General features: G+C 35.6%; 132 protein-coding genes and 1 pseudogene (2 of these 133 cut by a window edge). 98 read left to right on the forward strand and 35 right to left on the reverse strand.

Translation table 11 applies throughout. The annotated features are described in order from the left end of the window. Positions 1-695, forward strand: the 3' portion of a protein-coding gene (locus AC1Z3T_RS05160; protein WP_058972094.1) for a site-specific integrase. 325 nt of this gene lie to the left of the window's left edge; the window shows 695 of its 1020 coding nt (coding positions 326-1020); the start codon falls outside the window, past its left edge; its stop codon occupies positions 693-695. Here the strand turns inward: AC1Z3T_RS05160 and AC1Z3T_RS05165 are convergent. The 10 genes from AC1Z3T_RS05165 to AC1Z3T_RS05210 all read right to left on the reverse strand — a co-directional run bounded on the left by AC1Z3T_RS05165 (position 692) and on the right by AC1Z3T_RS05210 (position 6912). Continuing rightward, positions 692-979 (reverse strand): HTH domain-containing protein, encoded by a 288-nt coding sequence (locus AC1Z3T_RS05165; RefSeq protein WP_046760018.1) that lies wholly within the window; start codon positions 977-979, stop codon positions 692-694. The genes AC1Z3T_RS05160 and AC1Z3T_RS05165 overlap by 4 nt on opposite strands. A gap of 78 nt (positions 980-1057) precedes the next feature. Then, positions 1058-1660, reverse strand: a complete 603-nt coding sequence (locus AC1Z3T_RS05170) for an HNH endonuclease signature motif containing protein (RefSeq protein ID WP_058972095.1) — start codon at positions 1658-1660, stop codon at positions 1058-1060. Between the two features lie 3 nt (positions 1661-1663). Beyond that, entirely contained in the window at positions 1664-1903 is a 240-nt protein-coding gene (locus tag AC1Z3T_RS05175; RefSeq protein WP_046760017.1) for a hypothetical protein, read from the reverse strand. Continuing rightward, a complete protein-coding gene (locus tag AC1Z3T_RS05180; RefSeq protein WP_483396499.1) occupies positions 1903-2988 on the reverse strand; it encodes a hypothetical protein in 1086 nt (361 codons plus the stop codon). The genes AC1Z3T_RS05175 and AC1Z3T_RS05180 overlap by 1 nt, the downstream gene beginning before the upstream one ends. Then, positions 2988-3674, reverse strand: a complete 687-nt coding sequence (locus AC1Z3T_RS05185) for a DNA exonuclease (protein WP_042085212.1) — start codon at positions 3672-3674, stop codon at positions 2988-2990. Before AC1Z3T_RS05185 ends, AC1Z3T_RS05180 begins: the two co-directional genes overlap by 1 nt. Further along, positions 3671-4834 (reverse strand): ATP-binding protein, encoded by a 1164-nt coding sequence (locus tag AC1Z3T_RS05190; RefSeq protein WP_009587070.1) that lies wholly within the window; start codon positions 4832-4834, stop codon positions 3671-3673. The genes AC1Z3T_RS05185 and AC1Z3T_RS05190 overlap by 4 nt, the downstream gene beginning before the upstream one ends. An 11-nt stretch (positions 4835-4845) precedes the next feature. Continuing rightward, positions 4846-5154 carry a hypothetical protein gene (locus AC1Z3T_RS05195; protein ID WP_042085217.1) on the reverse strand — a complete coding sequence of 103 codons (309 nt, stop codon included), beginning with the start codon at positions 5152-5154 and terminating at the stop codon, positions 4846-4848. Continuing rightward, on the reverse strand, positions 5151-5621 hold the full coding sequence (locus AC1Z3T_RS05200) for a hypothetical protein (protein ID WP_483396500.1): 471 nt from the start codon (positions 5619-5621) through the stop codon (positions 5151-5153). Before AC1Z3T_RS05200 ends, AC1Z3T_RS05195 begins: the two co-directional genes overlap by 4 nt. A 198-nt stretch (positions 5622-5819) precedes the next feature. Next, positions 5820-6224 (reverse strand): hypothetical protein, encoded by a 405-nt coding sequence (locus AC1Z3T_RS05205; protein ID WP_199936058.1) that lies wholly within the window; start codon positions 6222-6224, stop codon positions 5820-5822. Positions 6225-6240: 16 nt separating this feature from the next. Beyond that, positions 6241-6912 (reverse strand): XRE family transcriptional regulator, encoded by a 672-nt coding sequence (locus tag AC1Z3T_RS05210; RefSeq protein WP_263511646.1) that lies wholly within the window; start codon positions 6910-6912, stop codon positions 6241-6243. 121 nt (positions 6913-7033) lie between these two features. On the opposite strand from AC1Z3T_RS05210, the gene AC1Z3T_RS05215 reads away from it, so the two are divergent. From AC1Z3T_RS05215 to AC1Z3T_RS05245, 7 genes are all read left to right on the forward strand, one after another. After that, positions 7034-7264, forward strand: coding sequence for a Cro/CI family transcriptional regulator (locus tag AC1Z3T_RS05215; RefSeq protein ID WP_199936060.1), 231 nt, complete (start codon positions 7034-7036; stop codon positions 7262-7264). A gap of 70 nt (positions 7265-7334) precedes the next feature. Then, positions 7335-7832 (forward strand): phage regulatory CII family protein, encoded by a 498-nt coding sequence (locus AC1Z3T_RS05220; RefSeq protein ID WP_046760010.1) that lies wholly within the window; start codon positions 7335-7337, stop codon positions 7830-7832. A gap of 66 nt (positions 7833-7898) precedes the next feature. After that, positions 7899-8144, forward strand: a complete 246-nt coding sequence (locus AC1Z3T_RS05225; RefSeq protein WP_100885147.1) for a hypothetical protein — start codon at positions 7899-7901, stop codon at positions 8142-8144. After that, on the forward strand, positions 8141-8437 hold the full coding sequence (locus tag AC1Z3T_RS05230; RefSeq protein WP_483396501.1) for a hypothetical protein: 297 nt from the start codon (positions 8141-8143) through the stop codon (positions 8435-8437). Before AC1Z3T_RS05225 ends, AC1Z3T_RS05230 begins: the two co-directional genes overlap by 4 nt. Beyond that, positions 8434-9354 (forward strand): helix-turn-helix domain-containing protein, encoded by a 921-nt coding sequence (locus AC1Z3T_RS05235; RefSeq protein WP_483396502.1) that lies wholly within the window; start codon positions 8434-8436, stop codon positions 9352-9354. Before AC1Z3T_RS05230 ends, AC1Z3T_RS05235 begins: the two co-directional genes overlap by 4 nt. After that, positions 9355-9768, forward strand: a complete 414-nt coding sequence (locus tag AC1Z3T_RS05240) for a hypothetical protein (protein ID WP_483396503.1) — start codon at positions 9355-9357, stop codon at positions 9766-9768. Between the two features lie 2 nt (positions 9769-9770). Next, the gene (locus tag AC1Z3T_RS05245; protein WP_317806409.1) at positions 9771-10268 is read left to right on the forward strand and encodes a hypothetical protein; all 498 of its coding nucleotides are present in this window, start codon (positions 9771-9773) and stop codon (positions 10266-10268) included. A 71-nt stretch (positions 10269-10339) separates the two neighbouring features. Here the strand turns inward: AC1Z3T_RS05245 and AC1Z3T_RS05250 are convergent, their stop codons facing one another. Together AC1Z3T_RS05250 and AC1Z3T_RS05255 are read right to left on the reverse strand one after the other, a co-directional pair. Beyond that, positions 10340-11446: an ImmA/IrrE family metallo-endopeptidase gene (locus AC1Z3T_RS05250; protein WP_151797356.1), complete on the reverse strand. Its 1107-nt coding sequence runs from the start codon at positions 11444-11446 to the stop codon at positions 10340-10342. A gap of 12 nt (positions 11447-11458) precedes the next feature. Next, entirely contained in the window at positions 11459-12169 is a 711-nt protein-coding gene (locus AC1Z3T_RS05255; protein ID WP_046760003.1) for a hypothetical protein, read from the reverse strand. A gap of 104 nt (positions 12170-12273) precedes the next feature. Between AC1Z3T_RS05255 and AC1Z3T_RS05260 the strand changes: the two genes are divergently transcribed. Then, positions 12274-12855 (forward strand): hypothetical protein, encoded by a 582-nt coding sequence (locus tag AC1Z3T_RS05260; protein ID WP_335969222.1) that lies wholly within the window; start codon positions 12274-12276, stop codon positions 12853-12855. A 201-nt stretch (positions 12856-13056) separates the two neighbouring features. Here the strand turns inward: AC1Z3T_RS05260 and xseB are convergent, their stop codons facing one another. Continuing rightward, positions 13057-13251, reverse strand: a complete 195-nt coding sequence (gene xseB, locus AC1Z3T_RS05265; protein ID WP_009586282.1) for an exodeoxyribonuclease VII small subunit — start codon at positions 13249-13251, stop codon at positions 13057-13059. After that, a complete protein-coding gene (gene xseA / locus AC1Z3T_RS05270; RefSeq protein WP_483396505.1) occupies positions 13244-14506 on the reverse strand; it encodes an exodeoxyribonuclease VII large subunit in 1263 nt (420 codons plus the stop codon). The genes xseB and xseA overlap by 8 nt, the downstream gene beginning before the upstream one ends. Before the next feature lie 383 nt (positions 14507-14889). Here xseA and AC1Z3T_RS05275 point away from each other — a divergent pair, with 383 nt between their 5' ends. From AC1Z3T_RS05275 to AC1Z3T_RS05490, 44 genes are all read left to right on the forward strand, one after another. Next, positions 14890-15102, forward strand: coding sequence for a hypothetical protein (locus AC1Z3T_RS05275; protein WP_100885154.1), 213 nt, complete (start codon positions 14890-14892; stop codon positions 15100-15102). Between the two features lie 30 nt (positions 15103-15132). After that, positions 15133-15342, forward strand: coding sequence for a cold-shock protein (locus tag AC1Z3T_RS05280; RefSeq protein ID WP_009586283.1), 210 nt, complete (start codon positions 15133-15135; stop codon positions 15340-15342). A gap of 433 nt (positions 15343-15775) precedes the next feature. Further along, positions 15776-16027 carry a hypothetical protein gene (locus tag AC1Z3T_RS05285; protein ID WP_046759999.1) on the forward strand — a complete coding sequence of 84 codons (252 nt, stop codon included), beginning with the start codon at positions 15776-15778 and terminating at the stop codon, positions 16025-16027. 169 nt (positions 16028-16196) lie between these two features. Beyond that, positions 16197-16394 carry an acyl-CoA thioesterase gene (locus AC1Z3T_RS05290; RefSeq protein ID WP_227604853.1) on the forward strand — a complete coding sequence of 66 codons (198 nt, stop codon included), beginning with the start codon at positions 16197-16199 and terminating at the stop codon, positions 16392-16394. Between the two features lie 832 nt (positions 16395-17226). Further along, positions 17227-18096, forward strand: coding sequence for a hypothetical protein (locus AC1Z3T_RS05295; protein ID WP_483396506.1), 870 nt, complete (start codon positions 17227-17229; stop codon positions 18094-18096). 88 nt (positions 18097-18184) lie between these two features. Next, positions 18185-18415 carry a hypothetical protein gene (locus AC1Z3T_RS05300; RefSeq protein WP_483396507.1) on the forward strand — a complete coding sequence of 77 codons (231 nt, stop codon included), beginning with the start codon at positions 18185-18187 and terminating at the stop codon, positions 18413-18415. Positions 18416-18554: 139 nt separating this feature from the next. Continuing rightward, on the forward strand, positions 18555-18785 hold the full coding sequence (locus AC1Z3T_RS05305; protein WP_483396508.1) for a hypothetical protein: 231 nt from the start codon (positions 18555-18557) through the stop codon (positions 18783-18785). A gap of 78 nt (positions 18786-18863) precedes the next feature. Continuing rightward, positions 18864-19727 carry a hypothetical protein gene (locus tag AC1Z3T_RS05310; protein WP_483396509.1) on the forward strand — a complete coding sequence of 288 codons (864 nt, stop codon included), beginning with the start codon at positions 18864-18866 and terminating at the stop codon, positions 19725-19727. A 128-nt stretch (positions 19728-19855) separates the two neighbouring features. Beyond that, positions 19856-20245 carry a hypothetical protein gene (locus AC1Z3T_RS05315; RefSeq protein WP_483396510.1) on the forward strand — a complete coding sequence of 130 codons (390 nt, stop codon included), beginning with the start codon at positions 19856-19858 and terminating at the stop codon, positions 20243-20245. A 163-nt stretch (positions 20246-20408) separates the two neighbouring features. Then, positions 20409-21050, forward strand: coding sequence for a putative metallopeptidase (locus tag AC1Z3T_RS05320; protein ID WP_483396511.1), 642 nt, complete (start codon positions 20409-20411; stop codon positions 21048-21050). Between the two features lie 58 nt (positions 21051-21108). Beyond that, on the forward strand, positions 21109-21651 hold the full coding sequence (locus AC1Z3T_RS05325; protein WP_348926851.1) for a DUF2280 domain-containing protein: 543 nt from the start codon (positions 21109-21111) through the stop codon (positions 21649-21651). Continuing rightward, positions 21590-22885 carry a terminase large subunit domain-containing protein gene (locus AC1Z3T_RS05330; RefSeq protein ID WP_483396512.1) on the forward strand — a complete coding sequence of 432 codons (1296 nt, stop codon included), beginning with the start codon at positions 21590-21592 and terminating at the stop codon, positions 22883-22885. The genes AC1Z3T_RS05325 and AC1Z3T_RS05330 overlap by 62 nt, the downstream gene beginning before the upstream one ends. Then, positions 22882-24357 carry a DUF4055 domain-containing protein gene (locus tag AC1Z3T_RS05335; protein ID WP_483396513.1) on the forward strand — a complete coding sequence of 492 codons (1476 nt, stop codon included), beginning with the start codon at positions 22882-22884 and terminating at the stop codon, positions 24355-24357. The genes AC1Z3T_RS05330 and AC1Z3T_RS05335 overlap by 4 nt, the downstream gene beginning before the upstream one ends. Next, positions 24323-25432, forward strand: coding sequence for a structural protein (locus AC1Z3T_RS05340; protein WP_266125895.1), 1110 nt, complete (start codon positions 24323-24325; stop codon positions 25430-25432). Before AC1Z3T_RS05335 ends, AC1Z3T_RS05340 begins: the two co-directional genes overlap by 35 nt. A gap of 94 nt (positions 25433-25526) precedes the next feature. Next, positions 25527-25715, forward strand: coding sequence for a hypothetical protein (locus tag AC1Z3T_RS05345; RefSeq protein ID WP_151959546.1), 189 nt, complete (start codon positions 25527-25529; stop codon positions 25713-25715). 106 nt (positions 25716-25821) lie between these two features. Then, on the forward strand, positions 25822-26598 hold the full coding sequence (locus AC1Z3T_RS05350; RefSeq protein ID WP_266125894.1) for a DUF6651 domain-containing protein: 777 nt from the start codon (positions 25822-25824) through the stop codon (positions 26596-26598). Between the two features lie 16 nt (positions 26599-26614). Then, positions 26615-27751, forward strand: a complete 1137-nt coding sequence (locus tag AC1Z3T_RS05355; RefSeq protein ID WP_353168677.1) for a major capsid protein — start codon at positions 26615-26617, stop codon at positions 27749-27751. Positions 27752-27793: 42 nt separating this feature from the next. Beyond that, positions 27794-28132 (forward strand): hypothetical protein, encoded by a 339-nt coding sequence (locus AC1Z3T_RS05360; RefSeq protein ID WP_266125892.1) that lies wholly within the window; start codon positions 27794-27796, stop codon positions 28130-28132. Positions 28133-28139: 7 nt separating this feature from the next. Then, positions 28140-28514: a hypothetical protein gene (locus AC1Z3T_RS05365; RefSeq protein WP_266125891.1), complete on the forward strand. Its 375-nt coding sequence runs from the start codon at positions 28140-28142 to the stop codon at positions 28512-28514. Then, positions 28511-28873, forward strand: a complete 363-nt coding sequence (locus AC1Z3T_RS05370; protein ID WP_266125890.1) for a glutamate 5-kinase — start codon at positions 28511-28513, stop codon at positions 28871-28873. The genes AC1Z3T_RS05365 and AC1Z3T_RS05370 overlap by 4 nt, the downstream gene beginning before the upstream one ends. A gap of 138 nt (positions 28874-29011) precedes the next feature. Further along, positions 29012-29176, forward strand: a complete 165-nt coding sequence (locus tag AC1Z3T_RS05375) for a hypothetical protein (RefSeq protein WP_266125889.1) — start codon at positions 29012-29014, stop codon at positions 29174-29176. A gap of 45 nt (positions 29177-29221) precedes the next feature. Then, positions 29222-29602, forward strand: coding sequence for a hypothetical protein (locus AC1Z3T_RS05380; RefSeq protein WP_266125888.1), 381 nt, complete (start codon positions 29222-29224; stop codon positions 29600-29602). Beyond that, positions 29599-30009 (forward strand): hypothetical protein, encoded by a 411-nt coding sequence (locus AC1Z3T_RS05385; protein WP_266125887.1) that lies wholly within the window; start codon positions 29599-29601, stop codon positions 30007-30009. The genes AC1Z3T_RS05380 and AC1Z3T_RS05385 overlap by 4 nt, the downstream gene beginning before the upstream one ends. A 79-nt stretch (positions 30010-30088) precedes the next feature. Next, positions 30089-30400 carry a hypothetical protein gene (locus tag AC1Z3T_RS05390; protein WP_266125886.1) on the forward strand — a complete coding sequence of 104 codons (312 nt, stop codon included), beginning with the start codon at positions 30089-30091 and terminating at the stop codon, positions 30398-30400. A 66-nt stretch (positions 30401-30466) separates the two neighbouring features. After that, positions 30467-31381 carry a phage tail tube protein gene (locus AC1Z3T_RS05395; protein ID WP_483396514.1) on the forward strand — a complete coding sequence of 305 codons (915 nt, stop codon included), beginning with the start codon at positions 30467-30469 and terminating at the stop codon, positions 31379-31381. Between the two features lie 2 nt (positions 31382-31383). Continuing rightward, positions 31384-31863, forward strand: coding sequence for a hypothetical protein (locus tag AC1Z3T_RS05400; RefSeq protein WP_266125884.1), 480 nt, complete (start codon positions 31384-31386; stop codon positions 31861-31863). Between the two features lie 383 nt (positions 31864-32246). After that, positions 32247-32408: a hypothetical protein gene (locus AC1Z3T_RS05405; RefSeq protein ID WP_266125883.1), complete on the forward strand. Its 162-nt coding sequence runs from the start codon at positions 32247-32249 to the stop codon at positions 32406-32408. A 61-nt stretch (positions 32409-32469) separates the two neighbouring features. Beyond that, positions 32470-36609, forward strand: coding sequence for a tape measure protein (locus AC1Z3T_RS05410; RefSeq protein WP_266125882.1), 4140 nt, complete (start codon positions 32470-32472; stop codon positions 36607-36609). A gap of 81 nt (positions 36610-36690) precedes the next feature. Further along, positions 36691-37014 carry a hypothetical protein gene (locus AC1Z3T_RS05415; protein ID WP_483396515.1) on the forward strand — a complete coding sequence of 108 codons (324 nt, stop codon included), beginning with the start codon at positions 36691-36693 and terminating at the stop codon, positions 37012-37014. Positions 37015-37103: 89 nt separating this feature from the next. Beyond that, positions 37104-37451, forward strand: coding sequence for a hypothetical protein (locus tag AC1Z3T_RS05420; RefSeq protein ID WP_266125880.1), 348 nt, complete (start codon positions 37104-37106; stop codon positions 37449-37451). A gap of 118 nt (positions 37452-37569) precedes the next feature. Next, entirely contained in the window at positions 37570-38082 is a 513-nt protein-coding gene (gene lptA / locus AC1Z3T_RS05425) for a lipopolysaccharide transport periplasmic protein LptA (protein WP_151961766.1), read from the forward strand. Positions 38083-38184: 102 nt separating this feature from the next. After that, complete coding sequence (locus AC1Z3T_RS05430) at positions 38185-38832, forward strand: energy transducer TonB family protein (RefSeq protein ID WP_266125878.1); 648 nt, start codon at positions 38185-38187, stop codon at positions 38830-38832. 177 nt (positions 38833-39009) lie between these two features. After that, positions 39010-40011: a hypothetical protein gene (locus AC1Z3T_RS05435; RefSeq protein ID WP_266125877.1), complete on the forward strand. Its 1002-nt coding sequence runs from the start codon at positions 39010-39012 to the stop codon at positions 40009-40011. Next, a complete protein-coding gene (locus AC1Z3T_RS05440; protein WP_058972233.1) occupies positions 40011-40412 on the forward strand; it encodes a hypothetical protein in 402 nt (133 codons plus the stop codon). The genes AC1Z3T_RS05435 and AC1Z3T_RS05440 overlap by 1 nt, the downstream gene beginning before the upstream one ends. Before the next feature lie 135 nt (positions 40413-40547). Continuing rightward, entirely contained in the window at positions 40548-41012 is a 465-nt protein-coding gene (locus tag AC1Z3T_RS05445; protein ID WP_346782364.1) for a hypothetical protein, read from the forward strand. A gap of 144 nt (positions 41013-41156) precedes the next feature. After that, positions 41157-41549 (forward strand): hypothetical protein, encoded by a 393-nt coding sequence (locus tag AC1Z3T_RS05450; RefSeq protein ID WP_266125875.1) that lies wholly within the window; start codon positions 41157-41159, stop codon positions 41547-41549. Positions 41550-41593: 44 nt separating this feature from the next. After that, positions 41594-41938: a phage tail protein gene (locus tag AC1Z3T_RS05455; protein WP_151752445.1), complete on the forward strand. Its 345-nt coding sequence runs from the start codon at positions 41594-41596 to the stop codon at positions 41936-41938. Positions 41939-41995: 57 nt separating this feature from the next. Then, the gene (locus AC1Z3T_RS05460) at positions 41996-42328 is read left to right on the forward strand and encodes a hypothetical protein (protein ID WP_483396516.1); all 333 of its coding nucleotides are present in this window, start codon (positions 41996-41998) and stop codon (positions 42326-42328) included. Then, positions 42315-43073 carry a phage minor tail protein L gene (locus AC1Z3T_RS05465; protein ID WP_004831598.1) on the forward strand — a complete coding sequence of 253 codons (759 nt, stop codon included), beginning with the start codon at positions 42315-42317 and terminating at the stop codon, positions 43071-43073. The genes AC1Z3T_RS05460 and AC1Z3T_RS05465 overlap by 14 nt, the downstream gene beginning before the upstream one ends. Before the next feature lie 2 nt (positions 43074-43075). Then, a complete protein-coding gene (locus AC1Z3T_RS05470; RefSeq protein ID WP_483396517.1) occupies positions 43076-43819 on the forward strand; it encodes a C40 family peptidase in 744 nt (247 codons plus the stop codon). Next, a complete protein-coding gene (locus AC1Z3T_RS05475; protein ID WP_483396518.1) occupies positions 43812-44441 on the forward strand; it encodes a tail assembly protein in 630 nt (209 codons plus the stop codon). Before AC1Z3T_RS05470 ends, AC1Z3T_RS05475 begins: the two co-directional genes overlap by 8 nt. Positions 44442-44494: 53 nt before the next feature. Then, on the forward strand, positions 44495-50308 hold the full coding sequence (locus AC1Z3T_RS05480; RefSeq protein WP_483396519.1) for a TipJ family phage tail tip protein: 5814 nt from the start codon (positions 44495-44497) through the stop codon (positions 50306-50308). A gap of 64 nt (positions 50309-50372) precedes the next feature. After that, positions 50373-50654 carry a phage holin family protein gene (locus AC1Z3T_RS05485; RefSeq protein ID WP_483396520.1) on the forward strand — a complete coding sequence of 94 codons (282 nt, stop codon included), beginning with the start codon at positions 50373-50375 and terminating at the stop codon, positions 50652-50654. Then, entirely contained in the window at positions 50651-51442 is a 792-nt protein-coding gene (locus AC1Z3T_RS05490) for an NlpC/P60 family protein (protein WP_151712951.1), read from the forward strand. The genes AC1Z3T_RS05485 and AC1Z3T_RS05490 overlap by 4 nt, the downstream gene beginning before the upstream one ends. A gap of 130 nt (positions 51443-51572) precedes the next feature. Here the strand turns inward: AC1Z3T_RS05490 and AC1Z3T_RS05495 are convergent, their stop codons facing one another. Beyond that, positions 51573-52052 (reverse strand): hypothetical protein, encoded by a 480-nt coding sequence (locus tag AC1Z3T_RS05495; protein ID WP_005028955.1) that lies wholly within the window; start codon positions 52050-52052, stop codon positions 51573-51575. A 351-nt stretch (positions 52053-52403) separates the two neighbouring features. Between AC1Z3T_RS05495 and AC1Z3T_RS05500 the strand changes: the two genes are divergently transcribed. The 4 genes from AC1Z3T_RS05500 (at position 52404) to AC1Z3T_RS05515 (ending at position 54207) form a co-directional block, all read left to right on the forward strand. After that, positions 52404-52748 (forward strand): hypothetical protein, encoded by a 345-nt coding sequence (locus AC1Z3T_RS05500; protein ID WP_094195030.1) that lies wholly within the window; start codon positions 52404-52406, stop codon positions 52746-52748. Between the two features lie 625 nt (positions 52749-53373). After that, complete coding sequence (locus AC1Z3T_RS05505) at positions 53374-53589, forward strand: cold-shock protein (protein ID WP_005028951.1); 216 nt, start codon at positions 53374-53376, stop codon at positions 53587-53589. Positions 53590-53700: 111 nt separating this feature from the next. After that, positions 53701-53928 (forward strand): hypothetical protein, encoded by a 228-nt coding sequence (locus tag AC1Z3T_RS05510; protein ID WP_005028949.1) that lies wholly within the window; start codon positions 53701-53703, stop codon positions 53926-53928. 72 nt (positions 53929-54000) lie between these two features. Continuing rightward, on the forward strand, positions 54001-54207 hold the full coding sequence (locus AC1Z3T_RS05515; RefSeq protein WP_005028947.1) for a hypothetical protein: 207 nt from the start codon (positions 54001-54003) through the stop codon (positions 54205-54207). Between the two features lie 789 nt (positions 54208-54996). Here AC1Z3T_RS05515 and AC1Z3T_RS05520 read toward each other — a convergent pair. Both AC1Z3T_RS05520 and AC1Z3T_RS05525 read right to left on the reverse strand, forming a co-directional pair. Further along, positions 54997-55440 carry a BLUF domain-containing protein gene (locus AC1Z3T_RS05520; RefSeq protein ID WP_151959528.1) on the reverse strand — a complete coding sequence of 148 codons (444 nt, stop codon included), beginning with the start codon at positions 55438-55440 and terminating at the stop codon, positions 54997-54999. Between the two features lie 482 nt (positions 55441-55922). Continuing rightward, positions 55923-56162, reverse strand: a complete 240-nt coding sequence (locus tag AC1Z3T_RS05525) for a DUF2171 domain-containing protein (RefSeq protein WP_058972104.1) — start codon at positions 56160-56162, stop codon at positions 55923-55925. Between the two features lie 610 nt (positions 56163-56772). Here AC1Z3T_RS05525 and AC1Z3T_RS05530 point away from each other — a divergent pair. Then, entirely contained in the window at positions 56773-57303 is a 531-nt protein-coding gene (locus tag AC1Z3T_RS05530; protein ID WP_058972105.1) for a hypothetical protein, read from the forward strand. A 64-nt stretch (positions 57304-57367) separates the two neighbouring features. Here AC1Z3T_RS05530 and AC1Z3T_RS05535 read toward each other — a convergent pair whose 3' ends face one another. From AC1Z3T_RS05535 to AC1Z3T_RS05545, 3 genes are all read right to left on the reverse strand, one after another. Beyond that, positions 57368-58663: a Y-family DNA polymerase gene (locus AC1Z3T_RS05535; RefSeq protein WP_221260316.1), complete on the reverse strand. Its 1296-nt coding sequence runs from the start codon at positions 58661-58663 to the stop codon at positions 57368-57370. Then, complete coding sequence (locus AC1Z3T_RS05540; RefSeq protein ID WP_009585322.1) at positions 58660-59277, reverse strand: LexA family protein; 618 nt, start codon at positions 59275-59277, stop codon at positions 58660-58662. Before AC1Z3T_RS05540 ends, AC1Z3T_RS05535 begins: the two co-directional genes overlap by 4 nt. Before the next feature lie 93 nt (positions 59278-59370). After that, complete coding sequence (locus AC1Z3T_RS05545; protein WP_058972107.1) at positions 59371-60015, reverse strand: SOS response-associated peptidase; 645 nt, start codon at positions 60013-60015, stop codon at positions 59371-59373. A gap of 476 nt (positions 60016-60491) precedes the next feature. Between AC1Z3T_RS05545 and AC1Z3T_RS05550 the strand changes: the two genes are divergently transcribed. After that, positions 60492-61496, forward strand: coding sequence for an NAD-dependent epimerase/dehydratase family protein (locus AC1Z3T_RS05550; protein WP_483396521.1), 1005 nt, complete (start codon positions 60492-60494; stop codon positions 61494-61496). A gap of 162 nt (positions 61497-61658) precedes the next feature. Further along, positions 61659-63053 (forward strand): class II fumarate hydratase, encoded by a 1395-nt coding sequence (gene fumC, locus AC1Z3T_RS05555; protein ID WP_483396522.1) that lies wholly within the window; start codon positions 61659-61661, stop codon positions 63051-63053. A gap of 123 nt (positions 63054-63176) precedes the next feature. On the opposite strand, the gene AC1Z3T_RS05560 is transcribed toward fumC, so the two are convergent. After that, complete coding sequence (locus tag AC1Z3T_RS05560) at positions 63177-63323, reverse strand: hypothetical protein (RefSeq protein ID WP_004830864.1); 147 nt, start codon at positions 63321-63323, stop codon at positions 63177-63179. A 235-nt stretch (positions 63324-63558) separates the two neighbouring features. Here AC1Z3T_RS05560 and AC1Z3T_RS05565 point away from each other — a divergent pair, with 235 nt between their 5' ends. Continuing rightward, a complete protein-coding gene (locus AC1Z3T_RS05565; RefSeq protein WP_004830863.1) occupies positions 63559-63840 on the forward strand; it encodes a hypothetical protein in 282 nt (93 codons plus the stop codon). 63 nt (positions 63841-63903) lie between these two features. Here the strand turns inward: AC1Z3T_RS05565 and AC1Z3T_RS05570 are convergent, their stop codons facing one another. After that, complete coding sequence (locus tag AC1Z3T_RS05570) at positions 63904-64347, reverse strand: BLUF domain-containing protein (protein WP_004830862.1); 444 nt, start codon at positions 64345-64347, stop codon at positions 63904-63906. Positions 64348-64746: 399 nt separating this feature from the next. Between AC1Z3T_RS05570 and AC1Z3T_RS05575 the strand changes: the two genes are divergently transcribed. Next, entirely contained in the window at positions 64747-65226 is a 480-nt protein-coding gene (locus AC1Z3T_RS05575; protein ID WP_483396523.1) for a hypothetical protein, read from the forward strand. A 211-nt stretch (positions 65227-65437) separates the two neighbouring features. Here AC1Z3T_RS05575 and AC1Z3T_RS05580 read toward each other — a convergent pair whose 3' ends face one another. After that, positions 65438-65815 (reverse strand): winged helix-turn-helix transcriptional regulator, encoded by a 378-nt coding sequence (locus tag AC1Z3T_RS05580; RefSeq protein ID WP_004830860.1) that lies wholly within the window; start codon positions 65813-65815, stop codon positions 65438-65440. 98 nt (positions 65816-65913) lie between these two features. On the opposite strand from AC1Z3T_RS05580, the gene AC1Z3T_RS05585 reads away from it, so the two are divergent. From AC1Z3T_RS05585 to AC1Z3T_RS05595, 3 genes are all read left to right on the forward strand, one after another. Beyond that, positions 65914-66744, forward strand: coding sequence for an enoyl-CoA hydratase/isomerase family protein (locus AC1Z3T_RS05585; protein WP_483396524.1), 831 nt, complete (start codon positions 65914-65916; stop codon positions 66742-66744). A 354-nt stretch (positions 66745-67098) separates the two neighbouring features. Further along, a complete protein-coding gene (locus AC1Z3T_RS05590) occupies positions 67099-67590 on the forward strand; it encodes a hypothetical protein (RefSeq protein ID WP_483396525.1) in 492 nt (163 codons plus the stop codon). A 547-nt stretch (positions 67591-68137) separates the two neighbouring features. Then, positions 68138-68740, forward strand: a complete 603-nt coding sequence (locus tag AC1Z3T_RS05595) for a nitroreductase family protein (RefSeq protein ID WP_151811185.1) — start codon at positions 68138-68140, stop codon at positions 68738-68740. Between the two features lie 67 nt (positions 68741-68807). Here the strand turns inward: AC1Z3T_RS05595 and AC1Z3T_RS05600 are convergent, their stop codons facing one another. Then, positions 68808-70595: an acyl-CoA dehydrogenase family protein gene (locus AC1Z3T_RS05600; RefSeq protein WP_483396526.1), complete on the reverse strand. Its 1788-nt coding sequence runs from the start codon at positions 70593-70595 to the stop codon at positions 68808-68810. Between the two features lie 126 nt (positions 70596-70721). Between AC1Z3T_RS05600 and AC1Z3T_RS05605 the strand changes: the two genes are divergently transcribed. From AC1Z3T_RS05605 to AC1Z3T_RS05625, 5 genes are all read left to right on the forward strand, one after another. Then, positions 70722-71699: a GlxA family transcriptional regulator gene (locus AC1Z3T_RS05605; RefSeq protein ID WP_483396527.1), complete on the forward strand. Its 978-nt coding sequence runs from the start codon at positions 70722-70724 to the stop codon at positions 71697-71699. Between the two features lie 293 nt (positions 71700-71992). Further along, positions 71993-72430, forward strand: a complete 438-nt coding sequence (locus AC1Z3T_RS05610) for a DUF2946 domain-containing protein (protein ID WP_004830853.1) — start codon at positions 71993-71995, stop codon at positions 72428-72430. 283 nt (positions 72431-72713) lie between these two features. Further along, positions 72714-74150 (forward strand): cytochrome ubiquinol oxidase subunit I, encoded by a 1437-nt coding sequence (locus AC1Z3T_RS05615; RefSeq protein WP_004830850.1) that lies wholly within the window; start codon positions 72714-72716, stop codon positions 74148-74150. Beyond that, on the forward strand, positions 74150-75154 hold the full coding sequence (gene cydB / locus AC1Z3T_RS05620; protein ID WP_004830849.1) for a cytochrome d ubiquinol oxidase subunit II: 1005 nt from the start codon (positions 74150-74152) through the stop codon (positions 75152-75154). Before AC1Z3T_RS05615 ends, cydB begins: the two co-directional genes overlap by 1 nt. Positions 75155-75255: 101 nt before the next feature. Then, positions 75256-75363, forward strand: a complete 108-nt coding sequence (locus tag AC1Z3T_RS05625; protein WP_085944238.1) for a DUF2474 domain-containing protein — start codon at positions 75256-75258, stop codon at positions 75361-75363. A 114-nt stretch (positions 75364-75477) separates the two neighbouring features. Here AC1Z3T_RS05625 and AC1Z3T_RS05630 read toward each other — a convergent pair whose 3' ends face one another. The 5 genes from AC1Z3T_RS05630 to AC1Z3T_RS05650 form a co-directional block, all read right to left on the reverse strand. Beyond that, positions 75478-76680 carry a DegT/DnrJ/EryC1/StrS family aminotransferase gene (locus AC1Z3T_RS05630; protein WP_483396528.1) on the reverse strand — a complete coding sequence of 401 codons (1203 nt, stop codon included), beginning with the start codon at positions 76678-76680 and terminating at the stop codon, positions 75478-75480. 93 nt (positions 76681-76773) lie between these two features. Beyond that, on the reverse strand, positions 76774-77172 hold the full coding sequence (locus tag AC1Z3T_RS05635) for a DMT family transporter (RefSeq protein WP_004830846.1): 399 nt from the start codon (positions 77170-77172) through the stop codon (positions 76774-76776). Further along, positions 77169-77528: an EamA family transporter gene (locus AC1Z3T_RS05640; protein WP_004830845.1), complete on the reverse strand. Its 360-nt coding sequence runs from the start codon at positions 77526-77528 to the stop codon at positions 77169-77171. Before AC1Z3T_RS05640 ends, AC1Z3T_RS05635 begins: the two co-directional genes overlap by 4 nt. Next, positions 77525-78415, reverse strand: coding sequence for an alpha/beta hydrolase (locus tag AC1Z3T_RS05645; RefSeq protein WP_483396529.1), 891 nt, complete (start codon positions 78413-78415; stop codon positions 77525-77527). The genes AC1Z3T_RS05640 and AC1Z3T_RS05645 overlap by 4 nt, the downstream gene beginning before the upstream one ends. Beyond that, entirely contained in the window at positions 78412-79131 is a 720-nt protein-coding gene (locus AC1Z3T_RS05650) for an MtnX-like HAD-IB family phosphatase (protein WP_200026247.1), read from the reverse strand. Before AC1Z3T_RS05650 ends, AC1Z3T_RS05645 begins: the two co-directional genes overlap by 4 nt. 368 nt (positions 79132-79499) lie before the next feature. Here AC1Z3T_RS05650 and AC1Z3T_RS05655 point away from each other — a divergent pair, with 368 nt between their 5' ends. From AC1Z3T_RS05655 to AC1Z3T_RS05670, 4 genes are all read left to right on the forward strand, one after another. Then, positions 79500-80255: a MipA/OmpV family protein gene (locus tag AC1Z3T_RS05655; protein WP_288500133.1), complete on the forward strand. Its 756-nt coding sequence runs from the start codon at positions 79500-79502 to the stop codon at positions 80253-80255. 76 nt (positions 80256-80331) lie between these two features. Further along, positions 80332-81765 carry an aspartate aminotransferase family protein gene (locus AC1Z3T_RS05660; RefSeq protein ID WP_004830840.1) on the forward strand — a complete coding sequence of 478 codons (1434 nt, stop codon included), beginning with the start codon at positions 80332-80334 and terminating at the stop codon, positions 81763-81765. 22 nt (positions 81766-81787) lie between these two features. After that, the gene (locus AC1Z3T_RS05665; protein ID WP_483396539.1) at positions 81788-82855 is read left to right on the forward strand and encodes a peptidogalycan biosysnthesis protein; all 1068 of its coding nucleotides are present in this window, start codon (positions 81788-81790) and stop codon (positions 82853-82855) included. Further along, the gene (locus tag AC1Z3T_RS05670) at positions 82855-83748 is read left to right on the forward strand and encodes a hypothetical protein (RefSeq protein ID WP_483396530.1); all 894 of its coding nucleotides are present in this window, start codon (positions 82855-82857) and stop codon (positions 83746-83748) included. Before AC1Z3T_RS05665 ends, AC1Z3T_RS05670 begins: the two co-directional genes overlap by 1 nt. Positions 83749-83791: 43 nt before the next feature. On the opposite strand, the gene AC1Z3T_RS05675 is transcribed toward AC1Z3T_RS05670, so the two are convergent. Continuing rightward, positions 83792-84553, reverse strand: coding sequence for a DUF805 domain-containing protein (locus tag AC1Z3T_RS05675; protein WP_042087029.1), 762 nt, complete (start codon positions 84551-84553; stop codon positions 83792-83794). A 522-nt stretch (positions 84554-85075) separates the two neighbouring features. On the opposite strand from AC1Z3T_RS05675, the gene AC1Z3T_RS05680 reads away from it, so the two are divergent. The 4 genes from AC1Z3T_RS05680 to AC1Z3T_RS05695 all read left to right on the forward strand — a co-directional run bounded on the left by AC1Z3T_RS05680 (position 85076) and on the right by AC1Z3T_RS05695 (position 91781). Continuing rightward, positions 85076-87814: a type VI secretion system Vgr family protein gene (locus AC1Z3T_RS05680; protein WP_483396531.1), complete on the forward strand. Its 2739-nt coding sequence runs from the start codon at positions 85076-85078 to the stop codon at positions 87812-87814. Beyond that, positions 87807-88802 (forward strand): T6SS immunity protein Tli4 family protein, encoded by a 996-nt coding sequence (locus AC1Z3T_RS05685; RefSeq protein WP_483396532.1) that lies wholly within the window; start codon positions 87807-87809, stop codon positions 88800-88802. Before AC1Z3T_RS05680 ends, AC1Z3T_RS05685 begins: the two co-directional genes overlap by 8 nt. 61 nt (positions 88803-88863) lie before the next feature. Continuing rightward, entirely contained in the window at positions 88864-89865 is a 1002-nt protein-coding gene (locus tag AC1Z3T_RS05690; RefSeq protein ID WP_483396533.1) for a T6SS immunity protein Tli4 family protein, read from the forward strand. A gap of 8 nt (positions 89866-89873) precedes the next feature. Continuing rightward, a complete protein-coding gene (locus tag AC1Z3T_RS05695; RefSeq protein WP_100885205.1) occupies positions 89874-91781 on the forward strand; it encodes a lipase family alpha/beta hydrolase in 1908 nt (635 codons plus the stop codon). 130 nt (positions 91782-91911) lie between these two features. Here AC1Z3T_RS05695 and AC1Z3T_RS05700 read toward each other — a convergent pair whose 3' ends face one another. Beyond that, on the reverse strand, positions 91912-92829 hold the full coding sequence (locus AC1Z3T_RS05700) for a LysR family transcriptional regulator (RefSeq protein ID WP_100885206.1): 918 nt from the start codon (positions 92827-92829) through the stop codon (positions 91912-91914). Between the two features lie 106 nt (positions 92830-92935). On the opposite strand from AC1Z3T_RS05700, the gene AC1Z3T_RS05705 reads away from it, so the two are divergent. The 5 genes from AC1Z3T_RS05705 to AC1Z3T_RS05725 all read left to right on the forward strand — a co-directional run bounded on the left by AC1Z3T_RS05705 (position 92936) and on the right by AC1Z3T_RS05725 (position 97837). Next, positions 92936-94174 carry an acyl-CoA dehydrogenase family protein gene (locus AC1Z3T_RS05705; RefSeq protein WP_100885207.1) on the forward strand — a complete coding sequence of 413 codons (1239 nt, stop codon included), beginning with the start codon at positions 92936-92938 and terminating at the stop codon, positions 94172-94174. Between the two features lie 132 nt (positions 94175-94306). Continuing rightward, positions 94307-95428, forward strand: a complete 1122-nt coding sequence (locus AC1Z3T_RS05710) for a phosphotransferase family protein (protein ID WP_005028897.1) — start codon at positions 94307-94309, stop codon at positions 95426-95428. Continuing rightward, entirely contained in the window at positions 95425-96123 is a 699-nt protein-coding gene (locus tag AC1Z3T_RS05715) for a histidine phosphatase family protein (protein ID WP_100885208.1), read from the forward strand. The genes AC1Z3T_RS05710 and AC1Z3T_RS05715 overlap by 4 nt, the downstream gene beginning before the upstream one ends. A 41-nt stretch (positions 96124-96164) precedes the next feature. After that, positions 96165-96908: an SDR family oxidoreductase gene (locus AC1Z3T_RS05720; RefSeq protein WP_009585328.1), complete on the forward strand. Its 744-nt coding sequence runs from the start codon at positions 96165-96167 to the stop codon at positions 96906-96908. A 203-nt stretch (positions 96909-97111) separates the two neighbouring features. Then, positions 97112-97837 (forward strand): SGNH/GDSL hydrolase family protein, encoded by a 726-nt coding sequence (locus AC1Z3T_RS05725; protein ID WP_167387355.1) that lies wholly within the window; start codon positions 97112-97114, stop codon positions 97835-97837. Between the two features lie 13 nt (positions 97838-97850). Here AC1Z3T_RS05725 and AC1Z3T_RS05730 read toward each other — a convergent pair whose 3' ends face one another. After that, on the reverse strand, positions 97851-98201 hold the full coding sequence (locus AC1Z3T_RS05730; RefSeq protein ID WP_009585301.1) for a hypothetical protein: 351 nt from the start codon (positions 98199-98201) through the stop codon (positions 97851-97853). A gap of 331 nt (positions 98202-98532) precedes the next feature. On the opposite strand from AC1Z3T_RS05730, the gene AC1Z3T_RS05735 reads away from it, so the two are divergent. From AC1Z3T_RS05735 to AC1Z3T_RS05745, 3 genes are all read left to right on the forward strand, one after another. After that, positions 98533-99234, forward strand: coding sequence for a hypothetical protein (locus tag AC1Z3T_RS05735; RefSeq protein WP_100885210.1), 702 nt, complete (start codon positions 98533-98535; stop codon positions 99232-99234). Positions 99235-99333: 99 nt separating this feature from the next. Then, positions 99334-99837, forward strand: coding sequence for a hypothetical protein (locus AC1Z3T_RS05740; protein WP_058967710.1), 504 nt, complete (start codon positions 99334-99336; stop codon positions 99835-99837). Positions 99838-99899: 62 nt separating this feature from the next. Beyond that, positions 99900-100490: a uracil-DNA glycosylase family protein gene (locus AC1Z3T_RS05745; protein WP_058967709.1), complete on the forward strand. Its 591-nt coding sequence runs from the start codon at positions 99900-99902 to the stop codon at positions 100488-100490. A 186-nt stretch (positions 100491-100676) separates the two neighbouring features. Here AC1Z3T_RS05745 and AC1Z3T_RS05750 read toward each other — a convergent pair whose 3' ends face one another. Next, positions 100677-101540: a DMT family transporter gene (locus AC1Z3T_RS05750; RefSeq protein WP_100885211.1), complete on the reverse strand. Its 864-nt coding sequence runs from the start codon at positions 101538-101540 to the stop codon at positions 100677-100679. Between the two features lie 156 nt (positions 101541-101696). On the opposite strand from AC1Z3T_RS05750, the gene AC1Z3T_RS05755 reads away from it, so the two are divergent. Then, positions 101697-103097 (forward strand): aminotransferase-like domain-containing protein, encoded by a 1401-nt coding sequence (locus AC1Z3T_RS05755; protein WP_100885212.1) that lies wholly within the window; start codon positions 101697-101699, stop codon positions 103095-103097. A 201-nt stretch (positions 103098-103298) separates the two neighbouring features. Beyond that, on the forward strand, positions 103299-103949 hold the full coding sequence (locus AC1Z3T_RS05760; protein WP_100885213.1) for a class I SAM-dependent methyltransferase: 651 nt from the start codon (positions 103299-103301) through the stop codon (positions 103947-103949). A 53-nt stretch (positions 103950-104002) separates the two neighbouring features. Here AC1Z3T_RS05760 and AC1Z3T_RS05765 read toward each other — a convergent pair whose 3' ends face one another. After that, a complete protein-coding gene (locus AC1Z3T_RS05765; RefSeq protein ID WP_100885214.1) occupies positions 104003-105481 on the reverse strand; it encodes a phospholipase D family protein in 1479 nt (492 codons plus the stop codon). Between the two features lie 190 nt (positions 105482-105671). Here AC1Z3T_RS05765 and AC1Z3T_RS05770 point away from each other — a divergent pair, with 190 nt between their 5' ends. The 10 genes and pseudogenes from AC1Z3T_RS05770 (at position 105672) to AC1Z3T_RS05815 (ending at position 114133) form a co-directional block, all read left to right on the forward strand. Beyond that, complete coding sequence (locus tag AC1Z3T_RS05770) at positions 105672-106781, forward strand: S-(hydroxymethyl)glutathione dehydrogenase/class III alcohol dehydrogenase (protein ID WP_005028868.1); 1110 nt, start codon at positions 105672-105674, stop codon at positions 106779-106781. A 162-nt stretch (positions 106782-106943) separates the two neighbouring features. Further along, complete coding sequence (locus AC1Z3T_RS05775) at positions 106944-107252, forward strand: I78 family peptidase inhibitor (protein ID WP_005028861.1); 309 nt, start codon at positions 106944-106946, stop codon at positions 107250-107252. Positions 107253-107449: 197 nt separating this feature from the next. Next, positions 107450-107695 carry a hypothetical protein gene (locus AC1Z3T_RS05780; protein WP_100885215.1) on the forward strand — a complete coding sequence of 82 codons (246 nt, stop codon included), beginning with the start codon at positions 107450-107452 and terminating at the stop codon, positions 107693-107695. Between the two features lie 12 nt (positions 107696-107707). Continuing rightward, a pseudogene (locus AC1Z3T_RS05785) lies at positions 107708-107812 on the forward strand (hypothetical protein); the annotation flags it as partial. 855 nt (positions 107813-108667) lie between these two features. Next, a complete protein-coding gene (locus AC1Z3T_RS05790) occupies positions 108668-109993 on the forward strand; it encodes a serine hydrolase domain-containing protein (RefSeq protein ID WP_100885217.1) in 1326 nt (441 codons plus the stop codon). Positions 109994-110152: 159 nt separating this feature from the next. Continuing rightward, on the forward strand, positions 110153-111097 hold the full coding sequence (locus tag AC1Z3T_RS05795; protein WP_100885218.1) for a hypothetical protein: 945 nt from the start codon (positions 110153-110155) through the stop codon (positions 111095-111097). A gap of 38 nt (positions 111098-111135) precedes the next feature. Further along, positions 111136-111375 carry a hypothetical protein gene (locus tag AC1Z3T_RS05800; RefSeq protein WP_483396534.1) on the forward strand — a complete coding sequence of 80 codons (240 nt, stop codon included), beginning with the start codon at positions 111136-111138 and terminating at the stop codon, positions 111373-111375. Between the two features lie 225 nt (positions 111376-111600). Beyond that, on the forward strand, positions 111601-112395 hold the full coding sequence (locus AC1Z3T_RS05805) for a hypothetical protein (RefSeq protein ID WP_483396535.1): 795 nt from the start codon (positions 111601-111603) through the stop codon (positions 112393-112395). A 531-nt stretch (positions 112396-112926) separates the two neighbouring features. Next, the gene (locus AC1Z3T_RS05810; protein ID WP_100885220.1) at positions 112927-113673 is read left to right on the forward strand and encodes a helix-turn-helix domain-containing protein; all 747 of its coding nucleotides are present in this window, start codon (positions 112927-112929) and stop codon (positions 113671-113673) included. Positions 113674-113704: 31 nt separating this feature from the next. Beyond that, positions 113705-114133, forward strand: coding sequence for a VOC family protein (locus tag AC1Z3T_RS05815; RefSeq protein ID WP_100885221.1), 429 nt, complete (start codon positions 113705-113707; stop codon positions 114131-114133). Between the two features lie 144 nt (positions 114134-114277). Here the strand turns inward: AC1Z3T_RS05815 and AC1Z3T_RS05820 are convergent, their stop codons facing one another. Beyond that, on the reverse strand, positions 114278-114597 hold the 3' end of the coding sequence (locus AC1Z3T_RS05820) for an ATP-binding cassette domain-containing protein (protein WP_100885222.1). 1249 nt of this gene lie beyond the right edge of the window; 320 of the gene's 1569 nt are visible here — the last part of the coding sequence; its start codon lies off the right edge, out of view; its stop codon occupies positions 114278-114280.

Below are 114597 nucleotides of genomic sequence, written 5' to 3' on the forward strand. Positions count from 1 at the left end.
ATATTGCAGAATGGCGCAATAATAGAAAAAAAGAAGTTAAAGTAGCTACATTAAGAAATGAACATGCAATTTATTCTGCAGTGTTTACCTATGCAATGAAAGAGTTGTTTTTGATTGAGTCTAACGTTTGGCACTCAGTAACAATGCCAAATAAAGAAAAATCACGAGATCAAAGAATTTCTCCAGAACAACAAGAAACTCTATTGAAAGTGTTGCAGTGGGACGGTACAACAACACCTGTCAGTTCTAGACAATATGTCGCGTGGGCTTTTTTGTTTGCTCTGGAAACAGCAATGAGGCAGGGTGAGATATTATCTATGCGTAGAGCAGACTTACGTGATGGTTTTATTCATTTACCAATGACTAAAAACGGTGAGTCTCGTAACGTACCACTTTCAAAAGAAGCCAAACGCTTACTCTCATTGCTTCCTGCAGAAAATGACAAATTATTGCCAATTGATAAGAATATATTTTGTGCAATGTGGATGAGGGTTAAGAAAAAAGCAAAACTTCCTGAAATCAACTTTCATGATACTCGACATGAAGCCATCACCAGGATGGTTAAGGTTCGTAAATTACCGGTTGAGGTTTTAGCAAAAATTACGGGACATAAGACAATTGGGATATTAATTAACACTTATTACAATCCGGATGCGCAGGATTTAGTTGAGATGTTTAATGACAGTGAGAGCTAATTAGCTCTCGGTCTGCCTCTTTTTTTATTTTTAGTGCTAAGTAAATCATGGGCTAAGCGAGGGTTGTATAATGCCTTGCCAGGTGTACCTTGATCTATTGATGCGAGACGGTCTCTAATTGTCGTGGTCGATAGACTATACTTTTCGGCGAGCTGTGCTGCAGAAACTAATTCAACTTCCACTTCCTTCAATTCTTTAACAATTCCACCACCAATATTTTGACCGAGCATTACTTGTGGAGGACTATCGCTTTCGACAGTGATAATATATTTAAGAACACCCATCAATCTTCCTCCATTTATTCAGCTCATCCCAAATTAAATATGTCGTACCTATTAGAGGGTGAGTATTTAGAAGAACTTTCATGCATTCACCTTTTTATATAATTGATGTTTAACATTTTTAATCTTTGCCATTAACAAACAAGATTCATTGTTTTGAGGTGTGGCAAGTTTGTGAAAACTTTGGCTATACCGAACCATTTCAGCTTTGCTCATTAGAATCAAATTCTCTATTCGACAATCTGTTTTATCCTGGTTTTTAAATGCAATTACTTTTCCTTCCGGAATTGGTCCATTAGCTTTTTCCCAAACAATTCTATGCTTTAATCCAAATTTACCTGGTTCACCTATTTTTACTAAAACATATCCATCTTTTGAGCATATCCGCTCATAACCTAGAGGTTTAGCATTCCATGTAGGACGTCCTTTCTTGAAGCTAGTCTTATTCGCTGAAGTAAGCCCTTTGGTGCCAGTATTCCATGGAACAGATCCTTTCTGAAAACAACCTGTTCGACCAGTATTCCATTTATTACGAGTGCATAATGACTTGATCTGATCAACACTAAATTGTTCATTAAATTTGGTGTTTACTATTTCCGTTAATTCTTTTCGTCCCAATGAGCAGTTTGATTTAATGAAATCTAATTGCTCTGGGCTATATTTGATTGCTGATCCCTTTGGCATAAATCACCCAATTAAATTTTGCGGAATTTCAACTGAATCGGCATTTTTTAAGCCTCTGTATTCAGCAACTAATTTTGCAGCACTTAAACGCATGTTGTTATTTTTAATAACCTGTTCACTTATTTTTTCAATAGCGTCTGCCTTTTGAAGTTCTGCCTGAAGCTCTTCACCTTTGAGATCTGTAGCACTTAAACGTTCAAGCTGTGCAAATAAAACAGAATTTAAATCTAATGGTGTATTCATTATTTTGTCTCCCAAGGTGTGTCAGTCGCCATTGTTAAATCAGTCCGTCTCTGATTTGCATAACTGAATAAACGCTCATGTATAGCTGGGTCGCACTGGATTATTTCCTCTTCAAGCTTTGCAAGATCAATCAATGTTTTTGATTCTTGAATACGAACCATCAAAGATGATTGTGATTTTTCAGGTGGGTTGAATTCAGCTAAACGTTTATGGATGGCGCTCATAACTGGCTTACGCTCTTCCTCGGTCCAGTGAACTGTGTATTTATAGAGAGCATTAGCTTCTGTTGGAGTTTTGACGATTTTTAAACGTTCCATCAACTCATCAACTATTGATTGATATGGATGTAATGCAGGTGAGTTATCCTCTGAATTAATTGGATCTTCAGAGATGGATATATTTTCTTGAGACTCAATAGCTTTTGGTTGATTAAACTCAGCTATTTTTCTCTCCTTAGTCATCGTAATTTCAAGCATTTGTTCTGCTGAAAAACCCACTTTATCAGCATTAAATAAAGTAGTTTCAATCTCAGCCAAAGTTGTGCAGGCACGCAAGCCATCTAAGTAGAGTTGTAATTCAGATTCTATTGATATAACTGGCTTTTTCTCAACTACTTGTGAAGATTCTTGCTCAACAGATTTCTTTGTATTTCTTGCTTTTTTGGGCTTTTCACTGAAACCGTCTTTAACTTCAATTTCAGTAATAATATAGCCAAAAGCTTTACCAAATGCCTGCAGCTGTAATTTCGCATTTTCCTCGTCCAACTGAGCAAATCCATTTGCTACACTCAAACATATATCACCATGCTCAGGATCATATTTTGTACGCAATATACAAGTTGGCATCACAATAAAAATTTCTTGCCCAGACTCTAAATCATGCGGTTGAACAGGCTTTGTAAATTTAATATCTGCCAATGTAAAAGTTTCACGTTTGATACAGAACTCATGATCATTTGTAAAAAATACAGTAGCAGGGAATTGATTAAGCTCATCAAAATCAAGCAATCCACCAATATGACGACATAAAACAGTTTTGCCAGATTGCAAAGCAGAAATTGCCTCAACACCATTAAAAGTATGCATTATTTTTGTCCTTTTAAAGCTTTAGTTAGGTATGGATCTAAATCGGGTTGTTTGAGAAGCCAAGCAATATATGAATCAGGAAGCTCATCAATTAGCTCACCTCTATGTTTACCAAAGTTAATGCGCTTGGGAATTCTGGCAATTTCAGACATTTGATAAAGTGAATTCATGTCTTTAATTGCAAGCTTTTCGACAATTACTTGTAGAATCACGCCAGTGAAATAAATATCCCAGCGCGCGTTATGTGCATTTCTCAAATGCTTACGAGCAGTTTCTAAATTTCCGCTCATCACGTGGTAATACAAAGCTGTAAGGTTATGAGTTTCTAATTCATCCCAAACCATACGCGCCAAAGCTAATGTGCAAATGCCTTTTACATTGATTGAAGAATCACACAATTTGATTGCTTGAATGTCGTAATCAATATTGTGGCCAATCAAATAAACAGTATTTTCAGGTAAGCGGAAAACCTCATAACTCGGCTTGTCCGCTATATCAGACTCAAGAATATGATGAGTTGCTAATGAACCAAGTTCGATAGGCTCAGGGCAAGAAAAATATTCATCAAAAGCTGATTTTTGATGAATTACCAAAACTCCCTGCTCAAATGAGCAGGGTACATGAGCAATTTCAATTGGATAACCGTTTAAGCTGTTTGTTTCAGTATCTAAAATCAATGCAATCATGCCGTAACACCTTTTTTAGCCAATTCATCTATTTCAGCTTTAACAGCATCAAGTTTGTTTGCCTCAATTTGCGTAAGTGCGTCAATTCCTAGATATTCACAAACTGTTTTAACATCAAGACCTCTTTCATCAATGAAAGCTTGCAAATCATCTCTTTGCTGATCACTAATCCCTTTAAAATCAGGCGGGTTATACCAACGCTTTGTATTTTCTTTATCAAAAGTGCATTTGAGTTCACGACCACGAATTTGAACTGCATGCCACATTTGAGTTTTGTATTTATGATCTGAATCTATCGACTCGGTTAATTGATTTAAGTCACCTGAATGATTAGCTTCTGTGCAACACTGTTGGAAATTTTCCAACTCACCAATTGCTTTTACTTCTGCTTGCTGTTCAGGTGTCATTGAGTTGATATAGTCTTTCGCTTCTTTAATTAATGAAGCTAGGAATAATCCATTAAATTCAAGATCTGGAACAAATACTTGCCCTGAGTTCTCAGTCATTCCATTTGGTTTTTGAGTTTTAACCCCAAGATAACCTGAATTTTTTGCATGATGTGTAGGGCTTGGATTGAAGTAAATAATTCGATCCATTTTACCTTCTGCATCTGTTGTGGCATGCATATAACCCATCATGTCAGCCATGCGGTAAAGCATGTTTCTGTTTTTACCACCTAAATCAGGTCGGAAAACCTTCAGTTTTTCCTTGCCTGATTCTTCTTCTGTAGCATGTGCAATAAACACAACATCTTTACCAAAGGAGATCCATTTATTTACGGTTTGCATAAATAAATTATTAGCCAAACCTTGAGCTTTTAGAGTCAGATTTCCGTCTCGTTGCAAGTTCTCCTTGTTATTACTTAAATGAGTTTTTATGCAGTCGAGCATTGCACCAACAGTGTCACAAATAATTGTATTAAAAGGGGCTAAATCCTTTTCATCCATAAAAGAGACATCAGACCACTGAGGAACAGGAACAATCGCACCTCTGCGTAATTTAGCATTTACACGGTGCTGACCTTTATCGAAATCAAACACAACAGGTTTATCAGCCGTATGAGCTATAGAGCTCTTACCTAAACCAGGATCTGTATATAAGTAAAAAATAATCGAAGAAACTGTTAAAGGTTGGTCTGGGAAAATAATATTTAGAGCCATGATGTAACCCCTTAATTATATTTCGTATTGTTGTAAGCAATACGTTGATTAGCGGAATACGGTGTGCGCTTAAAGCAAGGTTGGTTAAACAATTCTGCTTTAGCTTTACGCTTTTGGAATTTGCGCTCACGTTCGAAATTTTCACGAATCCAAGGTTTCGTTGCGTGGGTTTCTTCTGAAACTAAAATCAAAACACCTGATCTATTCACCCAGTAAACATCAGATCCTTTTTGCACATAGATTGATTGACCAAGACGCATACGGAATAAACCGTTTTCATTGCCTTGAAATTCTGAGAAATTTTGAGTAGAAGTTTTCATTGAACTGCCTCCACTAATCGATTACGTTCGATATAACCAACTATCATCTGATTAATATTTCTGTGATCGTTGTAATCGGTGAAATCATTCCAATCGTTACCATTCACATCTGTAATTTTTTCAACCGCCAAATTTGTAATATCTACAGCTGTAAATTCTGAACCAGGTACACCGTAACTATCTGGATGAGATTCAAAATCAAAGCTGACTAAAACTAGAAAGCTATCAAGTTTGATAACTGCTTTCCCTGAAGTTTCAGAAGTGAGCTTTAAAGCGCTAACGCTATAAGTTGATGGTGTTACATTAGGAGCAGTGATAAGTGGCTTGTACTCAGCAGTTTTCTGGTCATAAGCAAGACCGATTGCCCCAGCGGTCAATAGTCCACTGATAGTGGCGATTTTAAAGAAGCTAAAAGGCTGTACACGATGTGTAACAATGGGATTGATTGAATTTGGTTTTGTGTTCATACTTATCTCACTCATTGAGTAAAAGTCCCTGTCCGTCGAAAGCTAGGGGCTTTTTTTGTTGGTGTGAGATAAATATAACTATAGTTATTTTACTAGTCAATACTGTAGTTATAAAAAATATTCTTTTAGTTATATTTGTGATTTAATAGACATAAGAAAACCCACACTGGGTGGGTGAATTATCAAGTTGAAAAATTCCTAGTTTGATTGTTTTAAAAAATTTGGGCATCCTTCGCTGTAAATTAGCATGAAGTCGCTTTGGGGTTCTATTTTGCTAAACTCCTTCCATGGTTCAAAATGACTTTGTAAACTTAAGCTATATGCACTTCTAGGAATTACTTCGCCACCCATATATTTAAAAGTTTTTTCTCTACAGTTAATTAAAACCTTATTGAGAGTGAAAATAGAGGGATCGAAATTAAAATTAGTTTTATATTTAAATAAGATAGTTGCATCAGATTGTCCTTCAATTACATCACTTACAGAAACTTCATACCCTCTAAGTTTTTCTTTACTGTTTGGAATTAAGATAAAATTTTCAGCGTAAATGCAATTAGAAAAAGAAATGAAAACAAGTAAAAGACTAGCATTTTTAAATTTCATATTTGTATCTACTGATTTAACCTGCTCGCCAGAATTGACGACCCATTATTTTAAAATTATATCCATTGTTTTCTGTTACCACTTTATCTCTATACTTCTCATTAAGACTATGAAGAATTAATGAACCATCAGCTTCTTTGAAAATCTGTTTTATCATGCCTTCACCAGCAAAATAGAAAGCATAAATTTCACCATCTATGATTTCGGTTTGGGCTAAATTAATCCCTACTAAATCACCATCTTTAATAAAATCAGCCATGCTATCGCCCTTGGCTTTTATGATCTTCATTGTTTTTTCATTAACACCTTTCTCTTTCATAAATGCTGGTGAAAAAGGGAATTTTCCATTTATAACATCAAAATGGAATTCTATTGATTCGCCTGCACCGCATGAAAAATTAGCTTCTACGACATCAATCCAAACATATTCGTTCGCAGATCCAGGATCAACAACAGTTGGCTTGTGAATGTCATTAGCATCAAAAGAGTCACTTTCGTTCCCAGTAGTTAACCAAAAAGGATCGACACCTAAATATTGGGCAATCATTGGCAGAAATGCAGATTTTTGGTTTCTGCCTGATTCAAGTGCTTGGTAAGCAGGTTGAGAGATATTAACTGCTTCAGCTACTTCAGCTTGTGTTTTACCAGCTTTCTTTCTTGATTCTTTTAAACGTTCTTTGAGCGACATAAACACATACCTCTATTTTATAACAATATATAACCTTGGTTATAAGTAATCAAATAACTATAGCTATTGACTGTTAATAACTATAGTTATAATATTGGTTATATCTTATGGAGATATAACTATGAGTAAGCAAACTAATAATAAGTTTCAGTTACTTGTTCAGCATTTTGGAAGTCAAGAAAGCACTGCTAATGCCTTGCAGGTTAAACAGCCAGCAGTTTCAGCTTGGGTCAGAGGCACTAAAAATATGTCTGAACTAGTAGCTATGCGTGCAGAAAAAGCAACGGATGGAAAATTTAAAGCAACTGAGTTGTGTCCATCTTTGAAAGAATTTCAAACCCTATCAGCTTAGGAACCACCATGAGCAAAGTATCTATTTTTGTTCATAAAAATTAAACGTGAATGATTAAAAGGATTCACATATGGAAATCAATTTAAGCCGAGAAGCTCAAAACGCAATTTGGCAAATGATAAGTAAAACACCTGGTTTTACTCCTAAAGACATTGCCCAAGTAATAGGGGATTCGCATAACACAGTTTGCAATTACGCAAATATCAATATGCCAAATCACTTACCAAGCATAAAAAAACTGGAAGCAATTCTGTATTACACGCAAAACCCAGCTTTATTAAAAATTTGGGCACATGAGCTTGGTTATGCATTGCTGCCTGTTGAGTGCGATCGAAGTAAACATCATGAGCTTTCTATCTTTGAAGCAATGATGCAACACAATATTAAGTCTGGTAAGGCTAACAAAGTTGTTTATGACGCCTATGAAGATGGTGTTGTAACACCTCAAGAATATGAAGAGATACACCAACTCACACAGAATTTAATTGAATTGGCGACAGCTGTAGACCAAGCGGCACTAAAGCAAATGAAAAAATTTACAGCAGGTTTTGAAATTGAAAAAGCCTGATGTTCGAGGTCAGGCTTCCCGTAGTTCACACGGTATCAATTACTCAATGGTTTCAAGGAGTATCGAATGACATCGAATCTATCACATGAAAATTATATAAGCAAATTCATGAAAGGTGATGTGGTTGTATTTATGAATCACATCAAAATTAATAGTTTACAGACTATAAAAGTTTATCAACCGAACGATCTATATCTATTGGAAAATGGGCAATTGGCTAAAGAAAATGAAATACGATCTGCCACTTTGCCTGAGCTTTTTCATAAACGCCGTTTAGATGAAATCGAGCAATCGATTGCGGAGGTTTCATGAATAGTCATTTTCAAACTAAACCTGAGCATAAACAGACTCAAGAAATCCAATCTTTTTATGAACCAACGTTGCTTTTGTTGAATCAAATTCATGATATCAAAAAAGGCAATTTAAGAATGCGTGGTTACAACGAAGAAAATGCAGCTGTAACCAAGGAGGAATTGGCTCAAAAGATGGCTTATCGATTCAAGATTACGATTTGGTTAGCACAACAGGTTATTACGAGTTTGATCAAAGCTGAACAGGTCATCTCATTTGGTGGATATGTAAAGCCAAAGGTCGGTGAATTATGAGCTTAGATGCGACCGTATGGGCTTGGAAAACTACAGTCTCATGTGCAAGTGAAAGGCTTGTGCTTTTAGCTCTTGCAGATCGAGCTGGGGATGATCATAAGTGCTTCCCAAGTTTAAAGCGCTTAGAGAAAGATACAACGTTAAATCGTAAAACGATTATCAAAGTTTTAGATGAACTTGAACTCAAAAGTTTGATTAAATTCACAGGTGAAATTAAAGGGAATGGCGTAAAAGTCTATCAATTAATTGGTGTATTTGGACGTGAAGATAGTTCAGATACCCATACCAAAAAGGGGACTAGTACCAAAAACGACACTGGTGTTAATTTAGGTACTGGTTCCAAAAACGGTACTAGTACCAATAATGGAACAGGAACCAGTACCGATTTTGGTACCGAGACCAGTACCAATTTTGGGACACAGAATCTCCCAAGGAATCTCTCATTAGAATCTAAAAATAAAAAAGACTGGCTTTGTTTGAAAAAACTTTGTTGGGAATTAGATCAAGCCGATCCCACGGTAGTGCCAAAGTCGATTATCGAAGCAAGTTGGTTCGAACGTGAAAAACGAGCTTTCGAACTTTTCAATGCTGACAAGGATCTTTGTGATGATCTTTTGATTTACCACTTTGCTGACACACTTTTGAGAAACCGTCACAAATACGACAAAGCGCAAAATGGAAAATCAAGCGGTGATTCTGATTCTGTATTTTTCTCATCACCTCAGCAGATTTATGTTTTTGCCAACAAATTGGCTCAACTTCCAGACGTCATCGATGAGTTCAGTATGCCAGGTGAATCTTTTGAAAAACTAACAAGCCGGATTGCTGCAAAACTATCGGATCCCAATGAACTCCAAAACTGGAAATCACAGCTGCAAATGGTTGGATTTAAATCAAAGAGCAGAGGTGTGGCTTAGGTGGAGAGCATCTCAATTGCTGAATATCAAAGACTTTATGGTACGAAAACCAGGAAGAAATCAAAGCACAAAAGCAGTACTCGAGTTAAAACTCATCGAGGTGAAAGTATCGGTGAATCAACCCTGGCCAACCAGTTGCGACTTTTAAAAATTATCTTTGAACAAGAATATAAATTCCATCCAAAACGGAAATGGCGTGCAGATTTTCACATTGTAGGCAAGAAGATATTGGTTGAGGTTGAGGGCGGTGTTTGGAGTAACGGACGTCACACTCGAGGAAAGGGATATATCGGTGATATGGAGAAGTACAACGATGCTGTGTTAATGGGATATCAGGTATTACGGTTTAGTACAGAGCAAGTCAAATCAGGTTTAGCGGTTCAACATATAGAGACGATGGTAGGGGATTTATAAAGATGGGCACAGCAGTCGCAACACAACATATTTTACAAACAGTTGATTGGTCGCGTTTTGACTTAGAAGGCTGGTTATATCAATTTGGTGCTTGGTTATATACCAATACAGGACCTACAGGAAAAAGTGTAAATCCAATCGCTATAGCTATGGATAATGCTGTAAAAGAGAAGAAATATAAAAAATTGAGCCCTGAACAAAGATTAAAAATTATTACTGGTTATCTTATGGAAGATCTTGGACAAGCAAAGCCAAGAAAGACTCGTCTAACATGTGAAATAAATGATAACGAGGCGAGAGCTGTACAGCGTTTAATTTTAGATCTACAAGGGCAATCTGAAATATTGGATGATTGGATGGATGCTGTGATTAGTCGATATTTTTATGGTTGTTCCTGGTCAGAGATGGTGACACAAGAACGTACACAATATGATGTACGTTCCGACGTGAAATGTGGTTTGGCTGCTTTGCATAGTAGATATGGGTTTATAAGCTATTAATGGTTGATAAATCAAAAAATAGTTAGATTTAGTAATGACGTGCGGATTTTAATAACCAATACGCCATTAACTTACTCGACAATATAGAGTTTGTGCCTTTTCTTTAATGGTTCAACTTTAGCTAAGGAATCAAATGTTAATTGATTGAAATCATCTTCAGAAATTCCAATTTCATCAAGCATTTGATTTTTATCAAAAGAAGGTTGCGATGCTAATACAGAAATAATTTTAGGTAACATTAGACTTTCATCACGGTGAGTTTCTTCTGGTTCATTTAGGTTATAACCTAATGAATTGATCTTGATTGAATTGCTTCGATTAACCCAATCACTAATTAACCCCAGTTTGTGTGCTTTGTAGTTAATTGCTTTTAAAGATGTTCGCCAAACCTTTTTATACTCAACCATATTTTCTAGTGAAAGATAGCGTGGTGCAGTAGCAAAAAATGAATCAGTAGGCATTAAAAACTCAGAAGAGAATTGATCAGCCTCGGTTTCAAGAACACGATTATCTTTCTCAACTCGAATTTTCTTGTTATGTGTATGCATTACGATATGACCAAGTTCATGTGCACAATCGAACCGAGCTCTTTCTGCAGATTTAAACGTATTTAAAAATATAAAAGGGTTACCGCTTTCTTCATCAAAAAAAGACAAAGCATCAATTTCTCTGATTTCATTAGGAAGTCTAAATACACGAATTCCTTTTAACTCACACAATGAAACAATATTATTAATAGGTTGGTTACCTAGAGCCCATAACCCCCGTAGTTCTGAAGCTATATGTTCAGCGTACTTGGATTCGCCCAAAAACTCAGTAATATCTAAATCTGGACGATGAAATGCAGGTAGCTTTACTTTTTTATTCAAGTATTTATTAATGTTAATTGCTAAAAGAGTATATGCCTCATTAGCTTTTCTATGCTGGGCTTTAATACGAGCAACAGATCGATAGAAGATCTGGTCTGTTTCATGAGGTTGGGACTCATTACCAATGAAAAAAGACATAGGTAAGTTTAGTACACGACATATTTCATTTTGATCATTCTCATTGATTTCTTTGTCTACGTCCAAAAGTTGCTTTACCTTAGAGATAGAGCAACTCAGTTTGTCTGCGAAATCAGCATTGCTTAAGCCACGTAATTCTTTAGCAATACGTAAACGATCTTTATTAAACACATTAACCTCAGATTAGACTACAAGCTTAATATCAAAATCATCTGGTTTAATTTCATCAGATGGTTCCAATAATGGCTTAGGATCATTTTTTACTGGAAGAGTATTATCTATTTCAAATACAATTCTGCAAGTATGATTACTTGGTAAAATGGAGATTTTTTCAGCTTTTAAGTTTTTTACAAAACTAGTTGGGTATGCAAATTCAAAGGGAATAGTTGGGATATCAACATTTTGATAAGCTGGATGTGATGAAGAAGGGAAATATAAAATCCATGTGCGTAATTTTGATTCATCATCATAAGCAAATTGATTCTCCTTAATATTATTTAAGGTCATCAATCCTTTTTCACAGTGTGCAGATACTATTTGATCAGCTATGCCCAAAGCTATATTACCGCTCATAAAGATAATTTGTATTTTTTTTGCTGTATTTTCAATTCTCGGTTGGCTGTCATTATGAAATACCCAAGCAGGATCAGATTGCCTAAGCATTAAAGCTATCTGTTCTCCAATCTTTCCCCATCGTGCGATAAATCGTGCACGATTATAATAAGTATTAGTCTTAAATTCCGCGTCTCCGATCATGATCGCATCTTTGACCAGTTCAAGATCTGGCAATCCTAATTGTTTTGCTTTTTTTATAGCATTGTCACCTTTGAAAAAATCGCAGGGCGTAGGTTCTGAGGGTTGGATTGATTCTTCATCGAGAAGATTTAAGTTCATAAGATATATCCTAAGTAGGTAATAGCTTTTTTATAACATCATTTGATGTTTAAAAAAAGACATTGTATGATGATTTTTCATCTTTTTTTATTAGACACCTTACAATGAAATTTACCAGACTTAAATTAGAAGAAGCAGGCATATGGTTTTTGACTTATTCATTTTTATTAGCATTATTTTTACTATGTGTGGCATTTTTTGGGGATAAAATTAAAAATTTTCTTAATAGTGATAAAAAAATAAGTTCGCTTTCTAGTAAAGATATCAAATTTCTTGAAGAGACATATGGAAAAGAGAATTCTGCATATATATATGTAAATAATGTTCTTGATTTTATAGGAGCATATATACCAAGCAACTTATTAACTATTGTATTCCTTGGATCAGTCTATCTATTGTATTTCATAATGGTACATCGCTTAAAATATAAAAAATTTTCTAGAAATAGTGTTTTCATTTATTTTGTAAATGCTTTAAATTCAATTGCATCCGGTGCTTGCTCATTAATGTTTTTTATTACTTCTGTTTTACTGTTAGGTATAATTTATGTTTGTTCGATTGGTTTATTTTTAGGTCATATTTTTTGGATGTTATTGGCTTTTTACGCGTTGTATGTAGCTATAACTCTATTAGTATTCTTCTTTGATAAGTCATTGAGTGAGACATTAAAAAAGAGTATATCCTAGATTATTTTTCAAATTCAAATTGCCAATTAGAAGCATACCGCTTTAACTCATTCCATATGTTTCAATTTGTACTCCTGGTTTTTCACGAATAATGGAAAAATGAGTAAATTGACTAGCAAAGATTAAAGTGGATAAATAGATTATAAGAATGAAATTCATATGAGAAAATTTCAAGATGATTACTCATATGAATTTTATAATTTACTCTTTAAATGTTTCATTTAAAGCCTGTTGAACCGCATCTACTCGTGATTTACAGGCTTTGTAAGCTGACATAGACTCTTCAACAATTTTCATTAAATTATCGATATCAGGTTCTTCTTGAGATTCTAATAGTTCTGCATTTTTCTTGAGAACTTCATAGCCTTCTTTGAAGGTTAATTCTTTTTTAGTCATTACTATGCACCTTTATTACTTTTGCATCAATAGAACCGTCTTGTAATTCAACTTGGATGCTATCGTTTGAAATTTGTTGAATAGATCGAATTGCTTGTCCATTGCTTCTGACAATACCATAGCCTTTAGCCATAACATTTTTTGGATTCTGCAGTAGGGTTTCTCGAAGCAAACCATCAATTTGCGTGGAAGCTAATTTAAGTTGTTGTTGGGCTAAATATTGAATTGTGCCTTTTATCAAATCTAAGCTCTTTTTTGTCTCATTAATCTGACCATGAGAGAGTGTTTTAATTACTTTCATGTATTGATCATTTTGGCTTTGGTAAGCTGATATCTGATGTTGTGATAAAAGTTTAATCTTATTTAGGGAGTCTATTACGTCTTGTACTTGATCCACGATTAAATTTCGAATTCCTCCAATGACTTTACTTGGAGTATCGAAGGAACGATGAGCTACTTCATCTAAAATGGTCCGATCTTTTTCATGACCAATACCAACCCAGATAGGGACTGAACGTTTACAGAGTAGGGCCGCTAAATCATAGTCATTCAGATATGCAAGATCATTAACTGCACCACCACCTCGAATAATTACAATTAGATCCGGGGCAGAACTAAATTCTTTAGCCCATTGCCGTAAAGCATTCGACAGTGATTCAGCAATACTTAATGCTGCGGTGTTTCCTTGAAATGTGGCAGAGTGGTATACAAAATTGCAAACACCGGCTTTTTGAAGTGCATCAGCATCTTTCTTGAAGTCACCTAAGCCTGCAGCATTTTCAGGAGCGATTACCAGAACATTTTGAATATCAAAAGGTGTTGGAATTGATTTATTTTTGTGAACTAATCCTTCAGCAGTTAATCTTTCTAAAATTTGTTGATACCGCCGTGCAATATCACCAAGCGTATAACTAGAATCAATCGCTTCAATATTTACTGAAAAGCCATATTGAGGGCTAAATACAGCTTTAACTTTGATTAAAACATTTAAATCTCTAGATAATTCTATACCGCTTTCACGTTCGAATTTCAGAACCATTTTTGCAGCACTGAATTTCCAAATTGTTGCCTTACAACTTGCAATAACTTTATCTGTGTCTTCTTCTTTTTCAGCTAATTCTAAATAGTAATGACCACCTTTGATACTTAGGTTTCTAATTTCAGCTTTAACCCAAACAGATTCTTCAAAAGCTACACGTATAACCTCTTTAACTGTAGATAAGTATTCACTCAAAGAAAGTTGTAAATCAGACATAAAAGACAGAGAAACTCATAATTCATAAAAATAGTATAGAACAGTGCTTAGTAAGGCAATCAAATTGTATGAAATACAAGACAACAAAAGATCATATTTAATAAAGTATATTCAATCTAAATTATTGAAAATTTGGTGTTTTTCATCACAAGAAATTGTTGCGTGTATGTATGTTAATATTACACTTTGTATCTAGTTTTAGATAAAGTTATTGATTTTAAAGGAAAAATAAAATTATTGAACATATAGCTATCATTGATCTCTTAAAATTAATATGTAATATTTTCAACGTATTGAACTTAGTATATCTTTCATTTGCTTTGTTTCATGATTTATATACCCACTGAACCACCTCTATGTGGGTATCTTTTTAAGGATCTTTAATGAAGTCGTTCTTTATTAGAAATACTAATGATTTTTTGAAAGCTGCAATAACATTAGGGCTAGATTTTTCATTAGATTTAGAAAATCCAAATCAATTATTTCTGATACTTAATGAAAGAAAGAAGTTATGGATTCCTGAAAATCGGTGGGTTGTTGTTGAGGATGCATTTGTTGCAGTGTTAACTGATCAAGAATACAAAATGCTGAACTAAAAAACTTTTACTTAATTATACGAGAAAAATATGTCAAATTTATCAACTGGTACTGTTAAATGGTTTAATGAAACTAAAGGTTTTGGTTTTATTGCTGTAGATAATGGTTCAGATGTATTCGCTCATTTTAGTGAAATCCAAGCTGACGGCTTTCGAGTTTTATTAGAAGGTCAACGTGTACAATTTACGATTACTGAGGGAAAAAAAGGACCACAAGCAAGTGGTATAACGTTGGTCTAATTTGAAAGTTTCCAAGAGCCTATTTGTATTGAATAGGCTTTTTTTTAAATAAAATACCAACAGATAAATAAGAATAATAGTGTTATTAAAATAGATGACATATTGCATTTTAATATATGCATGTTCTTTGTGCATAGTCGTTATGTCTCGAGTTGTATAACTTTTAATTATTTCTAATCTCAATTTTAATTATTAGCTTAGAAAAACATATGCTTTAGAAGGAGTAAATAATATGGTTCAATATTTTAAATGCTTCTTAGGTTCACATCAGGTATTTGACACGCACTACTGTACAGATGGTCATCTGACCGTATGTCGTCATTGCCTCAAAGTAATTAAAATATAGATGATTGTTATATACAGTTTAAGAAATACATCACTGACTGTGATTGAAATTTTAAACTTTATTACTAATTTTATTGAGGGTTTTTCAATGTTATCAGCTGATATAGCAAATAGTTCAAATTTAATTGACCTAAGTTCAATTGAACAATTTAAAAAATATTTTAAAAATCAAATTAAAGTTCGAGCTGATGAAGGTGAGTTATATGCAAGTGAACGTATTTCGAAGTTGATAAATTTTAAAGAAGTTGAAAAGTTGAGTGAAGAATTCAAAGATGCTGGATATAAAGTTAAAGTAAACACAGTAGAGAACAACTTTGTAATTTCAGTTTTTTGGAACTAAATTAGTTTGCTACAAAACCTTAATAATTTTATATGCCCGTTTCTCCAATCAACGGGTATTTTTTTATTTAATTTCAATGATTCATCTTTAATTATTTGATTGTTTTTTGAAAATAAAGCAAATAAAAAATGAACTTTTTAAATTTTCAAAGTTTGATTAAAATACATATATGAAAAGACAACGCAAAAAACATGAATTTCCAAAATCAAACTGGACTACTGAGCAAGACTGTTATCTCATCGAGAATAGCAATCTACCAATCAATGAACTGATGAGAAACTTACCTTTTAGTGATGATGAAATAATAGATCGTAAAGGGATATTAGGTCTAATTCGTAGAGCGAGACAGATGAGAAAGGGTTTTTAGAAATCAATAGATGCGAAATTAATCTTTATTGAATTATCTTGAAGTATTGACCTTGCGCAAGGCATATGGCATATTTCTGCTATAGTGGACGAAGTTATGGTAATCCACACTGTTTAAAGATTTTATATACCCACTGACTCCATCTAGTGGGTATTTTTTTAAACAAAACTCAAAAAATTACTTGGAGGGATTTGAATGATCATTCACTGGTTTTTCATGTTAGCTTTCGTCCCTCTGATGATCATTATTGTATTATTCTTTACGCGCAACAATTGATTTCCCTACTCATCAACTCCGACAGTGCATATTTTTTTACCATTTGTTTGAATTAATATTGATAATCATTTACAATTTTGTTGCATCTTTCTCCAAGTTTAGATGTAAATTTGTTGACAGCTCGGAAAGACGAGCACTAAATATAAGGTTTGCTATACCCGCTGACTCCAATAAGTGGGTATTTTTTTGGTGAAATAATGAAATCATTTTTTGTTAGACAGAACATGAATATCCTAAGTGCTTCTATAACATTGGGTATTGATCTAGCAATGAATGTTGATTATCCAGAACACTTTATTATTACATTGCTAGAAGGCAAGATGCTTCTAGTTCCAGTCAATAGATGGGTTGTAATGAATGATGATTTCGTTTCGGTTTTAACGGATGAAGAATACAAATCATTGTATGGGTAATCCACTAGATAAACCTCGTATTGTGCATTTTTGGCAAATGAAATAAACTTCTCTTTTTTTTAAATGTATTACTATTATTTCGTTTAATTAGACTTTTAAAATTTATTATGGAAATTATTAATTTAATAACAAGTAGAGGATTCTTGGAAACATTAATCCCCCTTATTTCAGCTATTGGTTTAGCTTTTGCTATGATGACATACCTGAATAGGTCAAATAAAGCTAAGGAAATTGAACAATTATTAAGATTTAGGGAGAATAGCGATCTAATCGTTAATGGAACTAATTATGAAAGTTTGAATAGAATAAGTCAGGATGATATTGTTCAAAGACTATTAGCGATTGAAAAGAAGTTAGAGATCATTGAAAACTATAATCTTGATTTTCATGCAGATGAAAAGTCAAAAATAATTGATGATATTAAAAATAGTATTTTAGCTAAATCATCAGATTCTATTTTAAGGGAGTTAACAAATAAGATTGAAATTAGTAATTTTGAAAAAACATATACCATTGATATGCAGCAATCTATTGATAGGTTGAGAGCAGAGAAAAATAGTTTATTTATTAGAGGTAACTTTAACCTAGTTATAGGTGTTATGATGAGTATAGTTGGAGGCTATCTTGTTTACCAGTTTATTGGGGGATTGCCAACGTTAAACTCTAGTATTGGATTAGTTAGTTATTCACTTCCAAGATTTTCACTATCTTTATTGATTGGTTTACTAGTATTTTTCTTTTTAAATTTATATAGAAAGAGTTTGGATGATATTAAATATTATCAAAATGAAATTACTAATCTTGAAGCAAAATACTTATCTTTACGTCTTGCGAACCAGCTGAAAAACCACAAGATAATTGGTTCAGTGATTGATACCTTAATAAAAACTGAGAGAAATTTTATTTTAGAAAAGAATCAATCTACAATTGAATTAGAAAAAGAGCGTATCAATTCAAAAAATTCAAATAACGTTATCGATATGCTTAAAGATATTATTAGTTCTAAAAAGTAAAACGTTTGTTTATATCCAATTTAAACATTACATTTACATTTTAGACCAAGCAAAAGTGCTACACTTCCAGCGATAATCAGGAAGGCACATGAATATTTGTATCGGTGGTGAGCTTCAAGGGCAGATTATTGATAAAGACTGCTACAAGTTCAAAGTAAAACCTGAAGATGACAAAAGTACTTACTATTATAGGCAGTCAGTCGTTTTAGAAGATCAATTTTTAAACTTTTGGTTTTCAAGTACGGTGAAGTTTGGAGATGCTATTAGAACAGCAGAACACTTTGCTCGAAAGAGAGTTAAAGAATTAAAAGGCGCTTAGGCGTCTTTTTTATTGGAGAATCAAATGCTCCGATTAAAACAAATATTCTGTAGTCTGGTGGAAATGCTGCAAAATTTCTTATGAAGCAGGTCAGCAATCCCGACAGGCTGAGGTTGATGAAGCAAATGCAAAATCACAAATGTGCCGTGATGAAAAAACTCATGCAATTAATCGTTGGAGTCAGATTCGCAAAGAAGTTGAAGAGAAAGACAAGCGAATTGAAAAAGCTACAGCAAAATGGATTTCTATAGTCACTATTTTGACAACAACAGATACAGGTGTTCCAGATGCGATCTTTAAGCAACTAGACCAATTGCATGATGCGTTATGTGGCATGAATGAAATAGGTGACAACAATGCAAATTCCTAAAGGATGGTAATCTTAAAATTAGGTGGCAACTTTGAAGATCATTAAGCTATAATTTTGAAAAATTAACTTGATAAGATTATGTTTAAAGAAATAAAGTTGCCGTTTAATTTGAGTTTTATGGAGTTTTTGACTCTAATCTTTTTCTTCACATTAGGTTATTTTGGAATTTATAGATATAGTTTTTATAACACATTGGGTATTCCTTGGTATTTAAGCTACATTACACCTTCGCAATTTATAACTAGTTCTCTTGAATGTATTATTAGTTTATTTATGGCAAGTATGATTTGCTATTTAATTTATAGACTTACTCAATTATTTGAAAAATATCAAGAGAAATCATTGCGGATTATTACAGCTTTATTTTTAATTATTTTTGCTTTCAACTTGTTTAGCATCTATGATAAGTCGAAATTTTTGTCTTTTTTGTTTGATAATAAAGATTTTTCTACATTAAGTATTTTTCATTATGTTGTATCAATTTTTTTAATTAGGCAGTTAGTGGTTGATCGAAATAAATTTATTAAAAATAGCTCAATAAGTGTTGAGTATATTAAAATTCCAGAAAATTTATTAACACCAAATCATATTGTTGAGAAGATTAACAATAAGGCTAAAGCTTACTCATTATTCACTATCTTTTTAATGTCTTTCATAATTATTTATACTCCTTATTTTTTGGGAAAAAAAGATGCTTATCGACTATTAATCAATAAAGAAAGTTCATCTAATTTAGTAAAAATAAAATTAGATAAAGATTTATGGTATTTAATTGAAGCCACAGGTGATAAAGTTTTATTAGTTAAGAAAAATAAAAATGACAAATTAAAAAATGACTTTAAGTTAATTGAATACAAGGAAATAGAGAAAATTGTAGCTAAACAAAAAGAAGACTCAGATAGAGTGATATTTGATTATATATCTGAAAATTTAAATCGCTAATTTATATTTATCTGAATCTTTCAAATTTTATGGGAAATTAATCAAAGTAATCACCCAACAAACCTAAACACATAAAGTCCAACACTAGCCCTATCACTAACGATGGGGCTTTTTATTAGGCAAAATTTATGGATACATCTCAATATAAAAGAATTACCCAAAAATCAGAAATGAAAACTAAACCAAGAGCTAAGCCATTACCCAAAGCAACCCAAAAATATTTAGAAGCTGAAGAGACTTTGTTTCAAGAACTCGAAGAAAACTTAATAGGTTATCGCCGTAAATTTCAGTTCGAATCAACTCGGAATTGGCGGTTTGATTTTTATATTGTGAAATTAAATCTTCTTATTGAAATTGTGGGTAGTCCTTGGTCTGTTGGTCGTGGCGGTAAGAAGATAGCAAATGCTTTCAGTAAACATGATTTGGCTGAAGAGATGGGATATAGGATTGAGCGGATTCATCCTGATTCTATTCTATCAGGAGCTACTATAAAATTAATTTGTACAAAATCTGATTGAAAAATTTTATTCTTTGTTAAATTTTATTATATGATTTAATTTACTATTTTCTCTATGTTTAATTCCGAGTAATATACTTGGTATAGGTGATCAGCCCCGATTGCCTATGTAACTTGATACCCACGATTTTCCCCAAAATTGTGGGTTTTTTTATGGGTGATCCATGAATCAAATCAGACCATTTCCGCCAACAGACTTAATAGATCAAGCTGAGGAAGAGGAAGCGATTCGCTTGGCACCTGCAGCGGATCTAAAAGAATGGGTAGAGAAAAACTTCTTAACCCTTGGTGGTGAACTTCATAATCCTGATCATGACCACATAGCTGAATTACTTCATGATGACGAAACCTTTTTAGCATTCGCTTGGGCTTCGTCTGCCGCCGTTGCTAAAAAACGAATGGTATTAGGTCAATGTGAAAAGGTGATGTTTAACCAGGGGGGATGGCGCAAAGCTCGACAAGAACAGCAGATGCGAGACTGGTTTGGGTTTGTTCCTGTTTATCTAATTACAGTTGATGCAAGTTTTTGTGAACGTGCGAACGATCGTGAATTTTGTGCTTTGATTGAGCATGAGCTGTATCACATTGGTGTAGAGCGTGATGAGGATGGGGAAATGCTTTACAGCGATCATACAGGCTTACCTAAGCATTATTTAGCAGGTCATGACGTTGAGGAATTTATAGGAGTGGTCAAACGTTGGGGAGCAAGTGAGGATGTTAAACGCATGATTGCAGTCGCTCAAAACCCGCCGTTTGTATCTGATTTTAATGTATCTGCGTGTTGTGGGAACTGTGTGATCAATTGAGCCTTAGAGCTCTTTTTTTTGCCCATCTTGTTTGACGTAGTTTGACAAAGGTGTATTTATGGCAACATTAAGGGAGCCTGTAAAAATCTTTATAGTTCAGTCTCTTGCTTGCTTTGATACACCCCAACAGGTTGCAGATGCTGTCAAACAAGAATACGGGATAGAAATAGATAGAAGGCAGTGCGCTGCTTATGACCCAACAAAACTTGCGGGAAAAAATCTAAGCAAAAAACTAAAGGACCTATTTCATCAAACTAGAAATGATTTTAAGACGAATGTATTCGATATCCCTTTAGCAAATAAAGCAGTACGTCTCAAGGAATTACAGAATATATATAACGATCCAAAGGTTAATAGAATTCTAAAAACCAAGCTGATCAAACAATTCAAAGATGAGATGCATGGTTATGAGATTCAGCTCCTGGATATTCAATTAAAGCAACTTGAAATTGAACGAATCAAAACAGGTGATGGAGATGGTGCAGATGATCCGACGCCAGTGAAAGTCACCATTCAAGTTGTAGATGCGAGTAAACAAGATGCCGAATATCAACCCGACGCTGAACGTGCCTCAGGCAAACTTTCTACAACTTCCGAATAAATTTCGTGCCTTTGTTGCAGGGTTTGGTAGTGGCAAAACTTGGGTAGGCTGTTCAAGCCTCTGCGATAAGTCTTGGGAATTTCCAAAGGTACCTTTAGGTTATTTTGCCCCAACATATCCGCAGATCAGAGATATCTTTTTTCCAACCATAGACGAAGTTGCATTTGACTGGGGATTGAAGACAAAGATATACGAATCGAATAAAGAGGTTGATCTGTACTACGGTCGACAGTACCGCAGTACTGTTATTTGTAGATCAATGGAGAAACCGCAAACGATCGTAGGTTTTAAGGTTGGTCACTCTCTAATTGATGAACTCGATGTCATGAATAAGGACAAGGCTCAACAGGCATGGCGTAAAATTATTGCGCGTATGCGTGTGAAACATCCTGGTCTAATGAATGGAATCGATGTTGCGACCACACCTGAGGGTTTCAAATTTACTTATGAGCAATTCGTAAAAGAGGCAAACTCAACGGCAGCAAAACGAAAGCTATATGGAATGATACAAGCTTCAACTTATGACAATGAAAACAATTTACCAGATGATTATATTTCATCTTTGTTTGAATCATACCCGCCACAGTTAATCTCAGCGTATTTAAAAGGTCAGTTTGTGAACTTGACCAGTGGTGCGGTTTATCCTGATTTTGATCGAAAGCTCAATCATACAGATGAAGAGATTCAACCTAGAGAGCATTTGATCATTGGTATGGACTTTAACGTTTTAAAAATGGCTGCAGTTGTTTATGTCATACGTGATGGTAAGCCTCTTGCCTTGGATGAAATAGTTGGGGTGAGAGATACACCAACCATGGCAACATTACTCATTGAGCGTTTTCCATTTCATGAAATGACAGTAATTCCTGATGCAGCTGGTCAAGCCACATCTTCAAAAAACAGCAGTGAATCAGATCACCAAATTTTACGAGACAAGGGTTTTAGGGTTGAGGTTGATGGAACTAACCCCGCGATTAAAGATCGTATTAATGCGGTGAATGCATTAATTCTAAATGGCGATGGTGAGCGTACGTTGAGAGTTAATACAAATAAATGTCCTCGTTTCACTGAAACTCTAGAACAGCAAGTTTATGACAAATTCGGGATGCCTGATAAAACTGCAGGATTAGACCATGTAGGTGATGCGGGTGGTTATCCATTGGCTAAGCGGTTCCCGATCATAAAACCTGTGACTAGCCTTAAAGATATTTCTATTTTTGGAAGAAGAAGATGACAGGTGTAACTTCAAAGCATCCTGAATATATTAAAAACATTGATACCTGGAATAAAGTTGATGATGTTTGTGATGGACAGGACGCAATAAAGAAAAAAGGTAAAACATATTTACCAGTGCCTGTCACTTTCGGTGATGGGGATGAGGACCGTTATAAGGAGTATTTGGATCGAGCGGTTTTCTATGGTGCGACTGGTCGGACTTTGATTAGTCATATTGGTTCAGCATTTAATAAATTGCCTGATTTTAAAAGACCTGACGAGCTTGAGTATTTAGAGCGAAATGCGGATGGTGCAGGACGTTCTATTTATCAAAGCTCCCAACAAATGCTTCGATTGATTTTTAAGCATTATCGTTGTGGTGTGTATGTCGATTTTCCACAAGTTGAGCCTAGTCGTAATCGGGCTGAAGATAAGCAAAAGAATGCATTTCCAATGATTCATACATTGAAAGCTCAATCTGTTATTAATTGGGATTTCATCGTTGTGGGAAATCAGAAAAAACTATCTTTGGTCGTGATTGAAGAAAATATATCAAAGCTTGATGATGATGGATTTGGTCGTACGAGTGATACTCAGTACCGTGTTTTGAGATTACAGAAAGGTCAGGATGATTTTGTTTATTCCGTACAGCTTTATGAGCGGAATGAAAAACAAATTTATGAAGCTGGACCGCTTTACTATCCTACAGATTATCACGGTAAGCATTGGAACTATATTCCATTTACATTTTGTGGTGCGATCGATAATACAGACGAAATTAATAATCCGCCGTTGCTTGAATTGGCTGATCTAAATCTTGCTCATTATCGTAATTCTGCAGATGTGGAAGAATCAGGATTTATTGTGGGTCAACCGATTGTATCAATGCCGAGTATCACTCCTGAGCAATATGAAATCATTAAAAAGGACAAGTTAGCGATTGGCGCTCGGAATGGTTTTCCAACTAAGGTTGAGATTGCTCAAGCGAGTGAGAACAACTTAGCCAAGCAATTAATGACTGATAAATGGCTACAAATGAAAGAAATGGGTGCTCGCCTAATTGAGGTAGGTTCTGCTAATAAAACTGCGACACAAGCAGATAATGAGGATTCTATACAGCATTCAGTTGTTTCACTGGCAGTATCTAATATCAGCGAAGCATTACAAATGGCGTTACGTTGGTGTGCCAAGTTTGCCTTGCCTGATCACGATTTAAAGCCTGATGAACTGACTTATGTTATTTCTCAAGATTTTAATAAACAAAAATACAGTGTTGAACGTTCAAAACTGATTTTAGAGATGGTCCAAGGTGAGTTAATACCACCAGAAGTTCTTTATCAGTATGAGCAAACTGGAACATTCTCAGATGCAAAGTGGGAAGAAATTGAGAAGAAGATTGAAGATTATCGGATGAGTAAGCCATTAGGTGGCTATCAACCATATCAAGGTGTAGATGATGAACGATCTAGAGGTACAACAAGCGATAATTGATGCTTTAAATCAGCATAATTCTTATCTTCAACGCCTATCCTCAAGCTCTATTCATGAAATTTTAAATCATTTTGATGACTTATCATTGGAGATGCTAAAACAACTCCATGATTTGTTGGATGATTTAAATGAAGCAGAAAAAACAACTTTAACGAGTGGGAAATATACAACAGCATCATTAAAAGAAATTCAGGGAGTAATGACGAATTGGCAACAGTCAATCTCTACTATTCTTCCTGAAATTCTTGATATTTCGATGATTGCTTTGGCTTCTTATGAATCAGCATATATCTATAAGTTGGCAAATAAAAGAGCTCCAGTAATTAGTGGTAAAACTCTGCTGAATAAGGCAAAGAAAACACCTTACGCTGGTGGTCAATTATTGGATTATATCTTTCCGAATGTCGCTGAAAGTGTTCGAAAAAAAGCTGAATATGTTATTCGTGATGGTGTTTCAAATGGGCAAACAAATCAGGAAATTATTCAGCGTATTAAAGGAACCAAAGCGCGCAATTATGCTGATGGTTTGTTGAATCAAACTCGGAATGTAATTGATGCTGAAGTTAGAACAGCAAGGGCTCACATAAGTAATAATACTTATGTTGAAACATGGCGAACACTTGGCTTTGAGTTTACTAAAGATATAGCTACTTTAGATGGTCGTACAACACTTATCTGTGCTAGTCGGGATGGTCGTGTACAGAAGTTAGATGCCAATCATCAAAGACCACCATACCATTTTCGCTGTCGTACAGTTCAAGTCGGATGTGACAAAGATGGAAAATTAGATGGTACAAGACCATTTGTTGCGGATAACCGCCCTGTAAAGGGTATTCCAAAAGATCAGCGAGATGGAAAGATTGGACAAGTTGATGCGAATACGACTTATAAAGAATGGTTTGGACGACAAGATGATTCTTTTCAAAAAGAATGGTTAGGTCCTACAAGATTTAAGTTTTATAAGGAAGGTAAGTATTCGATTGATAAATTTGTTGATCCCATTTCTGGACGAAATTTTACTCTGAAAGAATTAAAAGAAAAAGATTTCAAATCTTTTAAGAATTTTGGATTGTAATTACATATTGTAAAAATTCTACAATCTTCTAAATGAAGATTTAAGGTATAAATTTAATTAGTTTTAAATTTCTATTAATGATAGGAGTTAAAAAATGCAGAAATCATATTTCTATCTCAAAACTTTTGATCTTAAAATTGATGATGGTCGGGAACATAATGTGGTAAATATTGGTCTATTTAGTTCTCGTGAAAAAGCTATTGAACATGTTATTGCTCTTGGAAAAAGTCTGGAGTCAGAAGGTTATGAGTTTGCAATTATAGAATTATCATTAATTGCTTAAAAATTTATTTTTAACTATTAAACCGCCGAAAGGCGGTTTTTTATTGCCTGAATTCGGATGAATAAGGCGCAACGAGCGGAAGCTTAATTAAAAATGGTGGAAACCTATGAAACTTAAAACGATTCAAATCGAAAATAAAACTTACGCAGAAGTGAATGAAGAAGGTAAACCTTTATACCTCCATGAAGATGGAACAGAGATTGCCTTTGATGCACCACATGCGATTGCAAAAATTAATGAACTCGGATCAGAAGCAAAAAATCATCGAATTGCCAAAGAACAAGCGGAAGCAAGTTTAAAAACATTTGAAGGTTTAGATGCTGAAAAAGCCCGAAATGCTCTAAATACCATCAAAAACTTTGATGATAAAAAGTTGATTGATGCAGGAGAAGCAGAGAGGGTACGAACTGAAGCAATTGATTCTGTGAAACAAACTTATGAAACACAACTTAGTCAAATCACATCTGAACGTGATGCATTTCAACAGCAATTACATAATGAATTGATCGGTGGTGGATTTGCTCGTTCTAAGTTTATCCAAGAAAAAGTCGCTGTTCCTGTTGATATGGTTCAAGCCATGTTTGGTCAAAACTTTAAGGTCGAAGATGGCAAACCTATCGCATATGACAGTAAAGGTCAAAAAATCTATTCCCGTACAAATCATGGTGATGAAGCTGCTTTTGATGAAGCTTTAGAAATCTTAATCGGTGGATACCAATATAAAGATTCTATTCTAAAAGGTTCACAAGCAGGTGGTGGTGGTTTTTCAGGTCAAGGCGGACAAGGGGGTGGCAAAGCGATGTCACGTCAAAGCTTTGAACAGTTAGCACCACCAGAAAAACAAGCATTCATGAAAGATGGCGGACAAATTACAGAAAATTAATTTTGGAGATTAGTGAATGTCTAATAATTTAAATGGCTTATTGCCAACGCTATATGCAGCACTTGATATTGTTTCTCGTGAGATTACTGGATTTATTCCTGCAGTTACACGTGATACTGGTATTGAACGTGCTGCAGTTGGTGATGATGTAAAAATTCCAGTAACAACCGTTGCAGAAGCACAAGATACTAAACCTGGTGTTCATGCACCAGACGCAGGTGATGGTACGGTAGACAACATCGTGGCTAAAATTACCAAGTCACGAAATGTACCGATCCGCTGGAACGGTGAAGAAACTCGTTCACTACAAAATGCGGGTACCTTTGCTGCAATTCAAACCGATCGTTTTGCTCAAGCTATGCGAACGTTGGTGAATGAAATCGAACGAGACTGTTGGCTAGAAGCTTATAAAAATGCTTCAATTGCTTATGGTACAGCAGGAAAAACGCCGTTCAGCACTGCAGCTGACATGACTGATTTTGCTGGCACATTAGGTATCTTGGAAAACAATGGTGCCCCGCGTAATGATCTGCAATTAGTTTTAGGTCATGCAGCAATTGGTAATTTGCGTGGTAAGCAAGCAGGATTATTCAAGGTCAATGAAGCTGGTCGTGATGACATGCTACGAAATGGTATGACTGACCGTATTATGAACTTTGCGATTCGCCACTCGCATGCAGTCGGTGTACATGCTAAAGGGACTGGTGATGGTTATCTTGTAAATGGCAGTTCATCAGCTGGTGATAAGTCTATTGCTGTAAACACTGGGACTGGAACAATTCTCGGTGGGGATATTGTGACATTTGCGGGTGATGGCACTCAATATGTGTCTGGTGGTTTAGCAGGATCGAACTTAATTCTTAATCATGGATTGGCTTTAGTTCCAGCTGATAAAGCTGCAGTTAGTGTGGGTAATAACTATGTACCAAACCTCGCATTTTCACGTTCAGCAATTGCATTAGCAACACGTACTCCTGCTTTACCTGAGGGCGGAGATAGTGCAGATGATCGTACGCAAATTGTAGATCCTGTTACTGGATTGGCATTTGAAATTGCGGTTTATCGCCAATACAAACAAGTGGTCTATGAGGTCAGTTTGGCTTGGGGTGTCAAAGCTATTGCACCGCGACACATTGGATTACTTTTAGGTTAACCAATAGGGCGAGAAATCGCCCTTATTTTTTGGAAAATAGAAATGACTTTATTAAATACAGTCCAAATCAAAGATGGTAATGGATACCGTGTAATCAATGAGTCCGATTTTATTCATGGACAACACGAACTCTATGGTGATTCAAAATTATCCAATTTGCCCAACCAAGCTTTAGATGTTGGCTCAAGTTTAGAAGACAAGAAACAATTAAAAGAAGCTGAGATTAAATTAAAAGATTGTCTAGAACAGCTTCAAAACGCTCAAGGTGAATTTATTGCATTTAAAAACAATATTGATGCGATGAAAGCCCGAATCACCGAATTGGAAGCAAACGCCGATAAAACGGATGAAGAAAAACCGAAAACAACCAAAACAAAATAGGTGAGTCATGAGCTTTATCACTATAGAAGATGCAAATCGTATATTGGGGAGCGACTTTGCGCCTGAAGGTGATAAAGCTCGTTTAATACTGTTAGCCAATACATGGATGAAGAATGAAATTGGTTTTGTTCCTGATCCAATAGATTCTTTATTGCAAGATGCAGCATGTGAAATCGTGAAAGGTATTAAAGCTAGTGTGATTTATTCTGGTGTTTCACGACAAACAACGAGTGAACGTGTAAAAGCCGATTCAGTTGAAGTTGAGGAATCTTTTGTTGAGGGTAGTCGTGATATTTCCGAATTTGAGCAGATTGCTAAAGCATTCATAAATTCGTTAGATCTAAAACCCAAAGGATTCACATTCAAGGTGTATCGCGGATGAGAGATAAGATTCAATCTAAAGTGGCTAAGGCTTTTAATACTAAGCTCGCTGATGCAATTACCACTTTCACATGTTCTAAAGAAATCCAATCTGGTGATTTCGATTTTGACTCACAGACTTACTCCACAGTGATTGTTAAGCAATACTCAGGACGTGGCGTATTTGGCTCATATAAGCGAGATTTGGTTAAGCCTAACGATTATCAAGTCGAGGATATAAAAGCCATTGTACTTCAAAATGAAGTCAGCCAAGAGCCTCAGATTGATGATGTTTGGTTGACAAGCAAAGGTCAATTTAAAGTTTTAAATGTTGCTGAGGATCCAAGCGGAAGTATTTGGATTTGCCAGTTACGTAAGTAAAGGACCAATTAGATTGTGTAATTTATTACCTGAATAATGTTTAGTTCTTTAATTAGCTGTGTTTATTCTAACACCATGAAACACAATGGTATCCAGTCTATGCTATAAATTGAACTTGATGTAAAAGGAGAAATCACTATGTCGATTGGAGATAAATCTGCTTATACAGCAAAACAAAAGCGTCAGGCAAAACATATTTATGAGAGCGAAAAGAAATTAGGTCGCTCTGATGAAGAAGCAGAACGTATTGCTTGGGCAACAGTAAATAAACAAGATGGTGGGGGAAATAAGAAAGCCCATTAATCTAAGTAAAAAATCCACATTTGTGGATTTTTTTATGGAGGAAATATGAGCTGGAAAGGATCCAAACCAACAGACTTTGCAATTCAGATTAAAAATGACTCTGAGCAGCACTTAAAAAAGATCAGTACCGAAATGCTTCAAGGTGTTATTGTTCGATCTCCAGTAGATCAGGGTGCATTCAGAGGAAATCATAAAATATCTGTGAATAATCCTGAAACCACTTTTGATAAAAACCTAAAAGATACCCAAGGTAATAAAACTCTTTTAAGCGAATCAGAAAAGCTTAAGCAATTGAAATTGGGCGACACGGTTTATATTCAAAACAATCTACCTTACGCAGTAAGACTTGAGAATGGGCACTCACAACAAGCGCCGTTAGGAATTTATGGTTTAACCTTTCTTTCAGTATCGAGTAAATACAAATGATGACTTTAAGTGAAGCTGAGAAAGCGATTTATCAAAAGATTGGTCAATTTACTGGCGTGGAAAAAGCGAATTTGCGAATACCAAACCAACCAACTGTGGATGGAAAACCATTTGTTCCGCCTGCAAATAAGTTGTGGTGTAGGGCTCATATTCAGTATGGAGATAGCCAAATAGCTGGAATTGGGAATGGACCTTGTATTCGTGATATTGGACTAATCTCCATCCAATGTTTCGCACCAAAAAATACCGGCACAATTGCTATGACAAATCTATGTGACCAATGGCGTGAATTTCTTCAATCATTTGGTGTTTCACATTTAGAGGTTTACAAAGTGCATGCGCCACAAGATATGGATGATGATAACTTTTACGCTAGAATTGTTCGCGCTGAATTTAGAGTGAATTGATTTGCACTTAATTGCTGATAAAAAAATCAAGTATAATATGACATATAAAGATATAGTTTTTACTTAGTGGGAGTAGGAATTGGATAACTTACTTGATTCTGAAAAAGTTAAAATATTTCAAAAGATTGAAACTAAATTTGAATTATATTTAATCAATAAAATTAATAATGTAAGTTTTTATCCACCTAATAACTTCTTTTCTTACAATGTTCTATTCCAAACAATATTAGAACCTAATGGCTTCGATATATTTAAATTTAAGGAGTTAAATACTCTAGAAAAAATTCAAAAAACTGCTAAATGTTGTCGAAAAATGGGAATGGATGATTTTAACACTAATTATTTAGTAGATATTTTAGAGGATGGAGCATCTCAATTTATTGACAATTAAGTTATAAATATTTTTTAACGCCACTCAAATGAGTGGTTTTTTTATGCCTAAATTAAGGAGAACTTCATGAGTTCTGGAGCTAAACAATTAACCCGAGTTGGTTTTGAAGCATCACCCGGTGTGATTGCAACAACTTGGAATACATTTGCATTTACCACCAATGGTTTGGATGCATCGGCACAAACCACCGAATCACAAACAATCAAAGATTCACGAATTGCAGCTGGTACTTTAGTGACTGGTGTTGAAGTACAAGGCGATATTGAATCTGAATGGGCTTATGGCATTCAAGATGGTGTCTTAGAGCTTGTTGCCTTCAATGCTTGGAATAGTAACGTTTTGACGTTTGGTGGTACTAGTCGAAAAACACTTTCGATTATTCGCGGTTTTACTGATATCGATAACTTTCAAGTTTTCACAGGTTGTCATATCAATCAATGGACCTTGAGCATCCCTGATAGTGGCATTGTGACTTCTAAATTCTCAATCATGGCAATGAAACGTACTGCATATGAGGTTGCACCTACTGGTACCGTAACACCTGCAGGAGATGCAATTCCATTTACAAGTCTTTCAACCGGCGACATTTTGATTGAAAGTGAAAAGAAAGCAGGGATGTGCGTCACTCAGATTGAATTGACTATTGATAATACAATGCAGATTCAAAAGTGCTTGGACTATGAAAACAATATTTCTGGAATTTTAGAAACCATCATGAAAGGCAGTGGTAACTTTACAGTTGCATGGTCTAAAAACACCGCTGAGTTATATGAAAAACAGTTCTTGAATGAGCCGATTAGCCTTGAATATAGCCTGAAAGATAAAGATGGGAATAAATACACATTGTCACTTCCAAATGTGTTGGTTTCAGCACCTCTACCAAATGGTGGAGCAGGCGACATTCTTAACACTCAATTTTCATTCACTGTGGCAGATGCTGCACCTACTCTTAAACGTATTCCTATCGTGGCAGGTCCATAAGTATGAAAATTAAAATTGAAGAACAAGAACAAACCAAAATTCCAAGCAAGCTGATTGATTACAAAGATGGTTCTAAATTCCTGATTGCAGGAATAGATAAGCCCTCATTCAAGCATTGCATGGAGTTACGTGGCACTCGTATTGAGCAAGAGATTCAAGGTGTCCGAGATATAACAGATGATAGTTCCCGTGAAATTGCCCAATCATTTAGTAAGGCAGTGTCACACTTAGTCTTGAACTGGCAAGGCTTAGAAGATGAAGAAGGGAATATTTTTGAATATTCAAAGCAAAATGCTGAGATTCTTTGCACAAGTACAAATGAGTCAATCGAGCTTATTGTGTGGATCCTTGCAGAAGCCCAAAAGATTCAAGTTGAAGCCAACGAAGAAAAGGCTGAAACATTGGGAAAGTCATCCAGCTCTACAAGTACCAAACAGCGAAATGGGACATCGAAAAAGCAAGAGAAGTCTATCAAAAGCTAGGTCAGCCACTACCTGATTATTACTTACCACCTGAATATTCATACACAGCTCACTCCATTCTTTCAGCTTATTACATGATTGCTCGTTCTAGACACTATGAGCAATGCATTCCTATGGCTTTAAGTCTTGGGGCTGTGAATGATTACTGTGAGCAGTATGAATCACCGGTACCTAGATGGATTTTCAATGATTGTATCTTTGCTTTAGACAACCTGTTTTTGGAAGAGGCGAGTAAGAAGAAGTGATCTTTCGATTGAGCTACACATATGAGAGAGAACTATATTCGTATAGTTTTCTATAGCCCAAAACAAAACCCCAAGAGTTCACAGCTCTTGGGGTTTTTGTTTCCAACCCACAACACGCACTTGAGGATTAGAACATATATGAATTTTAACATCGGGAACTGGATTGTGAAAGCACTAGAACTCATCGAGCAATATAAATCTGTAAAAACATTTTGCTACTGGATTTTGTTTGTAATCGCATTGTTTGCAATACCTCAAATTCTTTTAGCTGCAACAAAGCTTATTGAAGCAATCAACTAGAAATTATTTAAATTTTTGCCCGCCTTTCCTGCGGGCTTTTTTTCACCCGTAGGAAAGCGAAATGACAGAACAAACAAGCCGTTTAGTAATTGAAATCAGCTCTGAACAAGCTAAAAAGAATGCTGAAGAGTTTAGTAAAGAGTTGGTCAAAATCTTTACTGGTGGTGAAAAGGCGAGTGATTCAACGTCGAAGCTTGGTAAAACCATTCAAGTCACAAGCAACATTACTCAAAACTTCAATACTACTGTGAATAATACGACTAAGGCTTTAGGTGATCAGGAAAAACAAGTCAATCAAAATGGCTTAGCCATCAAAGAAATGGCTAAGTTCGTAGCTGGTTATATTTCTATCAGTAAAGGTATTGCTGCGGCTGATAATTACACACAGATGGCGGCACGTATACGAAATGCGACATCTAGCGCTCAAGAGTACAACTTAGTTCAAGAGAGATTGTTGGTAACCGCAAATACAACATTCCGGGCACTAAACGAAGCTCAAGAGGTATATCTATCACTTGCGGGTGGGATGAAATCACTTGGCTACAGTACCAAGCAAACTTTAGACTTATCGGATTCTTTATCCTTTGCTTTTACAGCTAATGCAACACGAGCTGATCAAGCGCAATCAGCAATGGATGCACTATCAAAATCAATGGCTAAAGGAACAATTGATGCAGATGCATGGATTTCGATTGTGACTGGTGCTGATAATATTATTGCTGATATGGCAAAAACCACAGGAAAAACTGAGTCTGAAATTCGTCAACTTGGAGCAACTGGTAAAGCTTCCCTTGAAGATCTCATTAAAACATTGGTTGCAACTCGAGAGCAGAATGAAAAACTTGCTAACAACATGGAGAATAGCTTTAAGGATGGACTTCAAAAGCTAACAAACGAAACAACAGTTTTCCTCGGCAAACTTAATGAAACGACTAAATTAACTGGAACCTTAGCTGCAGGTCTTGGATATCTCGGTGAACATGTAGATAAACTTGCTGTCTTAGGTGGAATTGCCGCTTCAATTTATGGTGGGCGGTTAGTAGCTGCATTTGTTCAAACTAGTATAAAAGCTGGTTGGGCAACTGCGGCGATTCTAACCCAAACTGGCGCCATGAATGCATCAACAGCAGCAGCACGTTCTTTATATCTTGCACTAGGTGGTCCAGTAGGTTTGGCTGTAGCAGGGATTGGAGTCGCATCAAGCTTTTTATTGATGAAAGATTCATCCAAGGATGTTAATGCGTCTTTAGAAGAGCAAGGCTTGAATGTTGATGAGCTACGTGAAAAATATAGTCAACTGAATGCTGAGCAATTGAAGTTAAAGGCATTAGATGCTGCTGATGCTATTGAAGAACAGAGTGAAAAAATAGCTTCATCCCTCACATCTCTTCAGCAATATATAAGTGATTTGAATGCGCAAGGTAAAACTGGTGAAGCCAAGACTTTGCAAACTTATTTGGTTGAGTTACAAGCTGGTGGAGAGCGTGCAAAAACAGCATTTGCCAACCTTGAAAAGCAAAATATTGTTAGTCCGCATTCTCTCAAATTAGCTGCTCAAGTTGGATCTACTGTTAAGAGTAGTAACACTGAAATTGAAAAACAAAACCAAATTCTAAGCATTGCTTCCAATAAACACATTGATCATGCCAAAGCAGCTAAAACTGGGGCAGAGGGCGTTGCTCAGTTTGGAAAAGAAGCGGTAGGTTCTGCTGCACAAATAAAAGGTTTAAGTGCTGAGGTTCAAAAGTTTATTAACGATACCTTGAGTAGTATCTCTAGTAATAGTGAAGTGTTGGCATTAAGAGCAAAAGGCATATCTAAGGAATATGCTGAAGCCTATGTAAAACTTAAGCAAACTCTAGGTTTACTTGGCAAAGATCAGGCAGTTGATACTGGTGCGTTTAGCTTAATGATGGCGGATCTTTCAATTAAGCAAAAGATCAAAAATCTAGATGAACAACAAGCCAAATCTGAAAAAGATCGTACAGAGGAGCTTAAAAAACAGCAACGCATTCAAGAGCAAACAATTAAGTCTAAGACAATAGATTCTGTGATTGCCCGAGGCGAAGGAAATTACAATTCCTTCAACAAAGGCAAAGCAGGTGATAGTGTTGGATCTAAGCTTAATTTGGTGGATATGACTGTTGGTCAAATTAGAGCTTTACAGAAGAATGGTTCTATATTTGCAGCAGGGAAATATCAAACAATTCCATCTACACTTCAAGGTGCTATTGATGCTGGGATTGTTTCTGTTGCTGAAAAATTTAATGCTAGTGTTCAAGAACGCATTGTTCAGCAATATCTACTCACAGCAAAGAAAGATCGTGGAAACATTGAGGATTACATCAAGGGAAAAAGCGATAATTTAACTGCTGCCAATATCGATTTATCCAAAGAGTTTGCATCTGTAGCCAACCCATTAACAGGTAAATCTTATTATGATGGTAAAGCTGGTAACAAGGCGAGTATAAGTGTCAAAGATGCTCAAAATGCTCTTAAAGCCAGTCGTGAATTATATGCTCAAGCGATAGCATCTGGTAAATCAGCTCAAGAGGCATGGAAAGCTGCCTTTAATGGTTCTATTTCGTTTGTTGATGGGTCTAAAACTCAAAAAGATATTGATAAATATACTAAAGATCAAATGGATGAAGCTGAGCAAATCCAAAAGACCTTTAGAGCTAAATCAATTCAAGATGAACAGGATTTTCAGGATCAACTCAAGAAGATTCGTGAAAATTCAGCGTTATCAAGTGATGAAAAAAAATCATATGAAGCCCAGTTAACCAAACGATTTGAAGCGCAAAAGAAACTTAATAATCTCCAACAAGATTATGAGTTGAATAGTTTCAAATATACCGAGGACCAAAAGTTAATTTATCAGCGTGATTCATCTAAGCTGCAATTAGATGCCGAGGGTAAATATAGCGATGAGATTAAGGCTCTCCATAGAAAGTCAATTGATGATCAATTTGCGTATGAACTTGAGAAGTCTAAACTATCTAAAGATCAGCGTTTACTTCAGGCAACTGAATTCTACATGTCAGAGCTTCAATTAGCTAAGGCTAGATATGACATAGAAAAAAGGCTTATTGCTCAGAGCAATGAAGACCCTGCTGAAAAAGCCTTTAAAACACAGATGCTTGAATTACAGAATCAAGTAGACATGAATCGTCGACTAAGGGATGCGTCCATGGGCTGGGATTCGGTCCGTTCTCAAATGGACGGTTCATCTGCACGATATCAAGTTAATCAAGAGCGCTTTAATAGAATGGATGTGTCACAGAACCTTTTTGACACACAAATTGCTGATGTTGAGAGACAAGAGCAAGAACCAGGTGCTGATCTGGAAAAATTGGCAGAGGTTCGTGAGCAAATTTGGGCTGCACATAATCAGCGGATGATTGATATCGAAAATCAGTATCAAAAGGATTCCTTGAATTTGCAGTTAACACAAGCTCAGCAATTAACTGGTTCATTTGCAAATATGTTTAGGGGGATTTTGGGTGAAAGCTCAGGAGCTTATAAAACAATGTTTGCAATGCAACAGGGTTTTGCACTCACTCAAGCTGGTATGAATTTATGGTCCTCAGTTTCAGATGCTTATGCTAAAGAACCTGGTACAGTGTGGCAGAAAGTAGCAGCGGGGGCTAAGGCTGCTTTGGATCAAGGAACATTCTTGGCGATGATCCAAGCAATTACACCTCAAGGTTTTGCTACTGGTGGACACATCACAGGCAAAGGCACTGGAACAAGTGATGATATTCCGATCATGGCATCGAATGGTGAGTTTATGATTCGCCAAGCGGCAGTATCGAAACTTGGGTTGGTTGCATTGAATTATATGAATAAGACAGGTGAACTGCCTTTTCAGAACGAGTTTAATGCAGCTAAGTATCAGTTCTCTCTACCTACTAAGCAACCTACTGAAAAGTTTAGAGATGGCGGCTTGATTGGTGTTTCTCGAATGAGCAATGCTGATTTTGAAAGGAGGCAGTTTGCAAATATTCAGCAAAGCAATAGCATGTCAACCCAACCAAAAGTCACCATTATTAATCAAACTTCTCAACCTGTAGAAGCTGCAACTCAATGGGATGGTAATGAGTTGCAAGTGGTTTTAAAGGAGATGCAAAAGCAAAATGAGGCGATGATGGATGCTAAGATAGAGAAGCGCTTTATGATGTCAAAACGTCAAGGCTGGTAGTTATTGATTAGAATAAGCCATTTCGATGGCTTTCTTTTTAAATTATTGATATTTTATAATTGCTTAAACGAGTGCTTTAGAATGAAAAAAATCTTACTACTGGGTTTAATTTGGGTGGTGGTGGGATGCGGTTCTTCAAAAGAGAAACTTAAATTTGATGAATTAAGAGAAAAAATTGAAAAGCTTCAAATTGAGGTAAAACCTTTAAATGCTGAATGTAACTCTTTTATAGAAAAATATGAAATTGAATACAATAAGGGCGATGTAGTAAAAGCACTAGAATTTGCTAATCAATCTGTTCCAAGTTGCTCTGCAGCAAAGAAATTAAATGAAGAAATTGTTAAGCTAAGTGAACAGACTTTAATGCTGTTGCCTTACCTGAAAGAGAGTGAAATTCCTAATTGAATAAATATTGACTCAATATAACCTCTCTCTAGAGGTTTCTTTCTAACCATATATTTTGTATCTTGGTCTAAATAGATTAAGGATATTCCATGAAAAAGATAATTTTAATTGTTCTGGTTACTCAGGCACTTATAGCTTGTGCTAGCGTAGCTACTCAACGCTATGAAACACTTAATGATCTAATGCAATCATGGGTTGGATCTTCAGAAGAAAAACTTGTAAATAAATGGGGAGTACCAGATAAGAGTTATACATTAACGAATGGGAATAAAATTATTTCTTATGAAACTTTTGTTCATCCAGGACGTTATTGTGAAGAAAAATTCATGCTTGAAAAAGGAATCATAGTGAAGTGGGGGCACTCTCGTTGCGATTTGAATTTCAGTAATGCTAAGAAAATTTCAAAAGATATTCCAATTCCTCAACCTACTCTTTGATAATTTAATAAGAACTTAATTTGATTGATTAAAACCTCCCTCGGGAGGTTTTTTTGGCAGATCAAATCTCAATTATGATACAATTTGATAATGATACTTATTATTAATTAACACCATTATGAAGAAACTTGTTTTCCTACTTTTTTTACTTCTACCTTTAGCATCATTTGCTAAAACAGATCCAGATTTTGCAAAACCATTAGAGCTTTCTGGTGATTTCTTAAGCGTTAATTTGAACTCTAAAGAAGGTGAATATAAAGGAAACTTTTTAGCAAAACAGGGATCAATGAAAATTGAAGGAAATAAAATCAAAATAAAACAGAAGCAAAATAAACAACTTGAGAGTATTGTGGCATCTGGTCAGCCTGTTCGATTTTCCAAGATGAACTATCAAAGTAATGAAATGGTAAATGGTAGTGCTTTAAAAATTACTTATGATGCGAATAAGCTTTTAATAACACTAGAAGGTAATGCTGAAATCTTGAGTGGTAGTGGAAATAGTTTTAGAAGTCATATTATTACTTATGGGTTAACTAATGGGGAGATCAAAGCTGTTGGAAATTCTCAAAGGAGAGTACAAATTGTAATTCCTCCAAGTGGCTCAAGAGAAAGCACACCCTTGGTGAAATAACCTATTGATTTAAAAATTAACTTAATATCACATACGCATTCTAAGAGCTTTATTTTTAGCATAAAAATTAGTATCTTGGACTAAATATACTAGAGATATATCATGAAAAGCTTATTTATAATTTTCAGTTTATTGGTTTCCAGTTTTTGTTTTGGAGCAGATTCTAAGGTTCAAGAAGTGCAGAAAAGCACAAATGATAAAATGTTAGCTACATGGGCGAGACCGCCAAGAATATTTTTTAAAGATGAAATATTAAAAGGTTACGACAGAGATGTTTTAATTTCGTTTGAAACCGATGTGACTGGCTGGGTTAAACATGCTGAAGTAATTAAAAGTAGTGGTTTGGATGATGTAGATAATTTAGTTTTACAGGCGGTGCAAAAAGCAAAATTTAGTGCTTGGAATGCTTGGGATGTAAAAACTAATTACGCAGCACGCGCAAAACAACCTTTTCACTTTGCAGTTTCCAGAGATCCTAAATTCGAAAATGAACCAAGGATCGTTCTAAAAAAATCAGATTTAGAAGGCGAAAACAGATCATTAAGTATTTATTTAGAAGCCGACAATAGCGGCAAAATCACGAAAGCTGAGATCGCTAAAAGTAGCGGATTAACCAAATTAGATAATTACATACTGAAAGAATTTAAAGATAAAGCAAGTTTTAAGCCTTTAAATATCAACGGTAAGCCTTATCCGATTAAAAAGACAAAAGAATTGTACTTTTCTCTAAATTCTGCTGAAGAAGGATAAAGTATAGTTTTACAAAAATGAGAAAACCAAACCCACTCAACCGAGTGGGTTTTTACAACGCCAAACCAGATTTATCTAAAAGAATTTTACCGAGGAATATTACTTAAAAAGTAATACCTCAAAACACAAGACAGTCATTCGGCTGTCTTTTTTTATGTCTAAAGAAAAGGAAACAGAATGAAAAAGAGCTTAGCTTTTTTATCAGGAATTTGTTTAGCCCTGAGTTCAGGGTTAGCAAGCGCCGTAACACTTAATGGCTGGAATGTAGGAAATCCAACACCAGTCGGTGCAACCGGTTTAGTTAATGCCACAAAAAATGTAGGAGGTGTTGCTAAGGTTTCAAATGCTTCGATTGTGCCCAATGCTTCCCAAGTATCAAAAATTCTTCGTGGAGGAGTGGCAGGAGTTGCACTGACAGTAGCGGTGAATGAGCTGTTGGATGGTATTGATTGGGTGATGGATCCAGCGAATAATCAGATTCGATATAATGAAAAAAACGGATCTTCAGGTTCGTACTATTATATAAAAGGATTAGAAAAAATATATTTCTCAAATGTTGATACGGCATGTCTTCATTTCGCATCATCAATAAAAGAGCCGCGCTATCATTATGTATCATATATAAAAAGCTTAACTAGTGATCAATACGGTTGTCAGTTTAAAGTAGATGGATTTGGAGAGGGGCTTTTTGTCCAAACTTGGGTAAATGTAGTATCAGAAATCCCTGAAGAAAAGAACCTCCCACTGGATACAGCATCTCAAAAAGTCATTGATAACGCTCAAGCAGGCAATACTGATGCGCAAGTAGCAACAGTTGCAGCAGCTCAAGATATCTTAAATGAAGCTCAGAACGATGCAGAAAAAGCTAAACCGATTGTTCAGCAGTTAGAAGATAATTCAACTAATGCAGACCCAAATAATCCTGATCCTGATGAAGAAAAGCCTGTAAATGATGGTAAACAGTCAAAAAAAATGAATGAAAAGCAGATTGGTGAATTAGTTGGTAATAAAAACTGGCACAATACACCATTGAAGAAAAAAATTGTTAAAACATATAGCAAAGAATTAAGAGGTTCGAATAATTTTGACTTTTATAAAGACCCTAAAACGGGAGAAATTTTTATAAAAGGTAATAAGTCGAAAGAAATGATCTTGATCAATTTGGAGAAATTTTTGTAATGAAAGCTAGAATCACGTTTGATATTTCAGGAGAAAACTTTAATGCTAAAAGCTGCATTGAAAGATTAAACTCTAACGAGTTAAAAACATTTCTCTATCAGGATGAATTTCCTAATAGCATTTCATTTGTACATCCAAATGAGTTTATTGATTATCATGATGAAAGTTATAGTGCTTATGAAAAAGCATATTTAGATTTTATTATTAACAATATTGCAGAACTTGCCCGATGTGGTGCTAATGATTTTTCATTGTTTACTGAAATGTATATTCAAAATGATGAGCAGTGTAATTTTGAAGTGTTAAGTCCTGGATTCTATCCATATATTTGGAAGTACGAAATTCGTATGCCAACGAGTGTTTATATTATTGATGATGAGACGTCAATACAAAACACCTAGAAATAGAATGTAAAGAACCGCCATAGGCGGTTTCTTTAGCCGTAGAATAGTTTTAAATTCTTAGTCAATAATGGATTTATTACCTACTTTCAAGTTCATTAAGGCGTATATTAATGTCATTAAAGGGGGGGCAAAATGGAATTAATAGATACTTCAATCAGTTTTCTTTCAGGATTTTTAAATGGTCTTGCAGAAATCGATGGTGATATCAGAGAGAAAAATCTCAATATTTTTGATGTTGATAATGATCCGACATTGACTATAGAAGGCAACTTTTTTAAACACTATGATAATTATGTTGGATTAGATTTATCATACGAAAAAATTAAGTATTCTAAAATTGAAACATTAATTCAAGACTATTTATTAACTAAGCCACTAGGCATGACAATTGATACAGCAGATCGTAAAAAGTATCTCGCTTTTCGAATCATGGACTATCTTGAGTGGTGCTTTAGTGATGATGTTGTGGTAAGAGACCTGGATGTTTATTTTGCTAAACTGACACTTCTAAGTGGTGTAATTGTAAGATTTTTCATCATTCCTATTAACAATAAAGCGCTCTATTTTCTTATTGAGGAAAAAGTAACTTTAGAATAAATATATTTTTTAAATTAACCGCCGTAAGGCGGTTTGAGAACGGTAAAAAGCATAATAATCTTTTTTAATCAAGGTGATATGCGATTTTTAGCCCAAGAAGAGGTTGATCTTTTAAAATCATTTATCAAATAAAGGAAAAAAACGATGACTAATGAAATTGATGAAAACGATGAAAGTGTTACAGATGATGTTATACAAGTGTGTTATGCATTATTAACAGAATCAAAACTATTAAGTGCAATGAATTCTTTGTTAACATTGAAAAAAAATCAGTGGTTGAATATTTACGATGATTGGCTTGTACATGAATCAAAGTTATTTCATAGTAAATTAAAAGAAGTATTAATATCTTACTCAATTGAATTGGATGATTTAAAAAATGCTTACGTTTTACGAACTGAATTGCCTAAAAGTAAAGATCCTAATTATCAAATGATCTTCTTTTTGAATGAAGAGACACTAGAGCAAGGTTCAAGTATTTATAACTTCGGTTTTTTAAAAGCAGAAATAGATCGTTTAATTAATCCTTCGACCTAATCAAATCTTACCGCCGAAAGGCGGTTTTTTATTGGAATCGATTTATGAGCAATGAAAAATTTACATTCCCATGTGATTTAGATGGGAACTCAAGCAAACAAAACTTCAATACTTTGACTTCTAAATTTGGTGATGGCTATGAACAAAATATCTCAGTAGGTATCAACAATAGAAAGGGTGAGTGGGCATACAAACGCACATCAACAAAAGATGAGATTCTTCAAATCAAAGCTTTTTTTGATCGATATCAAGGTGCTGATTCATTTCTATGGAATTCTCCTTTAGATGGCGAAGTGAGAGTTAAAACAGATACAAGCTATTCACCTAGTCAAGTGGGTGGAATGATCTGGACAATCTCAACCACATTCACCCAAGTCTTTTATCCCTAAATCCACTTAACTTCATGCCCCATTCGTTGGGGCTTTTTATTTGAAGGAACATTAAAAATGTCAAAGCAACTTACACGAATTGAAGCAAGTTTTACTGCAGCACTCATGGCTAAAATTGATGCTTCTGCTTATGAATTTGGATCAAAAATAGATTACCTATCGATTGATTATAACAAGGCGACAGATGATGTATTAATCGGCTTAAAAAAGGATAAAGAGCCTGATTTAAGCCGTATCTCATTAAAAGAAGCACAATTTATCAGTTGGCTGATTCCCTATATTGTTTCTATGCAGAATCGTTCAGGGATTTCAATCCAATCCATCCAAGCTATTTATGATGATGAGGGTTTAAACCTCGATATTGTGGTGAATGACGATGCTAAACAGTGATTTTCAGAAGCTTTATGTAGACGGTTTAATTACTTTATTTGAATTAGATGCCAGCGCTTTAGGTGCTGGCATCTTACGTTTCCACGGACATATTTCATTCCAAGATTGGGAAAAGATTTATAGCTCGATTGGTTCTGATGGTCCGATGGTTACTGATACTGGTGATAAAAAAGTTTGGCATCGTAACATCATCTTTGATGGTCAAACATTTGAACCCATGGCACTGGAAGTCAGTGGTTTAGAAATGCGAAGTGATGGTAAGGCTTCCGCGCCTACTTTAAGTATGGCCAACAATATTAATGGTATTCAAGGTGCAGTCACTGCATATTGTTTACAGTTTGGAGATTTTGCCGGGGCAAAGCTTAAAGTCATCACCACCTTAGCCAAATATCTGGATGCAGAAAACTTTAGTACTGGGAATACAAGTGCGAACTCAAGTGAGAAACGTGAGCAGATTTGGTTCATTGAACAAAAGACTTCTGAAAATGCTCAGCAAGTAACCTTTGAACTTTCTAATCCAGTGGATTTTGAAGGGCTAAAGATTCCTACACGACAAATCTCAAATTACTGCAACTGGGAATATCGAAGTGAAGAATGTGGCTACATTGGTGCAGCAATGTTTACCGAAAAAGACGAATCGACAGACAATCCTGTTTTAGATCGATGTAACTATCGAACATCAGGTTGCCGTTGTCGTGAGAATGAACTTCATTTTGGTGGATTCCCTGCATCTTCAATGGTGTAAAGATGAAATTAAATAAAAAACTCAAAGCAGCGATTCTATCTCATGCTAAACAATGTTACCCCGCAGAATCTTGCGGGGTTATTGTTTCACGTGAGTACATTCCATGCCGTAATGTTGCTGAACACGGTCAATTTCAAATCCACCATGAAGATTTGGCGAATGCCGAAGATCAAGGTGAGATTCAAGCCTATGTACATTCACATCCAAATGCGACAGCACGTGCTTCTGATTTAGACTTATTACAAATTGAACTTCATGAAAAGCCATGGGTGATTTGTGCATATCCTGAAGTTGATTTTCAAGTCCATGAACCCTGTGGTTATAAAGCACCTCTGATTGGTCGTGACTATCATCATGGGTACCAAGACTGCTATTCAATTGTTCGTGATTTTTATTGTCGTGAGTTAAATATCAAACTTATTGATTTCGAGCGTTTGGATAATTGGTGGAGTGATAAAAATCATAAATCGCTTTATTTAGAAAACCTAGATGCAGCGGGATTTTATGAAGTCAGTCAACCGCAGTATGGCGATATGTTGGTGTGTAATGTTGGACGTACTGAGCACCCGAACCACGCAGTAATTTGGTTGGGCGATCATTGGCAATTCAAATCAGAAGAAAGCACTGCATGTTTTGGTGGACCATTAATCCTACATCATCCTTATGGTCGAAAGTCCGTGCGTGAAATCTTTGGGCAACAATGGCAAGAACGTGTTGTGAAAATAGTGAGGCACAAAGATGCTTAAAACGATCAGACTCTATGGCGTACTGGGAAAGAAATTTGGTAAGGAGTTTAAGCTTGCTGTTGAAAGTACCCGTGAAGCAGTCAAAGCCTTATCCGTTCAAGTACTAGGCTTTGAACAATTCATGCTGAATGCGCATGAACAAGGTTTGGCATTTGCCATTTTTCAAGATGATGAAAACATCAGTGAAGATCAGATCGATTTTGATACTGGTGCCAAAGTTATCAAGATTGTGCCAAAAGTTATGGGAGCTGGTGGTAATGGTGGTGTTTTACAGCTTGTGCTCGGTGCTGTGTTGATTGTTGCAGGCATATTTTCTTTTGGTGCTGGAACAGCATTGGGAACTGCAGTTATTGGTGCAGGCGCAGGAATGGTTGTAGGTGGAATTGCACAAATGCTTACTCCTAAAGCGGATGCACAAGATCAAAACCAAGACGGAAACAGGGCTAATAAAAGCTTTGGTGGAGCTGTGACCACAATTGCACAAGGTAATCCAGTTCCAATTCTGTATGATCAGCGCGAAGTCGGTGGATTCATTGTAAATGCGGGTCAGTTTGCAGTCGATACCTTTAGTTCTGCTGATGCTGGTTATACAGGTGGTGGCACCAGTGGTGGTAAGAAATAATTTTAAGAAGAATATAAGCGCGTAAAGCGCTTTTTTATTGCGTGGTGAAAAGTATGCTTGAAACAGTTAAAGGTGCAAAAGGTGGTAGTCAAAGCCAAAGACAACCTAAGGTTGCTAACGATACAACGGCATCTAAAACTTATGCACGTTTACAATATGGCATGAGTGAAGGGGAAGTTGAAGGTTTAGCCAATGGCTACAAGTCTATCTATTTAGATGACACACCTGTTGAAAACGACAGTGGTGCAAGAAACTTTCAAGATGTCACTCTAGATTTTCGATCAGGGACCAATGACCAAACTTATATGGAAGGCTTTGAAAGCATTGCATCTGAAACTGCGGTAGGTGTTGAACTTAAAAGCGATACGCCTTGGGTGAAAGGTGTGACTAATCTTACACTTGATGCTGTGATTGTACGTGTTAGATTCGGTGCTTTAAAACAACAAGATCCTAAAAATGGTGATGTCTCGGGGATTGTGATTGATTACACCATTGAAGTACAAACCGATGGCGGATCGTGGGAGTTAATGCTTGATACTCAGATGTCAGGTAAAACTTCAGCAAATTATGAACGTACCCATCGAATTGGGCTTCCAGAATCTAACAACAATTGGCTGATTCGCGTTACTCGTAAAACACCAAATTCAAGCTCAGAATATGTCAGCGATAAGATGTATATTCAAGCCATTACTGAGGTTGTCGATCTTAAGCTTGCTTATCCAAATACTGCCTTGATTGGTTTGCAATATGATGCTGAAACATTCTCGAATATTGCCAAAATTGCTGTTGATCTAAAGGGTGTAAAGATCAAGGTGCCTAGCAACTATGATCCTGTAAGCCGTACTTATATCGGAATTTGGGATGGTCTATTTAAGCGTGCATACAGCAATAATCCTGCTTGGATTTACTATGATTTATGTACCAATAAGCGATATGCACTGGGTAACCGTTTAACCGAGCAAATGATTGATAAATGGTCATTGTATCGCTTGGCTCAATATTGTGATCAGTTGGTACCAGATGGCAAAGGTGGGCAAGAGCCACGTTTCACTTGTAATGTATACATTCAAAGTGCTGAATCTGCTTTCGATATTTTAAGCAAACTTGCAGGTTTATTTCGTGCAATCAGTTATTGGGATGGTGCATCGATCGTATGTGAGGCTGATTTACCACAAGATACGATGTTCACCTATACATCCGCCAATATTATTGATGGTGCTATGGGGATTAATTACACAGGTACACGTGCTCGTGATCGGCATAATGCAGTTAAAGTTGCTTGGGATAATCCGCAAAATCGCTATAAGACGGAATATGTTTTTGTACGTGATGAAAAATCAATTGCAGAGGCGAGAACCGTTCGTTTATTAGAGCTAGAGGCATGGGGCTGTACATCAGAAGGTCAAGCACAACGTACTGGTCAATGGGCTTTAAAAACTGAACAACTTGAAACTCGAACTGTCACCTTTAAAGTGGGGTTGGATGGCTATATTCCATTACCTGGTAAAGTGATTGAACTTGCTGATGAGTTGTTGGCTGGTCGTGCAAATGGTGGGCGTATTTCATCAGTCAGTGCTGATTTAAAGCAAATCACCTTAGATCGTGATGATGTTGTATGCCGAGCTGGTGACCGTCTAGTTGTTAATGGTGAAGATGGCAAGGCACAGGCGAGAGTAGTGCAGTCAAAAAATGGCAGAGTCATTACTGTGGTATCAGCATTCGATTGTGTTGCAGCGCAGAACGTGTGGGTGATTGATGCACAAGATCTAGCGACGATGAAGTTTCGTGTCGTATCAATTTCTCAAGATGAACAGCACCAATTTACCATTACGGCAATTCAGCACAATGAGTCTAAGTTTGATGCCATTGATCATGGTGCGTATATAGATGATCGCCCAATTTCAATTATTAACCCTACAACTCAAGATCCTGTTGAATCAGTCAGCATTTCCAGTGAGCAAATGGTTCAACAAGGAATGTCTGTTGAAACTATGGTCATCAGCTGGCCACAAGCCAAAGGTGCAACCAAGTATCAAGTTGAATGGCGTAAAGATAATGGTACTTGGCTAAAGCTCCCTTTAACTGGAAATAACTCGGCAGAGATAGCCGGTATATACGCTGGTAAATATGAAGCACGAGTTATTGCGATAAGTGCTTTTGATATTTCATCTTTACCCACCTATTCAAATTTAACTGAATTAACAGGGAAGCAAGGTAAACCACCAAAAGTGGCGTTTATCCAGGCAACTGGCATTTTATTTGGTATGAAACTGGATTGGAGTTATCCAGCAAATGCTTTGGATACGGCTTATGTAGAGATCCAAGTCTCACCAGATAGTACATCCAACATTGCGACTCTAGGTTCTTTTGCATATCCAACCACAACCACAGCCATCCAAGGATTACAGCCTAATCTGACTCAATTCTATCGAGTACGTTTGATTGATCGAATTGGTAATATTGGAGACTGGTCTGACTGGACAAACGGTACAACCACATCTGATGCCAAAGATGTACTTGAATTACTTGATGGTCAGATTACCGATAGTCAGCTAAATCAAGATTTGATAAGTCGTATTGAAGTCGGTTCTGAAGCAAGAGATCTAGTTGTAGAAGTCAATAAAATTGCAACGGCTGCTCATTCTCAAGCACAGATATTAACAAATGCGCTTGCAACTGAAACAGCAGAACGTAGAGACGAGATCAAAGCGCTTAACGAAGGTTTAACTCAGGAAGTCACACGCAGTAAAGATGCTGATAGGTCACAGACTGAAACATTGGACAACTACAAAGCATCTATAGATGGAACGTTGTCAAATGTTCAAACTCGTGTAAACACGATTGCTACAGAGACTGAAGCAAACACTTCTAAGTTGATCTCTTTAGACTCGGTGATTGAAGGTAAAACTGATGCATCGGTGGTACAGAATCTAAAAAATGATGTATTGGTTATTGGTGATCAGGTTAATTCTCAAAGCAGTATTATTTCTGGTTTGCAAAATAGTCTTGAGGGTAAGGCTGATGCTTCTGCATTAACAGCACTTGACTCTAAAGTAGAGACCATCGATGGCAATGTTAAATCACAAGGTCAGGCGATTACAGCTCTTGAGAACTCGATTGCTGGCAAGGCTGATTCCTCTGCATTGAACTCGCTGAAGTCAACTGTGGAAGAACAGGGCAATACGATTACTTCACAAGGTCAGGCGATTACTAGTGTAAAAGCTAATCTTGATAATATTTCTGTAGGTGCTAAGAACTTGTTGGTAGATTCTGAGTTCTGGTCTGGTGGTGTCGCTCATGCAGAAAATATCGAGACTGGATACAGTGCTGATCTGAGAGTATTTACAATCAAAGCTCAATCACCTAACAATAATTGGGTTACAGGGTTTTTATGGGCACAGGCTTCTCAAGTTGATAATAGGTTGAATGCTGATGATGACTGTATTTTTTCTGTAGAGATGATGTATGAAGATGGAAGTTTCCCATACGCACCGCAGTTGTATTGGAAAGATTCTATGACGTACATGAATCTGACATTGGCTAAAGGTCAAGTGCAAAAAGTTGGCGTTTGGCAAAGGTACTACCATACACGTAAATACGTTAAAGGTGGGTTTGCTTTCCATTTCGGAGTAGGCCACATGGGTGGTACATATCACTTTCGAAGACCTGTTATAGAGAAAGGCAACATTCCATCTGATTGGAGCTTATCTGAACAAGATTTCGCTTCAGCAACAGCTGTAAACAAGTTGGATGCGACTACAACTAGGCATGACGATGAGATCAAAGCGAATGCTTCTGCTGTTACAGGACTTAAAAGTGCAATCGAGGGCAAGGCAGATGCCAATGCTCTTAATTCATTGAAGACCACTGTTGAGCAACAAGGCAATACAATTTCTTCTCAAGGGCAGGCTTTGACACAAGTAGAGGCTAAAGCAGATTTGGCATTAAATGGGAGAAAATTCCCATTAGACCTTTCAAGCCTTGATCCTAACTTGTATTACCCGGTCTTAATTCCTTTGATGGGTAATGGTATTGGGGAGTTGGCATTCGAGATGCCACTTGGAAAATTCGCTGCTCCTTGGTCAAGTCATGGCGGTGGTACTTTTGCTCTTTCATTACATTGGAAAGCAAGAGCATCTGGTTGGGGCGCACAAGATATTGAAAGACAAGTTGTAAATTTCAGTTATCTCTGGACACAGAGCAACCAATCACCAGCGATGTGGTTAGGGCAACTGACTCACTCAAGTCAGGAATATGTGCTGTTACGTGGTGGTACTTGGTATGAATTAACTTGTAATCAATATACGGGTACACCAAAGATTGTGATTCAAGGTCGATGGGAGGGAGATGAGTATATTGAGCCTCAAGGTTATGATGCCAGTATGGTTCCAGTTTCTATCAACAACAAGTTGAATGCGACAGCTACGGCAACCAATAATCTGGAAGCCACAGTGACTCAAATCAATGGAAAAGTTGAAGCAAACTCCCAAGCTATTACACAGGTCGGTACAACTGTTGGCAACGCATCAATTAATGTGCTCACAGATTCCAAGATTACCGCTGATAAACCTGCAGGACAAAACCCATACCCCTTTTGGAGCAGGGCGATGTCCAAAACTCTTGTATATGGTAAAACATACACATTAGTGTTTGAAGCTGAGTTTACAACAGGTGGCAGTGGTAGTTCATTTTCAGCTTATGTGCATGGTAATCAAAATCTTTGGAATACCAATTCTTCTTTTGGTAGACAGGTCATTGTAGTTAAGTTTGTCCAGACATCGTTTGATACAGGTACTGGTGGTGCAATTAACTTCTACATCACTGGTTGGCAACCTGACCAGAATAATTCCTTTGCAAAGGTTTATTGGGCTTGTTTGTATGAAGATGATGTGCCAAAACCTCCTCTACAATGGCAACCAAATGGTTTTGAGAACACAGCTCTGATTCAACAATCGTTGCAGTCTATTAACGGTATCAAAGCTCAATACACTGTGAAAACAGATGTGAATGGTTATGTTGCTGGTATTGGATTGATTAACGAGGGTTCTGGAAAGAGTCTGTTTATTATTCGTGCTGATCAGTTTGCAATTGCGGCACCAGCATCGGTAGGTAATGAAGCCAAGTATGCTTTTAATTACCAAGCAGGACCGGTGACATTACCGAATGGAACAGTGGTTCCAGCCGGGCTTTATCTTGATAACGCTAACATTGGTTATATTTCTGCGAGTAAGATTTATGCAGATAGTTTGAGTGCGATTAGTGCTGATCTGGGTACGATACAAGTTGGTAGTGCAAATATTGAGAACGGTGCAATTACGTCGCTAAAAATTCAAGATAATGCGGTTACAGTGCCGATCGGAGTTACTGGTCCTAACATTACTAAATCTGGTGCTGCATACATGCCGACTAGTAATGACTACGACACTCAGGTATCTGAATGGGAGGCTTACATTGGTGATTTAACGAGCATTACGCTTAATCGACAGGGAGGGAAAGTACGTGTAGATGCATCAGTATGTTTTTCGCAAAATCAGCCGAATGTATTTAGTGCATTTAATGGTAACCAAACATTGTCTGAGCAAGATCGTTATAGGCTTCGAATGGTTTTATCAGTATACAGAGGCATAACTCTTGTGGGGCGATCCCATTCACCGCCTGCACGTATTGATGGACAGCTTGGTATAACATTCGCAGGTACTGTACCTATGTGTGCTGTCATTGATGAATCGACAGTCACTGGGGATCAAACATATACATTGAAGTTTGGTTTTGCTGCTGATGGCATAAGTGGTAAGTTGCAGAAAAATATTTCAGCATCATTTACTTTAAGTCAGATCCGAATGTCTGTACTGGAACTGAGAAAGTAAAACTTGTAAAAAGCTTAAGGCACCCAATCAGGTGCTTTTTTATTGCCAAAAATTAGGGGGATTCATGCAGGAGCATGAGAAAAATTTTCTACTCATTCTTGTAGTAGGGCTGTGTATTGGATTTGCTAAGTTGCTTGTCTCTGATGAAAAACTGACGTGGCGTTTAGCGATAGGTCGAACGATTTTAGGAGGTGCAACATCAACAATCACTGGAGCAATTGTTTTACAGATTCCTGACATCAATCCTCTTGCATTGATTGCAATAGCATCGGCATTAGGGATTTTAGGAAGCACATTTATTGAGTCTTGGCTAAAACGTCAAGCAAACACGTGGAGTATCAAATGAAATTAATCGATAACTGGAAACAGTCATACAAACTTAAATCAGTACAGATCGGCGCATTAAGCGCCATTTTTTTTGCCTTAAGCTTATTCTCTGAGCACTTTTTAATGATTTGGAATCTGATTCCTCAGGAAATTAAAAACTCAATTCCTGAAAATTGGAAAGAATACGTCGGCGCTTTTGTTGGTGTTGCTATGATTTTAGCACGTTTGAAAAAACAGCCTGAGTTGCATGAACCACAGTTGAATTTAACAGGTGTCAATACACTGATATCGGCAGCAGTATCCACTACAAATGATTTAGCTTGGATGATTGAAGCCAAGAAGCATTTAGGCTTAAAAGAAAACACAAGCAAAACAGCTCATAACCCAACAATCCTAAAATGGCTAAAATCGCTTGGTGCTTGGTGGCAAGAAGATGAAACACCTTGGTGTGGTACTTTTGTGGCTTGGTGTCTGAAGACTGCAGGTATTGCATATCCAAAGCACTGGTACCGTGCATTAGATTATGTCAATTATGGCTCTAAACTATTAAAACCTGCTTATGGTTGCGTAGCGATTAAAACTCGTAGCGGTGGTGGTCATGTATGCTTTGTTGCTGGTCGAGATATCAAAACTGGTAAGCTGGTTTGTATTGGCGGCAATCAGTCAAATATGGTTTGTTATGCACTATATAATGAGTCAGATTTTCAGGAATTCCGCTGGTATGGTAAAACCAATAGACCAGCCGAGTCGCGGTATAAGTTGCCAGTGTTGAGTGGGGTAACTTCTACCAAAGTGAATGAAGCCTAAAGCATTATTTGCAAAATATTACTTTGGCCAAACCTCATACCTCACATGGCCAAAGTTCTAAAATTATATAATTCATTGTTTTTATGCTTATTCAAGTTTGCCTTTGTGATGGATTTATAAAGAATAAGGCTTAAATAGCTACAATTTTATTGTCAATATATCCAATAGGATAATGGCCTAAATAATATAACTCAGCAATAAACTCCCATTTTTGACCTAATTGTAAATATCTTTCAGTCATTAACTGTCTGAAACAGAAACAAATTGAATCTCGAGCTGCAAGACTAAAATCATGTGGAGGTATTATGAACAACTCCTTATTCATGTCTCTTGTTGCATTTAAAATTTTCTTATTAATACATTTTCTCAAGTTCAATAATTCTGAGGTATTCTTTTGTTTTTTGTAAAATGGGTCTTCTTGGGAAATACTTGATGGTAACCATCTAAGTTTGTTATATTTTCCCTGAAAGTCCTCGTCTGAATGACTTAAAAAAGCTTTACCTAAATTTTCTATTAAAATAACTCTATCATCATCGATATTGTTAATTCCCATTTTAGAAAAAAAATTAGTATTTTCAATTTTTCTTAAATCATCATTGATATCAAACATGAACTCACTCAAACTTTTATAAGGCTCTAAGGAAATTTTTAATCCTTTCTTGTATTCTAACCTTCCTAATGAGACTAGGCTACTATGTGGAATATTGTATTGATAAGTTGAAAAATCATGATTTTAAGGAATTTCCTCCCCGCGTTTTTATGATTCCTAAAGAAAGAGAGAAGTTAAGCTAAAGCACTATCAACTGATGGACACGCAGCTGATGCAGAAAGATTGAGTGAGGCGTGGCCCTCTAAGTGAGGGTAAATTTGCATAATCATCATTATGTTGTATACAAAATAAAATACTGATATAAAAGCATGAAAATTAAAAGCTATAGGCAAAATTCTAACTATGTATTTAATTCATATTTGGACAATTAATCCAGTTAAAGACGGTCAACAGTCTCTATCCGCCTATCAGATTCCAAAAAATTTTGCAGATATTTTAGTTTCAATTTCTGATGAAGAAACACTCCCACTTATTTCTGAACTTTCTTATGTAGACTACGATTTATTTAGTGACAGACAGCTAAATCAATTAATCAATGAGTTTAAGAGGCTAATCGAAATTTATCCAGTTTCCATAAATGAAATTTCAAAAATAATAAAATTTTTAGAAAAAGCTGTTGAGTGCAATGAAAAAATTCTCTTTGATCCCTTTAGGGAATCAACGTTAGGCTTAGATATTTTTTTTAAATCTACTTAAATTAGCATATGACAATTAGGATTATTGATACTCTTGCCAAATACAATGAATGTAGCGCTTTAAATGTTGCGAAGAATAAAGCCCTCTCAGTGAGGGTTTTCTTTAATTAAAACATTAAAAATAATTGAAGGTTAAGGATTACATATTTCAAAAACAGTTCTTAAAAGTTGCTTTATTAAGACATATGAAATTTTAATTATTAAAAAACAATTGGTAATTTTTAATAAATTATCAAAAAATTCATTATGAATTATATTGGTCAGTATAATTGATGGAAATAAATAATATTAAAAAGTAGAATTTACTAATGAGGTTTTTATTGCGTGTAAAAAATAATATTAGATTTTAGGGGGTAAAAAACATATAATTTTCAATGTGTAAGTTTAAAAACAATCCAATTCTATAAGTAAAATTAAAATAACTATAAAAGAAAACTTGATTATTGTTATTTTTCATATATAATTTACTTAACTAGAAAAAGTTATGTTTGGTAAATCTTCTCTAAGTACCGCAGTATTAGTCATAATCCTACGTTTTTTTCAGATTTTAAGCTCCATTCTTTATTATTTCGATGTTACCGATAGTCAATAAAATGACTAAAATTTTAAAATAAATAGGATTTATTATGTCTAATTCAAATATCATGAAAGGTACTGTTAAGTGGTTTAACGAAACTAAAGGTTTCGGTTTTATTCAACCAGAATCTGGTCCAGATGTTTTCGCTCATTTTAGTGAAATCTCTAGCTCAGGTTTCAAAACGCTATCTGAAGGTCAATCTGTTGAATTCAGTATTGCACAAGGTCAAAAAGGCCCAACTGCTGTAAATATTGTTGCTCTATAAGTAGTTAAAAGCAGTACTAAGTAAAAGCACTAATTAGTGCTTTTTATTTTCTCTTAAAAATTATTATTAGTAATTTTAAGATTGTCGATAATTTTAAATTTAGGATGTAAATTGTTAAAAATAAATGATTTAATTGCAAAATCTAAAAATGGTACAGAAATTCTTGTCTCCTTAATTCCTTTAAATAAAATACAAAGCACACGTGAAGGTTTTAAAATGGTTGAAGTTGGCAAAAGAGTTCTTCTTTCCTCTGGAATTGAAGTTGATTTAAATTTAGATGGACGTACCTTCTACACCTCTATAAATCAATTATTTAAATTAAATCATAGAGTTGTTTAAATAAAACACGATTATTTTTTGAATACTTAGGCAGATCAATTATTTCTACCATAATTTTATTAGGATATCGCTATGCATAAACAAAATATAAGTGTTAAAGATCAGTTTGGAATTAAATATCTCATTCAAGCAACGGTAGATAATTATTTTGCTAATACTCAATGTTTTTCTAATGTAAAATATATTACAGTTGAAGGTGAAGACATACGACCTAGCTTTGAAATGTTTTTTCAAAGTACATTAAGTGGTAAAATTTTTAAGATTGTTAAAATTTCTTAAAGATTATTAAATCTTTTCAGATGAATTTTTTAGTCATTATAGATATTTTCTTTAAGAAATAATCTAATATTAAGTCTGGTAACAGGCTTTTTTAATGGGTTGTTCATATGAGTACAAAAACTTTGAGTTTAAAGCTTTGAAGGGTATAAAGATTAGGTAATTAAATAAGGCTTTGTTTTTTTAATAGTTTTGGAATTTAAACTATTAAAAAAACAAAACAAGCGAAAGGAAAAATTTCTGAAATTTTAAACTCCAAGCCATTGAAATTTATCACTAATAATAAATTAATATAATTAAGCTGTATTAAATATTTAAAAGGTGTATATTGTATTTTGAATCTATAAGGCAGTATCTTTTGAATATATATCAATTAGTTCTACAGGATGCGGAATTTAAATTACATAAAATTGTTAAGAAAAAAGATATAATCTTCAATTCTTTTACAAAGGAGAAAAATGAATTTTCGGTTTGGATCTACTCAGAAACATCTGAGTTTTTTTTCATTGAGTTGTGGGATGAGCTTGAAACGGTCTCAATCAATCAAAAAATAAAATTTAAAGAATTTGTGTTTACAGTGATAAGTATCAACGATAATGATAAAATTTATTATTCTTAGATACAGCATAACATTGGTTGATAAAATAAAGTGTGAAAAATTCAAAATTAATTTTTTATATTCAATAACCTATGTAAACTAATTTCATTCAGAATCAATTTTTCTCAACTCATACTCCGAGTTAGATATTCAAAAAACATAGCCCTCTAAGTGAGGGCTTTATATGTCAAATCTTATTCAGAATAATCATTTATATCTATTTCTGGTTCGCCAGCTAATAACGAAACGAAATCTACAGTAGTCTCAGCAGTTAAAAGATATGGATTGAATTCATCTAGATGATTAGTCATAAAAAATTCTGTAATTTTCTTATTAACAGGTAAAAATTTCATACTCCATTGACTGAAAAAGTTAATATCACATTGAATATAATAAAGTATCTCACAATTTACATGGCGACTATCTTTTAAAATCTTATTGTAAAACAAGTTATCAATAACGGATTTTTTACCTTCTAAGCATTGAACAAAGTATCCATGACCATAGTATAAAACACCTTTAACTTCGTGCTTGTAATTGAAATCAATAGCCTCGTTAAGAATACTCATTAAGGTATTTTTTATGTTGGAATCTTGATTAACTAATTTACTTACATACAACAATCTTACAGATTCCATTAGGAAGCTCAGCTTAAGTGAAGGAATTTCTTTATACAGGTAATTTAAACTATTGTATATAACTAAAATTATTAAAAAAAATGCCTGTAGGATACAGGCAAATCTTGTATTTCTTTATTGTAATTGACCACTCTCTCCAATGGTCAAATTCAGTATATCCTGTTTAAATTTGATTAAAAACGCAGCGAAATGGTTGGGTTATATGCTAATCATTGTATTGCTACAATCATCTATCCTAATTGGGACATAATGCCTTTGTCAGAAGTGAGTGCTTTGAATGATACGAACACGAAAGTCATGATCATACCCCCTAAATTGTTATCTTTAAAGTCAATCTTTAAATTCTCAGATTGTAAAACATAAAAAGTAATTACAATTAAAACCTATTGATGGAAAATCAGTAATATACTGATAATTAGATGAAAAAAATGCCAATCAAAATGATTGGCATTTCTGAAATAGCAAATTACCTAAGTTGAAACCTATAATGTTTGCCATTCATTTCTTGCTTCTTCCGAATTTTTATTCAAAATGACATTACCGTCTTTAACTTCACTTACCCAACTTAATGGAATTAAGTGATGCTCATTATGTTCATCATCACTACGAGTCAATTTGATTGAATCTTGTCCTTCAAGATGATCAACTTTTCCGATCTCTGTACCACATGAAGCAATCACTGAAGCATGTTCTTTAATATCATTTGCATTAACGTTAGTCATAATGTTTGCCTGTTTATTGTTTAAGTTGAGATGTCAGTCTATGAGACAAATAAAATTAATGATGTAATTATTTTCAATGTTTTAAGTTGTATTAGGTTAAGAATGTAAGATTAAAAGATTTTTTAATTTGTAAGAATTAAATAAGTGTTAATATGAATTTGTATATTGAAATTGTTTTTAATGTGAATTTGGTCTCGATAAACATTTTTTCTTAAATAATTTTTCTGCTTTATTTGTGATGTAGATCAAATTTAAATGTTTTAATGATAATTAAATTATTACTCAATTTTTGAGTAATTTATATCTAATTGTTAGTAATTAACACTTTAAGTACATGTTTTATTGTGATTTGTGTTTGATTGATGAAGAATGATGTTTAAATTTGTTGTATTGTAATTTTATATTATTTATGAAATTTTTAGATAATTGTCGTCAATCAATGGATATAAGGGTTTTAAAAATTTTTAATTTTTAATAGAACTATTATTTTAAACAAACCTATCTAAAGAATATAACAAATATTAATATTTATAATAAATATTTACTCTACGATTGTCTTCGTTGAATGATTAGTTGGATTTAAAAACTTTAACAAAATAGAGGATTAAATATGTCAAATTCTAATATTGATAATGAAGTTGTTCAGAATATGACTAAAGAGCAACGTAAGCAATTAAATGCCGATCCTATTTCTGGTGAACCAGGTGCACACCCGGTTGGTACTGGTGTAGGAGCAACAGGTGGTGCGGTTAGTGGAGCTGCTATTGGAGCTGTTGGTGGACCAGTAGGTGCTGCAGTCGGTGGAGTAGTAGGCGCAGTTGTTGGAGGATTAGCTGGAAAAAGCATTTCTGAAGCTGTAAATCCAACAGATGAAGACGTTTATTGGCGCGAAACCTATAACACTCGACCTTACTACAAAGATACTATTAACTTATATGATGATGTTGACTACGATCGTGATTATCGTGATGCATATCAATTAGGGTACATCTCTAGAAGCAATTACCCTTATGAAACAAAGTTTGAAGAAGTCGAAGCAGATTTAAAACTTCAATGGGAAAAAACCAAAAGAGAGTCTCGTTTGAAATGGGAAGAAGCAAAACATGCGGTTAAAGATGCTTGGGATAGAGTAACTCGATAACCATGAACAAAAATAGCCCTATAAGGGCTATTTTTGCTAATAAATTTAAGTAAATTTTTTAATGCTACTTAACTTTAATTAATCCGTTTTTTGTAAAATAGTTTTTTGAAAGCATATCTCGACTCATAGACCACTTACGATCTTTAAAATAGCATGGACCAACTGAAATTTTGGTTTTGCCAAACTTTGTTTGTATTTCTTCATAAGCTTTCATTAAGCTTTCATTCGTAATTCTAGTTTGATGATCTGAAAGAAGGTCGGGGATATGATTTGATTTCAGAATTAACTCTGAATAAAAAACACCACATTTCTTATACTTGATGCCAGGCTTATAAATTTTCTCTAATAACAAGTAAGCGACTTCAACCAGATCTAAAACACAATCAGTAGGTTCTGAAAATTTGTATGTTTGAGCTTTGCTGTAATACGGCACAGAAGCATCAAAAGGATTAGATTGAACAAAAGCTGTGATCACACCACATAATAATTTTTCCTTTCTCAATCGACCTACTGCATCTTGAACATATTTCGACATTGCTTCTTTCAAGTCCTGCAGCTCTGTAATTTTGACGCCAAATGATCTGCTTGCAACAATCTGTTGTTTAGGCTTGGGTTGATCATCAATTTGCATACATGAGATGCCTTGAAGCTCCAGTACAGTTCTTTGCATGCAGACAGTGAACATTTTCCCCATAACTGGCGGATTAGCTTTCGATAGATCTAAAACAGTTTTAATCCCCATATCATTTAATTTCTTATTTTGCTTTCTACCCACACCCCAAACTTCGCCCACATCAACCAGTGACCAAAAATAGTCACGGTGCCTTGGGTTCATAGTTGCAAGATCACACACTCCATCAAAGCGTTTACCTTTCTTAGCCATATGGTTGCCGATTTTAGCCTCAGTTTTACTGCGGCCAATTCCAATTGAGACTGGTAAGCCAATCCATTCCTGAATGCGAGAGCGCATTCCCTGGCAATACTCCACAAGATCATAGTTATGTTTAAAGCTTGTAAGATCTAGAAAGCATTCATCTATGCTATAAATTTCTTGTTCGTGTGGAGCCACATAACTTGCAAGTATCGAATGAAATCGGCGTGACATTTCCGCATATATTGCATAGTTGCTCGAAAGTACTTGAACATGATTTTTCTGTACAACATCTTTAATCTGGAATAAAGGAACCCCCATCTTAATTCCCATTTGCTTGGCTTCATTGCTTCGGGCAACTGCACACCCATCGTTATTAGATAAAACTATGACTGGGACATTGTTTAACTTTGGATTAAAGAAACGTTCACACGAGACATAGCAATTATTGATATCAATAAGTGCAAATATCTTTTCTTCATGTTTCATTTGAAGTTCTTAATAACTTTGGTGACAACACCCCAAATTACCAATTCTTGTTCTGATCGAGGAAGTATTGGCTGATACTCAATGTTTTCAGGTTTGAGCCAAACGGCTGGTAAATCTTTAAAATCATATTGCTTCTGAAAAATATCAAACAATTCATGATGTGACATTTGTTGTGTAATCATCAATCTTTTAACAGTAAATTCATTATCAATGAATGCAACGACAACATCATAATGTTGAGAGCGAATGCTTCTATCAACAATTAAGTAATCGTTAACTTCAATTCCCACATCTTTCATTGAAAGAGACTCAACCTGGACAATAAAAGTTGCATCTTTGTTTGAGATCAATAGATCATTCATATCGACAGTTTTATCAATATAATCTTCGGCTGGGGAGGGGAAACCGGCAGCAATTTTGTTTAAAACTAAGGGGATTGAAGCATTAGTTATTGCTTGAAATGATGAGATTTTTGATATGTCAGGAATATGCTGAGATTTTAAAGAATGCTCTCTAATATCAATGATTTTAGAACCTTTCAAGTGGTCTAGATTTACATTCTTTAGACTCATAAGTCTTGCTTTTGATGAGCTGACATCTAGGTTAATGTTCATAAATTACACCACTTGAATATGTTACGTAATCAAGATTTTAAAATGTAATAAATGAAATTTCAAATTTAAATGCTGTGGATAATCAATACTAAATTAGAAGAGGTCATTTTGTTTGACTGATTCAGATGAATGGTCACGTGAAAATGTTACATATTCGTCTGTAAGCTCAAAGAAATATTCGTGAGCATGTTCATTGTCGGCATTGAGCCAGTCTTTGCGATATTTTTCTGGGATGACAATGATTGAACGCTTCTCATCTGTCGGAGCGTGAAATTGCTTCATGAATTGGTGATGATCTGCATTGATCGTAAGCATCGAAAACGATCTGACTTTTGAGTCTTTGATTATGGCATCGTCATAGATTGCTGCGACAGTAAAAGGTTGATCATCTTCACGTTTGATTGTGTACCAATGAGCTTTTCCGTCTATATATTTTGGCTCATAAAATTCTTGAACAGGGACCAAGCAAAATTTACTGTACTTCCATGCGTGTCTGAAACTCGGTTTTTCAGCGACAGTTTCAGTTCTTGCGTTATAAGTATAAGAACTGAATTTAAAATCTTTAGCCCAAGCAGGCAAAAGCCCAAACTTACCGAAATCCAAATCAAAATCTTTCATGATAATTGGTGCATGATACCCTGGGTAAACATGCGGTTTTAATTCCAAATCTAACGGACCAACCTCGACATCAAGTCGGGTGAGGGCACTTCGTTTGGGAATTTCATAATTAGAGCACATTTTTTATTCTCGATATGAAAAACGGAATGCTATGTATAAATACAATATCTCTTATATCTATAGAATTCACTGGGCATTTGTTTAATTTGCAAAATATTACTTTGGTCAAACTTTATATCAAGTTTTACTAAACTTATTAAAAATTAATAAATTTTTGTTTTTATTGGTTTTTTTATTTAACCTAAAGGGCGAACTATTACAAAAATAAAAGTATTGGTCTAGGGCTATTTATCCAATAATAAGGTATTTTTTGTAAAAGTGGATGAAATGTGGATTTTATATTTCCAACCATAACTGAACTGCAACACACACTATATTTGTAAGGCGGTAAGATTAAATTAATGATCATGTAGGTTAATAAGTTAAGGATATTTAAGTTGGTTTTAGTTTTTCTGGCTAGTGGATAAATTAATGAACGCACCAAATAAACACCGAAATTATGCAAGTAATTGATTTTTAAAAGGAGTATCTATACAATGATTTTAGTGACTGGTGGTTTAGGCTTTATAGGCTCGCATGTGGTTTTAAGTTTGCTAGCTCAAAGGCAAGAGGTCGTCATTGTTGATAATCTAGCCAATGCAAATCTGCAGTGTTTAGAGCGTTTAGAATTTATTACAGGAATGTATATCCCATTTTTCAAAATTGATATTCGTAATACTCCTGCGCTAAATAAAGTATTTGAACAATATTCAATAGATACCGTTGTACATTGTGCAGGGTTCAAATCCATTGAAGAATCTAATCTGAAACCTCTTGAATATTATAATGACAATGTCAGTTGTATTATGAGTTTATTGCGAGCAATGCAACGCACAGGGGTTAGAAGTCTGGTTCATCTTTCTAGCCTTATGGTTTATGCACAATCGAGTTTAGATTTAAACGAAGAAATTGCTTTTAATTATTCTTATCCGAATCCTTATATTAAATCTCAACAGATGATTGAAGAAATCATCAAGGACACCTTTAGAACGGATCAGGAATGGAAAATTGCAACGCTTAGGGTATCCAACGTGGTTGGTGCTTTTGAACATGGTGTATTGGGGGAGTTTGTTACTCCACTACCAAAAAATATTGTGCCATTAGCATTGCAGGTCGCTGCACAACAGCGAGATTTGATTGAAGTTCACCGTCACGCCAATACCCAAGATAAAACCACTGAGCGTAGTTTTGTACATGTACTTGATGTTTGTGATGCGATCCAGTCCAGTATCTATTGGCTACAAGAGCAGAGCAATGTCTGTGAAAGTTTTGATATTTCAGGGACTGTAAGTTCGATTCAAGATTTAATCAATACGATCGAGGATGTAACTGCACAGCAAATTCATCAAATTGATGCGGTTTACCAAATACATGAACTTGATCAAGTGGCTTCGAATAGCCATAAAGCGTTAGATGTTTTAAAGTGGGAGGCAAAACGCTCACTTAAACAAATGATTCAAGATGAATGGCGTTTTTACCAAAATACCTTGAATAATTGTTGATGTGTAGAAAATGCATAGTTGTAAATAATTATCATTTACATTGGTTGCCTATTTGTTTAGCATAGGATTTCGCTGGGGTAATGGCTTGTATTCATTACATAAAGATGATCACATTATAAGCTGTCACTTGAAAATTAAATTCGGACGATTAAGAGGTTGAAAATGCAGACACGTATTGAGCACGACACAATGGGTGAAGTTGAAGTTCCTAGTGAGGCGATGTGGGGAGCGCAAACTCAACGCAGTGTAGAAAACTTTAAGATCGGCACCGAACATATGCCTCGTCCTATGATTAAAGCAATGGGACTTGTTAAAAAAGCCGCAGCGATTACCAATGCGAGCCTCAATCAAATTCCGCAAGAATTATCCCAATATATCGTAGAAGCAGCTGACGAAGTGATTGCTGGAAATTGGGATAGTCAATTTCCTTTAGTGGTTTGGCAAACGGGTTCTGGTACACAAAGCAATATGAACTGTAATGAGGTGATTGCCAATATTGCCAATCAAAAACTCGGTAATCCTTTAGGTTCACAAAAACCTGTTCATCCTAACGATCATGTCAATCGTGCTCAATCTACCAATGATTCATTTCCAACAGCGATCCATGTGGCTGCTGCATTACAAATCAATGAATTACTCATTCCAGCAGTCAAACGTTTACGTGACACATTGCATCGTAAATCTGAAGAATTTAATGATATTGTCAAAATCGGTCGTACACACTTACAAGATGCTACACCACTGACACTTGGGCAGGAGTTCAGTGGTTATGTGTCGCAAATGGATCATGGACTAAAGCGCTTACAGCAAGCTTTGATTTGGCTATATGAGTTGCCGTTAGGTGGTACAGCCGTAGGAACAGGTTTAAATGCTCATCCTGACTATGCCGAAAAAGCTGCTGAAGAATTAGCTAAATTAACTGGTCTTCCATTTATTACTAACCCTAATAAGTTTGAAGCACTTGCAGGGCGTGATGCAGCTGTATTCGCGTCAGGCGCATTAAAAACTTTAGCTGCGAGTCTTAATAAAATTGCCAATGATATCCGCTGGTTGGCGAGTGGTCCTCGTTGTGGTTTAGGTGAGCTGCGTATTCCTGAAAATGAACCAGGCTCAAGTATCATGCCAGGCAAAGTGAATCCTACGCAGTGTGAAGCAATGACGATGGTGGTTGCACAAGTGATGGGGAATGATACAACGATCAATTTTGCAGGTGCGGCAGGTAATTTTGAGTTAAATGTGTATATGCCTGTTATTGCATATAATCTTGTTCAATCTGTGCAGTTGCTTGGTGATGCTTGTAATAGTTTTGATGAGCATTGTGCAGTAGGCATTGAACCAAATCGTGAAAAAATTGATTATTTTTTACATAACTCGTTGATGCTGGTGACTGCACTGAATCCTGTAATTGGTTATGAAAATGCAGCAAAAGTAGCGAAAACTGCTTATAAAGAAGATAAAACCTTAAAAGAAGTCGCTGTAGAGCTAGGCTTTGTCACTCCAGAACAATTTGACGAAGTGGTTCAACCTGAAAAAATGGTACATCCAAACGTTAAGTAGCTGAAAAATTTAAAAAAGGGCTAAAAATTTTTAGCCCTTTTTTATACAATAAATATCAATGTTGAATAGCGTATGACTATGTTGAGTTAGTCGTTTAGAAATTTAAAAACAATGCTTATCCGCTTAACCTCGCCATGTAGAGAGCATATAGACAATAATTGCGATTAAAAATAATGCAACTATAAATAAAATATATTTCGGAATACGACGCTTTTCTTGTGCTTTCTCAATTCTTTCTTCAGTTGGAGAATGATTGTTATCGATTGACATATTCATTAACCTCAAATTAATTAAGTGCTTATTTTTTATCATGAAGCATTATTCTATTTGTTGTGTGAAAAAATGTAGTTGAAGCGTGAGGCACGTAAGTATATGAAACTTTACGTAGCAAGTTAAATTTAAAGAAAATTTTGAGAAATCCTACGCCGTACATCTATAGAGCTTGTAAAAGTCCTTAAATATTTTATACTTATAATTTATATGATAATGAGATGTATTCTTAATTATGTTTGATAAAATGTTTAAAGGAAAAAGTTTCGATAATTTTTTAAGATTAAGCTTTTTTATGTTTATGGTTTTAACTTTTTTATCTCTAGGTCAAAGTATTTATGACAGGGTAACGGGTGAAGCAGAACAAATTGTTTTAAAACCTGCTTTAACCTTTATGTTTTTTGCTTTTTTTGCCAAATATCAATATGCCTTCCAATATTGGGCAAAGCGTCTTGAACGAATTAATGAAGAGGAAAGACAGCGGCAACTTCGAATAGATCAAGAGAAAACAATTTAAGTTCAGTCTGAAAAACCACCTCTATGATTAAAAATCATGTGGTGGTTCTGTCACAAAGGAGGCTTATGCAACAAACTCGTTGACATGATATTCAGGTTCACAAGCCAAAATAGATATAAATTTTTCTGTTGTTTCGTCAGTGAGTAAGTAAGGATTGAACGCTTCTAAATGATACTGCATAAAAAATTCTGAAATCTTTTTATTGATTGGGGAAAATTTCATCGTCCATTGTGAAAATAAGCATGTCTGATTTTCTGCATAATATAAGATTTCACAATTGATATGCCGTTCATCTTTGACAATTCGATTATAAAATAAATCATCAATGATGTTTTTATTTCCCTCTAAACATTGGACGAAATATCCATGTCCATAATAGAGCACACCAGTAACTCCATTACGATAATTAAAATCAATTGCTTCGTCTAAGATATTGATTAAATTTTGCTTTAAACCTGAATCTACTCTAGCAATTTTACTAACATATAAAAGTCGAACAGACTCCATCTTTGATTCTCTTTTTAAGGAGGGAGCTTTGATTGTTACATAAAACACGCTTAATCATATATTTTTATGTAAATATCAAGGAATTTTCAGATGAAATTAATGTTAATTTTCTTGTAAATGGAAAAAATAGACCTGCTTCCTGCAGGTCAGTATCCACTTTCTTTATTGTCGTGTTGACCACTCTCTTCAATGGTCAGGATACTATACAGATGTTCTTTAATAAAAAAAACGCAGTAAATTAGTTGGAATACGGGGCTAAGACTGAGCCAAAATTCATGATGGCAGTTTGATATAAATAGATTCATCATGTCTTTAGCATGTGTTATAAATATTCTATAGATGAACTCTATATGAATAGAATAATGGTTTAAACAACGACTTAAATAATGAGAACAAACAATGCGTTATTTATTTTTCTTACTCAGCTTATCAATAAGTGCTGAATTAAATGCTCAAAGCCCATTAGACCAACCTTTTTTGCAAAGTGGGGCAGTTGATGAGCAATTTAATATCATTGATCTCAATGTTTACAACATGTTGGTCAAAGCAATTAATCACAATTTTAAGAATATTGCCACGGATCAATCAGAACGAGACTTTGTTGTTTCTCGAATTATGCTGATTAGCGATGGATTGTGGATTGAATCTGATATGAAAGATATTAAGTCTATAGAAGATTTAACAAAAAAATTTGATGATCAAAAATATCAGCGTTTGATTAAGCAAAATATGTGTAAAAAAGATGACTTACTTGAGTCAGAAGTTTTTAAAAAAACGACACGTGGCAATTTTATTTATCAACTCAACAATGCCGATGGTGATTTTTTAAAAAGATTTACAATAAATTATAGGGAGTGTTTTAAAGTTGCTGATATTTAATGTGAATAATTTAATCACAGCGATTCATTTAGCGATTTAGCATCCATGATATTTTATGATTTAAGCATTAGTTTGATATATTAAAACGATCAAATCAAAAACTGCTTGGTTTAATTTGTACTGATGATGAATGGACTGAATACTCAATTGGTTAATTCAGCATTTTTTCATCATAGATCTAATCACATTGTTCATTCTCATTTAGTGATTCTCATTTAATGACTGATTTATCATTACTGTCATAATCAGACTGATACGCTAGAATCATTTCCATGTTTTCTACAGTCCAATCATATAAGGCATTAAAAGGCGCTTTCAGCGATTGACCAAGCGGTGTCAAAGCATACTCCACGCCAAGAATTTTTCCATCTATGACTGTACGTGTCACCATGCCATTTCGCTCAAGCTTACGAAGTGTTTGTGTCAAAACACGTTGGGTAATACCATCCAAACGTCGCTTAATCGCATTAAATCGATGCGGTTCGTCTAAAACCATTAAAATCAACATAGACCATTTATCTGCGATTTGATCAAGAATGGTACGGCTAGGACAATCGGCACGATAGATCGGACTTGGTTCAGTGCTCATCGGTATACTCCAGCATACTTAGGATGTTTAAGGTGCGTAATTGACACCTAGTATACATTGGATACCATGTTTATTCATGCTAAAAAACAAGGTCTATTATGAATACATCAAATTATTCTACACTCCAAATTGAGTATGCACAGGGCGTTGCAACGGTGAGCATCAACCATCCTCCTGTGAATGTGTTAGATGTTGCTTTGATGAGTGAGATTCAGCAATTTTTAATACAGGTACGTGATGATCCATTGACTCGTGTCATTGTATTCCAAAGTGCTGATCCTGATTTTTTCATTGCGCATGTAGACATGACATTGATTGATGAGCCTAATGCTTTTGATGAGATTGCAAAAGATACTCCTGATGGTTTAAATCCTTTTCAAGCTTTGGGAGAAATGATTCGAAAACAACCCCAAGTAATCATCGCTAAGCTCGAAGGTCTTGCCCGTGGAGGTGGTGCTGAATTCGTGGCTGCAATGGATATGTCATTTGTTGCTATTGGACGTGCAGGACTCGCTCAATGTGAAGCATTAATGGGGATTATTCCTGGAGGAGGCGCAACACAGTATTTGTCACAACGTATGACGCGCGGGCGTGTGCTAGAAGTGATCCTCGGTGCAGAACTCGTAAATGCTGAGTTGGCAGAACGATATGGTTGGGTGAATCGTGCATTGCCTGCAAATGAACTGGATGCTTTTGTGAATCGTCTTGCCAAGAATATTGCTGCTTTACCAGAAGGTGTGATTGCTGCGACGAAAAAAGCAGTTTCGACCGTGAATCTGAGCGAAGGATTACTACGTGAACACGAGGCATGGGCAGATCTATTTGCACTCCCCAATGCTGAAAAATTAATTCGTGGAGGTTTAAAGGCGGGCGCTCAGACCAAGATAGGTGAAAAGAATTTAGAGCAACTACTCCGAGGTTTATCTTAATCCTGTGCTGAGTTTTCATTTGAAAAAATCTTTACTGTGTTGAGTCGAATTTCAAGCATAGACTTCGCATAAAAAATATCTAAATATGGCTTGAATAGTCTGTTGGTCATGGTTTTAGCTTGTTGAGCTAACAGACACGAAATGCAAAAAAGTTCAATTGGATGGATTAAAAAATCATCTTACTGAATGGTTTTTTAATCATCCAAAATGCCTAAAAGAGTTTTTAACACTTAAATTAGAATCGAATATACTGTTATAATTGCGAGATTGCATTTTTTGCTGTTCTTTACTTATTTGTATTTTATATTTTATGAATAAATCATTTGAAACAGTGTCTTAACTAAGGATTTTTTAATGTTGTCTATTTATTTAACAGATGTCCAGAAACATGTTCAGTTTAAAGATTATCCTGGTGAACATCCTGTTAAATTTATTTTAAATTTCAAAAAGATTTTTCCTAGTGTGATGGAAATTTTACTTCCTGTACTCCCAGAAGATGAAGATCTAGAAAAAATGACATGGGAGTCGACCAGTGAAGACTTTGAAACCTTTAAAAAACTATTGACAGGTTGGGGCGTGATCGAACTAAGATTACAGGCAATCAGTCAATATAAAACCAAGGATTTTGCTGATCAACTGCTTAAACAAGTACAAGTCAAGCGTAAAGAATTTGCCAAACAACAGCAGCAATTGTCTACGGTTGAGCTAGATTATTTATTTATGCATGAAACACATGCCTTGATTGATGCTGAGTTGGTTGATCTTGGTGAAAAATTTTATTTGCCGACATTACGTGAGCTTTGGAAAAATACCGTATCAGCAAAGGTATTAAATGCACATTTTTAATTAAATCTCGAAAGTACATCATCGTTCACAAGGGCAGTCATTACTGTTCTTGTTGAACTTATAACGGTGTCATTTCAGGGGCTGATTATATTAAGTGGCTATAATGAATAGATAATAAAAAATAGAATAAAGATTGAACTGAGTAGACCCATTAAATTTAAGACTTTCATTTATAACTCATTGATTTTTTAAAGCAGTATAAAAACTTACAACTTTTGATTACAGAAGATTATAAGGACACTATTCAAAAATAAGATACTTATGTGTAATAAAGATGAAAAATTGTATAAATAGCAAACATGTTGTTCTGATAAAAATCAAATGAATCTATTAAGAAAACATAGGTGTGTGATCGAAGAGTACTTAATGTTGATGATTTGTTTTCATTCAAAGTTTATATCGAAATCAGATATTCATAAGTCACTTATTTATGTTGTAATACTTCAGATTTTATCAATTCATTGAAATTAATGATTTTTTAAAATATCTTCACAATATTTTTAGTGCTATCGGATTTTCCCGAGGATATATCCAAGGATTTTAATTCATGTCGAATGTTTTTTTAGATTTAATTCATAAACGCCGTACAATTTATGCGATTGGACGTCATGTCAATCATTCTCCAGAATATCTTTCTGATCTCATTCAACAAGCAATCAAGCAAAGCCCATCGTCTTTTAACTCGCAATCTTCTCGAGCGGTGATTTTGTTTAATGCTGAACATGAAAAATTTTGGAATTTTGTCAAAGCCCAACTTAAAGCTTATGCTAAAGATGAAGCAAGTGCATTAAAAACCGAAGCAAAAATGGATAGTTTTATTGCAGGGTTTGGAACAGTATTATTCTTTGAAGACCAAGATGTCGTGAAAGATTTGCAAGCGCAATTTCCTTCTTATGCCGATAACTTTCCAGTATGGGCAGAACATTCTACCGCGATTGCACAGTTTGCAACATGGACCGCTTTAAATAGTGATGGCTTAGGTGCTTCTTTACAACATTATAATCCTATTGTAGATGAACAAGTTCATGCTGAATGGGATATTCCTAAAAATTGGAAACTTCGTGCGCAGTTGGTGTTTGGCTCAATTGAAGCTGACGCATCAGAAAAAACATATATGGATGATGCTGTGCGTTTTAAAGTGTTTAAATAACTTAAATACCTATTAAAAAAGCACCTTAGCTGTGCAGTTAAGGTGCTTTCATTAAACCGTTCTGAATTTAAAACCAGTCATTTTGCATCATTGAACATGTCTCATCGAAGCTGATTAGAAGTTTGGCTTGATGTTCAATTTCAGGAAGTTCCCACATTATAAAATAACGTGCTGCTTGAATTTTTCCAGCTAAAAAATCTATATCCTCTTGATGCGTTGATTCTTTAAACGCTTTTACTGCTTTATTGACCATCTCAAGCCATAACCAAGCAACCAGTAACTTTCCAAACATATCGAGATAGAGTGCTGAGTTGGCAAGGGCTTGTTTGATTTTGCCTTGTCTAAGTGCAGCGCCGAGTATATTGGTGGTTTTTTCAATCGTGGCTAAATGCTTACAGAATATAGTAGCAATTTCGCGGGCAGCATCATCACTGACTTCATCAAGCGTTTGATGAATACGTTGCAACAGTAATTTTAAGCCTTGTTGATCATGTTGCCATAGTTTACGCCCCAATAAATCCAAGGACTGAATGCCATAGGTACCTTCATGAATCGGATTGAGGCGATTATCACGGTAGCATTGCTCGACAGGATAGTCTTTTGTATATCCAGCACCGCCAAGCACTTGTATTGCTAAATCATTGGCATTTGGACCATAGGCGGAGGGGAATGACTTCACGACTGGTGTAATCAAGTCTAAAAGAATCGCACTGTCTGTATTGTCCGCTGCCTGATGTTCATCAATCAAACGTGCAGCAAATAAGCATAAAGCTAATCCTCCTTCTACATAAGATTTTTGTGCCAATAACATTCGTTTTACATCACTATGCTCAATAATATTGACAGGTTTGCTGGATGGGTCCTTTTCATCAGCCAATCGACCTTGTGGTCGATTTTTTGCGTAGTTTAAAGATTCTAAATAGCCACGATAACCAATCATCGCTGCACCCAGACCTACACCAACACGCGCTTCATTCATCATTTTGAACATGTATTTTAAGCCATCACCAGCTTGTCCAATAAGATAACCTTGGCATTGATCATTTTCACCAAAGCTAAGCACAGTCGAAGTTGTCCCTCTATAGCCCATTTTATGTAATAAACCACTCAAATGGACATCATTCGATTCTGCTACAGAACCATCTAAATGTGTTTTAAACTTTGGCACAATAAACAGTGAAATTCCTTTAACGCCTTGCGGCGCACCTTGAATTCTTGCTAAAACCAAATGAACAATATTTTCAGTAATATCTTGATCACCACCAGAAATAAACATTTTCTGACCTTTGATCAGATAGTTACCATCTGCTTGCGGAATCGCTTTGGTGGTCAAATCACCCAATGAAGAACCGACATTTGGTTCCGTGAGTGCCATTGTTCCAGCAAATCGACCATCAAACATTGCGGGTAAAAAGATTTGTTTGTGTTGAGGTGCAGCAAAGGCTTGAATCAGGTTCGCTGCTGCAGCAGTGAGAAATGGATATGCTGCTGTAGAAGGGTTGGCGGACATAAAAAATGCATGACATGCCATATGTATTAAAGTGGGAAGTTGCATCCCACCATGCTCATAATCATGCTGCGCAGACAATAAACCTGAAGCAGCATATTGTTGCCATGCAATTTTAACTTCAGGAATTGTTTTGACGTTCGTGCCATCAAAAATAGGCTCATTTTGATCGGCTTTGGCATTATGCGGTGCAAAATAGTCTGTTGCGATACCTTGTGCCGTATTTAATATGCTGTCAAATGTGGTTTTATCATGTTCTTTGTAGCGGTTTAATTCAGTTAACGTTTCAGCTTCGAAAACTTGATAGAGTAAAAAGTTGAGATCTTTAGCATGAATCAATGACGACATAAAAATTCCTTTTTAAATACTTTTATTTTGAAACGAGCTTAATCAAAAAATATCAACATAAGACTTGTCAAAAATGACATCATCAGTGCTATAAATGACATTATTATTCTTACAGCATTTTTAGTCATGATTAAAATCACCGTGGTTGGGTTTGATGGTGCTTTGGCTTCAGCTTTGACCTGTATTGTTGATTTATTTTCAATGACTGGAGCCAGTTGGAATCGTATTCAGAACCAAGATGTTCAGAGACTCTTTCAAGTCCAAATTGCCAGTTTAAACGGAGATGCTATTCAATGTATAAACGGTATACAGATTCGGACTGACATCGCCTTTCATGCGGTTCAAGCTACGGATGTTATCGTTGTTCCGACGATAGGGGCTTCTATTGAACAGATTGTTAGCCAACAGCAAGGAGTGATAGACTTTATTCGATATGCAAACCAACAACAGTGGATGATTGTTGGTATGTGTACGGGTAATTTCTTTTTAGCAGAGGCTGGGATTTTAGATCAACGTCTAGCTACAACACATTGGGGGTTTAAAGATTTATTTGAGCGCCGTTATCCAAATGTTAATTTAAAGACTGAGCAATTAATTACTCGCTCTGAACATATTTATTGTGCTGGTGGAGGATTGGCATGGTTTGATATGGGCTTGCATTTGATTGAACATTTTTATGGTTTTGAAATTGCGATTCAAACAGCGAAGTCTTTTGTGATTGATTATCGTCGTAGTAGTCAACTGTCTTATTCAATTTTACAAATTTCTAATCTTCATCATGATGAATTGGTGCAGCGTATACAACAATGGATAGAAGTTAATTTTGCAGAGCCGATCAGCATCGCTTTTTTAGCACAGCAGTTTAATGTGACTTTGAGGACCTTGATTCGCCGTTTTAAAACAGCTTTAGGTGTACCACCGAATAGTTATATTCAGGCGATTCGTATTGAAGCCGCGCAAAAGCGTTTAGAGGAAACAGAACAATCCATTGACATGATTATGCAAAGTGTTGGTTATCTTGATCCAAGTTCCTTTAGGCGATTATTTAGAAAGAAGACAGGATTGACACCACTGGAGTATCGCCGTCGTTTTAGCCGTTGCTAAAATCTGCTTTATAGGAAGTCTTACTATTATTTGTCTAATGTAGTTTATAAATTGATCAATGTATCTATTCGAGTGATGATTTATATAGAAAATCTAAATGAAAAAAAGTGCAAAGTATTGCTAAAATAGTGCTAAAGAAGCTTTGAATAACAAAATAAATGTACTATAGTAATATAAGAAAAGTTGAGTAATGTGCTTGGTTTTTATTCAGTCATTATTGACCACAGATTAAGAATGACTGCATCAAGTGACATTTTCCTTTTTCGTATCTCTGTCAATATGAGCAATCAATTGTGTTAAGACGCAGTGGTTTGTTGCTAGCATTTGCAACAGTATTTTTACAGCTTGCGGTTTTTTTACAGCCGCTCTTGCCTGAACAATATCAAATTGCTCCGGTCTGTGAAGACATCACTCAATCGTTGTTACGTCCAACACATGCACATAGTCATCATGAGCAAGAATCCAGCTTTATTCATCACTATTTACACTTAGATCAAACACAACAGGCAACATCTTCAGGTCATGATCATCATGATATGAACCATCAATGCCAGTATTGCGTGGTCTATGGTAATTTGGTGATGCCACCTGAAATTGGCGTAAAAGAAATATTGGTGCGTATACAAATACGCTTATTGGCTTATGTTGAAGCCTTCCAACATGTCTATTTTGAATTACAGCGTTTATTTCTTATTCCTCAAGGGCGAGCCCCACCGATACGCTACACATAAACATATTCATCCATCCATTGCTTTGAAATGTTTAATTTTAAGCATGTAAAACAATCGGATGCTATTTCGAATTTATGATGTAGAGAATCACCATGATGTATTCAATTTTCCTCAAATGGCAGGAAACGATCCCTTGCATGCAATTTTTAGGGTTAATCGTTCAGAATGAAAACATAAAGCAACAGACTATGGCTAAATTTCAGGCGTATGCTGATCTGGCAAAACAAAAAATATTGCGAGAAGCATTCAATACTCAACCTTTATCTATGCATAAGGTGATGTCATGAATTTAGGATTAACAGCTTTAGAATTGGCACGTATACAGTTTGCCTTTACAGTGTCTTTTCATATTATTTTCCCTGCAATTTCAATCGGATTGGCAAGTTTCTTGGCTGTTTTAGAATGGCGCTGGCTCAAGACAAAAAATCCTGTATATCAAGATTTATTTAAATTTTGGGTGAAAATTTTCGCTGTGGCTTTTGGGATGGGCGTCGTATCAGGCGTTGTCATGAGCTATCAGTTTGGAACCAACTGGAGTGAGTTTTCCCGTGTTGCAGGTTCTGTCACAGGTCCTTTATTGGCTTATGAGGTACTCAGTGCATTTTTCCTTGAAGCTGGTTTTCTTGGAATCATGTTGTTTGGTTGGGGACGTGTAGGTCCACGGGCGCATTTTTTTGCAACTGCAATGGTTGCGGTGGGTACCTGTATTTCAATGTTTTGGATTTTATCCTCAAACAGTTGGATGCAAACGCCACAAGGTTTCACGATTGAAAATGGCATTATCGTTCCACAAGATTGGTTCGCCATTGTCTTTAATCCTTCATTTCCATATCGCTTAGCACATATGGCAGCTGCCGCATTCCTAGTTTCAGCATTGTTGGTTGCTGCGACCGCTGCATGGCATTTACTCAAAGGTCGCCGTGATGCTTTGGTCAAAACCTCTTTTTCTATGGCAATGTGGATGATTTTAATCCTTGCGCCATTGCAAGTTTTAATCGGTGATAACCATGGTCTAAATACCCTGAAGCATCAACCTGCCAAACTTGCGGCGATTGAAGGACATTGGGAAACCAATAAAGGTGAAGGTATGCCTTTATATTTATTCGGGATTCCTGATATGCAGGCTGAAGAAACCAAATATGCAGTCGGTATTCCAAATTTGGGTAGTCTAATCATGACCCATACGATGGATGGTGAAGTCAAAGGCTTAAAAGAATTCGCACCCGAAGATCGTCCTAATTCGACCATCGTGTTTTGGAGCTTCCGAATCATGGTTGGGCTAGGGATGCTGATGATTTTACTTGCAGCATTTGCTTTGTTCTTACGCAAGGGAGGGAAGCTATACGAAAACAAATGGTTACATCGTTTTGCTTTTGTGATGGGACCATCGGGTTTTATTGCCTTGCTTGCAGGTTGGTTCACCACTGAAGTTGGTCGTCAGCCGTGGGTTGTGTATGGCGTGATGCGCACGAAAGATGCTTTATCACCTGTATCTGCTGAACAAGTCGGTCTAACACTGATTATTTTTGTAGTGGTTTACTGTGTTGTTTTTGGAATTGGCATCTACTATATGTTGAAACTGATGCATAAAGGTCCGCAATTTATTTATTCAACACCTGAAGGTCAAGCACATAGTGAAGAAGCTGTAATTCTTGCATCGAAACGACCACTGACCAGTGTAGATGAAAGTGTTGATTCAAACGAACAGGAGCCTAAATAATGATTGATTTATCTCTGATTTGGATTGTCATTATTGCCATTGGCGTATTTATTTATGTGGTTCTGGATGGCTTTGATTTGGGTATTGGAATTCTGTTCCCATTTTTCAAGGATCAACAAGAACGTGATGTGATGATGAATACGGTTGCCCCTGTTTGGGATGGTAATGAAACATGGATGGTTTTGGGTGGGGCGGGTTTATATGCTGCATTCCCGATGGTCTATGCCACAGTATTATCCGCACTTTATATGCCAATTATCTTGATGGTGGTGGCTTTAATTTTCCGTGGCGTAGCTTTCGAATTTCGTTTCAAAGCCAATAGAACCAAACATTTATGGGACAAGGCTTTTATTGGTGGCTCAATTCTTGCCAGTTTTTTCCAAGGTATGATTTTAGGTGCTTATATTCAAGGAATTAAAGTCGAAAATCATATGTATGCAGGTGGTGGATTAGATTGGTTGACGCCGTTCACGATTTTTACTGGGTTTGGTGTGGTTGTACTGTATGCTGCTTTGGGTTGTGCATGGTTGATTTTTAAAACTGAGCTTGACTTGCAACATCGTATGTATCAACTCATGCCGAAGTTAGTGATTGCATTATTACTCATTTTTGGCGCTGTCAGTATTTATACACCAATGGCACATCCTGAAATTGCCGCACGTTGGTTTAGTCAGCCTCAATTGATGTATTTCAGCCCTGTACCAATTTTGGTGGTGATCTTTACTGTTCTGATTTTACGTGCATGTAAACAACATAATGAACTCAGTCCTTTTATCTATACCTTAGCTTTGGTATTCCTTGCTTATACTGGATTTATCATCAGTTTATGGCCCTATGTTATTCCGCCGTCTATCACGATTTGGGATGCTGCAGCGCCACAAAGCAGTCAATTGTTTGCCTTAATTGGTGCTTTAATCTTAATCCCCATTATTTTGATCTATACCGGGCTTTCATATTGGGTGTTTAGAGACAAAGTGCGTATTGGGGATGAGGGTTATCACTGATTCATGCAGTAAACCTTTTAGAAGACAGAAGACTCAGCGATTTAAATTGATCGTTGGGTCGATTGAAACCAGATACATTGTCAGTAGCGAGGTCGTGAATTTTGAAACTTTCTCAAACACAGTGGTTTATTTTGTTATGGCTTGGTGGTTTTTTAACGTTAGCTATCATTGCAGGTTTTTTTAGAATGTTGATTCAATGGGCATATTAAATTTTAATTTTTAGAACAAATCAAAATGAGGAATTTATTCCTCATTTTTTATTGAAAATAGAAATATTTAAAATTGATTTTTAACTTTAAAACAGTTAGTCCTATCAGACTGTTCTATGCTGTAAGAACGCATTCTAAAACTTTAAAGATTTTTTGAAAATGCTGGTCATCTAACCAGACGGAATTGCTGATGGTAAAACTTTGTGCTGCAAACTGTATCGCATTTGGTGTATCAGCTTGAATATGTGATAAAGCAGGGTAGTGAGAAATTGAACGTACAAAAAGCTGGGTTATTCCTAATCCTTCTTTCCAAAGTTGATCTAATATTTTTTGAGTGAATACTTTATTTTCCACATAGCAAATAAGAAATGGAAAGGTAGCGAGGGTATTTTCTGATTCATCAAATACGTGTAAATTTGGTAAGAGTTGTAATTGTGCAATGCGTTTTTTTGCGCGTGTACGGGCTTGTTGCCAATGTACGGGCAGACGTTTGCTGGCACGCATGGCTACCTGACTTCGCCATTTTCCCAATTGGTGGACAGGGATACTGTTTAGATCAAAGTCATCTCCGACAGCAGCAATTTCATCGTGATTGTTTAATGCCTTACGCAAAGGATTCCCATATAACCATGTCAATGCAGTGGGCTGATAAAAAAAACTATAACCAATTAGTTCCAAACAGCGTTTTATTTCCCAATACCAAAGAACTGGTAATTTTTTTGCATTGTTGATCAAATCTTGGTGGAGATCTATGTGCCTGCTAAATAGCACACCACCTTCAGCACTGCTTAAGCCTTTACCAAACGCCATACTAAAAAATGCGATATCTCCGATCAAGCCTACGCTTTGTTGAGAAATAGTTGCACCCATAGATTGAGCTGCATCTTCGATAATAAAGGTTTGATAGTGTTGGGCTATTTCTTGAACTAAGCTAAAGTCATAGACTAAGCCTGCAAAATGTGTGACAACAATTGCCAATGTATTGGTATTGGTGAGTCGTTGTAATTGGCAAAGATCCAAGTTTAAATTGGCTTGTTCCACATCACATAGAATCGGGGTTAAACCAATTTTCTCAATAGCTAGAGCAACTAAAGGGCAAGTCCATGCGGGTATGATCACCTGCAGACGGTTTGGCTGAATTTTTTGTAATGTCTGTAAGGCAAGCATAAGTGCAACGGTGCCAGAACAAGTTAATGCAGGTTTTGGAATGTTGAGTAGTTGGCTTAACTGGGTGGCTAAATCCATAGAAGAATTAAAACTGAAAAGATCGCTTAACTCGACTGTTAGACCATTGGTCGGTGGGATTTCTTTTTTCATACTCAAATATCGTGTGAACCATATTGATCAAGTGTGTCAAAATCGATTGATGATTAACCTTGTTTTCTATACTTTGTGATTTGCAGCGTTGCTTTACTTTGGTGCAACGGAAAGTGAAGTATCTTGCTGAGATTCATCTTTGGCGAGAAAAAGCACACCAGCTAAGATAAATATTGCGCCGATCACTTTACTCAATGTTAAAGGCTCATTGAATAACCAAATTGAGAGGATGGTGACACTAATCAGTTCGAGATGCGATGCCGCAAAGGCTGGACCGACAGGTGCATGTTTAAGCAAAGTCATCCATGTGAAAAAAGCCCCGATATAACCAAGAATCGCACCATAAATCCAATAGTGCGTTAAAATTCTACTTAACCAAGCAATATCATAAGTCAGTGGCATTGCATGAATAGATGCATATTTAAAACTGATTTGGGCTAAGGTATCAAAAGACATCAGTACGATAAAACCCACGATATAAAATAATCTCATGTCCCCAATCCTACAACTGTAACGCCTAAACTGATTAAGATCACTCCAATCAGTCGGTTCGGTGTTAGTTTTTCATTAAAAAATAAGCGTCCAGCAATCAGTATGACCACAATATTGATACTGCCTAGCATCACACCATCAGATAAGGGAACCAGCGATAGAAAAACCAACCAAGTAATAAATTCAATAATATAACTCGTGATTCCAATCCAGATCCAAGGTCGAATTGCCATGGCTTTCCAATGTGCGATGCCATGATGGTGAGGATTTTCCGATGCTGCTGCTTTAAATGCCAATTGTCCAATTGTATCTATCACAATCGTGATTATCCAAACGACAATAACTGTTAAATTCACGCAAGCTCACCTTGTTGAGTGTGGAAAGATAAAGAATTTCCGGTTGATGATTGCTGTGTAACATTGACGTTGGAAAAAGATTGGCGATGACGCTGGATAAAGTTAAGGGACTCTTCGATGACTTGTTTTCGATCATTATCAATCGTAATCATATGATAACTTTCGTATAACCATATCAATTGTTTATGACCAGAGACTTTATCATAGATCAGCTGACTATTTTTTTTATCCGCAATATCATCATTAAATGCATGAAAACATAAAGTCGGTGCGGTGATTTTACTTAAACTCAGACGTACATTTCTGGATAAACGTTGCATTTGATAAAGCGAATGCCAAGGATTGCCAGGTAAGCCAGCTTTACTACTGTCATTACTTTTCATAGCTTCAACAATGCGTGTACGCAATTGCACATTCTTAATACCATAAGGTTCAGTTTCATCGAACGCGCGGTCTTTAAAAATATTTAAATGAGAAACTACAGGTAATACAATTGGAGCTAGGATTTTAGACCATTGTGGAATACTCCAACCATCAAATTTAAACGTTGGGCTATAGCACACGACGCCAGCGACCGTATGTTCTGAAGCATATTTCAAAGCCAGCAATGAGCCCATAGAGAGCCCAACCACAAAAATTTCATCAGTATGTTGTTTTAATTGATCTGCTGCCGCACAAACACTGGCATACCAATCTTCCCATTGGGTCGCAACCAAGTCCTCCATTGTTCCACAATGTCCTGCCAATTGCGCTGCCAAAACACTATAGCCCTTTTGTTGGCAGGGTTTAGCGATACTACGCATTTCATTTGGTGTTCCTGTTAAACCGTGGATGAATAAAACACCTGTACGATTGCCTTGGATAAAGAATGAGTGATCTTTAATCATGCGATCACCATGACTGTAGAATTAAGTTCAAAATCACTTTTAAGTAACTTTTCTAAAGGTTGGTGAATCTCTGTGATTTTTTTAAAAGGGGTATGTAAAATTTGCTTTTCTCTGCAATGTTGAATCAATGATTTTTTTGCAAAGACATAATCTGCCGTTTCAGCAAGACAAAAATCCGAACGACCATCTCCAATTAAAATAATATGTTCTTGATGATGATTCTGGGCGATTTTGCATTTACAGGTTCCACTGGCACTTTTACATGCCATGTTGGTATTTGGAAACTCTAGTCGCCATTGATGTTCATTCACTTGTAGCAAGTGATTCGCGATGATCGGTAGATGCGCCAGATTATACTTAGATAGAATATAGCGGATGACAAGATCTAGTCCATCACTCACTATAGTCAATGGAATTTTATGTAAACTCGTCAGTTGGACCAAATCTAAAAAACCCTGATCAATTTCGATTTGATCTAAACACTGATACAACGCTTGTTGATCCATATGTAACAAGGCGATTTGCTGTTGCATGCATTGTTTTGAACCAATTAATCCTTGTTCCCATTGTTTCTCAATATCCTGCCAACCTGCTAGGGCAAAGGTTTCAAGAAGCTGGTCTGTGGTATCTGTTAAACTAATTGTCCCATCAAAATCACATAAAATATGCCAAAGGTTTTGTGAGCTCGTATTTTGTTGAGGATTAATCAAAAACATAATCAGTTTTACCAGTGTTATTTTATTAAACTTGTCAGATAAATTAGATTTGGATTCTTAATTCAATCTTATGCAAAACTGATGGCAGCAACATGACATAGGCTTATTGTAATTAAGTGTAATTCAATGAAATTAATAAATAGTATAAAAAACAATAATATATTAATTTTTAGTTTTAAATAACTTGATTTTAAAATTCATAATTTTGCTTAAATTAAGTTTGGAATAACAAAACAAAACAATGTTAATGGAATTTTACTTTTTTTTAAGTTTCGCATAAGAAAGCAAATCCATATTGAGCGCACATCGCTGATTGAGCAATTTGATCTTTTTTAATCATTGCGAAAATGCGTTGAATGGACCCAGTTATGAATGATCATTTAAAAATTGTGAAAATTACACCGCTTATCGGTGTTCTGCTTAGCGCATCTTGTGTATATGCAAATGATGCTCAGCAACCTGCTTTAAGCATTGGTGCAAATTACACGATTGATTATCAACCCTATAAAGGGAAACGAACTTATCAGAGCGTACTTCCTACAGGGTTCTATGATAATGGTCGATTCTATCTTGAAGGCGACGAAGCAGGTATTTATCTGCTCAATGATGAGCACAATGAACTGCGTCTCAACGCTGCTTATGATGGCAATAGTTATGATCCCAGTGGTGTATTGGCTGGACTTGAGCGCCGTAAATGGTCAGTGATGGCAGGGGGCAGTTATATGAGAATTACGCCTTTTGGTGGTTTTAAAGCTCAAATTGGTACTGATGTACTTTCTCGGAGTAAAGGCACAGTGGCAACAGCATCTTATGTAGCAGAAATCACAAAAGGGAAATGGTCGTTCTATCCTGAAATAGGTCTGCAATGGAATGATGCTAAATATAACCAATATTACTTTGGCGTAACACCTGAAGAAACACAGCGTACAGGAATTGCAACATATCAACCCAGTTCTAGTATTCACCCATATATGAGTCTAGCGACCGATTATGAATTTTCAAAACACTGGAGTGCTTTTGGCACGTTAAATGTCGACTTTCTATCAAAGCAACAAAGCAATAGTCCAATGATTGACAGACATACAGATTTCTATCCCTCCATAGGCATCAAATATAAGTTTTGATTGCTTACGATCCTTCAACTCAGATTTTGTTGCAACACAAAACTGGATAAATTAAAAGCTTAAAAAAGGTAACAACATGAATATCAAAGAGAACCATCTTTTTTCAGAAGGTCAATCTATGCCTAAACGTGAGCCAATAGATGAAGCTCAACTTTTGGCAGATGAAGCAAAATATTGTTCTTATGGTGATACAGTTCATTATGTTAATCCCCCGAATATTTTCACAGATTGCAAAGGTAGCTATGTTTATAATGATCAAGGCACGCCATTTCTTGATCTTCAGATGTGGTACTCTGCGGTTAATTTCGGTTATAAAAATCCACGTTTAGATCAAGCACTGATTCAGCAAATTCAAACTTTACCTCAAATTGCCAGCCAATATTTGCACCCGACTAAAATTGAGTTGAGTAAGGTAATTGCTGAGGACATGTTGAAAAAAACAGGGGTTAAAGGGCGAATTCACTATAATGTCGGTGGTTCTCAGTCTATTGAAGACTCTTTGAAATTGGTGCGTAATTTTTGTCATGGCAAAAGTCGCATGTTTGCATTTGAAGGTGGCTATCATGGTCGTACATTAGGAGCTTCTTCAATTACCTCTAGTTATCGCTATCGCCGTCGTTATGGTCATTTTGGTGAACGCGCACAATTTATTCCATTCCCTTATCCATTTAGACGTCCAAAAGGTATGACTGCTGAAGAATATGCAGTAAAGCTTGTTGCTGAGTTTAAACGCTTATTTGAAAATGAATATCATGGTGTTTGGGATCCAAAAGTTCGTGAAAGTGAATTCGCTGCATTCTATATTGAGACCATTCAAGGGACAGGCGGTTATGTCATTCCACCCATGAATTTTTATCCTGAGTTGAAAAAAGTTCTAGATGAGCATGGCATTTTATTGGTGGTAGATGAAATTCAAATGGGCTTCTATCGAACTGGTAAGTTATGGTCATTTGAACATTTTGGTATCACTCCAGATGTATTGGTTTTTGGTAAAGCGTTAACCAATGGTCTAAATCCGCTTGCAGGCGTTTGGGCGAAAGAAGAAATGATTAACCCAGAAGTTTTCCCTGTGGGCTCCACACATTCTACTTTTGCATCAAATCCATTAGGTACTGCGGTGGGTCTTGAAGTGATGAAAATGTTGGCTGAGAAAGATTATGAAAAACAAATCATGGAAAGTGGAGCATATTTTCTTGAAGGCTTAAAAGAACTACAGAAGCGTCATCCTGAGATTGGGGATGTGGATGGTTTAGGTTTAGCATTACGTGCAGAAATTTGCCAAGCAGATGGCTTTACACCGAATAAAGCATTATTGGATAAGATGGTAGATATTGGTCTTTCGGGTACTTTGGAGTATCAAGGCGAGAAATGTGGTCTGGTCTTAGATGTGGGTGGCTACTATAAAAACGTCATTACATTTGCACCTAACTTAGAAATATCTCGTGCAGAAATAGATCAAGCCATGGTGCTTTTGGAGCAACTGTTAGTGCGTGCTAAAAAAGAGATGTAATTCATTAGGTTCAATAATGACAATGCAAACCGACCTTAATCAACTGGAACCTCAATCATTGGTGGATGCTTTTATACAGCATCCACCTGAAATGTTTGAAATACACCATACAGAAGATTTTTTACCATTGTTTATTACGGACTTTAATCTGCTGACCACATTAGATATTCCTGTAAAGAAGAAGATCGAATCAGCGTTTGGTTATCAATATTGGGGTCGGTTATTGCATCTAAAAACATGTTTTATTGGCACGACTGTTACCGAATATACACCTTTAACGAGCCATTTGCAGATCGATCATTTCGTAAAAAAGTTAAAAACTTATGTCAAAAATCAGAGTTTAACTATAATCAAAGATTTACCTATAAATTCTCCGTTGTTGAGTATTGAGGAAAATACCTATAGTCATTCTTTTATTGAAGCCGCTGAGCGTGTCGGTTTTCTAGCAATTGAGGGGCAGGCTTTGGCTTATGTTCCTATTGATTTTGATGACCGAGAGCATTATTTGTCAAAGCTTTCCAAAAGTCGCCGTAAAAACTTAAAACGTAAATTAAAAAGTTTAGATGTTTTACGCGTTGAGATCCTTAATACAGGTGCAGTGCAATTTCTCGATCATGCTTTTAGAGCTCAGTTATATACACTTTTTTTAAATGTGTATTACCAGAGTGAAATACATTTTGACTTATTAACAGCTGAGTTTTTTGATGATCTTTTACAAGATGGACAAAGTGCTGGCAAAGTTTTTTTATATTGGAAAGACGAAATTTTAGTTGGATATAATATTTGTTTTGAGTACCAAGGTAATCTTGTCGATAAATATATTGGTTTAAACTATCCCTTGGCTATTGAATATAATCTGTATTTTATCAGTTGGTTTGTCAATTTAGATTATGCTAAACAACACCATTTAAAATTTTATATTGCGGGTTGGACCGACCCTGAAGTAAAGGCACAGTTAGGTGCTCAATTTACGTTTACACGCCACCTGGTTTGGATTAAGCAACCTGTTTTAAGATTTGTTCTAAAAAAATTACGCCATTTATTTGAGGCTGATGCACATTGGCATGACAGCATACAGGAGTCAAAATAATGAGTAATCATCGACAACATGTTGTTCTAAATTTTGATGATTCTGCGGGTATTCCTGTTGCAGCCAAAAATATAGATCTCGCTTGTTGGCAAGAACAGATTCGGTTTGGATGCCGATGGAAACAATTTGAACAGCTTGAAAAAAGTCTAGCAGAACATTTACCACACACTAACCAACTTGGCTGTGTGCTTTTAGGCAGTGGTGATTATCATCATCTTACCCAGCTTCTTTTGCAGCGTTTTGATCCGTATAAAAAGATCCATTTAATTGTCTGTGACAACCATCCTGATAATATGCGCTATCCGTTTGGCATACATTGTGGTTCGTGGGTGTATTGGGCAAGTCGCTTAACTCAAATTGCTCGTATTGATGTGATTGGTATCAGTTCAGACGATATTAGTTTGAAACATGCTTGGGAAAATCATTGGTCACCTTTGTTCAAAGGCAAATTGCATTATTGGAGTATTCAGCAAAACGCAAAGTGGACCAAATGGATCGGAGCGGGTTCATCATGGCATGGCTATGTTGAAGTAGAGCAACTGATGTTAGATTTTTTGGCTGAGTTGCAAAATATTCATCTACCTATTTATTTATCCATAGACAAAGATGTCCTTTCTAAAGATGTGGTGATGACCAATTGGGATCAAGGGCACTTTTTAGAAGCGCATTTACTAAATTTGATTCAAGCATGTAAAGACAATTTAATTGGTGCTGATATCACAGGCGATGTTTCTGCTTTTCATTATCAAAACCGTTTTAAAAGATTTTTGAGTGAGTCCGATGGTCAGCGTGAACCGAGTCAGTTGGAGATTAGCCAATGGCAAATACATCAACAGGTATTGAATCAAAGATTGCTTGAATATATTGATCAAGCTTGGTGTCATGAACCATAAAAAAGAGGTCTTGATTAGACCTCTTTTAAATACTCAGGAAGCATTATCTTTGATTGACTTCTTGTGTGTTGGAATGAGTATCTTCATTTTCAGTTTGATTTGCTGCTTCAGTGCTTTGTTCAGAATCATGTGCTGATTGTTCGATCTCATCACTTGTTTGTTCAAGCTCTTGAGCTGCTTGCGCAAGTTCTTGTTCTAAGTTAGACGTATCATGCTCAGTCATTTCCATACTATCCATGCTTTGTGGCATGCTGCCTTGCATTGAAATCATCCATACTGCAATCGAACCATATGCCACAATAAAAATAGCTAAGAAAACAGCATATAAGCTACCAAGTAACTTTTCTGTTTGTTCGGTTTGTCGTTGCGGACCATAGTTATTATTGCCCTCAGTACCTTTGGCGCACATCACATATATACCAAAGAAAATATTCACGAGAGGAATTAAAAATAACAACCATAGCCAGCCGCTTTTATTTAAGTCATGGATACGTCGGATCGCGATACAAATATTGACTACGGTAAAAGCAATAACGACAACAACAGCGAGGAAAATAACAAAATAGCCTAAGCCAGACTGCAATAAAGCAGCAGGATTCTGACTTCCAGTTTGCATGAGCGCGACAACAGCAATACCAGCAATAATAAACAGTACACATGTATAGAGCATACTGATAATAAATAACCAAGCAAGATAAGACAGGCGACCAAAACGCCCTTTAGGTGAAAATGGGTTATCTTTATTGGGGGTAAACGAAGCAGGGTGGGGTTGAGACATTGAAGTCTGAGTTTCAAGAGGATTCATAAGTTTCCTATACGTTGTTTTTATTAAGAATGTTTAAATTTTCGGCGCTATTTTAGTCAAAAACAAAAATATAAACAAGGGTAAATAAGCAATGCCAATCATGTTGATCTAAATAGCCTAAGCATTTTAGATATAATATTAATCGTATTAAACTGGATAAATGACTAAAAATACTTAGATTTTTAATCTGGCGAATTCAAATTAATTAAAGATGCACATTCTCAACAATAAAACGTGTACAGATAAAACTGTACCGTAAAAAAAATAATTTTTGATAGATCGTTTTTATATTCTCTAAAGTGGCTGCAAAGCAGCGACCACTATGTACTTAATTATAATAATTAAGTACATATGTTTAAAACATAAAATTTTGTTTTTTTAGTTTTTTTTATTATTTAAATCAATAGTTTAAATGGGTGTTTTTGTGCACCAACAACGATAATCAATAATAACTATCATTATTGTTTGAGCTAATTTAAATTTTGTGTTAAGTTTTTCTACATTAAAAATAAGGTCATAATAATGTTGAATAATATTTTTACTATTCTAGATAAAATGGGATATGGGACACAAAAACGCGCAATTAGTGTTCAATTTTCAAACTTGGAACTCAGTGCACAAGTGATGTTACAACGAATTGATGGTTTTCATGCCATCAATGAAGGATTATCAGCAGAACTGATTTGCCTGTCTCTCAATCCATTTATTGAACTTAAACAGTTTATCGGTTGCCAAGTCTCTGTAGATCAAGTCACAGATTCAGGCAAGCTATTTAGAACTACAGGAATGATTACAGGCGCTTCACAAGGTCAGAGTGATGGAGCTTTTACGCTTTATCGCTTGACCCTGCAAGACGCAACAAGCTTATGGCATAAGCGTCATAATAGTCGGGTGTTTTTAGATAAAAGTGTTCCTGAAATTTTTGAAATAATTTTCAACGAATGGGTCTCTAAAAGTGCTTTGTTTGCATCCAGTTTAAAACTGGACCTGAGTGCTCTCAGCAAGAGCTATGATGTACGCCCGTTTTCTATGCAACTTAACGAATCTGATCACACATATTTGACTCGGATTTTACGCGAGGAATCAATTAATTGGCTGATTGATGAATCTGATTTTATTGCTTTAAACAACAATCAAAGTATTGAACCACAAAAACTTAGATTAATTGATCACAATGATCAGTTTAAGGCACTTGAACGTCGCAACATTCGCTATCATCGATCAAATGCGACTGAAGCTTATGACAGTATCACCAGTTTGATTGCTGAACGCAATTTACAGTCAACAGCAATCCATGTACAACGGTGGCAAGCAGACAGTTTAGTGCAGGAAGATGGCAGTGGTTCTATTCTGAGTGCACATAAACACAGTACAAATAGAGACAATGAAAGTTTAAGTTTAGAACAAGCGTGGAGTATATCTCCTGCTTGGATTCGTGATCTTAAAGGTGAAGATCAAGCCACAACATCAGGCAATCATCAACTAGAGAAGTTGAGTACCCAACTAAATCAATACCAAGCTTTGCAAGCCAAATATTTTAAGGCACAGAGTAGTGTACGTGATATACAGGTCGGCTATTGGTTTAAGTTAACAGGTCATCCAGAGCTGGATAGGAATCATGGCGAAAACAATGAGATGCTGATATTAAGTAAGCATTTTTATAATCAGAACAATTTTCCCAAAGACATTCAAGATCAAATTGAAAAACTCCTCACCCTGAGTCATTGGCAAACGACTAAAGACCGTCAACAAGAGCGTCAAGGCAACGAATTAACTTTGGTACGACGGCATATTGCAGTTGTGCCTGAATATCATCCATTAACACATCGTCCAACTGCATATGTTCTACGTGCCATTGTGGTGGGGGATGGTGAAGAAATCTATGTCGATGAATGGGGGCGAATCAAAATTCGTTTCTTGTTTACCCGAACAGAAGACCATGCTCATGATGGCGGTGCAGGAGCTAATGATAATGACACGGACTCTGCATGGGTGGATGTGCTTACCCCTTGGGCGGGTGAAGGTTATGGCGCAAGATTTCTCCCGCGTGTCGGAGAGATTGTCGCGGTAGATTTCTTTGAGGGAAACCTTGATCGTCCATTTATTACTGGACGGATTCATGAAGGACATCGAAATCCAACCCAGTTCGATATCAAAGGCAAACTACCTGACACCAAAAAGCTCAGTGGTATCCGCTCAAAAGAGGTCGCTGGGGAGGGCTTTGGGCAACTCAGGTTTGATGATACGACTACACAAATAAGCACACAATTACAATCGAGTCATGGCGCGAGTCAACTGAATTTGGGCAATTTAAGTCACCCTAAAGAAAGCGCAGAGAGTGAAGGTCGTGGAGAGGGTTTTGAGTTAAGGACAGATCAGTGGGGGGCAATGCGTGCACCCAAAGGTATCTTGATTACCACAGAAGAAGCTGAGAATGCTTTAGGAAAGCAACTCGATCATCATCAGTTGCAACAGAATATCGAAAAATTTTTAGCAATAAATAAAGCGATTCAAACGGCAACGTATAAACATCAAACAACTGAACCAGAACTTAGCTTGCAAGAAACAATTAAAACAAATTTACCTCAATGGAACGAATCAAATTCAACACCTTATATCGCGATTGATGCCAAAGAGTCGCTGATTTTAGATGCAGATCAAGGAATTATTGCGCAAGCCAAAGAAAATATAGATTTAAGCACTGAACGTAATGTTCAAATATTTTCTGGTCGGGGATTTTTAGCAAATGTTTTAGATAAGATTTCACTCTTTGCTAAAACTGCTGGGATCAAAATTAAAGCTGGGCAAGGTCCTGTAGAAATTGAATCGCAAGCAGATCGTTTAAAAATTGCCTCAGAAGAACTCATGCATCTGTATTCGGTAAATGATTTTGTCAAAATCGAAAGTGGTAAAGGGATATTGATCGCATCTGGCGGCAGTTTCTTCAAAATGGAGGGCGGGAATATTGATATTGTTTGTCCTGGCACTTTGTCGTTAAAAGCTGGTCAAATCAAAACCATGCCAGGAGATACTTTAAATACTGATTTAACAGCGATGCCTAAACTACAAGTGGACTATGATGAATTTTTTGTGTTACGAAATAAGGCAGGTAAAGCAATGCCGAATATGAAGTATAAAATCAAAACTGAAAATGGAAAAATCATTGAAGGTATTACAGATGCGGAAGGTAAAACTGATCTAGTGACCTCGCTTGCCATGACCAAAGCCAAGGTTACATTACTTGGATATGTCGATGATTAAACAGTGTATTTTAATGACTTTTATGATTATCCAAGCACACAGTATATGTGCCAATTCTGTCGCCAATGATAGTAATGCCAATATACTTAATTTAGATCAAACAAAACCTTATTGTATTGGGCGCTATGTCGTTGATATTCCAGCCGAAGCCAATCCACTTGAACGTTATGATAAATATGATTCATTTACGATTAGCTCGCAAAGCAAAGCCACGAGACAGGATTTTGATGACGCTATTCAACGAGTCAGAAAGCAATACTCTGAATACGGTTGGTTTATAACAGATGACCCAAAAGAACAAATCGTAGATGATCGATTAACTAAAATCATTAAAGGGAAAAAGTCTAAGAATGAAGGGCATCCTTTTACAGTGTTTGGATTTGTACTTGATAGAAATACACTTTTTTTGATTGAAGGTATGCACAGTGATACACCACAGTGGACAGCCGAAAGTAATGAAGCTCTTCAAAATCTGGTTCGAAATTTACGTTATCGTCCTGAACATGAAGTTCCCAAAGAAGAAGGGCAATGTATCTATAAAGGTTTTATCAAAGATGAGATACAACGCTATCGTTATAGCATTCAGACTCTAGCATTTGATTTTAAAAACTATCCTACAGTTGTGTTACGTTTTGAAGCAGAAACCAATGATGAATATGTTTTACCAATGATTCCACGCATCGAAAAGAAATTAAAAGAGGTAGGGCAAAGTCGGCGTCAAATAGACAAAGGCAATATTCGTAAAGGAGAAAAACAGACTAGTTACTTAACTGGTCAAGAGTGGATATCAGTGGAAAAAATGAAAGGTAAAGATGGCATAAGTGCATTGTGGGAACATACAGGTGCTGCCAATAACAATCAAGACCCTTTAATTAGCTTTGAAGTAGACACTGGATATGATTCCCCGCTGACTCAAAGTAGCAGTTTACAGCAGATCGATGCATTAAAACTCTATGAATCAATTTTAAAAACCATCCGTAAATTTTAAGGATGTCAATATTTAAAAAATAATCTAGCACTCAATCACATAAAGTTAAAAGAGACTACCAATGAACAAAATATTATTTTTTTTATTATTAAGCACTTGCTTGATGAGTGCAGGCTGCATTACTGCAAAATCTGAAATAAACAATAGTGGAAATAACATGATCAATTTAGAAAAAAAAAAACCTTATTGTATTGGGCGCTATGTCGTTGATATTCCAGCCGAAGCCAATCCACTTGAACGTTATGATAAATACGATTCATTTACGATTAGCTCGCAAAGCAAAGCCACGAGACAGGATTTTGATAAGGCAGTTCAAAAATGGAGAAATGATTATACAAAAGGCAATCGTAAAATTTTTGAGGATCCAGAAGTACAAATAATTGACGGACGATTAACTAAGATTTTTAAAGGAAAATTAGCTGACAAAAAAAACCTACCATATGATGTTTTTGGATTTGTACTTGATAGAAATACACTTTTTTTGATTGAAGGTGGACATAGCGATTCTCCTAAAAGAACTGAGAAAAGTAATGAAGCTCTTCAAAATCTGGTTCGAAATTTACGTTATCGCCCTGAACATGAAGTTCCCAAAGAAGTAGGGCAATGTATCTATCAAGGTTTTATCAAAGATGAAACTCAGCGCTATCGTTATAGCATCCAAAAACTTGGTTTTAGATTTAAAAACTATCCAACAGTTGTGTTACGTTTTGAAGCAGAAACCAATGATGAATATGTTCTACCAATGATTCCACGCATCGAAAAAAAATTAAAAGAGGTAGGGCAAAGTCAGCGTCAAATAGACAAAGGCAATATTCGTAAAGGAGAAAAACAGACTACTCACTTAACTGGTCAAGAATGGATTTCAGTGGAGAAAATGAAAGGTAAAGATGGCATAAGTGCGTTGTGGGAACATACAGGTACTGCCAATAACAATCAAGACCCTTTAATTAGCTTTGAGGTAGATACCGCACGTTCATCTCCGTTGACCGAAAGTAGCAGTTTACACCAGGTCGATGCAATTAAACTTTATGAATCAATTTTAAAAACCATCCGTAAATTTTGAGAATAACAATGACCAACAATATACACAGCCATGAACCATATGAAACGCTATACGAATCAGGAATGATATCCTATGTTTCACAAACCACTCCGAGTAGTGTCAAAACTGAGTGTGAAATTCTTGCACCTTCTAAATATGTGGTCCCCATTATTTTTATTCCAGGCATTATGGGATCAAATATAAAGAGTATGTCTGATGATAAAGAGGTTTGGTATCCCAGAATTTCACTGAGTACAATTATTCAGTACAGTAAACGCGATGCTCGCGCGCGACAAATTGCATTAAATCCTAAAACCACTGAGGTGGGGTATGACGGCAATGTTAAAATCAATAAGAAGGATTTGCCGTATCTTACCCAAGAGCTTGCTTTAGCGCGAGGCTGGGGATCAGTGATCACTATTGGTTATGCTGATTTGTTGATTTATATGGAAAATCAGTTAAATCGTCCATTTAAAAAATTAAAAGATCAAGAAAAGGATAAGTTTAATGGTACAGCGGAATGGGAAAAAATAGTTCAACATGCAAATCAAGACACTGAAAAAAACCTCAATCACTGGTCTGCTCAAAATACGATTGATTTATTAAACTTGGCACAACATGAGGAGTTGGCAGATTATGCCTTTCCAGTGTTTGCTTGTGGCTATAATTGGTTACAGACCAATATGAAGTCAGCGGATGAAGTTGCTGATCGGCTTAATAATGAAGTCATGGCACAAGTGAAAAAAGAATTTCCGACAGCAAAATTTAAGAAATTCATTATTGTTAGCCACTCTATGGGTGGATTGGTGACTCGTGCATTAATCCAAAATGATAAAGTCAAAGATAAGATTGCAGGAGTGGTTCATGGTGCAATGCCGGGTAGTGGTGCACCAGCAGTCTATCAACGCCTTACTGTGGGTTGGGATGGATGGAAAGCTTCTACAGGGTTACTCAATAGTGCATTAGCTTGGGCAACTAAATTTATGTTTGGCGATACCTCTGAACGCTTGACTGCAACATTAGCAAGTGCGCCAGGTGGTTTGGAGTTATTACCTTTTTCAAACTATTCAAACAGTGTCGATTTTCCGAAAAATCCAAGCGCATGGTTGGTTATTAAAGCTCAAACACCAACAGGAGAAATCACAGCAACATTGCCAAAAAGTAATGACCTCTATACTGATATTTACCAACGTAAAGATTGTTGGTGGGCAATGATTAATCCTGATTTTATTGATCCTGCGGGTTTGATTGCGAAAATAGTTGATAAGGAGGGATATGATAGTATTTTTGATGTTTATATAAAAAATATCGAAACAGTTAAAGAATTACACGATCATATTAAAGATGTTTACCATAGCAATACTTATGCGAACTATGCTGCTGATGGAAGTTATAAAGCATTTGGACAGGTGGTTTGGCGTTGTAAAGAAGTTCTGAACATTACGAGTGAAGAAGAACTGATTGAATTAATGAGTTTATATGGCAAGAAACAGATCATTGAATTCCCTAATATCAAAGACCGTACAGATATTAACGCAGCAGAGACGAGTCAAATTGATGAAAACGAATCGGTGAAAATAGATGGAACCAAGGCGCATAATTTACAAGACAATGCATATAAAAAAGATGGTGTAAGAGAGATTTTATTGGATGAAAAATTTAAAATTTCAAAAACCAATAAAGCGACATTTTATTTGGACTTAAAACCGACTTGTGCAGGAGATGGTACGGTGAGCTATCAATCTGGACAAGATGTGCGCGCAGAGGGTAGAAGTCCTAAAGAAACTTTTATTATCAATGGCTATGAGCATTCAAAAAGCTTTGAAAATAAACATGTTCAACTGAATACCATCTACTGTATTGCACATATTGTGAATATTTTAAAGCTTGGTGCTGAAGCTGAACAATGTAATAAGCAAACAACTCAACATCCATGAATGATTTAAGTTTTAAATTTATGTTAAGGACCAAAAATAATGGAATAACTAAAATGAACGAGATCATGACTTAATGAGTATGGGCTAAGTCTTAATGATGTTTATATAAAATTTTCATTACTAAAATAGCCTAAGTAAAAATTTTAAAAATTTCATCTCTTAAAAAAGTATGTCTAGAATTTTCACTTAAAGCTTGATGCCAATAGATGCCCATATTTAAAACAGGTAAATCAACTGGAATATCAAAAATATGAATACAATCTTCAATATTCAGATGCGACAAAATCTGTTTTGGAATTGTTAAAATCGCTTCAGGATATTGTGCTAAAACTTGCAGCGCAGTTGAGTAATGCTGACAGCGTAAAAAAATTTGTCGATTATACTGTTCTTTATTCAAATATATATCTTCCAAGAGCACACCTGTACGGCGTGAAGACACTCCAATATGCGGTGATGAAAAATAAAGCTTACGATTCATTTGCTTATGTTGGCTACACATCACAAACTGATCTTGTACTAAGTTTTGATAATTAATTTTTTCACCATAGTTTTGTTCTAAATCAATCACAAAATCCACTTGCTGTGTAGCCAAATCTACAACAACATTTTTACGATCTAATTTCGTACTTAAAAATTGGATGCTTAAGTTCAATTTCTGAAAATGTTGAATTAAGCGGGGGAAAATTATCGGTTCAATTTCATCATGTACAGCAACCCTCAGTGTTTGTATTGAATTTGGATCAAACATTTGTTTTTGTTTAGAAATATCTTGAAAAGAAAATAATGCATTCTGCACAGTGGGATAGATCTGTTCAGCAAAAGGTGTAGGTAACATTTTACTGCCCACGCGTACAAATAGATCATCTTGCAAATGTTGTCGTAATCTTTGTAAGGCATGACTTGCAGCGGATTGTGTAATAAACAAGACTTTTGCCGCTTTAGAAATACTTTTCTGCTCATAGATGGCGATAAAAAGTGGATATAAATTAATATCAACATGATTGAAAATTGATAGGTCTAGATGTGTATTATTATGAATCATATTCATAGTCTGATATTGAATTAAATCATTTGGTTCATAATAAATTTTCAGCTAATGTAAAGTAAAGGTCGTTATCCAAATATTGATCAAAAGATTTTACAGGAAGATAAAAATGTTTGAGCTTTCAGCACGTGCAAAAGAATATGTCGAACGGACCAAAGCGTTTATTGAAAATGAAATTGAACCTGTAGAAACAGAATTTTGGAATGAAGTTCATCACCTTAACCAAGGCAGTGACTGGACAACGTGGCAATGGCCAGCACAATTAGAAGTTCTTAAAAATAAAGCAAAAAAAGCAGGGCTTTGGAACATGTTTCTGCCAGATCCAGAACTAGGGGCAGGCTTGTCAGTGCAGGAATATGCCCATATTGCTGAACTGTCTGGACGTAGTTTACTAGCACCAACAGTATTTAATTGTAATGCTCCAGATAGTGGCAACATGGAAGTGCTTTGGCGCTATGGTTCAGAGCAACAAAAGCAACAATGGCTTCAACCTCTATTAGAAGGCAAAATTCGTTCAGTATTTTGTATGACAGAACCTGCTGTTGCTTCCTCTGATGCAACCAATATGCAGGCAACAGCTGTGGTGGATGGTGACGAAATTGTCTTAAATGGTCGTAAATGGTGGTCTTCAGGTTTAGGCGATCCGAATGCCAAAATTATTATCTTTATGGCGCATACGCCTGATGTAAATAAAGACCGTCATCATCAACACTCAATGGTTCTGGTCCCAGTAGATACACAAGGTCTAAAGATAGAACGTATGTTACCTGTATTTGGTGACTATGATGCACCACATGGTCACGGTGAAATTAGTTTCAATAATGTCCGTGTGCCTGTCAGTCATTTTATTGGCGGAGCGGGACAAGGTTTCGAAATTGCACAAGGTCGTTTAGGTCCTGGTCGTATTCATCATTGTATGCGTTGTATTGGCGCTGCAGAAAAATCCCTTGAATTGATGATTGATCGAGGTATGAGCCGCAGTGCTTTTGGTAAAGAAATTTTGAAACTGGGTGGAAATTTAGAACGTGTTGCAGAAGCGCGAGTAGCGATTGATCAAGCTCGACTATTAACGTTGTACGCAGCCTACAAAATGGATACTCAAGGTAATATGGCAGCACTTACTGAAATTTCTGCAATTAAAGTGGTTGCTCCCTCAGTCCTTGAAAAAGTGGTGGACATGGCGATCCAAATTCATGGGGGAATGGGCGTTTCTCGCGATACCCCTTTAACTGGCTTTTTTGCACAAGCACGAAGCTTACGTTTAGCAGATGGACCTGATGAAGTTCATAAAGGAATGATTGCAAAATTAGAATTAAAAAAACGAGGATATGCTTCAAAGAAAAAGTAACAGTTTAATGATTGAATGCTGACTGTTTTATCTTAAAGATGTTATACATAAAACGGTCAGTACATAAAATCAAACTTAGCTTACGGTTCAAAGTTTTTTTGATTTAAAACAGAAAAAATTCAGGGAAAAAGCATGTCAGTTATTGATGTTGGTGGAAAAGTACGTGAAGGTGAAGAACTTGACATTCGTGCAGTTGGCAATTGGTTGATCGAGAATGGCTCTGAAATTATCGGTCCAGTAGAAGTTACGCAGTATTCTGGTGGTGCTTCGAATTGGACCTATCGCTTAAAATATAGCAATGCAGATTTAATTTTGCGTCGTCCACCTAAAGGAACAAAAGCGAAATCTGCACATGATATGGCACGTGAGTATCATGTACAGAAATGGCTCGCAGCTTATTACCCAGTCTTGCCTGAAATGGTTGCACTTTGCCAAGATGAATCAGTAATTGGATGCGATTTCTATGTGATGAAACGCATTGAAGGAATCATTCCTCGTGCCAAACTTCCACCTGAACTTGATTTTAATGAACAACAGGTTCGAGAGCTATGTATCAATGTTCTTGATAAGTTGATTGAATTACATCAAGTTCCTTTTAAAGGTACTGAGTTGGAAAAGCTAGGGAAAGGTGATGGTTACTGTCGTCGTCAGGTTGAAGGATGGGATGGACGTTATGAAAAAGCACATACCATCAATGTACCAAGCTTTAAATTTGTGCGTAAGTGGTTAAATGAAAATATCCCTGCTGATTCGACCAGTTGTGTGATTCATAATGATTGGCGTTTTGATAATGTCATTCTTGACCCTCAGCATCCGACACAGGTGATTGGTGTACTGGATTGGGAAATGGCTACCATTGGCGATCCTCTCATGGACTTAGGTTCTGCATTGGCATATTGGGTTGAAGATACAGACAATCAAATTTTTAAGTCTACTCGCAGACAACCCACTCACCTTAAAGGTATGTTTAGCCGAAAGGAAGTGGTTGAATATTATTTAGAAAAAACAGGTCTAAAACCCGAAAATTGGGCTTTCTATGAAGTCTTTGGTATTTTCCGTTTAGCAGTCATTGCACAGCAAATTTACTATCGTTATTACCATAAGCAAACGGATAATCCAGCATTTAAAGATTTTTGGATTGTGATCCATGCTTTACATATTCGTGCTTTAAAGTTGATTGGTATGCAGAAAATTGAAGCCAATGAAGTTGCTCAGAAATACATTGAAAAGTTTAAGGAAATTTTAGGGAAATGACCACAATCTATTTGGTACGTCACGGGCAAGCATCATTTGGCGCTGAAAGTTACGATAAACTCTCCCCAAATGGTGAATTACAGGCAAAGGTATTGGGTCAATATTTCGATAAAATTTTGAAAGAAGCGCCTTATGTGATTGCAGGCTCCATGCAAAGGCATCAACAAACAGCTCATTTTGCTTTAGCTGAAAGTTTTCCAGATGTTGCCGTTGTCACTGACTACAATTGGAATGAGTTTAATCATCAACAGGTTTTTGCTCAATATGACCCGCGTTTTAATGAACCTCATTTGCTTAAACAAGATGTGGCTAAAGAAAAAAGTCCTCGGGCTTATTTAGCCAAGATTTTTGAAGGGGCAATCAATCGTTGGACGGGTGGTGAATATCATCATGAATATGACGAATCCTGGCCAGATTTTAAGAATCGAGTCGAAGGTGCATTGCAAAATCTATGTGATGATTTAGCCAAAACCAAACCTCGTTATGCAATTGTTTTTACCTCTGGTGGAGTAATATCAGTTGTTGCGGGCAAACTTTTGGAATTGAATCCAAACAAAACATTCGCACTCAATTGGGCAATTGCCAATACCAGCCTGACGACATTACGTTTGGTCGGGAACGAACCGCAATTGCTCAGTTTAAATGAACATCATTTTATTAAGGTTGAAGATCCACAGTTATTGACATGGATTTAAGACCACACTGAGAAATATAAAAATTATTCAAGGAATTTATCATGGCAAAAACGATTTTAATTACTGGCGCAAGTTCAGGAATCGGTGCAGGAATGGCACGGGAATTTGCACAAAAAGGCTATAATTTAGCAATCTGCGCACGGCGTTTAGAAAGACTTGACAGTTTAAAGCAGGAATTGGAATCAAAATATGGCGTCAAAGTCATCACGAAAGTCTTGGACGTGACCAATTATCAACAGGTATTCCAAGTCTTTCGTGAGTTTAAACAAGACTTTGGAAGCTTAGACCGAATCATTGTCAATGCTGGTGTTGGTGAAGGACGACGTATTGGAAATGGCAAGTTTGAAATTAACCGAGCGACTGTTGAAACTAATTTTATTTCAGCTTTGGCACAGTGTGAGGCAGCAGTCGAGATTTTTCGTGAACAGAAATTCGGGCATTTGGTGGTGATTTCTTCAATGAGCGCTCTCCGCGGCATGCCTAAACACTTGACTGCTTATGGTGCTAGCAAAGCAGGAGTGGCTGCCTTGGCAGAAGGCATTCGTGCTGAATTAATTGATACCCAAATCAAAGTCTCTACGATTTTTCCAGGTTATATTCGTACTGAAATCAACGAAGGTGCAAAAAAACTACCTTTTGAAGTCGATGTGGAAACAGGCTCACATTTATTGGTTAAAGCGATTGAGAAACAACCTGTTAAAGCTTATGTTCCACAATGGCCGTGGTTACCTATAGGACTCGCAATGAAAGTATTACCATTAAAATTGGTGAATAAATTAGGTTGATTCATTTTACTTTTAAACTGTGATTAGCATTTATTACTCAAAAGACCCATTAGGGTCTTTTGAGTTTATCGTTAAAAGAAAACTAGTATTCATCTGAACTGGACTACTTTAATTTACTTTTAAACCTATGCAAGAACTAAGACAGCATAAATTGCCTTTGGCGATGATGGATATTCAATCTATTGAATTTTATGGGTATTGTTATGTTTTTGAAATTTTCAACATTTGTACTGGTGCCTGCTTTACTTATTCAGGGTTATCGAGTCAAGAAAAACACACCAAGATTACCTGAAGCTCAAGGGCTGCGAAGTGGTGTTTTGGGTACTGGTCAAGCTTTATCGATTTTGATTTTAGGCGATTCTGCCGCAGCAGGTGTTGGTGTTGAAAATCAGCAACAAGCATTATTGGGTTCAATTTTAAAGGAAGTTTGTACAAATTTCGAAGTGACTTATCGACTTGAAGCAAAAACAGGGGATACCACTTTGCAAGTTTTGCATAGAACCAAGCAGTTAGCAAACCAACAATTTGATGTTGTAATTACATCTGTTGGCGTCAATGATGTGACAAAACTACGTTCCCCGAAAAAATGGATACAACAGCAAAAACAGTTTTATGCCACCATTGAGTCCAAATTTACACCACAATTGATTTTGGTCACTGGCGTACCGCCAATGAATTTATTTCCAGCTTTGCCAAACCCATTGGCGTGGTTGTTTGGAAAATACTCAAGCATGATGAATGAAAAATTAGCCCAATTTATTGAAAACAATAAAAATTACCAGTTGATTCATTTTGATTTAGCCTATTTTAAAGCCTTAAATTTGCAAATGGCGAGTGATGGATTTCATCCAAGTCAAGACATCTATCAACTTTGGGCAAAAGAGATTTCCCAGCGTATTTTAAGCAAATTTAAATCAATGATTGATTAAAAAATCGAAAATATTAAGGACATTGAATATTTTCTTTTTCCTTGTAATAACTCAAAGCGATGTCCAAATCGGATAGCAGTTTGGCTTGTGTGTAATTTTCTGGATTCAATTTGAGTAAACTCGGCATGTAATTTGTTTTGTATTCCTTAGGATAATCTACACATACGATTCTTTTTTTATCATCTAATGTGGTATTTGGATCATCCAACTGATCAAGATATTTACTAATCATTTCATCTGATTGTTCAAATTGTGCAGTCACCGTAGGGCGATCTGTTTGCTTAGACATATTTTGATCAGGCTCTTTGCTACAAGCGGAAAGAACGAAGATCATCAATAATGTGGTAATGAGTTTACTGTTCATAATAGATTGATTTTTAATGTGAATAAGAGATTATTGATAAATATTCAGTTAACTAGTCTTTCGACAATTCTTTAAAAACTTAACTATTAAATAATTTACCAATTTGTGCAATGATTTTTATTACCATAACTTGAATCTGTTACAAATTCAAGTTTTTTACATATTTTATTAGAAATTTCATCTTATGAAAGTGTGGCGGGTTAAATTGATTTGATTTATATGAGGTTGAATTTTACCCAAAAGCAACATTGATGAAGAAATCTCTAAGCAAAAGTTTATTTTTGAGTTAATTATGCGTATGGTATTCCCCAAAAGACAGAGGGGATATTTCATGAAAAAATTAATGATGATTGCTATAACAACTTTAGCATCAAGTCTTACTTTTGCAGAAAATTTACAATGCGAAAAAAGCTATGAAATTTTTAAGCAGCAAGGTGATAAAGAAATTGAAATCTTAAAAAATGGCACACTTGATGACATCATCCATTATTATGATCAGATTGAATATGATCGTAAACTAAAGCCTAATCATCAAGGACAAACCTTTTCATCTGGTGAGTGGATCAGTGATGCTAAATATAGAGAAGATGTAAAAATTCAACAGGATTTAGCTAAAGATGATTCTTATAAAAATATTGATTTTTCATTGCTAAAACCAAAGTTAAACTATATCTCTAGCGTTGGGGAAGTTTGTGTGGTTCCAATGCGATCGCAAGATGAAATGTTTAAAAAAAATATGCAGACCCAAGCAGATGTTATCTTTGTTCGTGATCTTAAAACTAATGATTGGAGAAGATTTATTTATCTAGGGATTGAAGATAAAAAGGATTTTAATGAATTTTTTCCAGATTTCCCAAAGAATGTAAAATTATCTAAAACATTGATCAATAATCAAGATTTTGCAGAAAGTGCTTCTGAATTTGCAATGTTAATGTTAGAAGAAATGGGGGCTGAAATTACGCCTGAACTAAAAGAAGCAGTAGAAGCTCAATCAGAGCCTTTCAAAGTTAAGTTAAAAGCGAATGGTTATTGAGCTTTATTGTATATTTTGTATTTAAACCACCTACGGGTGGTTTTATTGGATAAGTATAACAATTGATAAAGTTGCTTTATTTAACAAAGATAGATACATATGAGATTGTTTTTACTCCTAATTGCACTACTGTTAAGTGTAAATGTTTATGCTGGCACCGATGGTTCAAAAACGGAATTTGAGTCAATAGAGGCTCTTGAAGCTTTATTATTAAATGCGGGTATTATCAACCAAGATTATAAAATTGTAGATAATCAGGCTTTTGATGACTATCTGCGTCAAGTATTTTTAAAACAAGCCAATCAAGGTCTACCTTATAGGATCAATAAATATGTTGAATTAAAGAAGATTCGAATAGAAGGGCGAAATTTGATTACTTATATTGAAATTGATGATGATTCAATACAGTTTATCCCTAGGTTTTACTCTGATGAAATCCAATCTACGCTTAAATGGGAAGCATGTAACAATGGCATAGGTTCAAGTCGAGTTTTTAAACAGGCAGAAGGATTCAAAAAAATTCAAATTTTGGGGAGTAAGCAGGATCCTGAATTGTTTAAATTTGAGATGTTTTTAAAGCAATGTGATGACGTATATAATTAGGGGCTGAGCAAGTAATAATGTTAAGATCACAGCAGAATCCTTAAATTATTTCTTATTTATAAATGTCTGAATTAACAATAGAAACCCATCCACTTAAACCTTTTCTACCTTCAAACGCAAAGCTATTGATGCTCGGTAGCTTTCCACCGCCAAAAGAACGTTGGAAAATGGATTTTTACTATCCGAACTATCAAAATGATATGTGGCGGATTTTTGGTTTGATTTTCTTTGAGAATAAAGATCACTTTTTAGATTTGCCCAACAAAAACTTTAAAGAAGCTGTGATCCGTAGTTTTTTAATGGAAAAAGGCATTGCAATTTTTGATACGGCTTATCAAGTTATTCGTTTAAAAGGCAATGCTTCGGATAAGTTTCTACAGATCGAAACACCAACAGATTTATCTCAACTTTTGGAAGATATTCCTGAATGTAAAAGTATTATGACCACAGGCGATAAAGCAACAGATACTTTGATGTTATCAATGCCTGAAGGAACTGAAAAACCTCAGATCGGACAAGCTTCAAAAGCACGATACTTAGAAAGAGAATTAAATTTATACCGAATGCCGTCTTCATCAAGAGCTTATCCTTTAGCGTTGGACAAAAAAGCCGAAGCATATAAAAACTTATTTAAAGAAATAGGCTTACTTTAAGAAAGTATTGCGAAGTTAATTTTAAAATCAATATTTAGAGGATGGATTATTCTACAAGGCTTATAAACAATATAATTCTTAAATGGAATTGATCAAAACGCTTATCAATTACCCATGATAAATATAAGTTTTAAGTCGATTGAGGAAAATCAATCGACTTAAACACTGATAAAAAAAGTAAAATAGTTATGCGAATTTTTTTGCCATCGCTACACACAATACTACAGCAAAACAAACCAAAACCATTGCCAAGCTTACATGTTCACCCAATAAAAAGGCTGAGAGTATTAGTCCAATAAATGGTTGTACCAGTTGAATCTGACCCACTGATGCAATTCCACCAAGAGCCAAGCCTTTGTACCAAAATATAAAGCCAATCAGCATACTGAATAGTGAAACATAGATTAATCCAAGTGTTTCTGACCAATGAATATTCTCAAAACTTTGTGGCAAATAATAAAAGCTTCCAATGAGCATTAAAGGTAAAGATACCACCAAAGCCCAGCATATGACTTGCCATCCACCCAGTTCTCTAGAGAGTTTTCCACCTTCAGCATAGCCCAATCCACATACAATAATGGATGCAAGCATATATAGATCACCTAAACTGAAGCTTAGATTGCGATTCTCATAAAACATAAAGCCAATCACAATGGCACTTCCCAACAGCGCAAATAGCCAGAATTGTAATGCAGGTTTTTCATTGCCTCGTAATACTGCAAATATTGCGGTCGATAGAGGGAGTAATCCAACAAAAACGATGGCATGTGCTGAATATACGGTTTGTAATGCCAGTGCTGTAAATAATGGAAATCCAATCACTACACCGCAAGCAACAATCATTAAAGATTTAAATTGAGCAAAATTGGGTTTGGTTTGACGTAAAAGTAACAGACAGAGCAAGCCAATTATTCCTGCAATCGCTGCACGGGCTGTGGTAAGAAATTCTGGGCTAAATCCCATCACTGCAACTCGTGTAGCAGGTAGCGAACCTGCAAATATTGCAACGCCAATAAAACCATTAATCCAACCGAGATTTGTTTTATCCATGATAAATCACTCAATAAATTTATACTGATTTAATGCCGATTTATTGAATAAACACATATACAGTCCAATACAATTTTAAATAACTGTTATGGAAGTAAAACCAGTACAATGAGGAATATTTAGCTTTGAGTGTTGATGGGTTAGGAGATAATTTTTGTGAAAAAAACTAAAATAGAACAAACGATTCAACTCATTAACAATCAAATTTCAAATAAAAGTTTAATTGCAGGTTCCCGTTTGCCTTCTGTAAGGCAACTTGCCAAACAATTACACTGTTCGGTTTCCACCATCGTGGAAGCGTATGCAAGACTGATTGCGGAAGGTGTTTTAGAATCACGAGTCGGTTCTGGTTATTACGTTCGAGGTAAATCAGAGCCAATGCCTGTTATAGAGGCTGAAATACATTATCAGCGTGAAATTGACCCTCTATGGATTTCAAGGCAATCACTTGAAGCAAAAAATGAGGTGCTTAAACCAGGATGTGGCTGGTTACCAACCAGTTGGATGCCAGAACAAACCATACGTAAAGCTTTAAAAACAGCTGCAAAATCCGAAGCCGTAATGCTCATTGATTATGCAACACCTCATGGTCATATTGAATTGCGAAAACTGATTGCGCGAAAGAAAGAGCAATATCAAATAAAATTTCAACTTAATCAAATTCTTATTACTGACTCAGCTACACAGTCAATTGATCTAATTTTTCGACACTTACTGGTCGCAGGGGATGTGATTTTAATTGATGATCCTTGTTATTTTAATTTTCGTGCACTCATCAAGGCGCATCACCTTCAAGCTATTTCAATTCCTTTTACCGAAAATGGACCAGATCTAGCAAAATTTGAGCAAGCATTAAGCTTAAAACCAAAAATTTATCTGACAAATTCTGGAATCCACAATCCAACAGGTGCGACAATTTCATTACAAACTGTTTATCAAATTTCAAAACTGGTTGAACAAACAGACTTAATGATTATTGAAGACGAAATTTTTGCTGATTTTGAATATATTCCAGCACCCCGTTATGCATCTTTAGCAGGTTTTCAGCATGTCATTCAAATAGGAAGTTTTACTAAAACACTTTCAGCAGCCGTTCGCTGTGGCTATATCATCGCTGATCCTAAACTTATAGATGATTTGATTGATCTAAGAATCGCGACAAATTTCAGTCCGAGCCATTTAAATGCTGAAATCATTTATCAAGCATTGATGGATAGTAGTTATCCTCGACACCTAGATTGGTTAAAGAAACAATTACTAAAATTGAGCAATGAAACAATTCAAAAGTTAAAGACATTGGGAATAAAACCATGGGTTATTCCAACAGCAGGAATTTTTTTATGGTGTACTTTACCTCAAGGTGTGCAAGCTGCTGAATTGAGTAAACTGTGTTTAAAGCATGGTCTAATTTTGGCACCCGGAAATTCCTTTAGCCAAGCAGAACAAAGTGAACAATTCATGCGGTTTAATGTTGCACAATGTATTGATAAAAAGGTTTTTGATATTTTACAGACAGCTATTCAACAGCTACAAAACAGTTCAATAGAAAATTCTTGATACAATATACGATGTAATGAATATGTTGAATTTATAGCAATCAAAAAAGTAGTTTTGCAGTAAAACGATATATTCTAGAAATCATCAAAAATATTTTTTGGATAAGAACAATTACAAACTTTTATCGAATCATTTTCCCTATTGTTTAAAAATATGCCTAAATAACACGCAATTGCTGATTATTTTTAAGGAAAAAGGACAATGAATATTCAGGATGTACCTAGTCCAATTGATTTAAGAAATCCACAAGATGCGTTGCAATGGGCTGAACAAGTGAATCAGAAACGACCATGGCGATATGAGTTTTTTGATTATTATGTCAATCTTATTCAGAACTTATACAAAGAAAAGCAATTTAAAGATCAACATGAGTCAAGCTTTTGTGTGCTGGAAATTGGTTCAGGTCCGGGTTTCTTTGCAAAGCATTTGCTGAGTCAGTGCCCAGATATTTTCTATACCGCTTTAGACTTTTCAGAACCTATGCATGAGCTTTCTAAAAGTAAGTTATCATCAGATGAGTTAGCTAGAGCTGAATTTGTGATTCAGGATTTTAAGCAAGATGATTGGAACAATTCATTGGGTAAATTCGATGCGGTGATTATCCATCAAGCTTTACATGAATTACGCCATAAAGAATATGCAAGTCAGTTTCATCAACAAATTAAAAAACTATTAAAGCAAGATGCAATTTATCTCGTTTGTGATCATATTTTTGCCGAAGAGGCAATGCAGAACAATGAGCTGTATATGTCCAAACATGAGCATTTTCAATGTATAAAACAGGCTGGATATACAGATATTGAATTAGTCAAAGAGATTAAAGGGCTTTGTTTATTTGAATGCTATTTGTAAAATCCACAAAGATAGATATCTTGATTGGTACTGAATATGTCATTACATTAAACTTACATCATCCATTCAAGAGGAAGGTAGGACACACTATACATCATAAATCTTTGGAATCTTGTCGTTTCAGGGTCCACATGATGTTCGATCACTTTACCATCGCCTTGGTAGTCCAGCCAAATCAATTCCCCTTGAGAATTCAGTTGCAGCTCATAGGCAACAGTCAGTAAGGTTCGATCTAATAAATCAGAAATTTGTTCTTGTAAAGGATCTGACTTGAGTACAAGACCAACCTCAGTGTTGATGTTGAATGATCGAGGGTCTAAGTTAAAAGAACCAATAAAGACTTTGTCATCGATATTGATAAATTTCGCATGTAGACTGGACTTATTCTTACCCTTTTTAGGAATAATATTGCCTGTAACTACCTCATACCATGTACGGCGTTTCCGCTCTATATAAGGTTTAAACTCATAGAGTTTGGCACCATTTTTTAATAGATCAACGCGATATTTTTGATAAAAAGCGTGCACCAAAGCCACATCATTTGCGACAAAAGAATTGGTTAAAATTCTGACATTGACATTTTGCTTTGGAAATTGACTGATAAAATCTGTTCCATTTTGCGTCGGAACAAAATATGCAGCAATCAAATCCATTTCTTGTTTTGGATCACCCAAATGTTGATGAATTTGATGAGAAATCAATTCATTACCTTGTGCTTTTCCCAGACTTTTCTTTGGTGAATCTGCTAAGAAATCAGCATAAGCCCAATTGATTTTGTTTTGATTCAGCTCATTGGCAAGTTCTTTCTGCTCTAAATTTACTTTTTCATCTGTAGAGTGCTCAGCTTGTTCAAGTTTTTCAAAACTTTTTCTTAAATCAATTAAATCCTGTGCGGAGCCTTTTGAAATAAATTGCTCAATTGGATAGCTCAGCTCAAAATTCCAAAATTCAGTAAAGACTTCGTTGGCACGATTAACGGATTGACCAAAAAACAACACATCCATATCTGTAAATTGAAAAGATTCACTGGCATCAAAATATTCACTGCTGATATTTCGTCCGCCAGTCACGGCAATAGCACCATCAGCAATAATCAATTTATTGTGCATACGATGATTAATTCGTTGTGCTCTAAATATATAGTCCATCACGCGGAGATATCTGAACTTATAGGGATTGTAGAGTTTGATTGAGATATTGGGATGAGTCAGTAGTGCGCTTAATTGTCGATCTATTTTGGTTCCATTTTGATCATCAATCAATAATCGGACTTTTACACCACGATCAGCTGCCTTGAGTAATTCATGGAGCATGAGATTACCAATAAAATCATCAGCCCAAATATAGTATTGTAAATCAAGTGTATATTTTGCTTTTCGAATTAAATGTATGCGCGAAGCAATGCTTTGAAAGGCATCATTCATCGCAAGATATGCAGTCAAACCTTGCGTTAGCATGTTTTTTGCTTGTGGTTCTGTGATCCAATGATCTTGATATACCTGACTCTGTTGTTCTTGTTGTGATTGATTCATAGGAAGATGACATCCAGTAATTGAAAAAGCCAGCATAATGAAGACGAAGAAGGTCTTTGAATTATTCATTTTTACAATGAGTATTTAGATTTTACTAAATCATATCATCAAGTTAATGGTTGAATCTGTAAAGTAAAAAAGGTTACTGTAGTCCAACTGTTAAAAAACCAAACCAAAAGGAAATTTAGCGATGAAATCACGTGCTGCGGTTGCATTTGGTCCAGGGCAACCTTTAAAAATAGTGGAAATAGATGTCGCTCCACCACAAAAAGGCGAAGTCTTGGTGAAAATCACGCATACTGGCGTATGTCATACAGATGCTTTTACTTTATCTGGCGATGATCCAGAAGGTATTTTTCCAGCAGTTTTAGGGCATGAAGGCGCAGGGATTGTGATTGAAGTTGGTGAAGGTGTGACTTCGGTAAAACCGGGCGATCACGTGATTCCATTATATACTGCAGAATGTGGTGAATGCTTATTCTGTAAATCTGGTAAAACTAACTTATGTACATCGGTTCGTGCGACTCAAGGTAAAGGTGTGATGCCTGATGGAACGACACGTTTTTCATATAATGGCGAGCCGATTTATCATTATATGGGATGCTCAACTTTCAGTGAATATACGGTAGTTGCAGAAGTGTCCTTGGCTAAAATCAACCCAGAGGCAAATCCTGAACAGGTTTGTTTATTGGGCTGTGGTGTAACAACAGGCATTGGCGCAGTACACAACACTGCAAAAGTGCAGCCAGGTGATTCCGTTGCTGTGTTTGGTTTAGGTGGTATTGGTCTTGCTGTTGTTCAAGGCGCTCGTCAAGCAAAAGCTGGGCGTATTATCGTGGTGGATACCAACCCTGAAAAATTCAAACTGGCTGAAGAGTTTGGTGCAACAGACTTTGTTAATCCTAAAGATTATGACAGACCTATCCAAGAGGTGATTGTTGAAATGACTGGATGGGGAGTAGACCACTCTTTTGAATGTATTGGCAATGTCAATGTTATGCGTTCTGCACTTGAGTGTGCACATCGTGGTTGGGGACAATCTGTAATTATTGGTGTTGCGGGCGCAGGTCAAGAAATTTCTACTCGTCCTTTCCAATTGGTGACTGGGCGTACATGGAAAGGTACTGCGTTTGGTGGCGTTAAAGGGCGTAGCCAATTGCCAGGTATGGTTGAAGATGCAATGAAAGGTGATATTCAACTTGCACCATTTGTCACACATACAATGGGCTTGGAAAATATCAATGAAGCATTTGATTTAATGCATGAAGGAAAATCAATTCGCACCGTAATTAACTTCTAAAACCCCAATACTGGTTTAGAATTTAAACAACCAGTAATGCATCATGTATTACTGGTTTTTATTTGCATGATAAATGTATGAGTTTTATATAAAAATATTCTAAGCTTATCATTTTTTGTTATGTTATGGCTTTAATTCAAAAAATTCAGAGTGGGTCACTTTATGAAAAATGTTGCTATTATCGGTTTGGGTATTGCAAGTTTAGCAATTTCTGCATGCTCTTCAATTCAAACCAATGCTGCGCAAGACCAATCAGCACAAAATATGCAAAGCACTTGTATTGCTGAACGTGCGACGCAATTGATTGGTCAAAATGATATGTCTGAAGCTAAAATTAAACAACTTACACAAGCCACGATAGTTCGTAAAGTTGCTCCAAATCAAGGTGTAACAATGGATTATCGTGTAGAACGCGTGACGGTTACTGTTGACCCAGTGACTAAAAAAATTACCCAAGCAAGTTGTGGTTAATTTATACCTTTAAATCATTAAGTTCCGGTAAAGATTGAATAAATGTTGATTTATTCGATCTTTATTTATGTGTAAAATAATAGATCTCTTTCATAGAAAAATGATCAATAGGTTCATTTTATCTATAGCTGATCATTCTCTTTTTCATGTTTAATTTTACGAAATTGATTATTTAAAAAAGGTTTTAAAAGCATTAGATGAATATTCAAAATATAAAAATTGCAAAGCAAAAGATTATTGATCAGATGTATTCAGACTTTCACAATACAGTTACTGATGAACGCTATTTCAGCATTGAAAATATAAAAAAATGTGATCAAGATTTAGAAAAATATATAGAATTGTTGGCGAATGCACAGCGGCAACAAAAGGAAATTTCTAAAGCTATTCAATGGGTATTCAAAGTTTTATCAACTTTTGGTGGAACGGATAATGCAAGATAATCATGTTTTGAGTTTATCGAAAATCCCTATGGAGAAAACTATACAATTCCTATATTAAATTTAAAGATTAATCCAGACCATTCAGAATTATCCCTTGATGTGCTTAAAGCAGAGTGATTTAAAACAATTCATTTAAAAGCACAAAACAAACTTGATCAACTTTTATTACAAGCGATTTGGAATTTAAATCAAAAAATTACTTTTCTATGTCACCAGACTCAAATTTTTGTAACATCGAATGAGTTAGATCGAGGTGTTCTAACCCACTTAAAAACATTAAATTTCGATAAAATAATAAAATAATTGATATGTTTAGTGAAGGTTCTGGTATACGACTAGTTGTTAAAGCGCTTGATGCGATAGGCGCATTTCAAAATAGTGAAAATTTGTCAACACCCCCTAAAATTGTCTGTCAAAATTTATCATTGTTGATGCTGTTCCTGAATGGAAATATTATGAAATTCAAGGACTAAACATGGATGGAAATAATATTTCACTGATGACCAAAAATCAGTTATTTAGATATGATGAACAAAATAGCCAAAATATGATTGGTTTAGAAATTCCCATTAAAAAGCTGATATATCCGATAAATACCTATCATTTTATGTCTAAAATACTACAACATATTTTTATTCATTGTGCATCATTTATATCTCGCTTTAATAAATAGCATAGATTTAATTTATAATTTTAAATTAATATCATGTTATAGAATAAGTGAATAATATATAAATAAAAATACTATTTATTAAAGATATTAAGATATAATAAAAAATATTTTATAAATGCATTTATAATACTTGATTGAAAAATTATCTTTGCTATAGTTTAATTGCATCCATGCTGTAAAACATTATCTTTCCTCATTCACAATTATTATTACCCATTATGAAAAGACTGATTTTAATCTTATTATTAATTATGGCTTCAACCTCAGTATTTGCACAAAATGAAAACTATAAAACGGTCATGAACAAGCTTATAAGCAACTTTAATGCCGATCAGTATGAGAAAATTTTTAATGATTTCTCTGCTGAAATGCAACAAGCGCTGCCGCTTGAAAAAACAAAACAATTTTTTTCAGGATTAAAAAACAAGGCAGGAAAAATTGAAAGTACAGTGTTTTTGAATGAGCAGCAAGGTGACTATGCACTTTATAAAACCAAGTCTGAAAAAATGGAGTTCACTGTGAAAATTTCGATCGATCATCAGAATCACATCAGTGGACTTCTTTTTAAACCGAATGAACAACAAAAAGAAACAAAAAGCGATACTGTTAATGCACTGAACACGTATCCTAAAGAGATTTCAAACATCATCTTTACCAATGCGCAAAATTTTCCGAATAATACTCAGCTTTCGATTGCAATCCTTGAAAAGGATAAAGTCAAATATTATGGTGTAATTAAAACCAATAACAAACTTCAAGAGATTGAAAATCAGAATAAAGTATTTGAAATAGGATCAATTACAAAAGTCTTTACCTCAACTGTTTTAGCTACTCTGGTTGATGAAGGTCAAATTAAATTAACGGATCAAATCAATTCGTTTTATCCAGCTTTAAAATTTAGAAATAATATTCAACTGAACTTTAAAGACTTAGCCAACCATACTTCTGGCTTACCACGCTTACCTGATAATCTAGATTTATCTAATCAAAGCAATCCTTATAAAGATTATGGTAAAAGTCAGATTGAACAATATCTTCAAGATTCATTATCAATCGAAAATATAGCGCAAAAAAAATATGCTTATTCTAACTTAGGTGCAGGATTACTCGGTTATACTCTTGGACAATCACAAGAAGTTAGTTTTCAAACACTTTTACAGCAGAAAATTTTTGATCAATATCAAATGAAAAATTCATTCGTAAATTCAAATAATCTCGCTGATCAGTTGGTCAAAGGACAGAATGCCGAGGGTCAAATAATACCGAATTGGGACTTTGACGTTTTGTTTGGTGCAGGTGGAATGCTCTCAACCACAGAAGATTTAGCAAAGTTTGCTCGTGCACATTTTGACGCCAAGAATACGGCATTAGCTTTAACACGTACACCGACTTTTGAGATCAATAAAGATTTAAAAATTGGTTTAGCTTGGCACTTATTAAAAACACCTAATGGCAAGGATGTAATTTGGCATAATGGCGGAACAGGTGGATATTCATCATCTATGGTTATCAATGTGAAAGATCAGACTGCTGTGATTGTTTTATCCAGCCTTTCAGCGTTTCATGCAAAAAACAAAAATATTGATCAATTATCTTTTGAGCTCATCAATGAAAAGGACAAATGATAACATCAGATGATGTATGTACTGGATTGTGAAAATAAATGTTTAGAAATAATCAAACCTTCAGATCATCTTGTACTTGATGCGCATCATCTGTAAGGCAGTTTAGTATTTAATATAAGCTGTCATCCAAGTTGTATTTTAGCGAACTGAATTGAACTTATGAAACTAGAGCTTATTCAAAAAGATATCTTCGTCGGTCCTATACTTTCTGCAATTTGTATAGATGAATATACATCTGCATTCTTGTCGTACAGTGAAGATCACAAATATCAAATCGTCTATGTGTCTAAAGATAAATATAAAACAATAGATCTAGGCTACAGTGAGAAATATTATCAACTTGAAAACTCACCCGTTTTGTTTTGTATAAATCATCAACTCGGCATCATTAAAGACAAAAATGAGCTGTTATTATATTCACATGAAAAAAACAGATTCGCGCCAATTAAGATAGATAAAACTGAAACGCTCCCTCAACGATTTAACTTGTATTGGAAAAACTCAATAAGTGATTGTTCTGTTTTCCCCATTTGCTTTAACAGTGATGGCATGGGGCACGATACAAGATATTTAGCACTACTGGATTTAGATGTTATAAATCATCAAGCTTACTGGAAAAGTTGGATTACATTAGAGGCACAGACATTCTCATCTCACAAAGCTAAGCAGTACCCACCTAAAATTGATACAGTCATGTTACAAGATAATGAATTATATATATTTAGCGCGGGTGGGCAATTGGTATCCATAAACAAGTGGGGAATGGATTATTATGCTTTTATCAAAACTGACTTAATGGGAAAGGTTGTTGAAACTTTGATTGATAGTGGAGATCTGCATTCAATTGATCAGAAAAAGCGTGGTGTAAATGGCTTATTGAGTAGTTCACAAAAGTATTTAATGCTTACACCTGTTTTCCAAAATGACGAATGGAAAGGTAAACAAAAGATTTTTTCACTCGCCACAAACGAAATTTTAGACATCACTTTTCCTCGTGGTTTGGGCAAATATCCGCAAATTATCCAGCATTCAGGTGATATTTTTTGGGTATATTTACGCGAAGCTCAAAGTCTTGCAATGTGTAAAGAAAAGACGCCATTATGACGCAGTAATTTTTTATTGGATTTAGATGAACAGAAATAATGAAAGAAAAAGCTGAAAATTTAATAGATGATTTTAAACAACAGGGTTGGAAGACCCCAAATCTTTATGAAAGGCTTTTTGAGCTGCTTGATGATCACCAAGCAGCTTCTACTTTTTGTCTTTTATTTATGACAAATTTTGAGAAAGGAGCAACAATATTTAATGATTCGCTTAGTTATATTGAAAAAGCAGATTTTTCTAAATTGATCGTTTCATCACTTGATCGATTAAAACAGTAGCACAATGAAAATGCGGAGGCAGTCATTGAATATGCCAGTTTACAGTTTCCAGAATTACTGCATCCATATTTAGACCTCATTTTTGAGTTAAAACCGAATGAATCTGCTTTTTATGCTGAATATCCTTGGAGAAATCTAGCTGCAGACGATATAAAACCTTTTATTGAGAAAATAAAAAGTCATTCCACAGCACTGTTGGATCAGCAAAAACTCTATCGGTGTTTGATGGAAACACGGAACTTAGACACGCTTAATTTTGCTTATCAATTTGCAGTTAAAAATAATATTTTTGCAAGAGAGGATATAGAGGACTATTTAATTGATGATCTAGAATCTGTTGGATTTACATTTAGGCATGGAAAAATTGAAAGCTATTGTCCAAACCTAACATTTCATTTTAAATTTCCTGAACATTATTTTCATGATGATCGTACTATCCATATCAATAAAAAACAACATCCGACTTGGCGTTTGACATCCGACCATAAACACTTTGCATTTGGCGGATTAATTCATGAGGATAGTCATAATCCATTTATCCATCTCATCACATTTGAGGAGATCCCAAAAGGTTTAAATATTAAAAGTTTAGAACGGCTTAAACTCGGCATGCATATTAGAGAATTAAATGAATATAGTGAAATATTCTATCAACATGACCAGTTTGGAGAGCCGACTAAAATTGGTGATACAACAGTTGTCGAGAGTTATCCTGATTTAGCGATTAAACATACTCAAATTTGCTTTTCAGAAACTCCATCTAGATGGCTATATCAAAGTTGGGGCAGTTCAAATGGTAGAGAAAACTTGTTTAGATTAGGCGGTGAACCTACATGGATTCAAAGTCCCCAAGTTTTAACTTGCCCAGTGTGCAATGAGAAAATGGATTTTCTGATGCAACTTGATACTGATCTTCCAGATATGGAAAACGGTGAAGTTTATTTTGGAAGTGGTGGAATATGTTATGTATTTTGGTGTGATCAATCACAAATAAGCGGCTATTTAGTTCAATGTACCTAACAATAGACCTCTTGCGAAAGTAAGTTTATGGGTCATTTAGCTATATGCAATACCTTATATAGTCAAACCGCCTGATTATTCATACAAGTGATTTGGATGATTCATTTATTTTGTACTTTTGAATTATAAACAGTCTTGCTATCACGAGGCGACATGGATGTCGCCATGTTGAGCGGGGGTATGAGGATGTACCCCTCGCTCAACGGAAGATTTTTGTTACTTTTCATCTCTGAAAAGTAAAGTATCGCCTACGCAAAACAATTTAAACTTTAGAGCTAAAGCGTGGCAATGCAAGCTTTAGATTATCAAAGAATATATTGATCGCTTTAATTTTATTGATCAAGAGAAATGATATTCTACTGTATGAATTTTTCAACAGATTGACTATATAACAAAGCTCACAGCTGCTCAAATTTTGACTAACGCAAGAGATCTAATGAAAACCACAATTTATACAGTCGCCTTTCCTTTGAAGTGTGAAACTTAGTTTGTTCATTCTCTATGATTATCAAACTTTAGCGGAGTATTGAATTGAAATATCGGGAAATTGAAGCAAAAGGTTTTTTAGAAAATTTTATAAAGTGCTTTTGGTATTATGAAACGGAAGAAATCGACACCCAGCATACTATTTTGCCTGATGGTTATTTCGACTTAATTGCTGAGTTTAGTCACAGGAAATTAACGCTTGTTAAACTTACAGGAATATGGACCACACCAAAAGAGATAAGAATTTCAAAAAACACTCAGATTTTTGCGGTTAGATTTAAACTCCCGGCAATCGAATATGTTTTCAAAGATCAATTAAAGTCGATTTTAGACACATCCGTTAACTTAGCTTTAAACTTTTGGCAGCTTGATCAATATCATTCAGATGAATTTGAACATTTTGTTGTTCAAATATCAAAAGATTTAGAAATCTTATTTAATGATTTAAATCAAATAGACCATAGAAAATTGAAATTATTTCGCATGGTCTATGATCAAGAAGTGAAAACTGTAGCTGAAATTTCTAACCATGTTTTCTGGAGCAGTCGACAAATCAACAGATATTTTCAGACAACATTTGGGATCACGCTAAAAGAATTTTTGAACATTGTACGCTGCCATACAGCATATAGGAAAATAACCAGCGATCATCTCAATCCGAATTGTGAATATTATGATCAAGCACATTTTATTAAACAAATAAAAAAATACACAGGGACTACACCGAAAGAATTAAGTAAAAACAAAAATGACCGATTTATACAATTATTTAAGGTGACATCACAATCATAATTGATCATCTTAATTTGCAGGTGCAATCAATATGAATATTCATAAAATCTCTCCAAACTTTGAAGTGTCTGATATACAAAAAACTGTGGCTTTTTATGTCGATCACTTGGGTTTTAAATTAATCATGGCAGTTGCAGAATCTCAAGATGGAATAGATACTCGTTTTATGGACAACAAAGCTTATGTTTATGCTTTGGTACAAAGAGATCAAATTGAATTTATGTTTCAGCGTTCAGACACTTTTAAAAATGATGTTATATTTTCCAAAGGGTTGAATATAGGCGCATCAGTATCATTTTATATGGAAATTGAAGGCATAGAGGCATTTTATTTAGCGCTTAAAAGCAAAAATCTTGAGCTTACTGAATTAAAAACAGCATGGTATGGAATGCGAGAGTTTTATTTAAAAGATCCAAATGGTTATATTCTCGGGTTCGCTGAAGCAGTTCAAAAACAATAAATGTGCAACATCGGCATGATGACAAATTCTCACCAAGTCGAAACGAATACATTTCAATTCATTGCTAGAGAGTTTGTCATTTCCTGCTATAGAGCGATAAACACTTTAATGTTGCTTTGTAATATTCATTTGCAGTATGCAGTACTACTGAAGTAGATATGCCTCATTTATTCCGCATTCTTCAACAAAGAATGCATCATGCGAAACTAAAATGACGGCACCTTTAAATTGCTCAATGGCTTGTGCAAGTAGCATTCTAGATTCAATGTCTAAGTGATTTTCAGGTTCATCCAATAAAAGTAAATCAACACCATTGGCTGCTTGACTGATGGCTAATAATGCGACTTTCAGCTTTTCCCCACCACTTAATTGCCCCAACTTGAACAAGGCTTTCTCGCGACGGATACGTAATTGTCCCAAAAGTTTTCGCCACTCAACTTCAGCAATTTGAGGGTTAAACATGG

The sequence above is a fragment of the Acinetobacter sp. B-6 genome (assembly GCF_056930735.1).

Coding starts and splice junctions, on each gene's coding strand:
- AC1Z3T_RS05715 (WP_100885208.1), top strand. CDS start 95,425: ATGACCACAATCTATTTGGTACGTCACGGGCAAGCATCATTTGGCGCT.
- AC1Z3T_RS05670 (WP_483396530.1), top strand. CDS start 82,855: ATGAGTAATCATCGACAACATGTTGTTCTAAATTTTGATGATTCTGCG.
- AC1Z3T_RS05450 (WP_266125875.1), top strand. CDS start 41,157: ATGACTAATGAAATTGATGAAAACGATGAAAGTGTTACAGATGATGTT.
- AC1Z3T_RS05490 (WP_151712951.1), top strand. CDS start 50,651: ATGAAATTAATCGATAACTGGAAACAGTCATACAAACTTAAATCAGTA.
- AC1Z3T_RS05590 (WP_483396525.1), top strand. CDS start 67,099: ATGTTGTCTATTTATTTAACAGATGTCCAGAAACATGTTCAGTTTAAA.
- AC1Z3T_RS05485 (WP_483396520.1), top strand. CDS start 50,373: ATGCAGGAGCATGAGAAAAATTTTCTACTCATTCTTGTAGTAGGGCTG.
- AC1Z3T_RS05355 (WP_353168677.1), top strand. CDS start 26,615: ATGTCTAATAATTTAAATGGCTTATTGCCAACGCTATATGCAGCACTT.
- AC1Z3T_RS05385 (WP_266125887.1), top strand. CDS start 29,599: ATGATGACTTTAAGTGAAGCTGAGAAAGCGATTTATCAAAAGATTGGT.
- AC1Z3T_RS05805 (WP_483396535.1), top strand. CDS start 111,601: ATGGAAACACGGAACTTAGACACGCTTAATTTTGCTTATCAATTTGCA.
- AC1Z3T_RS05710 (WP_005028897.1), top strand. CDS start 94,307: ATGTCAGTTATTGATGTTGGTGGAAAAGTACGTGAAGGTGAAGAACTT.
- AC1Z3T_RS05575 (WP_483396523.1), top strand. CDS start 64,747: ATGCGTTATTTATTTTTCTTACTCAGCTTATCAATAAGTGCTGAATTA.
- AC1Z3T_RS05745 (WP_058967709.1), top strand. CDS start 99,900: ATGTCTGAATTAACAATAGAAACCCATCCACTTAAACCTTTTCTACCT.
- AC1Z3T_RS05605 (WP_483396527.1), top strand. CDS start 70,722: ATGATTAAAATCACCGTGGTTGGGTTTGATGGTGCTTTGGCTTCAGCT.
- AC1Z3T_RS05365 (WP_266125891.1), top strand. CDS start 28,140: ATGAGCTTTATCACTATAGAAGATGCAAATCGTATATTGGGGAGCGAC.
- AC1Z3T_RS05520 (WP_151959528.1), bottom strand. CDS start 55,440: ATGGAATCTGTAAGATTGTTGTATGTAAGTAAATTAGTTAATCAAGAT.
- AC1Z3T_RS05795 (WP_100885218.1), top strand. CDS start 110,153: ATGAAACTAGAGCTTATTCAAAAAGATATCTTCGTCGGTCCTATACTT.
- AC1Z3T_RS05675 (WP_042087029.1), bottom strand. CDS start 84,553: ATGAATCCTCTTGAAACTCAGACTTCAATGTCTCAACCCCACCCTGCT.
- AC1Z3T_RS05780 (WP_100885215.1), top strand. CDS start 107,450: ATGAATATTCAAAATATAAAAATTGCAAAGCAAAAGATTATTGATCAG.
- AC1Z3T_RS05560 (WP_004830864.1), bottom strand. CDS start 63,323: ATGTCAATCGATAACAATCATTCTCCAACTGAAGAAAGAATTGAGAAA.
- AC1Z3T_RS05375 (WP_266125889.1), top strand. CDS start 29,012: ATGTCGATTGGAGATAAATCTGCTTATACAGCAAAACAAAAGCGTCAG.
- AC1Z3T_RS05405 (WP_266125883.1), top strand. CDS start 32,247: ATGAATTTTAACATCGGGAACTGGATTGTGAAAGCACTAGAACTCATC.
- AC1Z3T_RS05195 (WP_042085217.1), bottom strand. CDS start 5,154: ATGAAAACTTCTACTCAAAATTTCTCAGAATTTCAAGGCAATGAAAAC.
- AC1Z3T_RS05790 (WP_100885217.1), top strand. CDS start 108,668: ATGAACAAGCTTATAAGCAACTTTAATGCCGATCAGTATGAGAAAATT.
- AC1Z3T_RS05340 (WP_266125895.1), top strand. CDS start 24,323: ATGAACGATCTAGAGGTACAACAAGCGATAATTGATGCTTTAAATCAG.
- xseB (WP_009586282.1), bottom strand. CDS start 13,251: ATGACTAAAAAAGAATTAACCTTCAAAGAAGGCTATGAAGTTCTCAAG.
- fumC (WP_483396522.1), top strand. CDS start 61,659: ATGCAGACACGTATTGAGCACGACACAATGGGTGAAGTTGAAGTTCCT.
- AC1Z3T_RS05285 (WP_046759999.1), top strand. CDS start 15,776: ATGTTATCAGCTGATATAGCAAATAGTTCAAATTTAATTGACCTAAGT.
- AC1Z3T_RS05315 (WP_483396510.1), top strand. CDS start 19,856: ATGGATACATCTCAATATAAAAGAATTACCCAAAAATCAGAAATGAAA.
- lptA (WP_151961766.1), top strand. CDS start 37,570: ATGAAGAAACTTGTTTTCCTACTTTTTTTACTTCTACCTTTAGCATCA.
- AC1Z3T_RS05445 (WP_346782364.1), top strand. CDS start 40,548: ATGGAATTAATAGATACTTCAATCAGTTTTCTTTCAGGATTTTTAAAT.
- AC1Z3T_RS05330 (WP_483396512.1), top strand. CDS start 21,590: ATGCCGAATATCAACCCGACGCTGAACGTGCCTCAGGCAAACTTTCTA.
- AC1Z3T_RS05455 (WP_151752445.1), top strand. CDS start 41,594: ATGAGCAATGAAAAATTTACATTCCCATGTGATTTAGATGGGAACTCA.
- AC1Z3T_RS05230 (WP_483396501.1), top strand. CDS start 8,141: ATGAATAGTCATTTTCAAACTAAACCTGAGCATAAACAGACTCAAGAA.
- AC1Z3T_RS05775 (WP_005028861.1), top strand. CDS start 106,944: ATGAAAAATGTTGCTATTATCGGTTTGGGTATTGCAAGTTTAGCAATT.
- AC1Z3T_RS05310 (WP_483396509.1), top strand. CDS start 18,864: ATGTTTAAAGAAATAAAGTTGCCGTTTAATTTGAGTTTTATGGAGTTT.
- AC1Z3T_RS05565 (WP_004830863.1), top strand. CDS start 63,559: ATGTTTGATAAAATGTTTAAAGGAAAAAGTTTCGATAATTTTTTAAGA.
- AC1Z3T_RS05175 (WP_046760017.1), bottom strand. CDS start 1,903: ATGAATACACCATTAGATTTAAATTCTGTTTTATTTGCACAGCTTGAA.
- AC1Z3T_RS05180 (WP_483396499.1), bottom strand. CDS start 2,988: ATGCATACTTTTAATGGTGTTGAGGCAATTTCTGCTTTGCAATCTGGC.
- AC1Z3T_RS05630 (WP_483396528.1), bottom strand. CDS start 76,680: ATGAAAAAAGAAATCCCACCGACCAATGGTCTAACAGTCGAGTTAAGC.
- AC1Z3T_RS05420 (WP_266125880.1), top strand. CDS start 37,104: ATGAAAAAGATAATTTTAATTGTTCTGGTTACTCAGGCACTTATAGCT.
- AC1Z3T_RS05550 (WP_483396521.1), top strand. CDS start 60,492: ATGATTTTAGTGACTGGTGGTTTAGGCTTTATAGGCTCGCATGTGGTT.
- AC1Z3T_RS05665 (WP_483396539.1), top strand. CDS start 81,788: ATGCAAACCGACCTTAATCAACTGGAACCTCAATCATTGGTGGATGCT.
- AC1Z3T_RS05260 (WP_335969222.1), top strand. CDS start 12,274: ATGAAATTTACCAGACTTAAATTAGAAGAAGCAGGCATATGGTTTTTG.
- AC1Z3T_RS05185 (WP_042085212.1), bottom strand. CDS start 3,674: ATGATTGCATTGATTTTAGATACTGAAACAAACAGCTTAAACGGTTAT.
- AC1Z3T_RS05210 (WP_263511646.1), bottom strand. CDS start 6,912: ATGTCGCTCAAAGAACGTTTAAAAGAATCAAGAAAGAAAGCTGGTAAA.
- AC1Z3T_RS05325 (WP_348926851.1), top strand. CDS start 21,109: ATGGCAACATTAAGGGAGCCTGTAAAAATCTTTATAGTTCAGTCTCTT.
- xseA (WP_483396505.1), bottom strand. CDS start 14,506: ATGTCTGATTTACAACTTTCTTTGAGTGAATACTTATCTACAGTTAAA.
- AC1Z3T_RS05275 (WP_100885154.1), top strand. CDS start 14,890: ATGAAGTCGTTCTTTATTAGAAATACTAATGATTTTTTGAAAGCTGCA.
- AC1Z3T_RS05220 (WP_046760010.1), top strand. CDS start 7,335: ATGGAAATCAATTTAAGCCGAGAAGCTCAAAACGCAATTTGGCAAATG.
- AC1Z3T_RS05360 (WP_266125892.1), top strand. CDS start 27,794: ATGACTTTATTAAATACAGTCCAAATCAAAGATGGTAATGGATACCGT.
- AC1Z3T_RS05680 (WP_483396531.1), top strand. CDS start 85,076: ATGTTGAATAATATTTTTACTATTCTAGATAAAATGGGATATGGGACA.
- AC1Z3T_RS05335 (WP_483396513.1), top strand. CDS start 22,882: ATGACAGGTGTAACTTCAAAGCATCCTGAATATATTAAAAACATTGAT.
- AC1Z3T_RS05430 (WP_266125878.1), top strand. CDS start 38,185: ATGAAAAGCTTATTTATAATTTTCAGTTTATTGGTTTCCAGTTTTTGT.
- AC1Z3T_RS05200 (WP_483396500.1), bottom strand. CDS start 5,621: ATGAACACAAAACCAAATTCAATCAATCCCATTGTTACACATCGTGTA.
- AC1Z3T_RS05290 (WP_227604853.1), top strand. CDS start 16,197: ATGAAAAGACAACGCAAAAAACATGAATTTCCAAAATCAAACTGGACT.
- AC1Z3T_RS05495 (WP_005028955.1), bottom strand. CDS start 52,052: ATGTTTGATATCAATGATGATTTAAGAAAAATTGAAAATACTAATTTT.
- AC1Z3T_RS05370 (WP_266125890.1), top strand. CDS start 28,511: ATGAGAGATAAGATTCAATCTAAAGTGGCTAAGGCTTTTAATACTAAG.
- AC1Z3T_RS05410 (WP_266125882.1), top strand. CDS start 32,470: ATGACAGAACAAACAAGCCGTTTAGTAATTGAAATCAGCTCTGAACAA.
- AC1Z3T_RS05635 (WP_004830846.1), bottom strand. CDS start 77,172: ATGAGATTATTTTATATCGTGGGTTTTATCGTACTGATGTCTTTTGAT.
- AC1Z3T_RS05505 (WP_005028951.1), top strand. CDS start 53,374: ATGTCTAATTCAAATATCATGAAAGGTACTGTTAAGTGGTTTAACGAA.
- AC1Z3T_RS05720 (WP_009585328.1), top strand. CDS start 96,165: ATGGCAAAAACGATTTTAATTACTGGCGCAAGTTCAGGAATCGGTGCA.
- AC1Z3T_RS05415 (WP_483396515.1), top strand. CDS start 36,691: ATGAAAAAAATCTTACTACTGGGTTTAATTTGGGTGGTGGTGGGATGC.
- AC1Z3T_RS05740 (WP_058967710.1), top strand. CDS start 99,334: ATGAGATTGTTTTTACTCCTAATTGCACTACTGTTAAGTGTAAATGTT.
- AC1Z3T_RS05705 (WP_100885207.1), top strand. CDS start 92,936: ATGTTTGAGCTTTCAGCACGTGCAAAAGAATATGTCGAACGGACCAAA.
- AC1Z3T_RS05475 (WP_483396518.1), top strand. CDS start 43,812: ATGCTTAAAACGATCAGACTCTATGGCGTACTGGGAAAGAAATTTGGT.
- AC1Z3T_RS05435 (WP_266125877.1), top strand. CDS start 39,010: ATGAAAAAGAGCTTAGCTTTTTTATCAGGAATTTGTTTAGCCCTGAGT.
- AC1Z3T_RS05645 (WP_483396529.1), bottom strand. CDS start 78,415: ATGATTAAAGATCACTCATTCTTTATCCAAGGCAATCGTACAGGTGTT.
- AC1Z3T_RS05595 (WP_151811185.1), top strand. CDS start 68,138: ATGTCGAATGTTTTTTTAGATTTAATTCATAAACGCCGTACAATTTAT.
- AC1Z3T_RS05760 (WP_100885213.1), top strand. CDS start 103,299: ATGAATATTCAGGATGTACCTAGTCCAATTGATTTAAGAAATCCACAA.
- AC1Z3T_RS05700 (WP_100885206.1), bottom strand. CDS start 92,829: ATGAATATGATTCATAATAATACACATCTAGACCTATCAATTTTCAAT.
- AC1Z3T_RS05215 (WP_199936060.1), top strand. CDS start 7,034: ATGAGTAAGCAAACTAATAATAAGTTTCAGTTACTTGTTCAGCATTTT.
- AC1Z3T_RS05245 (WP_317806409.1), top strand. CDS start 9,771: ATGGGCACAGCAGTCGCAACACAACATATTTTACAAACAGTTGATTGG.
- AC1Z3T_RS05400 (WP_266125884.1), top strand. CDS start 31,384: ATGAAAATTAAAATTGAAGAACAAGAACAAACCAAAATTCCAAGCAAG.
- AC1Z3T_RS05255 (WP_046760003.1), bottom strand. CDS start 12,169: ATGAACTTAAATCTTCTCGATGAAGAATCAATCCAACCCTCAGAACCT.
- AC1Z3T_RS05815 (WP_100885221.1), top strand. CDS start 113,705: ATGAATATTCATAAAATCTCTCCAAACTTTGAAGTGTCTGATATACAA.
- AC1Z3T_RS05345 (WP_151959546.1), top strand. CDS start 25,527: ATGCAGAAATCATATTTCTATCTCAAAACTTTTGATCTTAAAATTGAT.
- AC1Z3T_RS05750 (WP_100885211.1), bottom strand. CDS start 101,540: ATGGATAAAACAAATCTCGGTTGGATTAATGGTTTTATTGGCGTTGCA.
- AC1Z3T_RS05515 (WP_005028947.1), top strand. CDS start 54,001: ATGCATAAACAAAATATAAGTGTTAAAGATCAGTTTGGAATTAAATAT.
- AC1Z3T_RS05395 (WP_483396514.1), top strand. CDS start 30,467: ATGAGTTCTGGAGCTAAACAATTAACCCGAGTTGGTTTTGAAGCATCA.
- AC1Z3T_RS05225 (WP_100885147.1), top strand. CDS start 7,899: ATGACATCGAATCTATCACATGAAAATTATATAAGCAAATTCATGAAA.
- AC1Z3T_RS05770 (WP_005028868.1), top strand. CDS start 105,672: ATGAAATCACGTGCTGCGGTTGCATTTGGTCCAGGGCAACCTTTAAAA.
- AC1Z3T_RS05765 (WP_100885214.1), bottom strand. CDS start 105,481: ATGAATCAATCACAACAAGAACAACAGAGTCAGGTATATCAAGATCAT.
- AC1Z3T_RS05535 (WP_221260316.1), bottom strand. CDS start 58,663: ATGAAACATGAAGAAAAGATATTTGCACTTATTGATATCAATAATTGC.
- AC1Z3T_RS05540 (WP_009585322.1), bottom strand. CDS start 59,277: ATGAACATTAACCTAGATGTCAGCTCATCAAAAGCAAGACTTATGAGT.
- AC1Z3T_RS05205 (WP_199936058.1), bottom strand. CDS start 6,224: ATGAAATTTAAAAATGCTAGTCTTTTACTTGTTTTCATTTCTTTTTCT.
- AC1Z3T_RS05380 (WP_266125888.1), top strand. CDS start 29,222: ATGAGCTGGAAAGGATCCAAACCAACAGACTTTGCAATTCAGATTAAA.
- AC1Z3T_RS05570 (WP_004830862.1), bottom strand. CDS start 64,347: ATGGAGTCTGTTCGACTTTTATATGTTAGTAAAATTGCTAGAGTAGAT.
- AC1Z3T_RS05695 (WP_100885205.1), top strand. CDS start 89,874: ATGACCAACAATATACACAGCCATGAACCATATGAAACGCTATACGAA.
- AC1Z3T_RS05600 (WP_483396526.1), bottom strand. CDS start 70,595: ATGTCGTCATTGATTCATGCTAAAGATCTCAACTTTTTACTCTATCAA.
- AC1Z3T_RS05470 (WP_483396517.1), top strand. CDS start 43,076: ATGAAATTAAATAAAAAACTCAAAGCAGCGATTCTATCTCATGCTAAA.
- AC1Z3T_RS05545 (WP_058972107.1), bottom strand. CDS start 60,015: ATGTGCTCTAATTATGAAATTCCCAAACGAAGTGCCCTCACCCGACTT.
- AC1Z3T_RS05440 (WP_058972233.1), top strand. CDS start 40,011: ATGAAAGCTAGAATCACGTTTGATATTTCAGGAGAAAACTTTAATGCT.
- AC1Z3T_RS05305 (WP_483396508.1), top strand. CDS start 18,555: ATGTGCCGTGATGAAAAAACTCATGCAATTAATCGTTGGAGTCAGATT.
- AC1Z3T_RS05320 (WP_483396511.1), top strand. CDS start 20,409: ATGAATCAAATCAGACCATTTCCGCCAACAGACTTAATAGATCAAGCT.
- AC1Z3T_RS05800 (WP_483396534.1), top strand. CDS start 111,136: ATGAAAGAAAAAGCTGAAAATTTAATAGATGATTTTAAACAACAGGGT.
- AC1Z3T_RS05350 (WP_266125894.1), top strand. CDS start 25,822: ATGAAACTTAAAACGATTCAAATCGAAAATAAAACTTACGCAGAAGTG.
- AC1Z3T_RS05300 (WP_483396507.1), top strand. CDS start 18,185: ATGAATATTTGTATCGGTGGTGAGCTTCAAGGGCAGATTATTGATAAA.
- AC1Z3T_RS05585 (WP_483396524.1), top strand. CDS start 65,914: ATGAATACATCAAATTATTCTACACTCCAAATTGAGTATGCACAGGGC.
- AC1Z3T_RS05465 (WP_004831598.1), top strand. CDS start 42,315: ATGCTAAACAGTGATTTTCAGAAGCTTTATGTAGACGGTTTAATTACT.
- AC1Z3T_RS05580 (WP_004830860.1), bottom strand. CDS start 65,815: ATGAGCACTGAACCAAGTCCGATCTATCGTGCCGATTGTCCTAGCCGT.
- AC1Z3T_RS05725 (WP_167387355.1), top strand. CDS start 97,112: ATGTTTTTGAAATTTTCAACATTTGTACTGGTGCCTGCTTTACTTATT.
- AC1Z3T_RS05660 (WP_004830840.1), top strand. CDS start 80,332: ATGAATATCAAAGAGAACCATCTTTTTTCAGAAGGTCAATCTATGCCT.
- AC1Z3T_RS05480 (WP_483396519.1), top strand. CDS start 44,495: ATGCTTGAAACAGTTAAAGGTGCAAAAGGTGGTAGTCAAAGCCAAAGA.
- AC1Z3T_RS05525 (WP_058972104.1), bottom strand. CDS start 56,162: ATGACTAACGTTAATGCAAATGATATTAAAGAACATGCTTCAGTGATT.
- AC1Z3T_RS05460 (WP_483396516.1), top strand. CDS start 41,996: ATGTCAAAGCAACTTACACGAATTGAAGCAAGTTTTACTGCAGCACTC.
- AC1Z3T_RS05165 (WP_046760018.1), bottom strand. CDS start 979: ATGGGTGTTCTTAAATATATTATCACTGTCGAAAGCGATAGTCCTCCA.
- AC1Z3T_RS05190 (WP_009587070.1), bottom strand. CDS start 4,834: ATGGCTCTAAATATTATTTTCCCAGACCAACCTTTAACAGTTTCTTCG.
- AC1Z3T_RS05735 (WP_100885210.1), top strand. CDS start 98,533: ATGAAAAAATTAATGATGATTGCTATAACAACTTTAGCATCAAGTCTT.
- AC1Z3T_RS05530 (WP_058972105.1), top strand. CDS start 56,773: ATGTCAAATTCTAATATTGATAATGAAGTTGTTCAGAATATGACTAAA.
- AC1Z3T_RS05690 (WP_483396533.1), top strand. CDS start 88,864: ATGAACAAAATATTATTTTTTTTATTATTAAGCACTTGCTTGATGAGT.
- AC1Z3T_RS05685 (WP_483396532.1), top strand. CDS start 87,807: ATGATTAAACAGTGTATTTTAATGACTTTTATGATTATCCAAGCACAC.
- cydB (WP_004830849.1), top strand. CDS start 74,150: ATGATTGATTTATCTCTGATTTGGATTGTCATTATTGCCATTGGCGTA.
- AC1Z3T_RS05170 (WP_058972095.1), bottom strand. CDS start 1,660: ATGCCAAAGGGATCAGCAATCAAATATAGCCCAGAGCAATTAGATTTC.
- AC1Z3T_RS05615 (WP_004830850.1), top strand. CDS start 72,714: ATGAATTTAGGATTAACAGCTTTAGAATTGGCACGTATACAGTTTGCC.
- AC1Z3T_RS05730 (WP_009585301.1), bottom strand. CDS start 98,201: ATGAACAGTAAACTCATTACCACATTATTGATGATCTTCGTTCTTTCC.
- AC1Z3T_RS05650 (WP_200026247.1), bottom strand. CDS start 79,131: ATGTTTTTGATTAATCCTCAACAAAATACGAGCTCACAAAACCTTTGG.
- AC1Z3T_RS05235 (WP_483396502.1), top strand. CDS start 8,434: ATGAGCTTAGATGCGACCGTATGGGCTTGGAAAACTACAGTCTCATGT.
- AC1Z3T_RS05280 (WP_009586283.1), top strand. CDS start 15,133: ATGTCAAATTTATCAACTGGTACTGTTAAATGGTTTAATGAAACTAAA.
- AC1Z3T_RS05655 (WP_288500133.1), top strand. CDS start 79,500: ATGAATGATCATTTAAAAATTGTGAAAATTACACCGCTTATCGGTGTT.